The organism is Dyadobacter sp. 3J3 (genome assembly GCF_009801115.1).
Classification (GTDB): domain Bacteria; phylum Bacteroidota; class Bacteroidia; order Cytophagales; family Spirosomataceae; genus Dyadobacter.
In genome coordinates this window covers 115,343-230,685 of the sequence record NZ_VTOL01000010.1, presented here as the reverse complement: position 1 = coordinate 230,685, position 115,343 = coordinate 115,343, and the positions used below count along the sequence as shown (strand labels likewise).

Here is a 115,343-nt window from a genome sequence, read left to right as displayed (position 1 = left end):
ATTAAACCTGATCACGAATTGAAATGTAAGAGAATTTGTGCTATCGGCAGTCGGCTTTGGTTTGTTAAAACCTCTATAAATGTTCAAATTGCACAACGCTGAAAGCAGACAACGGAAAGCTAAAATAGGCATTCAAGATCATGTCCATTAATATCAAAATAGAAATTCGCAGCCACTGGTATTGGTGAGAAGTACAGACAAAAACCTTTCAATTTCCAGATTAAAATAATTTTAATTGCTATAATTAATAACATTTTGCATCAAATAGTAATTTACTTTGCGTAATAAACTAAAATAGAAAATCTTTGTGTAAAAATTTAAGTAGAATAATTACAATAAAAAATATAATTTTGTTGCAATATCGTTTATCCATTTAAGCATTGCCTAAGAGCCTGATTGTGAACAAATTGACAGTGTTAGATTATAAAAAACCATCCGAAACGGATTTGATTGAAGGGTTGAAAAATGGAGACCGGGATGCCTTTACTGTCATATATAAAGAATACTGGTTCAGAATGTTTACGGTAGCAAATCGTAAATTGCAAAACCGTGCGCTTTCGGAAGAAATCATTCAGGATATTTTTACTAGACTTTGGAAGGAACGGGAAACAATTCGGATTTCGCAACTGGATTTTTACCTTTTTTCGGCAGTTCGTTATGAAGTAATTGACCAGATTCGGGCAGCTGGTCGCCAGAATACCTATGTTGAATATTATAAAGCATTTTCTTCATTTGAAGATTTTAATACTGAAAATACAGTTGTCTTTAATGACCTCGTACAAATGATCGATAAGGGATTAGAAGTCTTGCCGCCAAAATCCCGTGAAATATTCAGATTAAACCGCTTTCAACATCTGACTGTCGCACAAATTGCAGTTCAAGTGGATTTGTCTGAGAAAGCAGTTGAATATCATCTTACCAAAGCCACTAAATCCATCAGAATTTATTTAAAAGAAATTCTGATATCCATTCTCGCATTGGCCGTAGCTTTTCTGCATTAATTCTTCATGTTAAATTATTTCAGGTAAAATTTGATAGTATTATTTGAAGTTTATTTAGTTATTTATAGCTATATCGTATAAACTTTCGAAGAATAAATAAAATCATTTAGGGTGATTGCTCAGTTGTGCGGCTTGTTAGTATGGTGAGTGGATAACCCAGCCTAATTGATTTTTTTTTAAAGTAAAGTTGTTGTAAAATGTCAGATCGAGAAATTCAGGAACTCCTTTTGCGATACCGTCAGGGAAATTGTACGGCAGATGAGATGACGAAGATTCATTTGTGGTATGAAAGCCTGAATAAAGATTTCTCCATGTCGATAGATACGGATGAGAAATCTTTTTTGGAAGAGAAAATTTTGGCAAAAATTAGTCAGGATATAGATCAGCCTACCTTACGTATATATGATGTCGAACCGGTTATTCATAGCGTTTGGTGGAAATCTTCCCTCCTCAGATATGGCGTTGCAGCGGCGGTCATCCTTTTGCTTGGTTTTTCTTTCCTGTTTAAGAAAAGCCAGGAACAGGTGGCTATGAAGAGCGAATCTCTTGTCGTGCATTCACGAAAGGGGAATTTGAAATCCTCGGTTAATAATTCATCGTCAATTCAGCGTATTCGTTTGAATGACAATAGTTTGATAACGTTAGCACCCGGCAGCAGAATATCATATCCCAATGTATTTTCGGTAGATAAACGTGAGGTGCAGCTTGAAGGGGACGCCTTTTTTGAAATATCGAAAAATCCGTCAAAACCATTTTTTGTGTATAGTGGAAAACTTGTTACCAAAGTTCTGGGTACCAGTTTTTGGGTTAAAACAAATAAGGAATCCTTCACAACGGAAGTGGAAGTGCTGACCGGAAAAGTATCTGTATTTGAAAATCGTTTTTTGCATAATAACCACCTCGAAAAAACTGAAAAAAGCTCCCAGGGAGTTTTATTAACTCCAAATCAAAGAGTTTCTTATGATGACGAAAGCGGCCATTTGCTGACAGGGATTGTAGAACAACCCATACTGATTCCGGAAAATCTTACAGGAGCCAACCTTGTTTTTAATAATCATTCCTTACTTGATATCACCGCAACGCTTCAAAAAGAATATGGTATTGAAATCGTATTTGCGAACGAGCTGCTTGAAAAATGCACCTTCACCGGCGACATATCCGAAATTCCGCTTTATGACAAACTGGATTTAATATGTAAGGCAAATACGGCCCGTTATGAAATAAAAGGTACCAGAATACTTATAACCGGAAACGGCTGCGACTGATCAATTTAAAGAAATTAACAACAAATCAATCTGCATATATGAGAATATAAACTCTCCAAAGATTTATCCTTTCCTGAATTGGACGGGATGAAAAAAAGCCGATAACGCTTGAACGCTACCGGCTTGGTAATACCTTCTTTCTAACAAGTATCCGGCAAGATACAGGAAGGAGAAAATATCTGACTTATTTTTTTTACAAAAAACAATCGAAACTATGAAAAAAAATCGACAAAGAAAAGGTCGTGCCTGTCTCTATCTGCTCATGAAAATTTCGTTGACACAAATTATTTTTTGTATATCCTTCGCAGGACTCACTTATGCCGGACATATAGGAAGAGCACAGGAAGTTTTGGAACGGACGGTCACGGTTAATGTTGAAAAAACGGAATTGAAGCAAGTTTTAAGCCAGATCGAAAGTAGAGCTGATGTTAAATTTGTATACAGTAACAAGGCAATTAGTGCAAACCGGGAAGTGGTTTTTCATGTGACAAATCAAAAGTTATCTTCCGTTTTAAATTCACTTTTGGTGCCATTGGGAATTTCCTACGAGCTGACAAAATCGGGAAGGATTTTGCTTACTGCTGAAAAACCTGTTACCTCCAAGGAGGAATCTTCGGTTTCTGCCGATATGCAAACGTTTGCAGATATTAAGGTATCCGGGAAAATTACAGATGAAAAAGGAGAGGGTTTGCCCGGCGTTAGTGTGCGCGTGAAGGGTACGCAGTCGGGTACAGTTTCAGATGTTAATGGTGGTTATAGTGTTGAGGTTGCTGACAAATCTGCCGTATTGGTGTTCAGTTTTGTAGGATATAAAACATTGGAATTACCCATTGGAGACAGGTCCATTTTTGACGTAAGTCTTGCTCCGGATGATAAATCTTTGAATGAAGTGGTTGTTATCGGTTATGGTACTTCACGGAAAAAGGACGTTGTAGGTGCTGTGGATATCGTTTCTGCGAAAGATGCGGGTTCCACAACGGCGACCAATGCTTCTCAATTATTGATCGGAAAATCCGCCGGGGTGCAGGTTTTACAATCCAATGGTACGCCGGGTTCGGATTCCCAGATACTTATTCGCGGTACGGGTTCTTTCACAGGTGTTGATCCTTTGTACGTAATTGACGGTATCCAGGGAAGCAAAACGATGTTTAATACATTAGGCCCTCAGGATATTGAAAACATTACGATTTTGAAAGACGCATCTTCAACGGCAATTTATGGTTCCGCTGCGGCTAACGGTGTGGTTATTATCACAACAAAAAAAGGACTTACAGGTGCGCCAAAAATAAATTTCACTTCACAATGGGGCGTAGCAAAAGCATGGAAGCAGCTGGATTTGCTTAATGCATCACAATATGTTGATCTGTTGAAAGATTTCGCGTCTACTACGAATGCTGTTTTACCAGAAAAATTTGGTAGCGCTGACGTTCGGGTTGACAGAAACGATTGGCAGAAACAGATTTTTCAATCTGCTTTGGTTTCTCAAAATAATCTTAGTATCAGCGGAGGCAGCGAAAAAGTTACGTACAACTTCTCGCTTGGATATATGAACCAGCAGGCCATTGTGAAAAATTATACGGATAAAAGAGTAAACGGTAGATTCAGTCTTGATGAGTCACTTGGTCGTTTTCATTTGGGACAAACTTTGAATGTACGTTATGTAAAGGACGTTGGTCAGCTGGCCAATATTACGGAAGCGGTTTCATATTCTCCTTATAAAGACATTCTGGATCCAAAAGTTCCGGGTGGTTATTCTAACACGACCAACGTTGATGACTTCAACGGTGGTAACAATCCCCTTGCAGCAATTAATCTGAACCATCCGGTTACACAGGGATTTGTGTTTTTCCCACAAGTGTTTGCGGAGGTTGATCTGATCAAAGGTTTGCGTTTCAGAACGCAGCTTTCAGCTGAAATCGGTGGCGGGAAAAATAGTGGTTATCAATATGGATACACTGCCGGTAATAATTTGACACAACCGCAGCAGGCCACCTTGGGATATAATAATTATTCATTTTACACACTTGAAAATTATTTCTCCTATAACAAATCGTTTGGAAAACATTCGATTTCTGCCACTTTGGGTAATAGTTATCTTGATCCGGGACATTCGTCCAGTGTGGATGCCAAGGGAACTAATATTCCGAATAATTCAATCCAGAATATTAGCGTAGCGCAGTCGCAAACCGTTTCGGGGTCAAGTTATGGTTATGCGCGGGCTTCGGTGATTTCTTATTTTGCCCGTGGTATGTATTCGTTTAACGACAAATATGTTTTAACGGGAAGTTTTCGTCGGGATGGTGCGTCCAACTTTGGAGCGAATAACCGGTTTGGTAATTTTTACGGTGTTGGTTTAGCGTGGAGATTTATTGATGAAGATTTTGTTAAAAACAATCTGTCATTCCTTTCCGATGGTAAGTTGAGAGTAGGCCAGGGACGCACCGGAAATAATACAATACCTACGACTGGTATCACCAATGTGCTGACTTTCAGTGGAAATCCTAATGGCAATTTAGTTTATTCTTTGGGTACCAATGAAGGATTTAATCCGGGTACTACGATTACTACTTTATCAAATCCAAACATCCGATGGGAAACTACGGATCAGACTGACGTAGGATTAGATCTTGGTTTCTTGCATAATAAATTGACGGTAACCGTTGATTATTACAACAGAAAAAGTACAGGTTTGCTTGTAAGCGTTCCGGTTCCTGGTAGTACCGGTGCATCTCAGAGCGCTACACAGCCAAGTAAATATGCCAATGCCGCTAGTGCTCAGAATAAAGGGATCGAGTTTTCGGCAGGTTACAGAGGCTCAACCGGCAACGGTTTGACTTATACTATCAATGGTAATATCGCACACAATAAAAACATTGTAAATTCTTTGGGAAGTGAATTCGCTGCACCAATCCAGGCGGGTTCTTTCAGTAATTTGCCAACTTTTACATACACGGCGGCAGGTTCTCCAATCGGATCTTTTTATGGATATAACAAAGATCATGTAGCGAAAGATCAGGCGGAAATCGATGCCCTGAATGCAGCAGCAAAAGCGAAATCGGGTGATGCTTCGACGGTATATCAGGCAGGTTTATTACCCGGCGATTTTATCTTTAAAGATATCAACGGCGATGGAAAAGTGGATGCAACAGATCAGAAAATCCTGGGTAACCCGATTCCGAAAATCGTTTATGGTTTTAATGCCGGAGTTAATTTCAAAAACTTTGATTTCAATATGGTAGTGTCGGGAGTTTCGGGATTGAAATTGCTGAATGCCTTTAAATTCGTGACACTTAACGAATCTACCGGACATAACGCAACAACCGGAATTTTGGACAGATGGGAAAAACCGGGTGATGTCGCTGCTCTTCCAAGAGCTGGACAAAGCGCAACTGGTGACGGCAACCTTAGACCATCCGACTGGTGGCTGGAAAACGGTGCTTACATGCGACTTAGAAATGTCACGTTGGGTTACACCATTCCAAAATCTTTTGTCAGCAGTATTGGTAACGGACACGTTTTCAGTAGCATCCGTTTTTATGTAGCAGCGCAGAATCTTCTGACTATCACCAAGTATACCGGTTACGATCCTGAGGTAAGTACGCAAAGTGGAGGAAGTTACATCTTCTCACGAGGTATTGACGACAGGGCCAATCTGCCGCAGCCAAGAACATTCCTGGGCGGTATACAACTTGGATTTTAATCATTGGGAATTACTAAAAGAGAATCGAAATGAAAAAAATATCATTATATATTTTGGGTTTGCTGGCCGTAGTGAACATAGCCGGTTGCGACGAATCAAAACTGGAACTTACAAGTCAGAGCAGTTATGATTACAGTACTTATTTTACCACAAGTGAAGGGCTGAATCAGGCCGTTGTTGCGACTTATGCTACGCTGTTACACAATGGATTATGGTCGAGAGAATATTATTTTATCTTCGACCTTTTAGGTTATGACGCCAAAAAGACAACAAACCTTCAGGGTGATATGGCTCAATTGGCCGATTATTCATTCGGTACAAGTCAAACCCAGATCGGGCAGCTTTGGAATAGCCTTTATCGTTTGGTTCTGCGCTCCAATGTAGTGATTGACCGTGCAAATGTATGGGCACCAACCGTTGCTTCGGATCAGGCAGATGCGAAACAATTTATCGCCGAAGCGCGTTTTTTGCGGTCTTATGCGTACTTCAATATTGTAAATTTGTGGGGAAGAGCGCCGTTGATCACGACCTACGATAGTACGGTCGCCAACAATTATTTTCCTCGTGCGACAACAGGAGCGATGTGGAGTTTTATTGAAAATGATCTGACGCTTGCCGCTGCGGATCTTCCTTTAACGTATCCGGCAGCCACTGGTTTAGGCAGAGCTACAAAAGGTGCTGCGCTTGCATTGTTGGGTAAAACATATCTTTATCAGGGCAAATTTGCTCAGGCGCAGGCCACATTTACTCAACTTACAACGGCTCCTTTTGCTTATACTTTGGATGCTTCCTATGACAATCTTTTCAGTACATCGAATCAAAGCAGTCCTGAAAATATTTTCCAGGTTATGAATGCTGCGTGGACCGATTGGGGAATTGGTAATCAGTATTATGTTTTCGGTGGACAGGAAACCTGGGGTGGAAAAGCAACCCATTCTGATCGTGCCCAGGAATATGGATTTAACGACTGGTTTAACGTGTATGTTAGCACTGCGGCGGTTAAAGCATTCAAATATACTAATCCTGTAACAGGTTCGACCTATACTGATCCACGGGCATATTCAACTTTTTATGGAAGTGCAGAAAGTGGCGGCGACACTGTTTATTGTGAAAAATGTGCATCCGGAAAAATTTCATTTCCTTTTAAAGCATCTGATCCGCAGGGATATTATGTTTGGAGAAAATATGAATACTATAATGAAGTAGCAACCTATGGTGGGCCAGCAAGCAGCATTAACGGCCAGGTGATCAGATTCGCCGATGTTTTACTTATGCTTGCGGAATCTTACATCAAACAAGGAAAAACGGGAGCTGAACCGTTGGCATTGATCAACCAGGTCAGAAAAAGGGTTAATGCATTTCAATATACATCCTTGGGTGCCAGCCAGACTGATGCGATGGCCATTTTGATGCGGGAGAGACAGCTGGAATTTACCGGTGAACAAACCCGCTATTTTGACCTGATCCGGTGGGGAATTGCCAAGCAAGTTATCAATGTTACAAGAGCATCGGAACCAGGTGACGGAAAATCACCATTCCAGGATAAAAACGTACTGTTCCCAATCCCGGATGTAGAAAAAAATTACAATCCAAATGTTTCAAAAGATATAGTTAACAACTGGAATTAGGGATTGTCAGAACTGAAATTTGAAGTAGAAAGCGTTGAAAGGAAATTGTTTCTTTCAGCGCTTTCATTTTAATAACGATTAGTAATTATTTTCTTTCAAAAGCTGCCTTATATCTGCCGAAAGCTGCTGCACCTCCAATTCTAATGTACCATTATAAATCCCACGGATACGTCTTTGTTTATCAACAAGAATTATATGCTCGGTATGAAGAAACTGAGTGCTGTCTTTTGTGAATCCAAGATCTTCCTCCGCGAAATAGGATTTACGGGCGAGTGTGTAGATCTGACTCATATTTCCCGTTAATAAATGCCAGTTTGAAGCAGTAATCTTATTTTGAACTGCGAACTGATGTAATCTGGATACATTATCAATCCAGGGTGTAACACTAAAAGATAATAAAGCCACTTCCGGATTGTTATAAAACTCCTTTTGAATAAGCTGCAAATGCTTGGTCATCACGGGACAAATACTGACGCAGCTTGTAAAAATAAAATTGGCAATGTGAATTTTACCATCAATTTGATGATCCGTAATTTGCTTTCCATTTTGATCTGTAAAAGAAAAGGCCGGTATAGTATGCTGTACTTTTTGCTTAATTTCTTTTGATGATGACAGAAATAAGGGTGAAAAATCAGATGTGTTATAATAGGGCAGTTGTTTCACTTCGGTACTTCCGGAACAAGTGATCAGACTTGCCGCCATTATTAGTATGCTAATTTTTAAAAACACTGTCAGAAACGTTGGTGCAATTTTTTGTCCCAAGTAATCCATATCTTCTTCCATTTACTATGATGTAATTTGCTCTCACCTTTCCATTGTCATAAAACAGTTTCTGCCTACCTTCCTCATGTCCATTGACGTAAGTCATCTGTCTGACCAATCTTCCGGAAGGGTTCCACTCCTGACATATTCCATCATATTCGTCGTTTTTGAAATGGTAGAAAAGCATCTTGTTCCCATTGTCCCACCAGGCACAATATATACCTGTTTTTTCTCCCTGACTAAATTCTCTTTGCTCCCGAAGTTTCCCTCCGGGATAGAATTTCTTACGTACACCATGCTCTTTACCATCTAAAAATCCTGAGATTTCGGACGTATCGCCCGAAGGATATAACGCATAGATATACCCGGTAAAAAGCTCTTTACCAAGATAGGTCCGATCTTTACTAAAAATGAAATTGCCTTTTTCCTTATTGATCAGGACTTTTTGGATTTTTGTGTTGCTGGTACAACTGCTGAAAACAAGAAGTAATAAGAAATTCAAACTATTGAGAAACAGTGCCCGCCGTGCCATAAAATCCGCTTCCATTGATGTAAGGGTCAGAACTTGTGATGTGGTAATGATATATTCCACCCGGATAATCCGTGGTTGCTAACGTATGTCCATGGTATACATCCAGTGACGCAATATTTACAAGGGTTCCGTTTTCTTCCGGGCCGTAAACAGGAAATCCGTCCAGCAGAAAACCCAGTAGTGCCGATTTGGATGTTTTAACAGTCGTTAGATATAATGGCTCAACATGATAATGATACTGTCCGGTTTGCTGGGGATGTCCCCAATATTGATCAAAACTCGTTGCTTCGGAAGTGAGGGGTTGGTTGGGGCCAGCATATTGGTTAAAAAACGGAACGCCGTTTAGGGAGACACCAATTGGGCCCAATGGAGTAGCTGCATGTGTAGTTGCAACTTTTGGGTCAACAGGTATTTTGAAAGTATAGGACTGAGCTGAAATAGAATTTGGATTTTTGTTGAAAGTATTTCCTGCGAAAGTAGTCCCGCTGAAATTCTCATACAAGCTGTTTCCCGTTGCATAATAAACGCTTTTATGATCAGGAAGACCGGTTGTTTTGATGGTAATATAAGTACCATCGGATGTGATGCTGCTGGCACCGTAAATTTTGGAATAAATGGCGGGGACCGCCGTATCTGTTTCTGCAACGTCGTCATGGTTATTACTACAAGCAGAGATGAGAAGAGATAAAAATGTCAGAATAATGGGAAGCGATTTTTTCATGATTTTCCAGTTTATATAATATATTCCTTGGACGGATTTTATGTTTTCTGGTAACAAGAGAATTTTGCAAAAGTCTATCCTGATCAAGTTTAGGGAATAATTTTGATTATATAAAAAAATGTTGGTTTAATGTAATTATTCAGAGTATTTATTTGTAGTGTTTTTCTTTTGAATTGATATAATGAAGCGGCAAAGCCGTGATCCCGAATTAAACCAATCCATTCCGAATATGAGTGTTCTAAGATCTGTCCCCCTCTTTTTGCTTTTTCTGGTTTTAAATTTCGGTTATCCTTTTCAGGACAAAATAAAAGACAGCAACGGAAATCTTGCAAAAGATTCCCAACTACGAATCGTTCAGAATCAATCTGCTGAAACCATCAGTATTTTCAGGGGAAATGAAACGAAGCCTATTTTAACACAAAATGCAAAGGCCAATTTTCGGCCATATCTGCATCCTTTGGTTGCTCCTGACGGCAAAGGAGTTTTGACGGAATATAGCCCCGGCCATCATAAACATCAGACTGGCATTTATTGGGGTTATACTCGGGTAAATGTAAGAGATTATTTCCACCATCCCGATGCAGGTTATTGGCGCAAGGTTTCTGCAAAAGTGATAGAAGCCAAAGGTTTGGAAGTGAAATGGCAGACGGTATATGATTTGCTGGATTCTACCGGAACGGCGGTTTTGACGGAAACACAAAACTGGTCGATGCGGGAAAAAGATGGGAAATATTTACTGGATCTGGAATGGAATGGTGAAGCGCAGACCGACGTGACAATCGGAAAATATGATTATGGCGGGTTATTCGTTCGGATGCCCTGGAAAGAGGGAATCAAAGGGGAAGTAATCAATGCAGCCCGTCAGCGAAATGAAAAAGCAGAAGGACAACCCGCCATGTGGGTGGATATCGCCATGCAGGTGGAGGGAAGAAATGACCTGGCGCACATTGCCATATTTGATCATCCTGAAAATAAAGGATACCCGCAAACCTGGCGCGTTGATGGCCAGCTGGGTGCCGGTCCCGCACGAGCGCGTAAGGAAGACTGGCATATCAAAAAGGGCGAAACCGAAACAATTAAGCATGAACTGGTTGTGTATACCGGAGAACTCAACGATGTAGGATTGACAAAAACATTCGGTGATTTTATCGGAAACAATGGTACTTACAATACCGCTGCGCTGTGGGCTATTGCACAAAAAGAAGGTCGGGAAGCAAAATTCCTTAGTGCTCAGGAAGCTGTTGCTGCAATGACAATTAAAGATGGTTTTATTGTAAACGCCTACGCATCAGAACCCATGATGACCCAACCCATGGCTTTTTGCTGGGATGACCGCGGACGTATGTGGATTGCTGAAAATAAGGATTACGAATCTCGTGGAAAAGGTTTCTCCAATGCTGGTGATAGCCGGATACTGATTTTAGAAGATACGGACGGTGATGGTGTTGCCGATAAACGGAAAGTTTTCATGGAAGGAATTGCATTTCCTTCGGCGCTGGCCGTGGGTTTTGACGGCGTATTTATTGGAGCGCCACCAAATCTGCTTTTTGTCCCCGATAAAAACGGTGATGACAAAGCGGATATGGATGATATTGAAGTGCGGCTTACAGGTTGGGGAATTCGCGACCGGCATGAAACGCTGAATAGTTTTCACTGGGGACCGGATGGCTGGTTATATGGTTTGCAGGGTTTTGCTACGCCGTCAAAAGTAGGTAAGCCAAAGGGAAAAGGGAAAATTTATAAACACAAAGATGCTTTTCCTGAGGATATTCTTGAAGGGGAAGGAACGGACATTAATGGTGGCGTCTGGCGCTATCATCCTACAAAAGACAAATTTGAAGTAGTCGCCCACGGATTTAGTAATCCCTGGGGCATTGATTATGATGCAAAAGGACAATTGTTAATGACAGCTTGCGTAATTCCGCATCTCTGGCATGTTATTCCGGGCGGAATTTATCACCGGCAAGGTGGACAGCATTTCAATCCATACGTTTATAACGACATCAAAACAATAGCTGATCACAGCCATCGTTCCGCTCATGGGGGCGCGCGAGTCTACCTTTCCGATGCTTTTCCAAAGGAGGAAAGAGGTAAGATATTTATGGCTAATATTCATGAACACGGTATTTTGTCCGATATTCTGGTGCCCAAAGGTTCCGGTTTTGTTGGAAAACATGGTGATGAATTTATGATGGCGAATAATGCCCAATGGGTAGGTTTTAGCATGGAAATCGGGCCGGAAGGGGGCATGTATGTGTTGGATTGGCATGATGCGGATATTTGTGGATCCGATGTTTTGAATTCAGAAACAGGACGGATTTTCAGAATTATGCCAAAGGTTTCAAAAGCTGAAAACTGGAAAGACCGCTATGCAGATCTTGGTAAATTTTCAGATTTGCAACTGGCTGCATTGCAGGAAAGTCCCAGTGAATGGCATGCGAGAAGAGCACGGATTATTTTACAAAACCGGGCGTCAAAAGGGAAAATGGAAAAAGCGGCTTACGATCATTTGTTTGATTTATACCAAAATAATTCAAATCCGGATTGGCGTCTTCGCGCCATGTGGACGCTGCAAATTACCGGCGGTTTTACTCCACGCGCACTTTTTGATGCGCTAAATGATAAAGATGAATATATCCGGGCCTGGGCTATTCAGTTTTTGAATGAGGATAAAGATGCGGTGCCTGAGATGATCACAAAGTTTGAAGAAATGGGTAAGGCTGATAAATCTGCCGTTGTTCGTTTGTATCTGGCTTCGGCATTACAAAGAATAGATCTGAATTCCAGATGGAAACTGGCCAACGCTTTGGTCGCGCATGGGGAGGATAGTGAAGATCATAACCTTCCTAAAATGATATGGTACGGTATTGAACCATTGGTAAAGGAAAATCCGGCGAACGCGATGGAATTGGCAAATCAAAGCAAAATTCCGATGTTGACCCAGTTCATTGCAAGACGGGCTGTGGATGCTGATGCGGTTGAAATACTGGTAACTGCTATAGGAAAACCAACCAGAAATCAGAAAGCATTACTGGAAGGGATGCGGGACGGTTTGGAAGGAAGAACGGATTTAAAGGCACCGGCAAATTGGGCCGCTGTTTATGCAAAACTAAAATTAAAAGAAAAACCGGTGGCACAATTGGCTCTGGATTTATCCCGGAATTTTGGCGATACAGAAGCAGCAAAAAATGCGCTTTTTTCTTTGAAAAATAAAAAAGCGACGGTTGAAGAAAGACGGAAATCGTTAGCATTGTTAAGTTTGAGACAAAGGCCGGAGCTGGTAAAAGAACTTCCCGGATTGTTGGATGATCCAAATCTTCGTCTCGATGCCATTCGTGCCATGGCAGGTTATGATAGTGAACCTTTGGCTAAATTGCTGATTGAACGTTATCCGAAATTTATCACTGATGAAAAATCTGAAACGATCCAGACACTGGCGTCCCGGCCGAAATCAGGATGGTTGCTGACACAGGCGATTTCTAAAAATGTTATATCAAAAAAGGAAATCCCAACCTATGTAGCGAGACAACTCAGAAGGGTAGTGGGTAGTGGTTTTGTTGAAGTTTGGGGGCCGATCGACCATGTCGCCTTCGATGAAAAAGCCTACAAAAAATATAAAACGTTGCTGACGGATAAAACGGTCTCAGGAGGAAGTGCGGGAAATGGACGTCTGGTTTTTCAGAAGACCTGTGCGCCTTGTCATAAAATGTACGGAGAGGGAGGTATTATTGGTCCTGAACTTACCGGCTCTAATCGTGCAAATCTTGATTATCTGTTAGGAAATCTTCTGGATCCGAGCGGAGAAATTCAGGATGATTACAAAATGGTGGTTGTGACGACGCGGGACGGTCGTACCTATGTGGGAAATATTGCCAAGGAAACTGACCGACAAATAACTTTGCGGATTGTTGGTCAGGATGCGGTTGCGATTAATAAATCGGACATTCAAACCCGGGAAGTGACACCGGTTTCCATGATGCCTTCCGGACTTTTGGAAACATTGTCCGAAAAGGAAATTACAGATCTGATCGGATATATGCGGACAACGAAACAGGTCGTGGTTCAAAAGTAGATTTTCGGGACAATGGCTTTAAAATGATAAGAACTTAAAAATAGATCACATGCAAAATCAGGATATTTCAAGACGGGAATTTCTAGTCAATTCGTCACTGGCAGCGGCAGGGTTTGCACTTCTTTCGGGATCGGCTTTTGGTGCACCCGCTTATATCAAAAATCTCGGCAAGCCAAACTCGCTTTTTAATGGTGTGCAAATTGGCGCTATCACCTATTCCTGGCGTAGTATGCCGGGCAGCGCAGAGCAGATTTTGCAATATTGTATCGACTGCAATATCAGCGCAATCGAATTAATGGGCCCAACAGGGGAATCTTTCGCAGGCGCTCCGACGGCTCCCCCAAGACCATCCATGGCACCCGGACCAAACGGACAACGTCCTGAAATGACTCCTGAACAAAAAGCGGCGCAAGAAGAATATGCAAAAAAAATGGCCGAATGGAGGTCGAAAGTTTCAATGGATAAATTCGTTCAGCTTCGCAAAATGTACAACGATGCAGGTGTAAGTATTTATGCTTTCAAACCTTCGGCGTTGGGTGTAAATAATACAGATATGGAAGTGGATTATGCGTTTCGGGCAGCAAAAGCGTTGGGCGCTAATCAGGCTACGGTAGAATTACCGACTGATCCCGCGCAGACAAAACGTTTGGGTGATATTGCTGCGAAAAATAAAACTTACGTAGGCTATCACGGACATTTGCAACAGACTTTTGATGCCTGGGATGTTGCGCTTGGTCAATCAAAATACAATGCAATGAATTTTGATATGGGACATTATGTAGCCGCAGGTTTCGATCCGCTGGTATTTATTCCTGCCAAACATGAGCATATCGTCAGCATGCACACAAAAGACAGAAAAAATAAAGCAAACGGCGGGCAGAATGTTGCATGGGGTGAAGGTGACACGCCAATCGTGGCAGCACTTGAAATGATACAGAAAAACAAATATAAATTCCCTGCCACGATTGAACTGGAATATGATATTCCTGCTGGTTCAGATGCGGTGAAGGAAACGGCTAAATGCGTTGAGTATGCACGGAAGGCTTTGAAGGCTTAGGAAGTTAATTGTTATTAAAAACCGTCAGATTCATTTATAGTGATCTGACGGTTTTTGTTTTTTGAAGAAAAAGTTTTCATTTTTACCTTTAAAGCTTCATTATAAAAGCGTGAATATGCAAACCGAAGACCTTCTAAAACAAATCGAATTCATCAAAGAAATTGATAAACTAAAATACATCCAGCGCCGCACCAAATTGTTCAACAGCGACAGAAATGAGAATGATGCAGAACATAGCTGGCATTTGGCTATGATGGCTATCATTTTGTCAAAACATTCCAATGTTGAAATTGATGTGTTGAAAGTAGTGAAAATGGTATTGATACATGACATAGTTGAGATTGATGCAGGTGATACTTTCCTATACGATACGACCAAAAATCACACCAATACAGACGAAGAATCACTGGCTGCAAAACGAATTTTCGGACTACTGCCGGATGAACAGCGTGACGAACTAATCGCTGTTTGGGAAGAATTTGAAACAGGAGAAACTGCGGAAGCCAAATTTGCCAAAACCATGGACCGACTGGAACCTTTACTTCAAAATGTATCCAATAACGGCGGCACCTGGAAAGAATACAATGTAGATTATCAAAAGGTATATGACAAGAAAAAAGTGATGCAGCACGGATCAGTTTCCATCTGGAATTATGCTGAAAACCTTATTAATGAAAGTGCTGAAAATGGAATTCTGAAAAAGGAAAAATAAGAATAGTTAAATTTGCTCACGCTCAATTATATTTTATAAGTAACTCATGTTTATTAAGTTATAGTTTGCCGTTGGCTAAGAATTTGTTTTTCATTCTTATATATTCGGTAAATTTGATTTCATTCTTAAACGCAAAATCCATGTATATTTTCGTTGAAATGTGGAATCCAAAACAAGCCTGGCTTGACCTGCCAACTTCTGAACGCACTGCTTATGTTGCTGCTGTCGGAGGAGCTGTGGAAAGTGTGCTGGCCTCCGGTGTGGAGATTATAACCTGGTCATTTAACGATAACACAATTGACAATTTTAACGGTTTCCAATACTTTGCAATCTGGAAATTTCCAACTCTGGATCTGGTAACAAGTTTTCAGAAAATGGTAGTGGACGCTGGGTGGTACAATTACTTCGAGCAGGTAAATGCATCCGGACTGATCGGAGGGCCGGGCCCTGTGCTGGATCACTCGATTGTTTTGTGAACAACCACTTTGTTAAATCATGTTAAAAATAAATCTTGGTTGATTAACAGAGTTTTAAGATTCCTAAATTGTCAGCCAAATGCTGACTTTTATTGAATCGATATGTTAAAAAACTACATCCAAATTGCTGCAAGAAATCTGAAAATAAACCGTTCCTATGCCCTTCTCAATGTCTTCGGATTGGGACTTGGGATGGCAGGTGCTGTTATGATTTTTTTGTTTCTACAATATCATTTGAGCACCGACAGGCACCAGCCTGATTTTGACAGAATATATAAGGTTGTTCTGGATATGCATCTGGACGAGGGCATAGAGCATGAGCAAGGTTCGGCCTATGCCCTGGCAACTGCACTTTCTCACGATTATTCCCAAATCGAAAAAGTTGGATTCATTAGCAAATTACCAAACGTAACCTTATCCTCAAATTCCGGAGGTGAGGTCAAACGTTTTATTGAAAAGGAAAATGTCGCCTATGCAGATGAGGGTTACATAAATCTCTTTTCATTTGACTGGATTCAAAATAATGGATCCGTTTTGCTGAGTGAGCCATTTACGGTAGTGCTTAGTGAAAAAATGGCTCTCAAATATTTCGGTACGCCCGATGTTATGGGTAAAACATTACGTCTCAACAATGCTAATGATTTAAGGATTGTTGGAGTACTGAAAGACCAGAATAAACCAACGGACCTGGATTTCAATATTTACATATCTCTTCCCACACTTAAACAACTGGATCGTACCAACTGGACTGGTGAGTTCGGTTGGATAAGCAGTAAGAATGCCACGTTTGTCAAAAAAGCAGGAGGTAGCAGCAGCGCGACTATTGAAAAATCGCTCAAAGCAAATGGATTAAAGTATTACGGGGAAACTGCAAAATACTATGAGCACAAACTGCAACCATTGTCCGAGGTTCATTTTGATGAACGATATGGCGGCCAGATTCGCAGATCAATTTTATGGGTTTTGGCCGGTGTCGGATTTTTCCTGCTGATCATCGCAAGTATCAATTTCATAAATCTGGCTACGGCGCAGGCGTTGAAACGCGCAAAGGAAATCGGGATACGGAAAGTTTTGGGAAGTACGAAGAGTCAGTTGTTTTGGCAATTTATGGCGGAAACTGCCTTGGTTACCATTTTTGCTTCCGTTTTCGCTTTGATCCTTGTATTCATATTACTTCCCTCGCTCAATAATTGGACACATACAAAAGCATTTCACTTTGGTGTCTTTTTTCAGTTTGAAGTGATTTCGTTCTGGCTTTGCACAGTCATAGCTGTGATCGGATTTGCAGGTTTTTATCCGGCCGTCATCATATCCGGTTTCAATCCTATCGCTGCCCTTAAAAGTAAATTGGGGACCCAACAAATTGGTGGAATCGGGCTGAGGCGTTCGCTGATAACCGTGCAGTTGATCATTGCCCAGATATTGGTTATTGGTACGCTGGTTTTAGTTTTACAATTGAAATTTTTCAAAAATGCAGATCTCGGTTTTGACCAGAATGCAGTGATAACCATTCCTTTGCCGAAGTCGGATACGATACAAAAAACTAAGGATGCAATAAGAAATGATATGTTGGAATATCCTGATATCAAGTCGGTTTCATATCAATACGAAGCGCCCACATCAAGTATGGGTTTTGGTGGTTCTGTCCGTTTTGACAACCGTGCAGAATGGGAAAAATTTGTGATTCGGGATCGTTTTGGAGATGAAAATTATTTACAAACTTATAGAATGCCGCTACTCGCCGGGCGTAGTATCATGAAACGCGATTCTGTGGTTGAGTTTGTGATTAATGAAGAATTGATGAAAAGGCTAGGCGTTCGGGATCCACAATTAATTCTTGGAAAACAATTGGAAGACGGCGCCTCCGGTTTTAAGGGACAGATTGTAGGCGTAGTGAAAAGTTTTCATTTAAAATCTTTACAAGAGGCTGTTGAGCCTTGTGTCATTTTTGCAAATCCCAAATTGTATAAAGAAGTTGCTGTTAAAATTGATACAAAAAATCTGTCTCAATCGATTCAGCACATCAATCAGGCCTGGCAGAAAAACTATCCTGATGAAGTTTTTTCGTATGAGTTTGTTAGTGAAAAAATAGCGAAATTTTATGAAAAAGAAGAGCAGCTAACTTCACTGATCAGGTCCTTTGCCATGGTTGCAATCCTGATTTGCTGCCTGGGTTTGTACGGAATGGTTTCGTTTATGGTGACACAGAAGACAAAGGAAATCGGAGTCAGAAAAGTCTTAGGCGCCAGTGTCAGCAATATAGTTTCCTTGTTTGGAAAAGAATTTTTGATTCTGGTAACCTTTGCTTTTTTTATTGCAGCACCGATATCCTGGTACGCAATGACAAACTGGCTGAATCATTTTGCTTACAGGATTGATCTGGATTGGTGGATTGTAGTTTCCGGCGGAATAATTATTCTCCTGATTACATTGATAACTGTTGGTTATAAAGTGGTTATTGCGGCGTTAATGAATCCTGTAAAGAGTTTGACTTCTGAGTAATTATTTGGTTTTAATTTTTCTTAAAATTAACCCTGGGCAGTAAATCCCTTCGAGCCATAAGGCTTTAGCCGTTGAAAATCCGTATTAATCAAAGTATGAGAATTAACTCCATCCAAAAAATAAACCCATTTTTCTGCCAATTCCAGCGCAGGGAATCTTATGTTTAGGGTAAAATTCCTAAACATTAATTCTTTGATAAAATGAGTGTTAACCTTAAAACCCTAACCTTCCTTTTTTGTTGTATTTTATTCCGGACAAACGCCCAAAATCTTCAGGTTTGGAAAGCCAGTCTTGAAAACAAAAAACCGCAGGACTGGCTCGTTCAGCCAGTAACTGAAAAAGCCGAAATCTTTAAAAGTCAGGACGGGAAAGATATTATCCTGTACAATGGTTTGTTGAAAAGGACATTTCGAATCACACCGGACCTCGCCTGTGTGGATTTTAAAAACCTGTCGAATGGCCAGCAATTACTACGGGCTGTAAAAGCGGAAGCCAGAATTGCAATAAATGGGAAAAATTACAATGTCGGTGGTTTGTACGGTCAAAAAGAAAATGCCTATTTATTGCCGGAATGGGTTGACAAGTTTAAAACTTCTGATAGCGCTTTTCATTATACCAAATACACAATCGAGGAAACACAGCCTTACCTGAATTGGAAAACTTCCATGTGGACTGGCAACAAAAAAAATGCTTCCGGCAAAACCATTTCCTTTTATTTTACTTCCTCGTTTGCATCACTTAAAGGCCTGGAAGTGGCTGTTCATTATTCACTTTATGATGGAATTCCACTTATCAGCAAATGGGTTACAATACAAAATAATACGGGCTCTTCGGTTACTATTAACCAGGTCGTTAATGAAATCCTCGCTGTTGTTGAAGAAGAAAGTGCCGTGGTAGGTACGCCTGAGAAAATGGCAAAACCCAATGGAATTTATATTGAAAATAACTTCGCCTTCAATAATGCAATGCGTTATCCTTTAAGCGATCAGGCCACACATTGGAAAGTCGATCCGCTTTATACCTCACAGGTAAATTATGATCTTACTACACCTTGTTTATTGGAAATTCATCCAGGAAAAGACATTGGTATCGTGCTGAAAAAAGATGAATTTTTCGAATCCGTCCGATCTTATGAGTTATTGAATGACAAATATGACAGGGAGAGAAACGGATTGGCAGTACGAAAAATGTACAGGACCATAACGCCGTGGACAACGAGTAATCCAATCTTTATGCACCTTGTCAGTAAAAACGATGAGGAAGTACGCACTGCTATTGATCAGTGTGCAGCAACGGGTTATGAAGCGCTGATTTTAAGTTTTGGCAGCCATTGCAACATGGAGGATACAACAGCGTCTAACATTAAAAAATGGAAAGAACTGGCGGATTATGCACATGGAAAAAACATTTTTATTGGAAGTTATTCCCTTTTCAGTTCGAGAAAAATAAGTCCCGAAGATGATGTAATTGATCCGAAAACCGGAAAACCGGGTGGTGCGTTTTTTGGTAATGCGCCGTGTATGGGGAGTAAATGGGGGCTGAGGTATATAGAAACCTTAAAGCGTTTCATGACTGCAACCGGCTTCAATATTTTTGAAAATGACGGTCCTTACCCGGGTGATGTTTGTGCCTCAACAACGCATCCGGGACATGTTGGACTGGAAGATTCGCAATGGAAACAAATGGAACTTCAAAAAGGATTGTACCGCTGGTGTAATGAAAATGGAATTTATGTCAACGCACCTGACTGGTACTTTTTGGATGGGACAAATAAAATTGCTCTGGGTTACCGCGAAGTTAATTTCTCGCTGTCACGTGAGCAGCAAATGATCCTGAACAGGCAGAATATTTTCGATGCCATGTGGAATGAAATCCCGTCGATGGTCTGGGGTTTTGTTCCCTTAACGAAATACCAGGGCGGTGGACCGGAAGCTATTCTGGAGCCACTTTCAGAACATCTTGACGCTTACAAACAATTGATGATGCAGTATTATGGATCCGGAATTCAAGCCTGCTATCGGGGCCCAAGATTATATGACACGGATGTTACAAAAAAGACAGTAATTGAGGTTATTGATTGGTATAAAAAATACCGTGATATTTTAAATTCCGACGTTATTCACCTGCGTCGTGCCGATGGCCGGGATTGGGATGGTATTATGCACGTTAATCCTGCTTTGAAGGAGAAGGGATTAGTAATGCTTTATAATCCGCTGAACGAAATCATTACCCGGGATATTAAACTTCCCGTTTATTATACTTCAAAACATACGAGTTTGAAGATCCGGGAAAGGGAAGGTGCAGCAAAAGTGTATCAGGTCGACCGGGAATTCGATGCACCGATAACCGTTCAGATTCCTGCCCGTGGTTACACCTGGCTGGTCTTGGAATAGAATAAATTTAAAATTTTCTCACCACATGATAATTACTAAAATATGAATTCCAAATCTTCAATAATCCGTCTGGACTCCATAGATATTTTCAGGGCTCTGACCATGTTCCTAATGATATTTGTAAACGATCTCTGGACGCTGGAAGGTGTTCCACATTGGTTGGAGCATAGTGCAGCAAAAGATGACGCCATGGGTTTTTCGGATATTATTTTTCCATGTTTTCTATTCATCGTTGGTCTGTCAATTCCTTTTGCTATTGCCAATAGAAAATCAAAAGGTGACAGCGACCTGACTATTGTCAGGCATATAGTCGAAAGAACATTTGCATTGCTTTTGATGGGAATTTTTACTGTCAATCTGGAAAGCGCCTACGATGGGATGATTATCAGTAAATACGTTTGGGAAATTTTCATGGTCATTGCCTTCTTTCTGATCTGGAATGTTTATCCCGACAAGCCGGAAAATAAATCAGTTTACAGGCTGTTGAAATTTATTGGAGTTCTTGTCCTGATCGGACTTGCAATAATTTACAAAGGCGGAGAAGCGGATAATATTGTCTGGATGCAGACACATTGGTATGGCATTCTGGGGCTTATTGGCTGGTCCTATTTGATATGTGCAATGATTTATCTGCTACTTGGAGATAACGTTGCTTTAATCCTGATTGCCTGGGTGTTTTTTGCAGTCTTTAACATGGCTGAATTTTCAGGCGCCCTAGGTTTTCTTCATCAAATAAGACCACATGTCTGGATCGTCGGCAGCGGATCCATGCCTGGTTTTGCTATGGGTGGTATTGTAGCTTCAGTTATTTACAGAAAGTATTCCAAGCAGATTTTACCTTCAACATTTCTCCTGATTCTAATGGGTTTGGGTATACTATCATTCGCTTACGGTTTTGGAACAAGGCCTTTTTGGGGAATTTCAAAAATACAGGCAACTCCGGCCTGGGTTGGAATTTGCAGCGGTATCAGCTTTATGGCTTTTGCTTTACTATACTGGTTAACAGATCTGAAAGGAAAGAAAAACTGGGCGGAAATTCTGAAACCTGCCGGAACTTCTACGCTGACCTGTTACCTGATTCCTTATATTTGGTACGCTGTGGTTGCCTTAACCGGAATCAGTCTTCCAATATTTCTAAGAACGGGAATGATCGGAATTTTCAAGTCATTACTTTTTTCCCTCATCATTGTTTTGTTTACAGGTTTGATCAATAAGATTGGTATAAAGCTTAAAATTTAATTATTGAGATAAAATAATTAAGCAACTGAGGTGCACAAATATCAGCCACGGGTTGGTATATTTTCAGGTATTTGACTTTATAATTTAAAATCTGGTCGCAAAACAAAAAATAAGGATGAATTCATGACGGGATATAATTTTTGAAATCAAATATTCAGCCTTGAATATGAGAAAGATATGAAAAATTAGCTTACGGATTTGCGGGTTAGCTAGGCTGATATAAAGGAGTTTGTAGTGCAATTTGAAAATAATAATTGCTTTCAAATAAGCTAAAACAGGTTTTTTGACTCATTTGTTAATTAGAATGCGTTGATAAAGAACTGATTAAGTTTTTGTAATTTAATTTCATTTTTTTCTGGTACTCATAAGAGTCTTAAAACGCTACTTTTGTGTTAAAGTAATAGCTGTATTTTTAATAGCGGCCATAATTTTCAACTGATTTTTAAACATAAATTCGTTAAACTCATGCTTCAATCGACACCTTTTGATCAGACGGCAGCATATAAAAAGCTGAAAACCCACCATAAAACAATCTCACAAAAACACTTAAAAGACCTTTTTCTTGAAGATCCGGATCGTGCCCGTAAATTTTCTTTACGTTTTGGCGATATTGTTCTGGATTATTCCAAAAACAGAATTACTACCCGTACCAGAGCTTACCTGGTTCAACTTGCAGAGGAGTGCGGTTTGTCGGATGCCATTGAACAAATGTTCAGCGGCGAAAAAATCAATGCAACCGAAGATCGTGCGGTTTTACATACTGCCCTTCGTAACCGTTCCAATACACCTGTAATGGTTGATGGAAAGGATGTAATGCCGGAAATAAATGAAGTACTGGCGAAAATGAAGGATTTCTCTAACAAGGTACGTTCCGGTTCATGGAAGGGATATACAGGAAAAGAAATTACAGATATCGTTAATATCGGTATTGGTGGAAGTGATTTGGGACCTGTAATGGTGACCGAAGCACTTAAATCATATGGGAAAAAAGGTTTGAACGTGCACTTCGTTTCTAATGTGGATGGTACGCACATAGCGGAAACTGTAAAATCACTGGATCCCGAAACGACATTGTTCATGATCGCTTCAAAAACTTTTACTACCCAGGAAACCATGACAAACGCGCTTACGGCACGTGGCTGGTTTTTGGAAAAGGCAGGAGATGACGAGCATGTTAAAAAACACTTTGTGGCCATTTCAACCAACCGTGCCGAAGTAGAAAAATTTGGTATCGATCCTGAAAATATGTTTGGTTTCTGGGACTGGGTTGGCGGCCGTTATTCATTATGGTCCGCAATCGGATTATCAATTGCCTGTTTCATTGGTTTCAATAATTTTGAGCAATTGCTGGCTGGTGCGCATGATATGGACAACCATTTCAGAACTACGAAACTAGAAAGAAATATTCCTGTGATCCTGGGGCTGTTGGGTGTTTGGTATAACAATTTCTTCGACGCCCAAACACATGCCATTTTACCTTACGATCAATATATGCACCGTTTTGCAGCTTATTTCCAACAAGGGGATATGGAAAGTAATGGTAAATATGTAGGACGTAATGGCGAAGCAGTTAACTACCAAACCGGACCGGTTATCTGGGGCGAACCTGGTACAAACGGGCAACATGCTTTTTACCAGCTTATTCACCAGGGAACAAAAGTTATTCCCTGCGATTTCATTGCACCAGCTGTAAGCCATAATCCAATCGGAGAACATCATAAAATGCTTTTATCAAACTTCTTTGCACAGACAGAGGCACTTATGAATGGTAAAACATATGAAGAAGCAAGTGAAGAATTAAGGGCTGCTGGCAAAAGTAAAGAGGAGATAGATTTTCTAACACCGTTCAAAGTGTTTCAAGGTAATAAACCTACCAACTCATTTCTTGTGAAAAAGATCACACCGAAGGTATTGGGAAGCATGCTTGCGATGTATGAGCACAAGATTTTTGTTCAGGGAATTATCTGGAATATTTTCAGCTTTGACCAATGGGGTGTTGAGCTTGGTAAACAACTTGCCAACAAAATTTATCCGGAACTTCAAAATGACTGGCCGGTTACGAATCATGACAGTTCGACTAACGGTTTGATCAATCAATATAAACGCTGGAGATAACGGTCGAGCACGATTGCTTTAAAACCAAATCCCAGAAAAACACCAATAGTATCTGCCACTATATCGAACAAATCAAATGTTCGGTCTAGTGGCATTATTTCTTGATAGAATTCAATGCCAACTCCATAGGCAATCCCTGCTAAAATCACCATAACCGATTTTTGAGGATATACCAAGAGCCATAAAACGGTGAAGCCTCCAAACAATCCGGCATGTACAAGTTTGTCAAAACCAGTGACCGGAGCATCCGGAATATCCTTTCCAGGCCAGCTGCAAGCTACCAGGATCAGTAAGGTCCAACATATTGCAATCCAGTTTTTTTTAGAAAGAAAACTTAAAAAGGCTTGAAAAGAATTGGCAGGGCGCATAGCTCAGTTTGAATTTTTTTGACAAATGTAAACTGACTTTTTGGTAATTCTTAGCTGACTGACGCTTCATCCTTATTTGTTAATAATCGATACCTATATAATTCAAAAAAAGCTGCACCAGGTTTTGTTGATGCAGCTTTTAAACAAAATGCACTAATAAAAAGAGGTTACGACTTATATTTTCTCAATGGTAATGCTGACTTGGTATTCCTCTAATTTTGTTGTTTGCGGAAGCTCCGGATACGGCGAAACTTTTTGCATTTTGATTGAATACTTTTGGCCTCCCAATTTAAAAATCTGAGTGCTTGTGTCTTTATTATCATTAACCAGTGCGATGACAGCATCCGTACTGTTGGTGCCATCTGTTATATTGAATTTGACATTTACACTTCCTGCCGAGATACAAACGGCGTTGATCGGGCACCGGCTGTCATTTACTTCCAATAAAGTGACATTCAAGGGAATTCCTGAAACGGATACCGTGGTAAGTTTACGATACGCCACACCGGTATATTGCTCTTGTGCCTGCGGTGTTCTATCGTTTTCACTACTGCATGCAAGACATATAAACCACAGGCAACCGATAATAATTATTTTCTTCATGGCTAATGTTTTTTATAATGATAAGATGCAGGAAGGTCGAAAAATGTTGGAAGGGAATTCTACTTTTTTTGGGAGTAAAGGTTAGCAAAACCAAAATATATTAAATTTTTTTATTAAGTATAAGGTTTTGATTATTAGATATTTGCATTAGTCGATTTTCGGAAATGATACGTTATTAGTTGCTTTGGAAGTAATAACGATTATTCTAACAAAATTGTAATACTTATTTTTGTCTGATTTCATATTTATATGGAAACAAAAAATATTCAATTATCTAAAACCCTTTATGCAATCTTTTATTTAAGTTAAAACCTTTATGAGAAAAATTATCATAAGCGTCTTTTTTATTCTTAGTTGTATTGTAAATACTGCACGGTCGCAAAACGTATATAAATTCACGGATGGACTGGCGGTTGGCCCATGCCATCAATATGGCCGTGAGGCGATATATAAAGACGAGCTTGCATACCAGCTTTATTCCGGTTTGATTGCTAAACCTCAGGATGGAAGTGTTTTTATCAAAAATGATAAAGGGGAAGAATTAAAATGGAAACCAGTAAAATCAGATACTTCCGGTCGTTTTAGAGGTGAAAGTTTTACAAACGGCTATATCTATCTGACCTATCAATCTTCGAAAGAACAATCTGTTCTGCTGAACATTACCGGTCACGATATGGTTTTTGTGAATGGCGTTCCAAGGGGTGGAGACGCTTATCGTTATGGCTGGATGCATTTACCAGTTCAATTAAAAAAAGGGAATAACGAATTTTATATTAGGGTAGCCCGTTTCGGCCGATTTGGAGGAATAACGGCAAAATTGACATTTCCGGCAAAAGCCATAGCCATTAATACTGATGATCTTACGCTTCCGCACATTGTTGCTTCCTTAAAAAATGATTCGTTATGGCTGGGTATTGTAGTTTTGAATACAACTTCAAAAAAGCTTTTAGGTTTGCAGGTGACAACGGAACTTTCGGGTAAAACGATCATGACAAAACTTCCTGAAATACCACCCATGAGTAGCAGAAAAGTTGGAGTTTTGGTTGATGCAAGCAGTTCATTCGCAACTGGAAAACATAAGGTCAGTATCAAGTTGGAACAAAATAGGAAAGTAATTGACGAATCAAATGTAGAACTCGAATCTATTGCGGAAGGCAAACATTATAGCCGCACATTTGTAAGTAATATAGATGGAAGTGTACAGTATTACAGCGTTGCTCCACACAGTAAATCTGATGGAAAAGCGCCGGCTCTATTCCTTTCCGTACATGGAGCGGAAGTTCAGGCGATTAATCAGGCGCGTGCTTATAAGCCAAAAGATTGGGGCGTAGTTGTAGCCCCGACAAACAGACGTCCGCGTGGATTTAACTGGGAAGACTGGGGCAGGATGGATGCTTTGGAAGTTTTGGAGATCGCAAAAAAACAGTATAAGCCTGATCCGTCCCGCATATATCTCACAGGTCATTCGATGGGCGGACATGGAACCTGGTTCCTGGGTGCTACTTATCCGGAAAATTGGGCAGCCATTGCTCCTTCTGCCGGTTATCCGAATCTTTCTTCTTATGGTTCACATGACGGACAAATTCCTGAAAATTCAGCAATCCCAATGGAAGCGATTTTACTTCGGGCCAGTAATCCGAGTAACGTTTTAGCATTGGCTACAAACTATAAAGGTCTGGGTGTTTATATTGCCCATGGTGATGCTGATAAAACGGTTTCAGTGGAATATGCACGGCAGATGAGGAAGTTACTAGGGACTTTTCATAATGATTTTAGTTATTATGAATATCCGGGTGGTGAGCATTGGTATGGTGATGAAAGTGTAGACTGGGCTCCGATTTTCAATTTTTTTAGTTGGCATGTAATAAAGAAAGATACTGCGGATACTCATGTTGACTTTAAAACTGCTAATCCTGGTATATCTTACAAAATGCGTTGGGCAGGAATTTATCAGCAGATTTCTCCACTGAATTACAGCAGAATTCAACTTGACCGTAATAAAATTAAAAATAGTATAACAGGCAAAACGGAAAATACCGCTCTGATTTCCTTAGACCTTGCAGGTTTTGATGTTGGACAAACGATCAATATCTCACTGGATAGTTTAGACGTTGTTCCTTATACAGTTAAGAAGATAGATGAAATCATTTACTTGAAAAAGAATAGTAACTGGGAAATTTCTTCACAACCGGATGCTTCTCAGAAAGTGCCTGCGCGTTATGGAACTTTCAAAGATGGTTTCAAGAGTAAGATGGTTTATGTTTACGGCACGAAGGGGTCAGCGGAAGAAAATACCTGGGCAATTGAAAAAGCAAGATTTGATTCAGAAACGTGGTATTTCCGAGGAAATGGTGCGATTGATATTGTTGCAGATGTAGATTTTGATCCAACGAAATACGCCGAGCGAGGAATTGTACTTTATGGAAACTCCGAAAATAATTTGGCCTGGAATAAGCTTCTTGCCGATTGTCCTGTGAAAGTTTCCAAAGGGAAGATTTTAGTAGGGGATACACAGTTTTCAGGCAGTGATTTGGCAACATATTTTATCTGGCCGAGAAAAGATAGTAAGACAGAATCAATTTCTGTAATTTCAGGAACAGGCATCAAAGGATTTAAAGCAGCCAATGCAAATCAGTATTTCAGCGGTGGAAGTGGCTTTGCAGATCTCATGATATTCTCAGCAGAAATGTTGAAATCAGGTGCTGATGGGATAAAAATGGCAGGCTTTTTTGGAAACGACTGGTCGGTTGAGAAAGGAGAATTTGTTAAAAAATAAGGGACTATTTAAGTCCCCGGTTTATCAAAGCATCAGACATAACGTCTGGTGCTTTTTTATATTTAGCCTAAAAAATAATGGTATCAGCCATTATCTGCAAATTCCGGATATAACGTCATACCTCCGTCAATGTAAAGTGTTTCACCATTCACATAGTCAGAATCATCGGATGCAAGCCAGCCAACGGCTTTTGCCACATCCTGAGGTGTTCCGATTCTTTTGTAAGGAATCAGTTGGAGCAAGCTTTTACTTTTTACCGGATCCGACCAGACATCTTTGTTGATAGGAGTTTTAATAGCACCCGGACTTACTGAATTTACACGAATTTTATGAGGGGCAAGTTCCTGGGAAATTGATTTCATAAACATCATTATACCACCTTTTGAAGCCGCATAGTTAACATGGCCGGCCCAGGGAATAATGTCATGAACAGAACTCATCAATATGATTTTCCCAATTGCCAACTCACTATGATCAGGCTGATCCTGCATAGCAACTTTCTGTTGGGCAACAAATTGGCGTGCCGCTTCACGACAGCATAAAAATTGACCCGTAAGATTCACGTCAATTACTTTCTGCCATTGCTGCAAAGTCATTTCAAGAAAAGAAGAATCTTGTTGAAGTCCAGCGTTGCTTACCAGAATGTCAAGTCTTCCGTAAGTCGCAATGGTTTCATTAAACATTGCCTTCACTTCTTCCTCCTTACTTACATCCGCTTTTACAAGAATAGCAGTTCCGCCGTTTTTAGAAATTTCTTCTAAAACTTCGTTTCCCGCATCTGCATTTGAAGTATAGTTTACCACAACTTTGGCGCCTAACTGACCAAAATAAACTGCACAGGCCTTACCAATTCCAGAGCTTGAACCTGTAACAATAACAACCTTATCTTTAAACCGCTGATCAGGATTAGTCATATTGCTTCGTTATCGATTGATTTTAATTTTTTCCAAACACTTCTGTTCACATTTTTAACTGCCCAGTTTTTTGCGATCAAAATGGCTTTTGAAATCGCATCTTTTGGAGAAATGTTGGAGGTTTTAATTAATTCCTGGGCAATGGTCATTGCTTTTTCACGTGTCGTAGGAGACAAATATTTCAATTCAGGTAATGTCATCATTGCGTCCATAAAAGTCGGTTTGATCTGATTAATTGATGAATGAGCTGCTCTTAGTGTTAAAAATTTATGCCAGGATTTTATCCAGCTTAATGACGTACCCATGAAGATTAATTACGCACTTTTTAAAATTTTAGCTGAAAAAAAATCCCCAACTTTCGAAGGGGATTTTTTTAATTCATATTCCTTATTTTACTTCTTCGAAATTCACGTCTGTTACGTCTTCCGCACCAGTACTTTCGCTGGCCTCTCCATTTCCCTGTGGGTTAGGAGCGCCTTGCTGACCTTCGCCTCCCTGAGCATACATCTCTTGGGACGCAGCCTGCCAAGCAGCGTTAAGTTTTTCCATTGAAGAATCAATAGCAGCCAAATCCTGAGTCTGGTGTGCTGTACGCAATTCAGCAAGAGCACCTTCAATTGCAGTTTTATTTGGTTCAGACAATTTATCTCCGAATTCTTTCAACTGTTTATCCGTTGAGAAAATCAGACTGTCTGCACTATTAATCTTTTCAATTTTTTCACGTTCCGCTTTATCCGCTGTTTCGTTCGCTTTCGCTTCTTCACGCATACGGTTGATTTCAGCGTCTGTTAATCCACTTGAAGCTTCAATACGGATTTTTTGTTCTTTTCCGGTTCCTTTATCTTTTGCAGAAACATGCAGGATACCATTTGCATCAACGTCAAACGTTACTTCAATTTGAGGAGTACCGCGTTGTGCTGGTGGAATATCAGATAAATGGAAGCGGCCCAAAGTACGGTTTTGATTCGCCAAAGGACGTTCTCCTTGCAAGATGTGGATCTCAACAGAAGGCTGGTTATCAGCAGCCGTTGAGAATACCTCCGTTTTCTTGGAAGGGATAGTCGTGTTAGCTTCAATCAATTTTGTAGAAACACCACCCAAAGTTTCGATACCAAGAGACAAAGGAATAACGTCTAACAAAAGAACATCTTTCACTTCACCTGTTAATACACCACCTTGAATTGCAGCTCCAACGGCAACAGCTTCATCAGGATTAACACCTTTCGAAGGTTTTCTTCCAAAGAATTTCTCAACTTCTTCCTGAACACGAGGAATACGGGTTGATCCACCTACAAGAATAACTTCGCTGATATCACTGTTTGAATAATTTGCGTTTTTCATCGCTCTCTTGCAAGGTTCCATCATGCGTTGGAACAAGCTGTCTGCCAATTGTTCAAATTTGGCACGAGTCAATGAACGAACAAGGTGTTTAGGAATACCATCTACCGGGAAAATGTAAGGTAAATTGATTTCCGTTTGTGTTGAGCTTGACAATTCAACTTTTGCTTTTTCAGCAGCTTCTTTCAAACGCTGCAAAGCCATAGGATCTTTTGTAAGATCTACACCTTCATCCGTTTTAAATTCGGCAGCAAGCCAGTTGATAATTACCTGGTCAAAGTCATCACCACCAAGGTGCGTATCACCGTCAGTTGATTTTACTTCGAAAACTCCGTCTCCCAATTCAAGTACCGATACGTCAAACGTACCACCACCTAAATCGAAAACAGCAATTTTCATATCGATATGCTGTTTGTCAAGACCGTAAGCCAAGGCAGCAGCAGTTGGTTCGTTTATGATACGTTTTACATCCAAACCAGCAATTTGACCTGCTTCTTTGGTAGCCTGACGTTCAGCATCATTGAAATAAGCCGGAACAGTAATGACTGCTTCTGTTACTTCTACCCCTAAATAATCTTCAGCAGTTTGTTTCATTTTTTGCAAAATGAATGCAGAAACTTCTTGCGGAGTGTATAAGCGATCTCCAATTGGAATTCGTGGTGTGTTGTTTGGACCTTTTTCAACACTGTATGCGATGGTTTTCATTTCACTGGAAACCTCGTCATATTTTTTACCCATGAAACGCTTGATGGAGCTAATCGTATGCTTGGGATTGGTGATTGCCTGACGTTTGGCAGGCGCACCTACTTTACGTTCGCCATTATCCATAAATGCAACCACGGAAGGAGTCGTACGAGCACCTTCGCTATTTGCGATTACGACAGGCTCATTACCTTCCATGACAGCTACGCAGGAGTTCGTGGTTCCTAAGTCTATGCCAATAATTTTTCCCATTGTTATATATTAAAGTTAAATATTTGATTCAGATTTTCGACTATGAGCTTTCTCAATTTCATGTCGTGTTTCATTACTCTTTAAAAAGCCCGTACCAGACGATACAAATTAATAATTGCAGTGACAAAGTGTCAGTTTTGACAGCCTTAATATTTGTCTGCAAACGGCATTATTTATTGATTTTTTGAAGAGAAGGATTAAACTTTTAGTGCCATGCGAAAAATATAAATTCATTATATCTCTGCATGGCACTAAAAATTATATTATATTAATTTGCTGAATAACAATGCGTTAATTATTTTCATTTGGTCGTACCAGGAAGCCTTGTAAGTTGATCGTAATGTGGTTACTGCTTAACAAATCTGACACTTTCGGTTCGGCCTTCACTATTGGTTAGCTGGATAATATACATTCCTGTTCTCAGTTTTGAAACCGGAATTTGGATTACGTTAGATGTCATTACTTTTTTGTCTGAGCTTACAATTGTGCCATTTATGTCAGTAATTGAATATTTAGTCCAGGGAAGCAACTGATCCAGCGATATATTCAAAGTTTCAGAAACCGGATTTGGCCATAAGTTGGTCAGGTTAAAAATTCCCATATCAACGGCAACTGCTCTGGAATAAGTTAAGCTACCGTCCAGATCAACCTGCTTCAAACGGTAATAATTAAGATTAGGAAAAGGTTGTTCGTCAGTCAGCTGATAGATCTGATGGACTTTTGAATTAGAAAATCCTTTAACCAGGCCAATCGATGACCAGCTCTTTACATCTGCTGAACGTTCAATTTCAAAATAGTCATTATTTGTTTCTGACGTTGTTTCCCATCTTACCTTGACTTTATTCTCATCTTTTTTTGCATCAAAGAATTTAAGTGCTACCGGCAACGCACCGGAAGAAAAAAAGGCTTTGTAATTTAATGCATCTGTCGCAGACGTTACAGTAAGTACGGGATCCGTGGTGCTAACACCATTTTTGTCTTCCCAGCGAAGGAAGTGAAAACCAGTTTTTGCAACCGCAGTTAGTTTTATTGGAATTGTCTGGAAATATATGCCTGTCCAGGGATAGGCTGTGCCCGGAATACCTATGGTTGTTGGTAGTATGTCGATGGTATTAATTTTTACATAACCTTGCCCCGCATCAGATACATCAACGGTAAGATTAAAGTTGGCCAGAGCAGTTCCGTATAACGTGCGGACATGGTCCCTGTAAAAAGGGGGGCGTTGAAGAACGAAATTTTTAACCACATCAACATTCTGGTTCCAGTTGTTCATATCACCCGGCGCACCCCAACGCGCAATATGATCAGGCATTAATGGCGTATATTGTGCCTTTATCTGATCCAGTAGGGCAGAAGCACGTGATGGCAAAAATGTTGTATTCAAAAGATCAGCCAGACGATTGGTAAAATAGATTTTATAATCAGAATTTTCCAAAAGCTTTTTCAGTACAATCGCCATAGGACCTGCCGCAGGTGCATTCATGGCTCCGGGAATTGAATTGCCGCTGGGGACAGACATACTCAGATCCGTATCAAACAACATCCATCTCCATCTGCCGTCTTCATAAAAAGATGCGTTTGGATCATAGCTTGCCGTTTTATATCTCCACAAACGCATGTTTTTGAACGGCCAGTCCCCATTGCCGCTGTAAATTTCCGAGATCTGGTAATCGGTATAATTTTCCAGATCAATGATCGTTTTTAATGTATTGTAATTTGCTTCAACAGTAAGAGAATTGTTGTTGACGAAATTCAGGAACTCGTTGTATTTTGTAATGTCTCCCTCTTCGACTTCTGATCCTTCAACCGATATAATATCAACCTTATCTTCATTAATATCATATTTTTTCTTGAGATAAAATTTGTCGTAACGCTCGGTAATATTATGAATTCCCCAATATTCCGAATTAATAAACAGAATAGAAGGCCTGGATAGCTGTGTGTCAAAAGGGAGATGTCTTACCAGATTCTGGAAATAAGAATCCCGGAGCATGGTAAGGGGAGTGTCATTTCCTGAGTTTCTTAGCAATATTCTTTTAGGATATAAGGTAGGGTTTTCAGGGAAAATTGAATAGTTAAATTCTGTATCGCTGTAAAGACGCAGTGTTTTTTGTCTCAATGATCTGGTACATCCACCATGTAAACGAAAACCAATTTGTTGATTTAGAACCGGGTTGTTATTGTCAAAATATTCAATATTTCCATCACGCTGCCAATCATCACCGGCCCATGAGAAGTTGGCAAAAGTACAAACACTTGCAGGTGTCGTAGGGTTGGAGGCTCTAAACTTGTCAAAAGTAATACCGGGAGTGTAGATACCTGTATTATATTCAAAAAGGGAAGTTTCGGTAGTAGCCAGTGAAAGGACAGGAACCGGATATTTTGAAGCTCCTCCGTTATTTATAAAATAAGTTTTGGTAACCGTTTCGCTGGGGTTATATCCACTTTTAAATACCTTGACCCGAACCACAGTACCTTTATATATTTTCCCGGATGGTACTTGTGGATTGACTGTGAATGTTGAATTTTTGAGGGAAACTTTGTTATCTGCGGTAGATCGGTCTGTGATAGATATTGGATTCTGGTATACCGTGGAAGAAAAGCCGTCGGTAGAAAGTCCTTGACCAACGCCCATAGCCTGTGACTCCTGGTCAGGAGTACCGTTTTCGTTGTACTTGTTTTTATATGCCCAGAAATTTAGATTGTTGTTGTTTTGCGGATCTGATCCATCCAATGAATACCGTATGGTAACACCATCCATTGGATGGGTAATTGTTAAAGCAAAACCTGAACTCTTAAAACCTGATGAAGCAGAAAATACGGGCGGTTCCAGCGTGGGTAGCTGCGTAGTACCTGTTGCATTACTTTTGCCTGGAGATGAGGTTGAATAATTCACAAAGTTGGTACTTCCATCCGGACTGCGACCGTAAGAAACATCAGTTTGCTGAGCACCGAATGTGACTGCGTCAATTGTTTCTAATTCAGGAGAGGAAATTACCACGTCTTCACCTGAGGCGGACAAACTGAAGGATACATGAAGTGCGCCCCTTGCCGGTGCGCTGCTTGCCCAGATGATGATAAAACCTTTTGAGGGAATTTTCGTGAGACTACTTCCTGTGGGCATTTGGTATTTGTTGGGAGTAGCTGCCTTATCGCTTAAAAAATACCCGGCAATATCAATTAAATGGTCCGTTGGATTGTAGATTTCAAACCAGTCTTCGTGAGCACCGGTTGCATCCGTAAGACCGTTATTGTTTGATGCAACGATTTCATTAATTAAAAGAACTTCTTTTGCAATTGTCGTCTTAGGTAAAATAAGCAGAATCAAAAGCGGGATTGTGATGGCTAAAAGTTTTTTCATTGATGTCTGGATTAAATTTGAAATATTCTATTTCATCCAAAAATAAGATTAAACCATGCCAATTAGAAATTTAATTATTTAGTGGTAACCGGCTGTGACATTCCGGTTACCACTAAAATTTAGGCTATTATTCTGGCCATGAGCGGGTCACTTGCACTTTCTTTACCAGTTTCAACATGTCCTGCAAATCTCTTTTCCATTGATTTAAATCCGGCAATTTTCAAGCTGACATCATACCAATTGGAACTCTTTTCAAGATTGATAATAATGACAGATGCAGAACCTTTTGAAGTGGCTATATCCAGCACTTTGGTTTGCATAGCCGCTTTATACGCATTGTCAATAATCTCGACAGAATGCTTGTTTTTTGTATCCAGGTTCTTGATTCTTACTTCAAGATTTCCAGTAGGTTTATTATTTTTATCTATCTGATATGCACAGTTGACTTCAATAAGCGGATCGTTTGCATTTCCAAGATATTCACGAAAAAAGCCATTCGGGCCATAAACGCGCAGATGATAATTGCCATTTTCGAAGTTTTCAACTGGATAAGAGTCCCGAAGAGTATCACCTGCCTTTACAGCGTAATTCCAGACTTTTACATGCTCATCCTGATATTTTCCAGGCGCGTAAACCATAAAGGGTGCGCCATCCGAATTTTTTCCAAAAAATTGGTTACCCGATTTCAAGCTGAGATTAAACGATTTTTTGTCAAAGCTTAAATTCCCATCTACATAAAGTTCATACGGAAGGGCGCAGGCTGGTCTTGTCCCTTTTTCCTGTTGTGGCATATGGGGGGAAGAAGCGGGATCCTGGTTTATTTTTGCAACTTCCTCAGCTGAAAGTGATTTGTATCCATTTGGAAGTGCTTTAAACTTTGCATTATGGATTCCTTCGATAAAAGTATCGCGCTCGATGAAAGTTGGCAGTGGTATTTTTTTGCCGTCGTAAGGTTTGAAAGTCGAAGTTAAATCACCACAAATAGTCCGCCGCCATGTACTAATATTTGTTTCTTCAATTTTTTTGCCGGATTTATGGCTGGTGAATTTTTCCAAAAACTGGATCACCGAAGTATGATCAAAAATTTCAGAACAAACACTTCCTCCACGATTCCATGGCGAAGCAACCAAAAGTGGAACACGGAAACCTAATCCTATCGGACTTTCACGCGATTCCCTTTTTGATTTTTTCTTCATATCCTGTTCCAAAGTCACAAATTCAACTTTGGTATCAATCCCTTCCGATGTTTTTCCGGTATCTTCTTTATATGGATTTGGAACGACATAAGGTGGAACGTGATCGAAATATCCATCATTTTCATCATAACACAGAATGAAGATGGTTTTTTTCCAAACCTCGGGATCTTTTGTCAAAATATCCATAACCTCGGATACATACCAGGCGCCATACCAGGGAGATGTTGGGTGGTCTGAAAAATTCTCAGGAGCTATAAGCCAGGATACCGTTGGAAGTTTTCCGGTTTTTACATCATCTCTAAACTGATGTAAAACATCTCCTTTTGGAAGTTTTGTTTCTCTTTCAGTTTGTCCATCGTGATATTTTAAGCTGGAAATCTCACGGTAATCCGGGTCGTTTATATTGGTAGTAAATGCTTTTTGGTGAATATTTTTTTCTCTTTGGGACAATTTTGCAAAGTTTTCCGGAGTCCACTCTGCCATTTCTTTCGTTACGATTTTTTGTAATTCAAGTTTTTCTGTCAGGGACTTTTTTGCAGCGTCAATCTCTTTTCCCGAAACAGTTAATGTTTTAATTTTCGTTTCGAGTTCTGTAATTTCCTTAGGTAACTTTCCTGATTGTTCTTTAAGATATTTTTGAAATCCTGTCGCATAGCGCACGTGATACTGGCTAAACCACTCGATCGGATTATCGGTGAAGTTTGACAGCCACGAATCCTCTTCGCCTTCAAAACCGGATGTCAAACTGATCTCATTCTGATATATTCTCCATGATACACCATTATCTTCCAATCTTTCCGGAAATGTAGTCCAGCTGGCCTCTTTGTCATAATCAACATTCTCGTTGCGAATATTTGCATAGGCCTCTGGATTTTGTTTTTCACGCACAGTTCCGGTCCATAAGAAAAGTCTGTTGGGTGTAGTTCCGGTTAGTGAAGAGCAATAATTTTGGTCGCAAACCGTAAATGCGTCAGCAAGTGCGTAGTAAAACGGTATATCTTCACGGTTGTAAAAACCCTGAGTCAGCGGCATTTTTGTATAATCCTTGTGCCCCGCCTGTTTAGCGATCAGCCATTTGTCATACTTTCCTCCGTTTCTTGCATCCACCTGATTTGGCCATGAGTGGGGTAGGGAGCCCATCCACGTGGCATTGGATTCTCTCATATTTAGGCGAAATGGAGTATAGGTTTCACCAGCCGCATTAGTTTGCAGCCACACAAGATTTTTGTTTGGTAAGGTTATTGCCCTCGGATCATTAAATCCTCTGACGCCCCGAAGGGAGCCATAACAGTGGTCAAAAGAACGGTTTTCCTGCATCAGGATCACCACATGTTCCGCGTCCAGGTAAGTCGTTCCTGCTTTGGGGTCTATGGCTAATGCTTTTTGAATAGAAGTAGGTAGTACACTGAAAAGACCAGCTCCACCAGATAGCATTGCGGCCTTTTTGATAAATTCTCTTCTTGAGTCCATGGGTAAAATTTAACGGGTTTGGGAAATCACTCTCAGTAGTACCTGAAATTTTTGCTAAAGTACCACGCTTCTGATTTTCGGCTTGTTAAATTTAGGTTATCTTTTGCTGGAAGAAGAAATATTAGATGTTTTTTTAAGCCAAAAAAGCGGTGTGTCGGGAATAATTCCTGACACACCGCTTTTCATTTATCTTTTCGTAATATTATTTGCCTCCAAACAGACCGCCAAGCATTCCACCCAAATCAAAACCTTCTTCTTTTGGTTGATTTTGAGTGGCAGCGTTGTTATTTCCTCCACCCATAAAGCTTTTTCCAATAGACATCACATCATTCATATCCAGTTTTCCGTCAGCCAGGGCATAACCGATCTGATTGAAATCGAATCCTGAACTCGCTGCACCTGCCGCAGATGCTGCTGTGGCTCCTCCACCACCAAGCAAACCTCCAATAACACTATTGAAATCAAAACTATTGTCTGAGGGATTGCTTGTTTTATTAATTAGGCTTCCTAAAACGCCTGGAAGTACTGATGAAACAATTCCTCCCGCGGAACTGTTGCTAAGACCAAATTTTTGCATGATTGCAGAAACAGCATTTCCTGCGATTGAAGCTACGATTGGGTTGTTCATGATGCCTCCTCCGGTATCTTTTCCGGAAAGAAGTCCCATAATTCCCTGAATATTTCCTGATTGTGCGTGATCCTGAAGGCCTCCGGTAATTGATTGCGTTATAGTCTGCATCACCTCTGCATTCTGACTATTCGGGATTTCCGGGTTTTGTACTACTGCTTGTTGCGAATGTTCCTGAACAAGGCTTAGAAGTTGGTCGAGCATGATTAATTCGATTAGTTGTATATAGCTTAGACAATAATTGTGCTAAAAGTAACGATACAACTAAACATAAAAAAACCCGCCGAAGCGGGTTGCTGTTTTATTTAACCTGATCAACGACTGCTTTAAATGCATCCGGGTGATTCATTGCCAAATCGGCAAGTACCTTACGGTTTAGCTCAATGCCTTTTGCATTAATTTTACCCATAAGAGCAGAATATGATAATCCGTGTAAACGTGCTCCAGCGTTAATACGTTGGATCCACAATGCGCGGAAGTTACGTTTCTTTTGTTTACGGCCTTTGTACGCGTATTGCAATCCACGCTCAACGGCGTTTTTCGCTACGGTCCAAACATTTTTACGACGGCCGAAATAGCCTTTCGCTAACTTTAACACTTTTTTACGTCTTGCGCGTGACGCAACATGATTTACCGAACGTGGCATAATAGTAACTGTTTTTGATTGACGGCGCCCATTGTGGGACTTAAAGGCCGGCTATCGGGTTGAACAAAAAACCGAAATGGTATTTGAATTTTTATTGGCTTTTCGAATTACTTCGCAAGCAATGCCAATACTTGTTTGTGGTTAGACACATCAATAAGACCTGTTTTAACCAATCCACGCTTACGCTTGTTTGATTTTTTGGTCAGAATGTGACTGTGAAACGCGTGTTTGCGTTTAATTTTACCAGTACCAGTAAGCGCAAAACGCTTTTTAGCACCAGAATTGGTTTTCATTTTAGGCATGATACAAAAAAGTAATAGTTGAAAAAATATAAAACAGCGCGCAAAATTAGTGAATTTCAGTGTAAAACAAAAATCGTGTTAAAGACAATTGTCTTTAACACGATTTTTTATTCCTTGAAAAAGAAAAATATATCTATTAAATCAAGCAGTGACCTTCGAACGTTTTACATTAGCTAAACGCCAATCGCTAAAAGCCAGCAGCTAAATAAAATCTATTTTTTCGGAGGCAACGGAGCCAGAATAATTGTCATTCTTTTTCCTTCAAGTTTCGGTTCCATTTCCACTTTACCATATTCGGTTAGTGCTTCTGAAAACTTGTTAAGCAAATTAACACCACGTTCTTTGAAAACGATCGTACGACCTACAAAGTGAACGTATGCTTTTACTTTTGAACCTTCTTTAAGGAAATTGATAGCATGTTTAAGCTTAAAATCAAAATCATGATCATCAGTGTTAGGGCCGAAACGGATCTCCTTGATGACAACTTTTTGAGCTTTTGCTTTAATTTCTTTCTGTTTCTTCTTTTGCTCGTACTTAAATTTTGAATAGTCAACTACTTTACACACCGGTGGAACAGCGGTAGGTGCGATTTCAACTAAATCAAGATTCTGTGTTTTTGCGATTGCTCTCGCGGTATTTATATCTACAACGCCAGCTTCAATGTTTTCGCCTACCAGACGAACTTCTTTTGCTGTGATACGCTCATTGATTTTGTAAGGTTCTTCTACTACTCTGAAACGTCCACTCGGGGGTCTTAATGCCATATTACTTGGTTTGGTGATTTTTGTTTTTTTAGATGGAAATCAGAAAATTAACAATGCTGTGACAAAAATAGTGCGTTAATACGGGAATAATAAGAAAAATTGTAAAATCATCCAATTATTTTTGCTTCTTTTTGAAAATACGTGGCAAATTCTTCAATTGTCATGCTTCCCAAGTCACCTTCACCTTTTCTTCTGACCGATAATTTGCCTTCGGCAGCTTCTTTTTCTCCAACGATTAACATAAAAGGAACTTTGGTAACTTCCGCATCACGGATTTTGCGACCAATTTTTTCGTCACGATGATCAATGAAACCACGGATATCAAATTCTTGTAGTTGCGCAAATACTGATTCGGCATACTCCGCGTACTTTTCTGAAATTGGCAGAATCGCAATCTGATCGGGCGATAGCCACAATGGGAATTGTCCCGCTGTGCTTTCAATCAAAATCGCAATGAAACGTTCCATCGATCCGAACGGCGCGCGGTGAATCATTACCGGGCGATGTTTCTGGTTGTCAGAACCTGTATATTCAAGTTCGAAGCGTTGCGGAAGCTGGTAATCAACCTGGATTGTTCCAAGCTGCCATTTTCTTCCCAAAGCATCACGCACCATGAAATCCAGTTTCGGCCCGTAAAATGCTGCTTCACCAAGTTCTGTAACCGTGTTTAAGCCACGTTCCGCAGAAGCTTCGATAATCGCACTTTCAGCACGTTCCCAATCTTCATCTTTCCCAATATATTTTTGCTTGTCGTTAGGATCACGAAGTGAAATCTGTGCGCTGTAATCTTCAAAACCCAAGGATTTGAAAACATACAACACAAGATCAATTACACGAATAAATTCTTCCTTCACCTGATCCGGACGACAGAAAATGTGTGCATCATCCTGGGTAAATCCACGAACACGTGTTAAACCGTGTAATTCTCCGCTTTGTTCGTAACGATAAACGGTTCCGAATTCTGAGAAACGCAACGGCAGATCCTTGTAAGAACGCGGTGAAGTTTTATAAATCTCGCAGTGATGCGGGCAGTTCATTGGTTTCAACAAATATTCTTCTCCTGGATTTGGCGTTTTAATTGGCTGGAAAGAATCCTTGCCATATTTATCCCAGTGACCAGAAGTTACGTATAATTCTTTGCTACCAATATGCGGAGTAACAACCGGCAAATAGCCTGCACGGGATTGTGCTTTGCTCAAAAATGCCTGCAAACGCTCACGAAGCATGGCACCTTTTGGAAGCCACAAAGGCAAACCCTGACCTACTTTTTCCGAGAAAGCGAACAATTCTAGCTCTTTTCCCAGTTTACGGTGATCACGTTTTTTTGCTTCTTCCATCAAAACTACATACTCTTCCAGTTCTTTTTGTTTTGGAAAAGTAATCCCGTAAATACGGGTCAGCATTTTGTTTTCCTGCTTGTTGCGCCAGTATGCGCCAGCTATATTGGTCAGCTTCACAGCTTTGATAATTCCTGTATTTGGAATATGTGGTCCGCGGCAAAGATCTGTAAATGCACCTTGTTCGTAAAGCGTGATGGATCCGTCTTCCAGGCCGTCAATCAATTCTAGCTTATATTCGTCACCTTTTTTGGTAAAGAAATCAATAGCATCCTGTTTGCTGATTGGAATACGTTTGTATTCATTTTTCTGACGTGCCAGTTCAAGCATTTTCGCTTCGATCTTTGGAAAATCATCAGAAGAGATTGTGTTTTCACCAAGATCCACATCGTAATAAAATCCTTTTTCGATTGAGGGACCCGTACCTAATTTAACGCCTGGATATAGTGCTTCCAAAGCTTCCGCCAATAAGTGGGCGGAAGAATGCCAGAATGTTGATTTTCCATCTTCATCATTCCATGTGAGCAATACTACAAGTGAATCTTTTTCAATGGCGCGCGTAGGATCCCACACTTCGCCGTTTACTTTGGCCGCAATGACATTACGCGCCAGACCTTCACTGATACTCAACGCGATACCGTGGGCAGTGATGCCTTTTTCGTATTCGCGCACGCTACCATCGGGCAGGGTTATTTTAATTAGAGACTCGTCTTTCATTCAAAAAATAATTCTATTACTCTTAATTCTTACAAATTTATTGAATTTTAGCATTTCGAGAGGAATCAATTCGCATATTTGTGGTTCCACGCGGTTTTATCATATCAATCTTCACTCTCGAACTATCCAATGTCTTGTAATCAATTTCAACATCATCTTCCGGATAGTAGGAAGGAAACAATCGCCCGTTTTCACGTTGTTTTACTCTCCACAGGCCATTCAGGGCCATTTGGTCGGCTGGATTTTTAGCAGTTTCGTAGGTAAAATACTCTTTTGCCTTAACATCATTTCCTAATTTTTCATAACAGTAGGCTATAAGATAATTAATCTGAGGATGATTCGGATCAATCAGTATTAACTTTTGAAAAGCCAGTAATGCGCCATAATACCCTCTCTGTTTTATTTCCAAAGCTCCGATTTGAAAGAATGCTTCCCCAAATTTTGGATTTATTGAGGTGGCTTTTTGATAATAAACCAGAGCTGTATCAATTATTGAGAGATTTTTATAAATATCGCCTCGCTCAAAATACAATTCGGCATTATTTGGAAACCGTTTTATGGCCTTGTTATTAAAAGCAAGTGCCTGATTAAAGTTTAACAATTTTCTGTAAATAATAGTGCTTTGCTGATACGCACGGATCAAACGGGGATTCATGGAAATAGCGCTATTCAAATTAGCCAGACTGGCCAGTGAATCTCCCTGACGGGCCAGCAACATCCCTTTTACATAATAAGCCGAACCATCATAAGGAGCCATTTTCATTGCCTGCACCAGATATTTATTAGCTTCCCGGAATTTATTCTTAACCTGGAAAATGTCTGCAAGCAGAATATACAGATCCGGACTGCTTTGCTGCAAAGCTTCTGCACGCTCGGCATCTTCCAAAGCATTATCAATTTCTCCAATTTCCCGGTTGACTTTTCCTCTTAAGAGGAAATATTCCCCCACATTATCCTTTTCATTAATTGCTTCGTTAATATCTTCAAGCGCAAGAGAATATTGCTCTCGATCAAAATAAATCCTCGCTCTTTTAAAGTAATTTAGATCGGTATCTGTATTGCGGTTGATAAGGTCGGTCAACGATAACAATGCATCTTCCTGCCATTGTTTTTTTGCTTTTTTGACAGTAGGAGGTATGCGCGTAGCGTTTCTTGCATCACTTTGACATGATTGTAATATACTTCCCGACAAGGTTGCCAGAAGTATTAGAACACAAAATAAGAAACGGCATTTTTTCATTTAAAAAGAATTCCTTTCAACCAAACAGTTGAATTACCCTGAAAGTATTCAACAGCAAATTTCAGCAAACTATTCGAACTTTATATTTTTTGATCGGAAAAACGTGAAAATACGCCTAAGGGTAATTTTTTTCCAAAAGAATCAGGAATGAATAATTCACCAAATTCATGATTAATCTGATCACCAAAATGAGCTTTAATCAGGTTTTCAAGAATCAGCGCCGAGAATCCTAATGAGTACAAATTGATAATAAAAAAGAAGTTTTCCTTTTTTAATAACAAAGCACAAAGACGAAGTATCTCATTCAGGTTTTCTTCCAAAAGCCATTTTTCTCCATCCGGTCCACGGCCATAGGCAGGAGGATCAAGAATAATCCCATTGTATTGATTACCACGGCGAACTTCCCGGTTCACAAATTTCAACGCATCTTCCACAACCCAGCGAATATTATCCAATCCACTCAGTTCCATGTTTTCTCTGGACCAGTTTATAACCTGCTTTACAGAATCAACGTGCGTTACGTCTGCTCCTGATGCTTTTGCGGCCAGGGAAGCAAGGCCGGTGTAAGCAAATAGGTTTAAAACATTAGGTTTATCCTCTGGAATTTGTTTTACTTTCCTGGCAATATAATCCCAGTTAGTAGCCTGTTCGGGAAACACGCCCACATGTTTGAAAGAAGATAATGCCAGTTTCGCACGCAAATGCAGCGGACCAGACCGGTATTGCATCACCCAACGATCCGGCATATCCGGTTGGGAAACCCATTGTCCTTTTTCCTGCGAATTTTTATCACGTTTAAAAACGGCGTTGGATTTATCGGCCCATTCTTTCTCGCTCAAAGTTTTATCCCAGATTGCCTGTGGTTCCGGACGCGAAAGAATATAAGGCCCGAAACGTTCCAGTTTCTCAAATCCTCCGGTATCAATTAATTGATATTCTGTATGTTGTTCTGGTGAAAGAAGTATCACTTTTTAATGGTTAATTATTAATGGTAAATTGTTAATGGCTTTTGTAACGACCTATTATGTCGTTGCTTTAAGCTAACTGTCAACAACTTAAAAGGATATTTTATTTAAATAATAAACGTTTCGTCGGCCACGGGTTTGGACGTCACCCTGAGCGTTACTGATGCGTTGTTCGCCCCAGGCAATATAGAAATTATCAAACCAGTAATCAATATCATCCGTGCTGGTCTTTCTTACTTTATCGCCTTCAACCGTGGTACTGTTATCCACGATGCGGTTGTTGTCAAGTACCTGGTTTCCTTTAATTACTTTACTGCGTATTCCGCCATTGTGGCTATACACTAATTGAGTGGTTCCATTTGTCTCATCTTGAACTTTTATTTTCTCACGCAGCTCCATGCTTCTGACGTTGTCAAAACTGATACTGTTATCCCAGATCAATTTGCCATTTTGATCAACATCTGCAAGGATTGCATGTGTATACGTGAATCCATCAAAAACTTGCTGATTATTGTACCCGCGCATTCCACCATACATAGGATTCCATAAATATGGATTGTATAAACCGGCACCAAAAGGATAACCTCCCATCATCATTGAGCCATAACCAAATCCGCCACCCATCATATTATTCTGATAGCGATATTCAGGATAGAAAACTTCTGCAACCAACAAAAACTGATTGTTTTTTGGAACAATATCATGTACCAGAAGTCGGTAATTTAGTTTTAGATCATCACCATTTTCCTTCTTTTTACGAATTTTACGCTCTATTTTTTCCTGCTGGCGCTCATTCATATAATTGAAGAAATTTTTGAAATCCGTAAAACTGTGATAACGGGTGAAAACAACTTCGTCGTTTACGATTTTGGAAATGTAAAGTCCCTGCGAGGCAGCGTTGCTCGTACTTTGCATATTACGATAACCATAAGTTCCAATGACCATTCGTACAGAATCATTCAGAATCTGCAAACGGCCGCTTAATAAGGAATAATCGTCTTCCGGGTCAATGGATGCCTGCACATAAAGTTCGCCAGTTTCTTCATACGAGCGGGCTACAATTTTTGTTTGACGGCCTTTTTTTACTGCAAAACAAACATTGACCAAATGATGCGTCGTGTCTACTTCAACTGTCTGGATGGCGTTGGAACCTTTAATTGCAGTAGGCAAAACACGGGTCTGAGAAGTCGTCAGATTTGTATGGATTAAAACCGGCTCATTCCGAACCATTCCAGCCATAAAAACGGCATAACCTAAGGTTTTAAAATCAGTTATTTCAAACCGGTCAATCGTATTGATTGTGAAAGTTTCCACGAAACCAGGGCCAATATTAACCTTAACGATCTGGTAAAGTGAGCTGCGGTATTTACTGAATAAAAGGAAAACGGATTGCCCGTCGTAACAGGAAGCGACATAATCCAGATTGGATTCAACTGGCCCGTCTATTGACCAGACACGGTCAAGATTAGTATCAAATTTTTGAACATTGTACGTTCCTTTATCTGGCTTTGAAATCAATAAAACGCCTTTGTCACCCAACGGCATTGTTTGAAATGCTGCGTTTGCGTTTTGTAAAGGGAGTTCTATCCGTTTTACAACCTGCGCGGATGCACGGTAAGAAATAATCAGAAAACAAAACAATACCTGTATTGCCAGGTAAAGGAAACGTTGATTTTTAAGCATGTGCTAATCCAACAATATGATCAAATTCTTCTGCTTTAACCGGAATTACTGATAATCTGGACTGACGGATCAATGCCATATCCTTTAAACTTTCGTCTGCTTTTATTTGTGCTAATGTAACGGTTTTTGGGAAACGTTCGACGGGAACAAATTCCACCACCACCCAGCGGTCATCCTCTGTGGTAGGATCGGGCCAATGTTCCTTCGAAACCTTTGCCAGGCCTACTACTTCTTTTCCTTCATTGCTATGATAAAAAAGAGCAAGATCGCCGGCTTTCATCGCCATCATATTATTACGTGCTTCGTAACTGCGAACCCCGTCCCACATCGATTTGCCCTCTTCAACGAAGTGGTCCCATGAATATTTGAAAGGTTCAGATTTGATAAGCCAGTAGTTCATTTTTTTTATTAAAAGTGGATAGTTGAGCGTTGAAAGCGGATACCGCCCGGTTATTGAGTAACTTTATTTTGGAGAGTTGATAATTTCCAGTTGGGGCAAGATCTTTTCAATTATCAGACCGCACTTTCAAACTTCAACTCTCCACTTTCAACTAAATCATGGGAATTTTGGGTATTTACTGAAATCAGGTTCGCGTTTTTCAAGGAAAGACCTTTGGCCTTCTTTGGCTTCTTCGCTTAGATAATATAGCAACGTTGCGTTTCCGGCGAGTTCCTGGATTCCGGCCTGGCCGTCAAGTTCTGCGTTGAAAGAGCTTTTCAGCATACGGATTGATAATGGACTTTTTTGCTGGATTTTTTTACACCATTCAACCGTTGTTGTTTCAAGGTCTTCCAACGGAACAACTTTATTGACCAATCCCATTTGTAAAGCTTCCTGCGCGTCATACTGATCACAAAGGAACCAGATTTCACGCGCTTTTTTCTGTCCCACTACACGGGCAAGATATGATGCCCCAAAACCACCGTCAAAACTTCCAACTTTTGGGCCCGTTTGTCCGAAACGAGCGTTTTCGGCAGCGATTGATAAATCACAAATAACATGCAGAACGTGTCCGCCACCGATAGCCCAGCCTGCAACCATCGCAATGACAGCCTTAGGAATTGAGCGTATCATTCTTTGGAGGTCAAGCACATTTAAACGAGGAACATGATCTTCGCCGATGTATCCGCCATGTCCGCGAACCGATTGATCACCACCCGAACAGAATGCTTTTCCACCTTCTCCCGTTAAAATGATCACATCAATACGTGTATCATCACGACAAATATGCATCGCGTCAATCATTTCTGTGACAGTCTGCGGGGTGAAAGCGTTATGAACTTGTGGGCGATTAATGCTTATTTTCGCAATTCCTTCGTGCAGCGTAAAGAGAATTTCTTTGTACTCTTTAATGGTTTCCCATTTTATTGAACTAGACATATGAGCAATCTGTGAATGAGTGAAAATAAATGATCGCTGTCGTTTTGAAGCAATCATTCGAACTAATTGGCGAAATTACGGATTGTTTATCTTTCCGTCAAAAACAAAATGATAACTTTCGGACATCGGTCCATTTGGCAATAAAATGATTTGGAATACAAACGCAACTTTAATACAATCACAAGCTCCTCCTGAAGAACCGTATTTCCGTAAGGCATACGATTTTATGATAGCCTGGCAGCATGGAAAATCTGAATTTACACTGCATACTTCCGGCTCGACGGGTACACCAAAAGATATTTTAGTAAACCGAGACCAGCTAATAAGCAGCGCGCTTATGACTGGCCAGACGCTTGATCTGGGAAAAGGAACACGGGCTTTGGTCTGTTTAAATGTATCTTATATCGCAGGAATCATGATGCTGGTTCGGGGCATGGAACTGGAATGGGAGCTAAGTATTGTAGAACCGTCGTCAAATCCAATATCTGAATTTGCAGATCCGGTTTTCGATTTTGTGGCTATGGTTCCTTTGCAGCTTTCAACGATTCTGGCGGATGAAAATACGAATAAGCATATCCAGAATCTTGGGAAAATTCTGTTGGGAGGCGCTCCGGTTAGTATTCAATTACAAAGACAAATTGATTTGTTGCAGATTCCTGTATATCAAAGTTACGGTATGACCGAAACCGTTTCGCACGTAGCGCTTAGAAAACTTAATTGTCATGAAACTGAAAAGGATTATAAAGTTTTGCCGGGAATTGAATTTGGAGTGGATGAACGTGGATGTCTGTTTGTTGCAGGGGCGGTAACAAAGGGAGAAAAGATCCAGACAAATGATTTGGCCGAAATAACATCTGAAAATACTTTTAACTGGCTTGGAAGAATTGATAATGTGATTAATTCAGGAGGTGTCAAAATTATTTTGGATAAAGTAGATGATATAGTTGCCGGAATATTTTACGATTTGGGTTATGGAAATAATTTCTTTTCCTGGTTTGAAACGGATGAATTACTGGGGCAGAAATTGATATTGATTATTCAGAAATCCGAAGAAAATTTATCGGAACAAATACTTATTAGCGAAATAAGAAAAGGTATTTCAACCTATGAAACGCCAAAACATGTTTACTTTGTAGACGAATTTATAAAAACACCGACTGACAAGATTGATAAACGTCGTACAGCTTTTACAATTTTTGATCAAAAACTGTAAACTGCGGATCTATCAACTTGTTCGTTTTCAATTAATACCTGACATATTATTTACATGGATAAAAATATTCAAATTCCCGGTTTCTACATCATTCGCTATCAAACTGCGCCTGTCGTTCCTGCACCTTTTGCTAACTTTCAGACAATGAAATTACAGTTGGTTTCCGAGGATGATTTAAGTGTTGATTTTTCAATCAAATATACGGATCGCGAGGATCTTGAAGAAGACGAAATCCTGGATGAAGGATTTACTATGGATGATGATTTTAGCTGGAAAGGTGCAGTTCCTGCCAACTGGATCAAAGAATTCGAAAAGATATATACATCTTCAAAAATTATCCGTCAGCGCGAAGAGAAGGAATTTGAAGATTTTGTTGAAATAGAAATTGAAGAAAATGACAAACGCGTAACCGTTTATCCGGTGGATAAGGAACGTTGGGTATATTTCTTACAAGAGTTTATGCAGGCGATTCTGGAAACTTCAGGCAGGGAACTTCCTTTTGAATTAACGTATCTTGATCTTGATGCGGAGCCGACGAGTGAAGTGGCTTTAAAAGCTTCTTTTGCTACAAAGGTTTTCACGATGAGTGAAAACGGCGGTACTAATAAATTACTGGATTGGGGATTTTTACAAAAAGTAATGGACACGGTTTATCGTGCCGAATTTGTTTATGAAAATGCTTCGGAAACCAAGCCTAAAAAAGGTGGCAAATATATTTACACCGGTGACCAGCTTTGGTATCAACTAGGTGTGGCTGTTGTAGAGACAACAGCAAAAAGCAAAGATCTTCCAATGATTGAATCTTTGTTTTCTAAATTAGTAAGGTAATCCGCCGAACGGTTTAGTACGACTTAATTCAATTTGAAGCTCATCGACCAATTGCCCGATCCGATCCATAGCTGGGGAAGGATTGGGCAATTGCAGGCTTATAAAAGCCTTAACTTCCCAAACTTCAAGAACATCGTGTAAGGCAGCTTCCAGCTCCTGGATACCAGAAACATCAGAACTTAACAGCAAAGTACCTTTCGTTTTGACCTGATTAAATGCTTTTCGATAAAGAAAACCCTGGTTTTTAAGAACGAAAAGATAATTTGAACCATCCTTTATTTCATACCAGTTTCTAATAAAAGTTCCAACAAGTAAAGAACCTGGATATTCAAAATCCGTCCCACTTTCAAAAGCCCGGTAATAACCTGACGGTAAATTTGGTAGTTGAAAAGAAGGTAAATGTGTAAGAAATGCCGGATTTTGATAATTAGCAATATATTCCAGCCATTGATTTTTACTAACCCACTGAATTGTAGGATAATTTGTTGCTCTTTCTTCCCGATAGCTCGGTGCAGGTTCCTGATTTATCGCATATTGATTATTGAAAACCGGCATTCTGGAATCGATCGAGTTCAAAAGAGGGGGAGGCGTATTAGTAGGAGCGTATGATGGCTGAGATATTGGTGGCTGATATGAATTTCCATTAACGGGTTTAAGCGTCACCTGCCTGGCCACAACCCGGATTGAAGGCTCTGGTTGCTGATAATTATCCATAATTTTGGAAAGCGGCTGCGGTTCTGCGTACGTGGGCATACGCGGAGGCGTCACCGAAGATCCGGAATGCGAAACCGTCATAGGCCTGGTACCGTTCAATGGCAAAGATAAATCAGGAGTTTCGCGGATTCGTCTCAAATCATTTTTTAGCAAATTATCTACCGTAATCCCAAAAGCGGTTGCCATATTTTTGAGATTGGTCAGATTTGGATTTGCGCGCGCTTCTTCATAGGCTCCCAAAAGAGACCTTTTAATAGCAATTTTACGTGCAAATTGCTCTTGTGTAAGGCCATTAAGCCTACGGAGATATTTTATATTATTGCTGACGATGCTCATGAAATAACCTTTGCGAGAAAGTTACAAAGAAATGACAAAATTTTTAGCAAAATTTAATTTGAGCAAGTCGAAATGGTTTATTTTTTGTTTGATATAACAAAAATAAATCATTTAGTCGTCTTGATATTTTGCTTTAAAGCTCTCGTCTAATTCCCGAAAAGCACTTGTAATTTCACTTAATAAAGGATTAATCGCTGAGATAATTAAGGAAGCATGAGCACAATTGCTATCATTTTCATCGCAAAAACTGATGTTAGTTTTTAGTATACTAGAATTGTAGACAGATATTTTAGTATTTTTATCAAACCATGAATTAAACATCTTAAAACGAGCATCTTGTCTGTTATCCGATGTATCACACACAAAAATTAATGCGTTATCTGGCTTGGTATTGAAGTATTTTGATAGAAAGTCAAGAATAGTATCCTTAACTCTTGGATCACTTTTATTCGGTGTTTGATCAGGTTTAAAACCAAACATGAATATTTTAAAATTGAATTCGGGATAATCTGGAAAATAACCAAAGGCATCGGTTAGATAAATGAGATACGTTATTCCGTATTCGGTAACAAATAGGGTATCGGTCGAGTCTGGGTTATCCGACGAGGAATAACTATAAGGGTTTGACAAATTTGATGTCTTTAGATTCTAGTTCCTCCTTAGAAATTTCTCCATCCAGATACAGGTGTATCGTTTTGTTATCGTCGAGCATTTTTTGAAACATTTCGGACTTAGCTCTTTTTATTTTGTTAACCTCTTTTGTTTCGACCACAATCAACTTATTCATAATCTTTGCGTTTATTATACTCAAACGTAATAAAACAAAATAAGTTTAAAAAATCAATGGGTTCGATTATGCAAAATTTGAATAAAATAATTTAAAAACAAAAAGCCGGAAATTGAAAGGTGACTTCAATTTTCGGCTTTTAAAATGTTTAATGATCTGAATAGTCAGATATTTTACTTATAAATCTCTTTCCTCGCCGCCTTCAAAGTATTGGTAAGTAACCCACAAATCGTCATCAAACCAACTCCACCAGGAACGGGTGTAATGAAACTGCTTTTTGGAGCAACATCGGCAAAGTTTACATCACCCTTAATCGCAAAGCCACTTTTCTTGGTAGCGTCTTCAACACGTGTGATACCAACATCTATAACGACTGCACCTTCTTTGATATAATCTGCTGTAACAAATTCAGGACGCCCTAGTGCCACGATCAGAATATCGGCGGTCTGGCAGATTTCTTTCAGATTTTGTGTTTTGCTGTGGGTGATCGTTACCGTACAGTTTCCCGGATATTCATTGCGTTGCATCAAAATACTCATCGGCAAACCTACAATCTGGCTACGACCGATGACCACACAATGTTTTCCTGAAGTTTGAATTCCAGCACGAATAAGCATTTCCAGAATCCCGAAAGGTGTGGCCGAAATGTATGCAGGAAGTCCTTTACACATTCTTCCCACATTAATCGGGTGAAAACCATCCACATCTTTCGATGGATCAACGGCTTCCATAATGGTATTTTCCGAAATGTGTTTTGGCAAAGGTAACTGAACAATAAATCCATCCACATCAGGATTTTTGTTCAAGGATTCGACAGCTTCCAAAAGTTCGGCTTCGGTCGTTTCCGGTCCAAAACGCAATAGGGTAGAAGTGAACCCAATTTCCTCGCAGCTGCGGATTTTGGAAGCTACATAGGTTTCGCTCGCTCCATCCTGGCCCACAAGAATAGCTGCCAAATGAGGTTTTTTACCACCCGCAGCAATCCAGTTTTCTACCTCAATTTTTATCTCTGACTTAATTTGGGCTGAAATAGCCTTTCCGTCAAGTAGTTGCATTTTTATTTAACAAGTATAAGGTTCAATTTTAAATCATTAATGAAGAGTATAATGAGATTACTTACTACTCTTCTAAAAGCTAAAAGCTAAAAGCTAAAAGCTAAAAGCTCTTTCAGTTTTTCCATTCCGACAGACGCTTTTTCCTGAATAAAAGTCATGTTTTTCTTAAAGCTAATATCAGGCTTTGCTGGGTCTATGATGTAAATCGGTATGTTGTAACCAACATAATGGACAAGACCAGCAGCTGGATAAACAGCCATAGAGGTTCCGATAACCACAAAAATATCAGCTTGTTCTGTGATATCAATAGCAATGTCCATCTTTGGAACCGCTTCTCCAAACCATACAATGTGTGGGCGGAGCTGGCTTCCCAGTTCGCACAAATCACCTGTTTTCAATTCCCAGGAATCCATGTCATAAACCAGGGCCGGATTTTTTGTGCTTTCCGACTTAAAGAGTTCGCCATGTAAATGAATGACGTTTTTGGAGCCGGCTATTTCATGCAGATTATCAACGTTTTGTGTGATAATCTGCACGTCATATGTTTTTTCAAGTTCAACCAAGGCATAATGTGCCGCATTTGGTTTTACAGAAAGCGCCTGTTTTCTTCTTTCGTTATAAAAATTTAACACCAATTCCTGGTTTCTATGCCAGGCTTCCGGTGTCGCTACGTCTTCAATCCGGTGATTTTCCCACAAACCGCCACTGTCACGAAACGTATTAATTCCGCTTTCAGCACTAATTCCGGCACCTGAAAGAACAACGAGCTTTTTCATAGTTTTTAGCTGTTGGCGATTAGCTTTTAGCTTTAGATATCAAACAATCCAACTAGTCTTTTTTAGTCACCTTTTTCGCGGCTGGTTTTTTAGCCGCAGGTTTCTTTGCAGCTGGCTTTTTCACCGCCGGAGTTTTTTCCACTGCGGCTGCTTTTGGTGCTGCTTTTTTGAAACCACCTCTTCCTGCTGGTTTATCCGGCGTATCAGCTGCTATCTGCAAAATCGCTTCGTAGGTCAAATCAGCTGGCTCTGTTCCTTTGGGGATTTTCAGGTTGCGTTTTTCAAAAGCTACATAAGGGCCGTAACGTCCGTTAAGTACTTTCACATCAGGATTTTCTGCAAATTCCTTGATTGTTTTGTTACTATCTGAAACCCGCTTTACTTCAATAATTTCAACAAGACGATCTTCCGTAACCGACATGGGATCATCCGTTTTGGCAAGCGAATAATATTTGCCGCCATGTTTTACATACGGGCCGAATTTACCCACAGCCACGATCATTTCAGTATCCTCAAAAAGACCAACAGTACGAGGAAGTTTGAAAAGTTCGAAAGCTTCTTCCAACGTTATGTTTTCCATCAGCTGACCTTTTTTGAGGCTGGCAAATTTGGGTTTGTCTTCATCTTCCGCATCACCGATCTGGACGTAAGGTCCATATTTCCCGATACGTACGGTGATTTTCTTACCCGTTGCAGGGTCTTCACCCAATTCTCTTGAAGTAAGGCTGCGGTCAATCGCTTCTTCTTTTGCTTCGTCTACTTTTTTATGGAAAGGCGTGTAAAAGTCCGTGATCATTTTCTGCCAGGCGAGTTGTCCGTCGGCGATATGGTCAAAGTCTTTTTCAACACTTGCGGTAAAAGAGTAATCGATGATATCTTTAAAGTGGTTGACAAGGAAATCATTTACGACCATCCCCGTACTCGTAGGGAATAATTTTGACTTTTCAGTCCCATAAACTTCCTTATTAACAACACTTTTTATTTCGTCATTAGAAAGCGTCATTTCCTTAAACGCGCGCTCCGTGCCATCACGATCTTCCTTGATGACATATTCTCTCCTTATGATGGTAGAAATTGTCGGCGCGTATGTGGACGGGCGACCAATTCCCATTTCTTCCAGTTTCTTAACCAAACTCGCTTCCGTATAACGTGGCGGGTTACGTGTAAAACGTTCCGTCGCTTTCATATCCGAAAGGTTAAGAATCTGATTGATATTCAAAGGAGGAAGCATTCCTTTTTGCTCCTCATCTTCATCATCATTCGATTCAAGGTATACCTTCAAAAATCCTTCAAACTTGATAACTTCACCTTGTGCGACCAGCTCTTCATTTGTTGTAGAAATGCCAATCGTTGCCGTTGTTCTTTCTAGTTGAGCATCAGCCATTTGAGATGCAATGGCGCGTTTCCATATCAGTTCATAAAGGCGTTGTTCATTCCGGTCTCCACTGCCTTGTAAGGTAGAAAAGTCCGTTGGACGAATGGCTTCGTGAGCTTCCTGAGCCGATTCATTTTTGGTTTTGAAAACTCTTTTATTATAGAAATTGTCACCATATTCAGTTGTAATCTGAACACGGGCTTTTTCCATCGCCTCTTCCGACAAATTCGTCGAATCGGTACGCATATAGGATATCTTACCAGCCTCGTATAATCTTTGTGCAACCGTCATGGTTTGCAGCACTGAAAAGCTAAGTTTACGAGAGGCCTCCTGTTGTAAAGTAGAAGTTGTGAATGGCGGTGCGGGTGTTTTTTTAGCAGGTTTTACTTCAAGATTCTTGATTGAAAAAGTTGCCTTTATACATTTCTCTAAAAATGTCAGCGCATCCGTTTCTTCCGCAAAGTTTTTTGGCAATTCTGCATTTAAAACTTTACCATTTCCCAAATTAAAATGAGCCGTGATCTTGAAACTTCCCTTAGTCCGGAAAGCATCTATTTCACGTTCACGTTCTACGATGATACGCACTGCCACCGACTGCACACGTCCTGCCGAAAGATTTGTTTTACCAATCCGTATCTTCTTCCATAATATAGGAGAAAGTTCATAACCCACCAGACGATCCAGAATGCGGCGTGCCTGCTGTGCGTTTACGAGATCTACATCTATAACACGGGGCGTGGCAATGGCATTTTGTAAAGCTGTTTTGGTAATTTCACGAAAAACGATCCGTTTGGTGTCATCCGGCAACCCTAAGGCCTCTTTGAGGTGCCACGATATGGCTTCCCCTTCACGGTCGGAGTCAGTTGCGAGCCACACTTCGGCGCCCTTTGCTAATTTTTTTAACTCATTAATGACTTTCACCTTGTCACCTGAGACTTCGTAAGACGGCTGAAAACCATTGTCTACATCGACACCCATATCATGTTCAGGAAGGTCACGTACATGCCCAAAACTGGATTTAACGATAAAGTCTGTCCCTAAATAACTTTCTATGGTTTTGGCCTTCGCCGGTGACTCTACGATCACCAGATTTTTTGACATAATTTTTAAATTAAGATACTAGGTGGCTCTTTGGAGCTCAAATATAGGGCAGAAAGCAGCAAAAAATCAAAGTACTTGTCAAAACGTATGTTATAAATTTGATTTTTAAGTCGTCTGAGGCGTTTGTCAAGTCAGGTAAATGACCAATTAAACCTGCTGTTTAAGAACAAAATCCACGACTGCATGGTTATATAAATGATACAGTAGTTCATAATGATGCTAAATAGTGTCAAAATACGTTAGGCACCCGGTTTGATATTATGTAAATTTTGTATTTTCGCACGATTTAATGACAACAGATAATCCCAATTTTGATTAATGAATATTTATAAGGATTACATCAAAGAAATTGAAGAAAGAAAAGCTCAGGGGCTTAATCCGAAGCCAATTGATGGTGCCGAATTGCTAGGTGAAATCATTGCACAAATTAAAGATTTAGCCAATGAGCATCGGGAAGACTCTCTTAAATTTTTTATTTACAATACATTACCGGGTACAACGAGTGCTGCTACTGCGAAAGCCAGATTCTTAAAAGAAATTATTCTTGGAGAATCGGTATTACCAGAAATATCGCCTGCTTTTGCTTTTGAGCTATTGTCTCACATGAAAGGTGGTCCTTCAATTGAGGTGCTACTGGACCTGGCTCTTGGAGATGACGTTTCTATTGCAAAAGATGCTGCAACGGTTCTTAAAACGCAGGTTTTCCTTTATGACGCGGATGTAGACCGTTTAAGGGTAGCATTCAAAAGTGGTAATGAAACCGCTATCGAGATTATAAAAAGTTACGCTCAGGCTGAGTTTTTTACAAAACTGCCTGAGGTACCGGAAGAAATAAAGATCGTTACGTTTATTGCTGGTGAAGGCGACATATCAACAGATTTGCTTTCTCCAGGAAACCAGGCTCATTCCCGTTCTGACCGTGAACTTCACGGAAAATGTATGATTACTCCTCAGGCACAGGACGAAATCAAGTCCTTGCAGGAATTACATCCGGATAAGAGCGTTATGCTGATTGCTGAACGTGGCACCATGGGTGTAGGTTCATCAAGAATGTCAGGAGTGAATAACGTAGCGCTGTGGACTGGTAAAAAAGCAAGTCCGTATATACCATTCGTTAATATAGCTCCGATTGTTGGAGGTACAAACGGTATTTCTCCAATTTTCCTTACCACAGTTGACGTTACAGGTGGTATTGGTATCGATCTTAAAAACTGGGTTAAAAAACTTGATGCGGATGGTAAGATTGTCCGCAATGAAAGTGGTGATCCTATCTTGGAGGAAGTGTACTCTGTTGCTACCGGTACTGTTCTTACGATCAATACCAGAACGAAGAAACTATATAACGGTGATCAGGAACTGATTGACATTTCTAAGGCGCTGACGCCTCAGAAAATGGAATTTATAAAAGCTGGTGGTTCATACGCAATTGTTTTTGGTAAAAAAATCCAGACAATCGCATCGAAGATTTTGGAAATCGAAATTCCTCTTGTATACGCTCCGTCAAAGGAGATTTCTTACGAGGGACAAGGTCTTACAGCAGTTGAAAAGATATTTAATAAAAACGCTGTCGGCCTGGCTCCGGGTAAAGTTTTACACGCGGGTTCAGATGTTCGGGTTGAGGTTAACATCGTAGGATCTCAGGATACTACGGGTCTTATGACTTCTCAGGAACTGGAATCTATGGCGGCTACGGTTATTTCGCCAATCGTTGATGGAGCATACCAGTCAGGCTGTCACACTGCATCAGTATGGGATAAAAAAGCGCAGGCTAACATTCCAAAGTTGATGAAGTTTATGAACGACTTCGGTCTTATCACGGCACGTGACCCGAAGGGTGAATATCTTTCCATGACGGATGTAATTCACAAAGTTCTTAACGATATCGTTGTGGACGAGTGGGCGATCATTATCGGTGGAGATTCACATACAAGAATGTCCAAAGGTGTTGCTTTTGGTGCAGATTCAGGAACAGTTGCTCTTGCATTGGCTACTGGTGAAGCCTCCATGCCAATTCCGGAGTCCGTGAAGGTTACCTTCAAGGGCGACATGAAAGATCACATGGATTTCCGTGATGTGGTTCATGCTACACAAGCCCAGATGCTTCAGAAGTTTGGTGGAGAAAATGTATTCCAGGGAAGAATTATTGAGGTTCATCTTGGAACACTTCCTGCTGACCAGGCATTTACTTTTACAGACTGGACGGCAGAGATGAAGGCGAAAGCTTCCATCTGTATCTCTGAGGATGACACGCTGATTGAATCACTGGAAATTGCAAAGGGCAGAATCCAGATCATGATCGATAAGGGCATGGACAACCACAGACAGGTTCTTCAGGGTTTGATCAATAAAGCTGATAAGAGAATTTCAGAGATTAAATCAGGTGAGAAACCTGGTCTTATTCCGGATGCGAACGCCAAGTATTATGCTGAGGTTGTTATTGATCTTGATGTGATCGTTGAGCCGATGATTGCTGATCCTGATGTCAACAATAAGGATGTTTCAAGACGTTACACCCACGATACAATTCGTGCGCTTTCATTTTATGGAGGTGATAAAAAAGTCGATCTTGGTTTTGTTGGTTCCTGTATGGTTCACAAAGGTGATTTGAAAATTGTTTCTCAAATGCTTAAGAACCTGGAAGAGCAACAAGGTAAGGTTGAATTTCATGCACCGCTCGTGGTAGCAGCGCCTACCTATAATATTATTGAAGAGCTTAAAAAGGAAGGTGACTGGGATGTATTGCAGAAATATTCTGGTTTCGAATTTGACGATAAAGCTCCGAAAGTTGCGGCTCGTACTGAATACGAAAATATGATGTATCTGGAACGTCCCGGCTGTAATCTTTGTATGGGAAATCAGGAAAAAGCAGCCAAAGGAGATACCGTTATGGCAACTTCAACCCGTCTTTTCCAGGGAAGAGTTGTAGAAGATTCGGGACTTAAAAAAGGAGAATCTCTACTGGCATCTACTCCCGTTGTTGTATTGTCTGCAATTCTTGGAAGAATTCCTAACATGCAAGAATACAAAGCTGCGGTGGTAGGCATTGACCTGACCAAGTTCGCACCTCCTGTTAAGCAATTAAGCAGATAAAATCGGCTAATTAAGTCTTCGGTGGTTCGGTTTTTGATAAGAGTGAATGTTTTTAGACATTAATTTAATTACTATGGCTTTTGACTTAAATATGATTAAGGGTGTTTACGCCCGGATGCAAGAAAGAGTTGAAGCTGCTCGTAAAATTGAAGGGCGGCCGTTGACTTTGGCAGAAAAAATATTGTATTCTCATCTTTGGGAAGGTACACCATCACAGGTTTATGAAAGAGGAAAATCTTACGTAGATTTTGCTCCTGATCGCGTTGCGATGCAGGATGCTACTGCGCAGATGGCTCTTTTACAATTTATGCAGGCGGGAAGGCCACAAGTTGCGGTTCCGTCTACGGTTCACTGTGATCACCTTATTCAGGCTGAGGTTGGCGCTGTTGCGGATTTACAGACTGCAAAAGATAAAAATAAAGAAGTTTACGATTTCCTTGCTTCGGTATCTGATAAATATGGTATCGGATTCTGGAATCCAGGTGCAGGTATTATTCACCAGGTTGTTTTGGAAAACTACGCGTTTCCGGGCGGTATGATGATCGGTACTGATTCACACACGCCCAATGCGGGTGGCTTGGGTATGGTAGCAATCGGTGTGGGTGGTGCTGATGCAAGTGATGTAATGTCAGGATTGGCCTGGGAGCTTAAAATGCCTAAGCTGATTGGTGTTAAACTGACAGGGAAACTTAGCGGATGGGCCGCTGCGAAAGACGTTATTCTTTGGGTTGCAGGTCAATTGACTGTGAAAGGTGGAACTGGCTGCATCGTTGAATATTTTGGTGAAGGTGCTGAAAGTCTTTCTTGTACAGGAAAAGGAACGATCTGTAACATGGGTGCAGAGATCGGAGCAACAACCTCTATTTTCGCATATGATCAGAAAATGGCTGCTTACCTTCGCTCAACTGACCGTGCTGATGTAGCGGATGCTGCAAATGCAGTTGCCGGTTACCTTCGTGCAGATGATGAAGTGTACGCTAATCCTGCCGCATATTATGATCAATTAATTGAACTTGATCTTTCGACGCTTGAACCACATGTAAATGGTCCGTTTACGCCAGATTTGGCCTGGCCTATTTCAAAATTCGCTACCGCGGTTAAAGAAAATGGCTGGCCGGAAGTTCTTTCAGTAGGTTTGATCGGTTCTTGTACCAACTCTTCTTATGAAGATATCAGCCGTGCGGCTTCTATTGCACAACAGGCGGTTGATAAAAAACTGGTTGTAACATCTGAATATACAATCACTCCTGGTTCTGAGCAGGTTCGTTTCACAGTAGATCGTGACGGTTTCCTTGATACGTTTGCGCAAATTGGTGGTGTGGTATTGGCAAATGCCTGTGGACCTTGTATTGGTCAGTGGGCGCGTCATGGTGCTGAAAAAGGTGAGAAAAATTCTATCATTACTTCTTTCAACCGCAACTTCTCAAAACGTGCTGATGGTAACCCAAACACGCACTCTTTTGTTGCATCTCCTGAAATCGTAACTGCTTTGGCAATAGCTGGTCGTTTGACTTTCAACCCGCTTACAGATACGATCATCAATTCAGAAGGAGTTTCTGTTATGCTTGACGAGCCATCCGGAATGGAGCTCCCTTCTAAGGGATTTGCAGTGGAAGATGCAGGATATCAGTCACCGGCAGAAGACGGGTCGCAAGTTCAGGTTATTGTAAGCCCAACATCTGATCGTTTGCAATTGCTCGAACCGTTCAAAGCCTGGGAAGGTACAGATCTTAACGGATTGAAACTTTTGATTAAAGCAAAAGGAAAATGTACAACCGACCATATTTCTATGGCCGGTCCATGGTTGAAATACCGTGGTCACCTTGACAACATTTCTAATAATATGTTGATCGGTGCGGTAAATTTTTACAACGAAAAAACAAACACGGTTAAAAATCAGTTGACTGGTGTTTACGGTGAAGTTCCCGCTGTGCAACGGGATTACAAAGCAAACGGTATCGGTACAATCGTTGTCGGTGATGAAAACTATGGAGAAGGATCGTCACGTGAGCACGCGGCTATGGAGCCTCGTTTCCTGGGAGCCCGTGCTATACTTGTAAAATCTTTCGCTCGTATTCACGAAACTAATTTGAAAAAACAAGGCATGCTGGCATTGACTTTCGCTAACACTGCTGATTACGATAAAATTCTGGAAGACGATACAATTGATATCAAAGGATTGCAGTCATTTGCTCCTGGCGTTCAATTGACTATTGTTTTGCATCATTCAGATGGTACAACAGAGGAGTTCCCGGTTAACCATACATATAATGAACAACAAATAGAATGGTTTAAGGAAGGCTCTGCCTTGAACATTATCCGTAAATCGGTAGCTGCATAGTTTTCGATTGATAGATTTGAATATGAAAAAGCTCCTGGAAACGGGAGCTTTTTTTGTGGGTAAATTCTATCATTACAAAACAGACGTACCATCTGCATAAAAAAATTATTATTATACCTAATTCGGTTTCTTGATAATAAATAATCATTTAAATTTGTTGATTGATCAATCAGTCGAAATTTAAAGGGAGGCAAAAGGGTAGTTGATTTTGCTTCCGGGCAGATTGAAAAGAATAAATAATTCAAATGAAAAAAATACTCATAAAAATGCTGGCAGGAATTTTAATTTTAACAGTCGTGCTGACGGCTGCAATATATTTGTTTTTACAACAAGATCAGTTTGGTAAAACACCTTCCGGAGTCAGACTTGCAAGAATTCAAAAATCTCCCAATTATCGTGATGGACAGTTTCAAAATTTAAGTATAACCCCCGATCTCGCCGAAGGAGTAAGTTATTTCACAGTTTTAAAAGAATTTATTTTTGATAAAAGTAAGAGGATCAAGCCAGAATCTGTTCTCCCTTCTGTTAAATCAGATCTTCTTCATCTGGACCCAAATGAGGACCTTTTGGTATGGTTTGGGCATTCGTCATACTTCATGCAGATTGATGGCAAAACGATGCTAATGGATCCGGTTTTTAGCGGTGCTGCATCTCCGGTAAGTTTTACAACGCCAAGTTTTGCCGGAAGTGACGTCTATTCAGTAGAAGATTTTCCTGCAATCGATTATCTTTTTATATCTCATGATCACTGGGATCACCTGGATTATGAAACTGTTTTAAAATTAAAATCCAAAGTTAAAAAAGTGATTACCGGATTGGGTACCGGCGAACATTTTGAGACATGGGGGTATGATCTTTCAAAAATCGAAGAAAGGGACTGGAATGAGCAGATAAATTTGGGTGAAGGTTTTGTGGTAAATTTGACACCTGGAAGACATTTTTCAGGCAGAGGTTTGTCCAGGAACCGTGCTATGTGGGTTTCTTTTGTGCTTCAAACGCCGACAAAAAAAATATTTTTAGGAGGAGATTCTGGTTATGATACACATTTCAAAAAAATAGGAGATAAGTTCGGGCCTTTTGATCTGGTGCTTTTAGAATGCGGTCAATACAATTACAACTGGAAATATATCCATATGATGCCGGAAGAAGTTGCGCAGGCAGCGGAAGATTTGAAAGCCAAAAAGCTAATGCCGGTTCACTGGGCCAAATTTGCATTGGGACAGCACGATTGGGATGAGCCGATCATCCGTGTCACCAAAGCGAGTAAATTGAAAAATCTGCCGCTGGTAACACCTATGATAGGAGAGATTGTAAATTTGAATGAGGATAAAGTTTTTCCAGCCTGGTGGGAAAATGTCAAATAGAATATTTTCTATTCTATTTGAGCAATTTCCACTTGAAACAACCATTACTAAATTTCAGGATATCGTTATTATTTTCTGGATTGGCATATTGCTTTGTAAGCGATAGGTCAAAAGTACCCTCTATTAATTTTTTTGTCGGATTGTAATTTGTTACGGTGAGCTGTCCGGTATCATTAGAGGTCATTACATATCTGCTGACGAGAACATCCCCGCCAACCGTTGAATAATATCCGGCCTGATTAGCTTTTAAGGGATAATATCCGGTATCATTAAACTTGATTTTTATCCATAAAATTTCACTGGAATAATTGGCCTTAAAAAGTAATGTTAATGTGTCAGAATCAGGTGTTTGTAAGGATATTTCGGTAGCTCCACTCCATTTTTCATCATTTCGTTCAGCTGAAAATAAATAATTTTCGGGAGCAATGGACTCCTCATCCTTTTTACAGGAGAATAGTACAAGTACTAAAAATGATATGGCTAATTTCCTCATGTGTTTGTCTTTTTAAAACCGACACAAGTTGTTTTCAATTGGTTGGAATCGCTGTTAAAAGAAGGAGAATGCAAGTGTAGGTTATTTCTTTTTCATTTTAATATTCTTAATGTCTACTCAAAGTGTCTTCCGAATTACAATTATTATAGGGAATCACATAGCTTTGAATTCATGTAATGATTGTTTTGGGTTGGTTATTCTGTAATATTTAACAGTGTTTTAGCGATGTAATGCATAGACTAAAAATAAAAAATCCCTCTTGTGTGGAGGGATTAATGAATCATATGATTTAATGGCACTTTTTACCTTTTCAATATGCTTTGATCGATTTTTTTAATATCTGCGGATAAACGTCCGTTTGTTAGTATCACTCTTCCATAAGAAGCATAAAATCCGATAGAATCATTTCTATCCAGAAATATACCCTGAGTTTTTTCGTCGTTGATATAAACATTACCTCCTGTTTGTGTAAGTACGGGTATGGGATATCTTTCTTTATAGAAGGTGGTGACCTCTTTTTCTATTTCATCTGTATCCGCAAAGTCAATGGCAACACTGGCAAGTAAGCCGTCCTGAAAAAAATAGATGATCCGATTAATCGCACTGTTGTTTCCTGCATAAACTAAATAGTTGTCGAACTCCTCCGTCAATAATTGCGTTGTTTTTGCCTTAATAGCTGCCTTGTCGGAGCCAAAATCAAATGAGGGTTCTTTAATGATCTGGCTGTAAGGGGTAATTGTTACTGTGGACATGAATTCCTTTCCGCCAGCAGTTGCCTTCACAACTGTTGTACCAATTTTTCGTCCTTTAAATTTCCCGTCATAAGCTACCGTCCCTACATTTTGGTCACTGGAAGACCAGCCAAATAAATTTCCGGCTGTAATTTCATTTCCTTTTTTCATTACAAATTGATGTTCCTGGTCATATTTTAATTCCAGTGTTTTGGGATCAGTCATTGTAATTTCAGGTTCCGCATCTTTTGACTTGGAACAGGAACTCAGAATAAAGGCCGCGCTCAGCAATAGTAAGAAACATTTCATGGCTAATAATAAGTTAATAAGGACAGGTAAGTTTGATCTATTTTAATATTATATGGAAATAACGTATTAAGATAAAAGGTAATGAAATTTACTCGTCTTGCAGTTACAAAATACATCGCCATAAAAAAACTTAGCTAGTTCCAGTTTCTTTTAATCTCTCCCGGAGTATATCCAAATTTACCTTTGAAAGCTCTGACGAAAGCTGCGTCGCTGTCATAACCGATAATAGTAGCAACTTCACCAATTGTAAATTCTTTGTTTAAAATTAAATCATGGGCGAATTCCAGTCTGAGCAGTTGAATATATTTAAAAACTGTTGTACCAAAAAGTTCTTTAAATCCAGCTTTAAGCTTGAATTCATTAAGAAGGAATTTTTTTGATAATCCTTCCAGGCTTTGAGAAATCAGATAATCCGCGGAAAGATATTCTCTTAAAGCATATAAACGTTCCTGATCATTCTTATTTATAACAACTTTCTTAAAACATATATTATCCTGATAACCACTCATCGTCAGAAGAATAAGTTCTTTAACTTTCGATCTTAAATATTGAATTTTTAAAGAATCAGCAATTTCGGGCGTTTGGATTTGGCGTAAGGTGTTTAGCTGTAAATAATTTGTACACCGATTGCTTTTATAAAGTGAAAATGAGTTTTCATTTTCACTCAAATTTAAAATAGCATCATATTCGGGCCCGCATTCGAGAAGGACCGAGTTGAAAAAATCAGGTTTGAGACCTACGCAGATGTATTGGTAATTATTTTGTTTTGGGAATAGGAAAGTGCTGACGGGATCCACACAATTAATCAGATTAAACTGTCCGGCTCCCATTTTCATTCCAGGTTTAAATCCTGAAATGTCGGCATCCGAAGTGCCATTAATCTGGAAATGTAAGCTTACATGCGTGGTATCCTGCAATTGCTCCACTTTTACATCTTCATGAAAATCTGACGACAGAAATAAAATGTCAAAGTTTTCATCTCTGAAATTTCTGCTTTTGCAATCAAATTTTTTATTTAAAAACCCGGACGCTTCATGAACGGAAAATTCTTTTACAAATTCCCGGTTGATCAGACTTGAAAATTCATTTCCTTTTAGCGTAAACATAATCCGTTTCGGTCAATTATTTATCCGTTTGAGCAAAGTCGCTTTTGACTTTAACTTGCAATTTGCACGAATGAAAGATACAATAAGCAAGACAAAAATAGACATTGAAAACTGGAAGAGAAAGGAGCATTTTGATTTCTTTCGAAGCTTCGAGCAGCCATTCTGGGGTATTACTACGGAAGTTGATTGCACTCGGTCATATCAGTATTGCAAAGAAAATAAAATTCCGTTTTCTACTTTTTACCTTTATAAATCACTTCTTGTTGCGAATCAGATACCGGAATTTAGGCAACGAATAGAGAATGGAGACGTTTTTGAGTACGGAAAAATTTCAGGCTCCGTTACCGTTTTAAGAGAAAATGAGACTTTTGGATTTGCCAATTTTAAGTTTGAAAAAAACTTTGAATTATTCAGAGAAGCTTTGGAAAGCCAGATTTTAACTGAAAAACAAAATCTAGGCTTAAAACCAGATTTTAGTCTGAACAGCCTTATTCATTATTCAGTAATTCCGCTTGTAAGATTTTCAAGTTTTCAACACGCGCAAAAAACGGATACTGAACATTCAGTTCCAAAAATCGTTTTTGGAAAATATTATAAAAACGAAAACGGTATGTTTTTACCAATTTCAATACATGTCCATCACGCCCTATGTGACGGCGTACATGTTGGAAAATTTGTGAAAGCTTTTGAAAAGGAAATGCAGATGGAGAGCAATAATATTAATTCTCTTCCATAACCTCTTTGTCCGCAACAATTTCCTTTTGGTTTTCATAAAGAGGTTTGGTGGCTAAGAATCTTTTTGCGCAGTAATAGTTGAAATAAGCAAAAAATGGTGCAGCCAATACATCCATACTATAGTGAACATGCTGAATCAACAAAAGCAGGCCGACAATACCTGTGGAAAACAAAACGAACAGCTTATCATTTTTCTTTTCCAGACAAAGATATATCAGGAATAACGTTGCTGTATGGCCGGAATAAAAGAGATCCTTGGTGATGAAAATCTGTCCGTAGAAATAATTGCTTAAGGGATCTCTCAATGGTATCAGGCCTTCCGGTGCACTGAGTGGAACAAGTGTAATCGTAATAATTCTGGTAAGGCATAAGGCGACATAAGACCACAGAAATCCGAGAAAAATCATCGGATTATATAGAAAACGAATGGTCGCCAATCCTACACAGGACCAGATGAGGATAAATATTATTTCTGAGCAATCTTTTGCAGGCAGTATGGAAAGCAAAATGTCATTTATAGCAATTCCATCCCGGACTTCGATGGCCAGGAAAAAATGATTCAAAAAAAAAGAAATGACACAAAGTATCAAAAAGCCGGAAATCACTGTCGTTTTGTATGATTTCTTTTGCCATGTTTCTTTCCAAATATTGGAAATCATATTCAAAAATGATGTCTTATATAAAGTAATTGGTGTCGTTCTTCCATTAATCAGTAAAAAATCTAATTTTTCGCTGTTTAGTACTACCCGAACTTAAAATAGTAATCCTGGGTAAAAGTATATAATTAAAAGGAAAGCCAGGGACAAGTTGATCCAAAGGCTAATTATCTAATTAAATTATAATCCGGACTGTTTTACAGCAAGCATTTTCATGATCGATTCAATAAAATTCATCACGAATTTATCTCTGGTGTCGTTACTTAAAAGATCCAGGGATAAATACGGATTTAGATCTTCCAACTCCACTAACAATAAGTCACCAGTCGAAGTTCTGCACGCATCTACGCGTTGAATTCCATGATTGACGGTATTCCATGCCATAAACCGCTCCGCAAATAATAAATCGTCCGCAGTTGCCTCGTATATTTCAAGATTCCATCTTTTATCTTTGTCCGGTGCATAAAGCGCGTATTGAAAATCTTTATCGATAAAATAGAACGATACTTCATAAACAAAGTCTACAAAGGGTTGCACAATATTTCCTTCAAGATTAATTTCTGCCAATCCTTCCTTATCAACAACCTGCATGCCTATGGAATCCGCTCCATTTTTCAACTTTACTATATACTTGTTACTTATTGCCAGCAATGGCAAATCTTGCAAATGTTCAATGGTCGGTATTACCGGATAGCCATCTTTTGTAAGTTCTGCCAAATAGGATTTTCCCTTCATATCAGCCCTGCCTGACATGGTATTGTAACACGCTAAATTTTTTGTATTAATCCTTGTAATAAATGAATTAAAGTAATTTTTATAATGCATCACAGGTCCAGTGTTTCTGAATACAATAAGATCAACAATCTCTTCAAACTTTTCAGAGTCACAAGGGTGACATAACAGTACATCAAAGTACGCACGTAATCTTGATGTCAGGTATAAATCCTCTTCATAGTATTTTCTGCCTTTTGCTTCAAAATATAAATCGGAAAGATATAATATAGAAAATTTCTTAGGTATCATGAAAACGGCCGATAATTGTTCGTTCGCAATATAATATTTTGAATTGGAAGTAACCTTGAAGATAGAGAAACAACTGACTAATTTCAGTTCAGTATAAAAAACTTATCAAAAGGTAATATCACACTATCTGACTTTTGATAAAATTTTCACCTGTTTTGAAATTCATTATCTGTTAACTCACGTCATTAATCGCAAACAAGCCTCTACTATTATAGATTATATGGGAAATATTGAATTGTATCTTTTTGTGTTGATGTAAATTTATAATTAAGCAAAAAATAATTTGGTAAAATTGTCCTTTCTAAGGTTTTTATCTAACTTGACGGTGTAAGAGCAGAATATTCTTGTTTTATCAAATTGACTAAAAAATATCATTTTTCTTCATCATATATTTATAAAGATTAAAGACGACGAATGAAAAGAAGAGATTTTATGCAAATGACGGGTATGGGAATGGGCGCATTAATGTTGCCGTCAGTTCCTATATTTGGAAACAGTGTATCAAGTGAATATTTACTTGAACCAGGTATAGACGTTGCCTTGAAAAAAAGATATGCGGACATTGCCCTGAACGCTACAAAAAGTAAAGGTGCTACTTATACGGATGTGCGGATCGGAAGATATTTACAGCAATTTGTTTTTACAAGAGAAAAGCAGGTTCAAAACATTGTTAATGCAGAATCTTTTGGCGTCGGTATCCGTGTTATTGCAAACGGAACCTGGGGATTTTCTGCAACCAGTGATGTGACACCGGAAGGTATTGCCAAATGTGCCGAAACCGCGGTAGCCATAGCCAAGGCAAACTCAAAATTTCAAAAGGATCCGGTAGTATTAGCTCCTCAAAAGGGAGTCGGGGAAGTAAGCTGGAAAACACCGATTAAGAAAAATACTTTCGAAATCCCAACATCGGAAAAAATAGAGTTACTGATGAACGTGAACGGCAAAGCCATGGAAAATGGAGCAGGCTTTGTCACTTCCAATATTTTTTCTGTCAACGAGCAGAAATATTTCGCTTCTTCTGATGGTTCCTATATCGATCAGGATATTCACCGGATCTGGCCAACCTTCACAGTGACAGCTATTGATAAGGCTGCCGGAAAATTCAAAACCCGTGGTGCGCTCAGTTCTCCAATGGGTATGGGTTACGAATATCTGGATGGCCTTGCCTCTGAAAAAATAGCTGGTCCAAATGGCACTGTGGGCTATCGCAGTTCTTATGATATGGTTGAAGATGCAATTCTGGCGGCTAAACAGGCGAAAGAAAAACTTACAACTAAATCGGTTTTGCCAGGGAAATATGATCTTGTTCTGGATCCTAATCATTTGGGTTTGACCATTCATGAATCCGTTGGTCACCCGACAGAACTTGATCGTGTGCTGGGTTATGAAGCTAATTATGCTGGTACAAGTTTCGCAACTTTGGACAAATGGGAATCGAAAAAATTTAATTACGGAAGCAAGCTTGTAAACATCGTTGCAGACAGACTTCAACCACATACGTTGGGTGCTGTTGGTTTTGATGACGAAGGAGTTCCAGCAAAAGAATGGGATATTATCAAGGACGGAATTCTTGTGAACTATCAGGCAATTCGTGATCAGGTTAAGATAATTGGTGGCAAGGAATCCAATGGTTGCTGTTATGCCGATAACTGGGATTCAGTGCAATTCCAGAGAATGCCGAATATTTCACTTCGTCCAGGAACAGAAAAACGCAGTGTTCTTGATATGATCAAAGGCGTTGAAAAGGGAATATATATCATTGGAGCTGGATCTTATTCGATTGATCAGCAGCGATATAACTTCCAGTTTGGCGGACAGGTTTTCTATGAGATCAAAAAAGGAGAGATCGTGGGCATGTTAGATGACGTTGCTTATCAATCAAATACCCAGGAATTCTGGAATTCCTGTACGCAGATTTGTGACAAAGATGATTACCGCACATTCGGTTCTTTTTTCGATGGAAAGGGGCAACCGTCTCAAATTAGTGCCGTTGCACATGGAAGTGCGACTACGAGATTTGATGGCGTGAATGTGATTAATACGGGAAGGAAAATATGAATAGTGGCTTTCGGCAGTCGGCTTTCGGCTGTCAGACCGTGACATATAGTACTTTTTATTCAGAGTTCGAGGTTGATTGCCGACCGCCGAAAGCTGATAGCCAATGAAATTCCTACCTAACTGACTGTTTATAAATTAAATTTTTTCTAACATGGCTGTCTTATCAAAAGAAGAAGCAAAGCAAATAATTGACAAAGTATTGGCTTTTTCGAAGGCCGACGAAACGAGTGCCAATTTGGATGGGAGTCGGACTGGAAATATTCGTTACGCCAGGAATTCGGTATCAACGAGCGGTGAAACAACTAATCTTTCACTTTCTGTTACATCGGTTTTTGGTAAAAAATCAGGAACCGCAACGATTAATGAATTTGACGACAAATCGTTGGAAAAAACGGTGAGAAGAGCAGAAGAAATTGCTAAGCTCGCACCGGAAAATCCGGAATATGTAGGAATGCTCGGTCAGCAAAACTATCTGGATATCAAATCTTTCGCTGCCAGTACAGATGCAATTAATCCTGATTTCCGGGCGGAAGCGGCGTTTAAAAGTATTGACCCATGTAGTAAAAAAGATCTGACAGCAGCTGGTTATTGGGAAGACAGTACTGGTTTTACTGCCATTGGAAATACAAAAGGGTTGTTTGGGTATAATGCCGCAACATCAGTAGATTTTTCGATTACCGTCAGAACTAATGATGGCCTGGGTTCCGGTTATGCGGTGCGTGATGTTAATGATGTTTCAAAACTGGATGTCGCCCTGGCAACAGAAGTAGCGATTCAGAAGGCACAGGCTTCTTCAAAAGCACGAGCTTTGGAGCCTGGAAAATATACGGTTATTTTAGAACCAACCGCTGCTGTTGATCTTCTTCGGAACATGATGGGAAGTATGGATGGCCGGAATGCAGATGAAGGAAGAAGTTTTCTTGGTAAAAAAGGAGGGGGAACCCGTCTTGGCGAAAAACTATTTGACGAACGTGTAAACATTTATTCTGATCCGCAAAACCTTGAAATTCCGGGATCCCCGTTTGGTGGAGGCGGTGGACGCTTTGGCGGCGGCGGAGGAGGTGGCGGAAGTGATGGACGGGCGCAGGAAAAAGTGGTTTGGGTTGAAAACGGGGTTGTCAAAAATATGTATTACTCCCGTTATTGGGCTGAGAAAAAAGGGGTGAAAGCGATTCCACCTCCATCAGGATTTATTTTTGCAGGTGGCAATGAATCTCTTGCAGAAATGATCAAAGGAACAGAGAAGGGAATTTTGGTAACGCGTCTTTGGTACATCCGCGCCGTGGATCCGCAAACTTTACTTTATACCGGACTAACCCGCGACGGTACTTTTTATATTGAAAACGGTGTGATTAAATATCCTGTGAAAAACTTCCGTTTCAACGAAAGTCCGGTCATTATGTTGAACAATCTTGAAGCAGCAGGCAAGCCGATGCGTCAGGGTGGAAATCTGGTACCGCCATTGAAAATCCGTGACTTTACTTTTACAAGCTTATCCGACGCCGTTTAAAAAGACGAAGGGATTCTAAGTTTATTTATACAATCATTTATTGACCTAAAAAGGAGGGACTTAACTTGAACCGACGCGATTTTATTCAGATAGCCGGACTTAGCACCGGTGCATTTATGTTACCAGGTTTTGCCAACGGAAGAACTGTTTCTCCCGAAGCACTTTTAGAACCGGGACTTGACGTTGCCGTTAAAAAAAGACTGGCAGACGCAGCGCTCAACGCAGCGAAATCGAAAGGTGCGACCTACGCCGATGTGCGTATTGGGCGTTATCTGAACCAGTTTGTAATTACAAGAGAAGATAAAGTTCAAAATATAGTCAATACGGAATCTTACGGTGTAGGTATCCGTGTGATCGCCAATGGCTGCTGGGGTTTTGCCGCTGTTGCCGATGCAAAAAGTGATGTGCAAATTGCCAAAGCGGCGGAAGATGCCGTTGCGATTGCCAAAGCAAATTCAAAATTGATGAAACAGCCGGTTGAGCTGGCTCCGCAAAAAGGTTTTGGTGAAGTAAGCTGGAAAGCACCTATCAAGAAAAACGCATTCGAAGTTCCTGTTAAAGAAAAAGTGGAATTGTTGTTGGGTGTCAATGATGCCGCTATGAAAAACGGAGCGAATTATGTCAATTCGATTCTTTTCATGGTGAATGAGCAGAAATATTTTGCTTCAACAGATGGCTCTTATATCGATCAGGATATTCACCGCATGTGGCCTAACTTCACGGTTACAGCAATTGATCCGGCATCAGGAAAATTCCAGACCCGTAATGCGTTAAGTTCTCCAATGGGAATGGGTTATGATTATTTGCAGGTAAATCCAAAAGATAAGGTGACCGGCGTAACAACCCGTTATAATATGGGATATGATATGCTGGAAGATATCACGGCAGGAGCCCAGCAGGCAAAAATGAAATTGTCTGCAAAATCTGTCGAGGCTGGGAAATATGATCTGATCCTGGATCCTTCTCACCTTTGGTTAACGATTCACGAATCCGTAGGTCATCCGCTTGAACTGGATCGCGTACTAGGTTATGAAGCAAACTTTGCCGGTACGTCTTTCGCTACTTTGGATAAATGGCAATCGAAAAATTTTAAATACGGAAGCGATAAGGTTACGCTTATTGCGGACAAAACGCAGGTTGGTTCATTAGGTGCTGTGGGTTGGGATGATGAAGGAGTGAATACCAAGAAATGGGATTTGGTGAAGGATGGTGTTCTGGTGAATTATCAGGCAATCCGTGACCAGGCCAAAATCATCGGTGAAAAAGAATCACATGGCTGCTGTTATGCAGATAGCTGGAGTTCGGTTCAGTTTCAGCGTATGGCCAACGTTTCTCTTGCTTCCGGCAAAACACCGCTTTCGGTTGAGGATATGATTAAGGATGTTAAAAAGGGAATTTATATTATCGGTGACGGATCTTTTTCAATTGATCAGCAGCGTTATAATTTCCAGTTTGGCGGACAATTATTTTACGAAATCAAAGATGGGAAAATCGTTGGTATGCTGAAAGATGTGGCTTACCAATCCAACACGCAGGAATTCTGGAACTCATGTGTTCAGGTTTGTGACGATCGTGATTATCGTTTGGGCGGTTCATTCTTTGACGGAAAAGGTCAGCCATCACAATCGAGTGCGGTTTCTCATGGAAGTTCAACAGCTCGGTTTGCAGGTGTTAACGTTATCAATACAGCCAGAAAAATTTAATACTGAAATATGTCAGTGATATTAACGGAAGCAGAAGCAAAAGCATTGTTACAGAAGGTTTTGAAGTATTCAAAAGCGGATGAATGCGAAATTAATATATCAGGAGAAAAGAAGGGGAATATACGTTACGCCCGAAACGAAGTTTCTACGAGCGGCGCACAGACGACGCAGAATCTAATCGTTCAGTCTTCTTTTGGAAAAAAAGTTGGGGTTGCTACAACGAATGAATTCAGCGATGAAGCATTTGAAAAAGTAGTCCGTCAGTCCGAAGAACTTGCTCAATTAGCACCGGAAAATCCTGAATATGTTGGTGTGTTAACGCCTCAACAATATAAAAAATCATCCGGTTTTTTTGATTCCACGGCTAACATTACGCCGGATTTTCGAGCAGATGCTGTGGCTAAAAGTCTTGAATTGTCAAGAGTGCAAAATCTGGCAGCGGCAGGATTCTGGGAAGACACGCATGGCTATTCGGCCATGCTTAATTCCAAAAAGCTTTTCGCTTATTACCCAAGTACGGATGTTAACTTTTCTTTGACTGTCAGAACACCGGATGGCACAGGTTCGGGTTATGTGGCAAAAGGTTATAGTGACGTTTCCAAACTGGATATTGAATCTGCGACAAGAATTGCCATTCAAAAATCGACAGGTTCAGTAGGAGCGAAGGCTTTGGAGCCTGGAAAGTATACCGTTATTCTTGAAGCGACGGCGGCAGCAGTTTTATTGGAAAACATATTTTTCAATATGGATGCCCGAAGCGCTGACGAAGGTCGTTCTTTTTTGAGTAAGCAAGGTGGTAAAACCAAACTTGGCGAAAAGATCGTGGATGAGAGAGTCAACATTTATTCCGATCCTGCTCATCCTGAATTGCCATCAGCTCCCTGGGCTGGTGACGGTCAGCCAATGGAAAAGGTGAACTGGATTGAAAAAGGTGTGGTCAAAAACATGGCTTACTCGCGTTATTGGGCACAAAAGAAAGGTGTTAAAGCTGTTCCTTTTCCAAATAATATGATCGTGGCCGGCGGTACCGCAACTTTGGAAGAAATGATTGCTTCTACAAAACAGGGAATTCTGGTTACAAAATTATGGTACATCCGCGAAGTAGATCCGCAGACATTATTGCTGACAGGACTAACGCGTGACGGTACTTTTTACATAGAAAACGGCAAAATCAAGCATCCGGTCAAAAACTTTCGTTTCAACGAAAGTCCTGTGATCATGCTCAATAACCTGGAAACACTTGGGAAACCTGAGCGGGTTGTCAGCACGGAATCAAACCAGAATTACATGATGCCGCCGATGAAAATCCGTGAATTTACATTTTCGTCACTGTCTGACGCAGTATAAATTTTATTTTCTGCGGAAAATTTTTCCGCAGAAAATACCTTTTACCTAACCTATGAAACCTTTTTTCTTCACCCGTCTTCAGTATACCTCAGGAAACTGGGATACCGATCAGCGCATGCCTTCAAATTTGCTGCATTCGCTGGTGGAGTATACCACCATTCCCATTGATGAGAAGGAAAAGGTGGTGCTGCTGAGCAGTAATGATATTTTCAAAAGTCCGTTTTGTTATTTGAGCGGTCACAAACTGGTCGAGTTTTCAACCCAGGAAAGAGATCATTTTAAACGTTATGTACAAAATGGAGGATTCGTGTTTGTGGACGATTGCAACCATGATATAGACGGGTTATTTGCTAAATCCTTTGAGCAGGAAATGTCCAGAACATTCGGTCCCAAGGCTTTACAAAAGATTCCAAACAATCATCCGCTTTATAACAGTTTTTTCCATTTTGAAGATGGTCCGCCTACAACCGCTTTTGAGCTGAATGGCTGGGGAGATGATCTGGTGCATGATTATCTGAAAGCGGTAACGATCAATGGGCGGATCGGTGTGCTTTACAGTAACAAGGATTATGGCTGTGAGTGGGATTATGATTTTAGAAATAAACGTTTTTTGGCCGTCGACAACACGAGATTCGGGGTCAATATTGTCATGTATGCTTTAACTGCTTAACGATTGGAAACTCAGGAACTAACCCATTATAAAGCCTTGGTAGCGAAGCTGCCGCTTCTTAAAAAAGAGATTGGTAAAGTCATTGTTGGACAGGAAGATGCGATAAATGAAATCCTTATTTCTCTTCTCGCCGGTGGCCATTGTTTGCTGGAAGGGGTACCCGGACTGGCAAAAACGTTGATGGTAAAAACCATGTCCGAAGCTTTGCATATGAGTTTCAAACGCGTGCAGTTCACGCCCGATTTGATGCCGGGTGATATTGTAGGTACTGAAATTCTGGAAGAGGATCACGATACCGGAAAGAAATTTTTCAAATTCAATCAGGGACCTATTTTTGCCAATGTGGTTCTTGCGGATGAAATAAACCGGACGCCGCCAAAAACACAGGCCGCGCTTCTGGAAGCGATGCAGGAGAAAAGTGTAACCTATGCAGGGACAAATTATGCATTACCAAATCCGTTTCTGATAATCGCCACGCAAAATCCGATTGAACAATCGGGTACCTACCCATTGCCCGAAGCCCAGCTCGACCGTTTTCTTTTGTATATCAAACTAAGCTATCCAAGCGAACAGGAAGAGCTGGACGTATTGAAAAATACGACTGGTTCAAAAGGTGTGGTAATCAACCGTGTGCTTAGTGATATGGATATTATTGAACTTCAAAAGTTAACCAGACAAGTTCATATCAGTGAAGATCAGATTTCTTTTATCAACCGGTTGGTTCGTGCAACCAGGCCTGATGGAAGTCCTTCTGAATTTGTAAAACAGTGGTGTGACTGGGGCGCGGGACCAAGAGCCGGGCAAGCGCTCGTACTTTGTGCAAAAGCAAGAGCAGTTTTGAATGAGCGATTTGCCGTAATTCCGGAAGATATTCACACGCTGGCTTTTCCAATTCTGCGCCACCGGATTTCAATGAATTTCAGGGCGGAAGCGGAAAATATCACATCGGATAACGTCATCGCAGATTTAATCAAAACATTGAAATAGGTTTTCGGCCATCGGCTATCAGCAATCGGCGTGTTAAGTGCCAGGATTGAAAGCCGAAGGCCGATTGCCGAAAGCCAAAAACCTATGTCACAAAAACGTACCGGGCTTCTTGCTGCGGATTTGATTAAACTTGGAAACCTTCAGCTGGTTGGAAAACTGGTGAGTGAAGAACTTATGCTGGGTGTTCACGCCAGTAAACGTTCGGGCATGGGGACTGAGTTTGAGCAATATCGTCACTATGAACCCGGCGATGACCCGAAACGCATTGACTGGAAATTATATGCCAGGACCGATAAACATCTTGTTAAGGAATCTTCCGCCGAAAGTAACAGACAAATTCGCTTTTTGCTGGATCTTTCCGGTTCGATGAATTACGCTGAAAATGGCATGAGCCGGCTTGAATATTCGAAATTACTGATCGCTTCCCTTGCATATCTCGGTTATATTCAGAATGATCAGATGAGCCTTTATTCTTTGCAGGGAGGAAAAGTTAACAGCATTGCAAGCGGTGCATCAAGTTCGGGAAAACAGGCTTTCAATAAAATATTATTTGGACTACAAAAAACGACAGCCTCAGGAGCCTGGACGTCAGATTTCGCAGCAAATGGAAAGTTGCAGTTTCCTGAATTTGCAACGAAAAGTCAGGAGCAACTGATTTTTGTGACGGATTTTCTTCAGGTAGGAGAAGAGTGGCTTACATTGATAAAATCCATTGCAAGTCCCCGGCGGGAAATAGTTATTTTTCAGATTTTGGGAGATAATGAAGTGGATTTTAATCTGACAGGTTTTTATCGTTTTAAAGATTTGGAAACCGGAAAAGAAATTGAATTACAGGCGGAAGTAGTGAGGGATAAGTTTAAGGAATCATCAAAAGCATATTTTGATATGCTCGAAGAAGAATTGCGGATTCCATACGTAAATCTGGTTCAAGCCAGGTTGAGTGATCCGCTGGGAATGGTTTTAAAAGAATTTTTAACAAGAAGGAAAGGCTAATGAATTTCTTACAACCTTTCATGTTTTGGGGTGCACTGGCAATAGCCATACCTATTTTTATCCATTTCTGGCATCAGAAAAAAGGTAAAGAACTGGACTGGGCTGCTATGCAGTGGCTTATTGATAAAAGTCAGCAGCAGAGTCGAGGCTTTCGACTCGATGATCTGCCGCTCCTTGTTGTGCGCAGTTTGCTTATTTTGCTATTGACATTTTTGTTAAGTCAACCCGTAATAAAATGGTTCAAACAAATTGAGAATTCTGAGCGTATTCATCTGGTTGAACCATCCGCAAATCTGGTTAACAATTATCGTTTTGAAATTGAAACAGCTATAAAAAAAGGAGAGAAAGTATTTTGGATAGGTCCTGAAAACAAAGAAGTTAGAGATTTGTCTTCGTTTTCAAATCAGAAAAATAAAGGCACTTTTTATCTTCAGGAAGTCATTAACAAAGTAAGTAAAACGGGAGCAAAGCTTGATCTATATCTTGTCAGTGACCAGAAACTACTTGATTTGCCAAAAATTTATATTCCGGAAGCTTACACTTTACATACTTTAACCGATTCGTCCCAAAATTATCTTCATAAATACCTTGACTTGGGTGATGGTAAAAAGTTGTTTGTCAACAAGGGCCAATTAACAGTTTCAAATCCGGAAAAATCCAGTGATTTGCCGAAGCTGGAATCAACGCCGGTTCATTCAGGGAAATTAAATGTTTTGGTTGAATACAAAAACAAAGCGGAACAGCAAACCGTGGAAGCGGCACTTGGTTCTCTGTCGACGGTATATTCTTTGCCAATGCAGATCGATTTCAAAAGTGTCAGTGAAAAGAAATATGATCTTGTTATTACCGATCAAAAAGTTGGCAAAACGAATCCGGAAACAATGTATGTTTTATCTGGAAAGTTGAATTCGGGTAACCAAAGTCTTATTTCAAACGTTATTCAATTACAGGATTCACTTCGGATCCAGACATCAGAAATGGTTAATTCCGGGCAACTGCCGGAATTTCTTGGCGATGCTCTTATCTCACATTTTAAACTGGACGAGCCTCAGAAATTGATAAGTCAAAAACAATTAAAAGCACAGTTTTTGCAGACCAAACCTTTGGAAATGAATCAGGAAGGCAGTTTACGGCCATGGCTTCTTATTCTTTTTATAGCATTACTCATTCTTGAACGCTGGATGGCTTTAAAGAAAACGATACAGAAAAGTTATGTATGAGCTAAAAAAATTAATCAATTCTGTCACCACACAGCTTTACGCCAATGCTTTTATTAGGTGTTTGCTGCTGGCACTTTCTGCTTTTGTCCTTACGTCCGTATTCAAGCAATCTTCACTGACGGCTCCGGTTTTGGCTGCGGTTATTGGATTAGGAATTGGCGCGTACATCACAAAGTTATATCAAAATAAAAAGCCGCAGGCTATCAGCTTGATCCACCAAACTGTTGGTGAATCGGAATATAGTTTGCATTTACTGGAAAAAGATGAACTGAATATTGCTGAGCAATTGCAATTGGACAGACTGAATCAAAATGTTTCTGCCGGTCATTTTCATTTCCGTAATCTGTATGACGGAACGATGATGTATGGCCTTATTTTTCTTTTTTCGTTGGTTTTTTACAATTTATACCCACACATGAATTTCGCTACGGGAAGCCCGTCTGCGATTTTGAATACTACTAAAAATGTACAAAAAGCCAATATTCTTGTTGCACCGAGCTTTGAAACGGCAAATGTTACGATTAATCCACCAGGTTATACGAGCTTTCCAACTAAAAAATCGACTGACTTAAATGTAAGTGCAATGATTGGCTCAGCCCTGAATTGGGACGTTACTTTTAGTCATCAGGATAATTTGTCGGTCCGCCTTGCGAACAATCGTGGTGATGAACTTTTATTTAAAAAGACAAACGGTATTTTTCAATACAAAGACAAGCTGACAGGCTCCGGACTTTATTCGATTAAGGCATATTGGAAAGATTCACTGGTGTATCAGTCTGATTTTTACAAACTGGAAGCCCAACCCGATCTTGCACCAAAGATTGAACCTGAGTCAAAAGAATTGTATCAATATCACTATCTGAAAGACAACAAAACGATTCAGGTTTCGGCAAAAATGTCGGATGATTTTAAAGTGAAACAAGCGTTTATAGTAGCGACGCTGGCGCGTGGTTCCGGTGAGAATGTGAAATTCAGAGAAATGAAATTTCCACTTTCACCAGCCAATTTCAAGGAAGCAAAATTAAGCCAGTCAATCGATTTGAAGGCACTTAATTTTACTCCAGGCGACGAACTTTACTACTATTGGGCAGCGATTGATAACAAAGAACCGGAAGCTAATTTTACCAAATCAGATACGTATTTTGTCGTATACAAAGACACGGCGAAAGTCGAGGAATCAGAACTTTCGACAATGTCGGTTAATACAGTTCCTGAATATTTCCGGAGTCAACGTCAGATTATTATCGACACTGAAAAGTTGATTGCCAAGAGAAAAAAAATCAAAAAGGAAGAATTTAATAGTACTTCCAACGAAATCGGTTTTGATCAAAAAGTACTTCGCTTGCGCTACGGCCAGTTTTTAGGGGAAGAATTTGAGCAGAATATTGGCGGTGGAGGCGGAGCACCGCATGAAGAAAGTGGTAGCGGAAATATCCTGGATGCTTTTACCCATAAGTCTGACTCGGAAGGTGAAGCGGCTGAAAACCGGAAATCCCAGCCGGAAGAATCACATCATGACCACGGTGGGGGGAATCAGGAAAGTGGTTCAAAAGATGCGATGGCAGAATTAATTGAGCAATATGGTCACGCACATGATGACGCCGATATCAATACTTTCCACGAACAATCTACCAAGAGTTTGTTGAAAATGGCTTTGGAGCAAATGTGGCAGTCAGAATTACATTTACGTATGTACGAGCCTGAAAAAGCCATTCCTTTTGAAACCAAGGCACTTGAATATTTGAAACAAGCTCAGCACAAAGCACGCGCGTTTGTCAAGAAAAGCAGTTATGATCCGCCTCCGATCAAGGAAAAAGAAAAACGGTTAACCGGTGAATTGACCGATGTCAGCAAAAATTTTAATCAGGAAAAGATTATCAATATGACACGGACTGAACAGTTAGCCGCCGAGGTTTTGGGTTATCTGGAATATGATAAACTAAACACTTCCCAGCGCGCTAAATTCCAGGTTGCCGGAACCCAATTATCGGATCGTCTGATGAACAGCGGACCTTTTAATGGAGGACTTCAAAACTGGTCGGTACTTGGATCACTTCAAAAACTTATAAGTGGCAAACCGATTTCTGCTACTGAAAAAGAACAACTAAAAACAGAGTTGTACAAACGTTCAGGTGCAAACGCACAAAGTGGCCGTTCGTATGTCAGTGAGAAAAAACTGGAAAATATTTTTTGGAAAAAACTAAAATGAAACCGGAAGAAAATATCCGGGAATAGTGTATGATTGCATTTGATTTCAACTGGTCGGAGCCACTAAATCTGGTTTTGATTTTATTTCTTATTCTTCTTGGTAGTGCACAAATATGGCTTTTGATGCGAAGTTCCGGTCCGGATCTTTCCCATCAAAAAATTGGAATCAGAATCTTTTTAAATCTTTTACTTTGGTTGATCGTCGCTGGATTCGTTCTTCAACCCGTTTTCAGGAGTAGTATTTTATCGGGTAAAGTTATTGTTGCCGGAAAAGATGTTCCGTCAGCAGAAATAAAAAAAATCCAGGACAGCTTGCAAATCCGTGAAGTTTTCTCCGAAAGTAATTTAAAAGGAAAATCTTTTGATACCTTAACACTGATTGGTCAGGATTTTAGCCCTTCATTTTTTGCTGATTTGAGCCAGAAAATTACTGCTTCTGTTATTATTAATCGTATTCCGTATTTTGCTGATGACCAGATTCAAGCCATTTCCTGGAATGGAATTATTAGAAAAGGACAAGTTCAGCGTATAACCGGATCGGTCAATTCAGCGGATTCTCAATGGGTGAAAGTTAAGTTTGGCAATCAGACACTGGATAGTAGTAGACTCGAAAAGGGCATACAATCTTTCAATTTATCATTTCCTGTTTTTACTGAAAAAAGAACAAAAGTTGAGATGTTTTTAGGTGAGCATCAACATGAGACTATTCAATTTTTCGCCCGCCCATTACCACCTTTGACTTTTCAATTCATATTGGACAATCCGGATTTCGAAAACCGGAGTCTCGCGACCTGGTTAGGAAACCGGGGAAATGCGGTCGAGCTTTCTACCAATTTATCAAAAGATATTCGGAGTAAGCTTACGCTTAATAAAGCGGGAATTGCCGATGTGATCATCACCAGTCCTCAAAATGCTTCCAACATTCAAGTAAAAAAAGCATTGGCAGGTGGGAAAAGTATATTGTTTATCAATCTCACCAACGGTTCGACCGATGTTGCGACGATCAATAAGGCATTGGGGACTAGGTTTCAAATAAATAAAATATCTAACGAAGAAGGATTGCCTGTTATTGGTGAGCTGACAAAGCTGCCGTTTGATTTTGCTAGTTCAAACGCATATTTGACAGTTCCTAAATATCCTGTTGCTATTGAAAAAACGACAGGAAAAGTGGCAATCAGCTTACTGAATGAAACCTTTCCAACTTTACTTAACGGCGATAGTATTTCTTACGGCAATATCTGGACATCTGTTATCGCGGCTATTCATCCTGCTTATGAGTCAAATGTAGAAGTAACTTCTCCTCTTTACAGGGGTTTTAAAACCGATTTGAAATTTAATAATCTAATAAATAACCCTGTTTCGATGATTCTGGGTGTTGATACTGTGCATCTTAATTATTCTGCCATTAATAAACAAAGTGCTGATGCCGGCTACATTCCTTCTGAATCTTCCTGGTTAAAACTTTCCGACGATTCAGAAATTAATGTAACCGACAGTCTGGATTTCAATGATAATTACAAAAATAAAATAGTTGATCAGTTTGTGAAAACCAGATTGACTTTACAATCGGAATTAAGTGATGTGATTAAAGTTTCTGATCAAATGTCGCAACATTTAAATGAAAGCAGAATTCCGGATTGGATCTGGTTTTTGACGTTCGTTTTGTGTTTTACTGCACTTTGGTTGGAGCCCAAATTTAGTTAGTTTATCGATCGATTATTTCCATGCGGTATACCTTTTTTCGGAATTCGAATATCTGGTTTAGCTACAATTATTTCGGTCCGTCGTACCCTTTTTTGAAGTTCCTATTTCTGGTTGGCTACAATTATTTCGGCGCGCTGCACTTTTTTTTGAATTCGACTATCTGGTTGGCTACAAATATTTTGGTGTGCTGCACCTTTTTTTGAATTCGACTATCTGGTTGGCTACAAATATTTTGGTGTGCTGCACCTTTTTATAATTTCGACTATTTGGCTTGCTATGCTTATTTCGGTGCGGTGCACCTTTTTCTGTAATTCGCTTATCTGGTTAGTTACAAATATTTCGGTTCGCCGCACCTTTTTATAATTTCGACTTTTTGGCTTGCTATACTTATTTCGGTTCGCCGCACCTTTTTTTGAATTCGAATATCTGGTTGACTACAAATATTTTTGTGCTCTGCACCTTTTTATAATACAACTGTTTGGCTTGCTATACTTATTTCGGTTCGCCTCACCTTTTTTTGAATTCGAATATCTGGTTGGCTACAATTATTTCGGTACGCCGCACCTTTTTTCGGAATTCGAATATCTGGTTTTGTTACAATTATTTCGGTGCTCTGCACCTTTTTTTGAATTCGACTATCTGGTTGGCTACAAATATTTTTGTGCTCTGCACCTTTTTATAATACAACTGTTTGGCTTGCTATACTTATTTCGGTGCTCTGCACCTTTTTTTGAATTCGACTATCTGATTGGCTACAAATATTTTGGTGCGCTGCACCTTTTTATAATTTCGACTATTTGGCTTGCTATACTTATTTCGGTGCGGTGCACCTTTTTCTGTAATTCGCTTATCTGGTTAGCTACAAATATTTCGGTTCGCCGCACCTTTTACTGAACTCGACTATCTGTCTGGCTACAAATATTTCGGTGGTTGAACTTTTTCTGTAATTCGGATATCTGGCGCGCTACAATTATTGCAATATGTCACTTCCTGAAAACATTCAATTATCAATGGTGCGGAGCACCTGAATATTTGTAGAAACGCCGTCTATTTTCTCATTTCCAAAGGTGCGGCGCACCGAAATAATTAAATCCGATCAATGCTCATTATTTGTAATTGCGCCAAACGCTATTAATGATTATCCCCAAATCAACTACTTTTACATCCCAATGAAATCTGATTTATTAATCTGGTTGCTCAAATGCAAAACCATACTGTTACAAAACAATTTATATGAATAAAAACGGACTTCAGCTCAGAACCGTTAATGTGATACGTTACGTGACGCCTTTACGCGAAGGCGGATCGTTACCAGCTATCGCAGAAGCGGATGATGACTTTTTATATGTATTGAAATTCCGAGGCGCTGGTCAGGGTGTGAAAGCACTTATTTCTGAACTGATTGGTGGCGAAATTGCGAGGTTATTAGGATTTCGAATGCCTGAAATTGTTTTTGCCAATCTGGATGAAATGTTTGGTATGACCGAGCCGGATGAAGAAATCCAGGATTTGTTAAAAGCCAGCACGGGGTTAAATTTAGCGATGCATTATCTGTCCGGAGCGATCACGTTTGACTCACAAGTAACGACTGTCGATCCAAAACTTGCCTCACAGATTGTCTGGCTGGATTGCCTTCTGACGAATGTTGACCGCACGGCAAGAAATACCAATATGCTGATCTGGCATAAGGAATTATGGTTAATCGATCATGGCGCAGCCCTATATTTTCATCATTCCTGGACGAATTGGGAGGAGCAGGCAAAACGTCCTTTTGTTCAGATCAAAGATCATGTTCTCTTGCCACAAGCCTCAGAGCTGGATTCGGTCGATGAATCTTTTCGGGCAATATTGACCGATGATTTAATTAATTCCATTGTTTCGATTATCCCGGACGACTGGCTGCTCCGTGATGCTCCGTTTGAAACAGCAGGCGAGCATCGTCAGGCTTATGCCAAATTTTTAATTTCGAGAATTTCAGTTTCAGAAGTATTTGTAAAAGAAGCGCAGAATGCAAGAATATCACTTATTTGAGTACGCCGTCATTCGTGTCGTACCCAGAGTCGAGCGCGAAGAGTTTTTAAATGTAGGGGTAATTCTCTACTGCCCGAAACAGGGTTTTTTACAAAGTAAAATTAATGTGGATACTGAACGCCTAAGTGCTTTTTCGGGAAAGCTGGATATTTCAGAAATGGAAGATTATCTGGCAGCCTTAAGCCGCATTTGCATTGGAGGGAAAACCGCGGGTCCAATCGGGAAATTACCGATTGCTTCTCGTTTTCGCTGGTTAACCGCCACCAGAAGTACCGTTGTCCAAACATCAAAAGTGCATCCCGGTTTTTGTAAAGATGCCGGTTTAACATTGGATCGACTTTTTAATGAAATGGTTTTGTAGAAATTGGTACTATTAAAAATTTCGTTAACAGTAAGTTATCTTACTTTTGTTAGCCGGATTATCATAAAAAAGCTTCGCCCGGAGAATCCGAACGAAGCTTTTTTGTTAAGAGTCGAGTTGATACTTACCCTTAAAACTCTTTCAAAGTTTTAAAAATTTCAGTGTATGGTTGTTCTCCTTCATAGATTTTAACCAGCTTCCCGCCTTTGTCATACATCGCCAGGTAAGGAAAAGATCTGATCTGGTAATATTTCTGAACCAGATAACTTGTGCCTTCTGTACCAAGTTTAATGTTTGGATATGCAGCCAGATTATAATCTTTTTCAAACTTTTTAATCATTTCCATCGATTGAAAAGTAATCATAACCAACTGCTTGTTGGTCATAACGGTGTAATTTTTAAGCAGCGCCTTCGTGAAATTCTGGCAGTGATCGCAGTCGGGTGAAAAATACATCAGGACAACTGGTCCCGGACCGAGCTGGGAAGAATTAAATGGTTTTCCATTCGCAAGCGTGATTTGAAACGGAGCTATTTTTTTTAATCCAATTGCAGACTGAGAAAAAGCGGTACCTGCAATCAGGACAAACAGGAGTAGGGGAATTATTTTTTTATACATCAGAATTTTAGTTTTATCAAGACTGCAAGATATCATTCTTTTTAATAGGGACGAATTTTTGAAGGCGAACTATTAATGAAATAAATAGAAATTAAACTTTTACATTTCATTGACAATCTTTTACAAAGGATTCACTTTCAACTTGATTTTCATAAATACATTTGATCCGTGCCCTTTTCGGGTTTTATTTCACTTTAATAACAGGATCATGAAAAATGTATTTTATTTGATTGCCGGTTTTTTATCCTTCGTAGTGCCTCCTTCACTGGCCCAAAACAAATTCAGCAATTGCTCGGCTGCTTTCTTAAACAATAAGATGATTGTAACGGAATACAGCAAAAAAGGTAAAAGCACTGTGGCAGAAAATACCGTTGGAAAGCTGACCGTTTGCACAGCAGAAATTGGTGAGAAGAGTACTAAGGCCATTGAAAAAATCACGTTCCGGATAGCAATTCGTGATAAAAACTCCAAAACACTGGTCATGTTTTCTGATGCAAAATTTAAGCAAATCGCAATTGAGAACATTTTGAAAAGATGTAAAAGCGGTGATTTGATTGTTTTGCTGACCACGGACAATCAATATGCTTTACCATACAATGAAATTCTTGTTCTATAACTAAATATCTGGTTTCATGAAAAATCAAATAATGAGAATCTCCGTGATTCTGCTTTACACTTTTACCATATCAATTTCTGAGGCTTTACCTAAAAATAACGTCGCCAACGGTGTTACGTTACTTTTAAATGGAAAATTGGCTACACCGGAAAAATTTGTTTATGTAACAAATGGTCGTTTGACTATGGTTGACATCAACGCGAAACCTAGCCCTAAAACCGAATTGCCATTTTTCGCTTATCTTAGACGAGAGGGGAAAATCGTTGATGTTAATGCTTACGGGCGTAATTTTTCAGTTCGTAGTATTGAGTTGACCGAGATTTTGAAAACGGCGCAAGTGGGGGATGACATCATTATAGAACCTGCCAACAAAAAGGATATTTCGGGTAGGAAAATAATATATGTCAGGTATTCTATGTTGTTCCCGATATTTAACTGGTTTCCATTTTTGAATAAAAACAAGGGAGGATGTTAATTCACGTCGTTTTGGTAAGTTTATAATAAAATTTCGAAAGCATGAATTTCAGAGAAATGAAATTGAATACAAATAGAGCAGTCACATTATTAATGATGATTTTGCTGGTGTTTTCGGTATTTGAAAAAGTGGCTGGGAATAATGATTCTGTCAGGTTTTCTGAAAAAGTAAATCTTGCTTTGAGACGTACTGCCCATCTTTTACTGGTAGAAAATGGAGATTCCACATCCAGAATAACCCCGGTTCAGCAACAGGATGCAAACACATTTGTGGTTCAAATCGATAAACTTTTTGATTATGACAAACTCCCCGATTTGTTACAAAAATCATTGAAGATTCATGGAATAGATCGGGGTTATGATGTTTCGGTGCTTGGTTGTGAAAGCAGTATGATTACCCTCGGCTATAATTATAAAGATTTAAATCAAAAAGAAGGTATTCCATGTAGTGGCCGCAAGCTGGAAGCAGGTTTTTATACCCTTAAAGTACGTTTTTATCCTGAAACAAACACTGCATCTGCAACGGGTAACTGGTGGATTTTGCCGGTGGGAAGTTTACTGGCAGGGCTAGGTTTTATTGTTTGGAAAAGAAGTAAAAAAGAGGAAATAGCGGATGATAATAATCCAAAAAATGATGTTAATGACAAAATAAATTTTGGTAATTCCTCCCTTGATATGACGAATTTAATTCTGGTTTCGGAACAAAAAATCTACAATCTGACTTACCGGGAAGCGAAGTTGCTCAATCTTTTCACAAACAATAAAAACAAGGTTTTGGAAAGAGATTTTATACTGAAATCAGTTTGGGAAGATGAAGGAATTGTTGTTGGAAGAAGTGTAGATGTTTTCGTTTCCAGATTGAGAAAAATGCTTGCAGAAGATTTACATATAAAAATTAGTGCGGTGCATGGTGTAGGTTACCGGCTTGAAGTTTCTTAATTATTAGTCATGAATAATGTAAAGGGAAGTGAAGAAGATGTATTCATTTTTCTCACTTCCCTTTTTCAGTTTTGGCTACAAATTCTGTTTTTTAAGTTCTTCAACAGCATGATTAGCAGCCCTTGCCGTCAACGCCATATAGGTAATTGAAGGATTCACGCAAGAAGAAGAAGCCATGGCAGCTCCATCTGTTACGAAAACATTTTTGGCTGCATGAACCTGGTTAAATTTGTTCAAAACCGACGTTTTCGGATCTTTACCCATACGTGCTGTTCCCATATCATGGATTCCCAATCCCAAATGCGTATCCTGGCGATTGAATCCGGCGACGTTTTTGAATCCGGCAACTTCCAGCATTTCCACAGCAGCGGTCATCATATCTTTCCGCATTGCAATTTCATTTGGACCAAAAGCCGCGTCGAAAACGATCATCGGAATTCCATATGGATCTTTTTTGTCTTTGTCCAGATACATGCGGTTTTCCGGATTTGGCAAAACTTCACCAAAACCACCGAATCCCATTACCCAGTTTCCAGGTTTGGTCATATCCTCCTTAAACGTGGCGCCAAATCCGTCCGCCGTAACTCCTCGTTTCCAGTCACTTCGGCTAGCGCCTCCCTGATACCCAAATCCGCGTAAATAATCACGTTTATCTGTTCCCCAGTTTCTGAATTTTGGAATGTAAAGCGCGTTTGGTCTTTGCCCGAAAATGTAATCATCTTCAAAACCTTCTACCGTCGCATTTGCGCCAACACCAAGATGATGGTCCATAATATTCCGGCCAACCTGATCGCTGTCATTCCCAAATCCTGTTGGGAAACGATGTGATTTTGAATTTAAAAGAAGCGCAGCCGAGTTCATCGAGCCAGCATTCAGGAAAATAATTTTGGCGAAATATTCTTCAACAGCCAGTGTTTTCTGGTTCAAAACACGAACGCCCGTTGCCCTTTGTGTTTTTTCGTCATAAATAATCTCACTGGCAATCGTATCATGTAAAATAGTCAGTTTATCGGTTTTCCTGGCAGCAGGAATTGATCCGGAAAGGGAGCTGTAATAAGCGCCATAAGGACAGCCACGGCTGCATTTGCTGCGATACTGACACGACGCCCTTCCAAGTTCTGTATGCCAGGGCTGCGGTTTTGTAAGATTTGCAACCCGACCGATGGTAATTGGCCGGTTAAGTTTTTTCATCATCTGCTCTTTGAAATAAAGCTCAGGCGCGCTCATTGGCATAGCGGGAAGGAAATGCCCGTCAGGTAAAACTTCCAGGTTTTCTTTTTGTCCGCTTATACCAACAAATTTTTCTACGTGTGTATACCAGGGTTCCAGGTCTTCGTAGCGAATCGGCCAGTCGATGGCAATGCCTTCTTTGGCGTTTGCTTCAAAATCATTTTTATTGAAACGATAAGACTGACGTCCCCAATGCATCGACTTTCCACCGGTATGATATGCTCTTATCCAGTCAAAAGGTCTCTTTTCGATATATGGATTTTTTAGATCGTCTGTGAAAAACTCACCGGTTTCTTCATTAGCTAGATTCCCAAAACGGCTGTTTGCCCAATATTCCTCTGCCGAATGAATAGAAACTTTTCCACGATGCTGAAATTCCCAGGGACCTTTCATCGCAGTGTCGTAATCTTCGATATGTTTCACTTCACGGCCACGTTCTAACATCAAAACCTGCAAACCTCTTTCTGTAAGTTCTTTCGCAGCCATCCCGCCGGTCATTCCGGAGCCCACTACAATGGCGTCGTAGCGGTGGGTTTTATCTACTTTTAAGTTTAAGTTCATGGTGGTTGTACAGCTTAATAAGCGAAAGATTTTTGACCAGGTTTTAATTTTATCATTTCAAGTTTTCCCGGAATAGGCACATAATCGAAAGAAGATTTCAGACCTTGTTCCGAGGTATAATATCCCAGCAGAGTCAATTCTTTCATCAGCCTCCAGAACGGAAGACCTTTGACCTGTTCCTTCATTTGCTCTCTGTCATCATTGTCTCCCATCTTCGTTTGCTGAACCTGATATACCTTCATTTGATCAACAGTATCACTTTCTACCTGTTTGAGTATTTCCGTTTTCCGGGACTGATTTAGAGACATAAAATTCTTTTGTTCCAGATTTTTCAGGCCATCCATAAAGCTGATATGCTCAGGCTGCTTATAACAATCCTGGATCATCATCACAATAAAGGCAGGTACTCCGGCATCTTGTGCGCCCGGCGTATTTGTTTTTGGAATAATCATTTCAGCAACTTCCGCTACCATCAGCTTCTGGCTTTCAGATAGAACCAGATCAGCCGGATAGGCGGTTGAAATCGGATTTTTTTCCCAACGATTCATTGCTAGGAGTGTGGGGGCGGAAAGTGTTCCACCCAGCAGAAGCGCAACACTTTTAATGGCATTTCTTCTATTCATCATGATGTTGAAATATACAAATGAAATAATCTGATAGCAGACAAGAATCAAATCTAAAAACAGTATTAAAGTAAAAGAAAATTGGACAGAATAAATACTTGTTAAGCAAAAAAACAAATGTCAAAAAGACATTTGTGTAGAATTCTCGTTAGTAACAAAGACTAATTTTTAATTTATTTTACTCATTTTTAAACTGCTTCGCCAAGTTCTTTGTTTATTACAAATCAGATCATTGAATACTGGATTTTATAAGTATGAATTGGAAAACATTAACATCAGAAAAAGAAGTACAAGAACTTGCAAACTCGGGAGAATTATCCTTGATTTACAAGCATAGTCCCCGTTGCATGACCAGCCTGATGGCATTCAGGAATATGAAATCGGGATCAGAAGCCGATTATTCTATTCCGTTTTATATTGTGGATGTGATTCAAAACCGGGATATTTCCCGTTTGGTAGCTGAAACATTCAATATCAGACATGAATCACCGCAAGTTTTGATTGTCAAAGATGGCAAATCCATTTTTGATACATCCCATGAATCCATCGTGTTGAGAGATATCGTGAGCAAGATAAAAAGTCTTGATAAGGAGTTAAGCAATTAATTTTGCCGGTTCCTTATTATTAAATCCTAAATCCTCTTTGTGAAAAAAATACAATTTTTATTTGTAATACTATTCCTGGTCAGCTTTTACGGCTTCGGCCAGGATGGTTATTTACCACTTGATAATCAGAAAAAAATCGTTTACACGGATGTGGCGACGCCAGAAAAATCGAAGGATGTTTTATTTTTAAATGCGCAAAAGTGGGTTGTGAAAACATTCGGAAATTATGAAAATGCTGTAACTTCTGAAAACAAACAAGCCGGGAAATTGGTATTGAAAAGTTATACTCCGATCGGCTCGCCATCCTTTGAATATCTGCGTTATTCGATGACAATTGATTGTGAGGACAATAAATACCGGGTCACAATTACTGACTTGGAAGGAATTTCAAAAAGTCAAACGGTAACAGCGTTAGGGAAAAAGCAAAATGATGAAATTCTTGAAAAAGAAATTCTACTGAAAACAGAATCCGGACGTAAGAAAAAATCGATAGCGGAGGAAGCGCTCAACCAGGCAAAAATCGATAACGATCAGATTAATCAGGCCATGTATGGCTTACTGGCATCTCTGAAATTAGGTATGACGTCGGATGATGTTAGGTAATTGACGCACCTCAGACTTTACATTACTTTGATATTATTCTCCTTGAATTTTTTGAGAAGCTGTTCAAAGACAAAACTTTTGAATGTGGCTTCAACATAAACGCTGCTTACCCAAACCAATACTTTTAGTTCAACGCTGTCAGCCGTGATGGCGTTGAATAAAATTTGTCTTGGAGCATTTTTAATCATTTCCTCCGCCTGATCTACGACACCATTAATCAGCTTTTTTACCAGTTCAAGATCCGTTTCTATATTGACCTTAAAGATCAGCTCACTTTTAAGGCTGGAATTTTTCTGTGTATAATTTACCAACCGGCCGGATAATAAATCACCATTTGGAATAATAACCCGCGATCCCTGCGGCGTCAGCAATTTACTGGAACGGATCCCAATATCCAGCACTTTCCCCTTTTTGTCAGCCAATTCAATATAATCACCAATATTAAAGGGTTTTTCAAAAATCAGAATAATGCCCGAAACAAAATTGTTGATTACATTTTGGAGTCCAAGCCCGATTCCAACGCCCAGCGCGCCGATTAAAACTGTAATTTTATCAAGCGGAACACCCGAAACGGTAATCGCGAAAAGAAAGCCAATGATGATGATAATCAATCTTATCAAGGCAAGTTTGGAATTTTTTTCAATGGCGCTGCTGCCAAAACTGGTGTCTGTTTCACCAAATAGAATTCCGATATGTTTTTGTAATTGATTGGAAACGAATATTATGACAATGAAAAACAGGATATTTCCAAAGGTGAAAGTGATGCTTCCAAACGTTCGTGGTTTTATTAAAAGTTGTTGCGACAGGTCAACAAAAGTGTCAATTATATTGAGGTTAATAGCAAAAACCAGCAGCCAGAGGACTATGGATAAAAATGCCAGCATGCTGTTAAAAGTGAATCTTACTTTTTTAATATTAAGTCTGGAAAATAATCCTCCCGAGCACGAACTTACTTTGATTTGAAGTTCCATCGCTTCCAGAACTACCTGTATAAATACTGCGAGACTTATAACCTGTATCAATCCGTTTATAGCAGTAAGGTTAAAAGATTTGGACAAACTGATACGGCCAAAAATGTTTAACAAAACCGATAAAATGTTCAAAATAACATAAATGACAACAACTGGCTTGATGAATTTTTTCTCAAAATTTGCCTCTTTCATTTTTCGATAAAGCCATATTCCAAAATAAATGGAAAGGGCATTAACGCCAATAATCAGGGCTCGAAGTACAAAACTTTCATTAACAAAAGCATTACTGAAAATAACCAGCGCATACAAACCAATAATCTCAAACCAGACACGAAGTTGATTTTTTGGAAGGCGCTTATATAAAAATAGTGTGAGCGTTATCAGAAGGAAAAACTGGTTAAGCTCAATATAAATGGCAGGAGAATCAGGTTCGAAAAGTGGGGTAACGTTGAATAATACTACCAATGTTGCCAATATTGGTATTTTGCTTACATAGTTGAATTTTAATTCTCCAATGGTTTTAGACAAATCCGGTTTTCCTGCTAACCTGAAATTGATATAAACCCACCAGAAAAATGCAGCGCAGATCAGCAATAGAAAAATGCGGTTGTCCCAGGTGGAATTGAAAAAATAGCGCAAAATTTTATCCTGACCGAAATAAGAAACTTTGATCAATCTTCCAATTTTATCAGTACTATCAAGCTTGGTCGCATTCCATAAATAACTGTATTCCTTACTTAAAAGATTTCTTCCCGATTCTTTGAGATAATCGTCCACGACAGATTGGAGATCCGTTGTTTTGAAATAAACAGTGGAAACTTCTGCCAGCAAGCGACTTACTGTATCCAGATTTGCGACCGTTACTTTTCCGGTTTCCTGCAGCCGAATTCTTAAATCTGAAATTTGTGATGAATAATACTGACGTGAAGTAGTATCCTTAGTATCAACGGTCAACAAAGAATCGCGTCCAAACTGGATAACCTGCTCCGACATACGTTGCAATTCAGAATTATATTTTGATAATGATTTTCGCCACGATCCGGTTTTGAGCTGGGCGTCGGTTAACATCAAACGATAATTCAGCAGATTTTTTGAGTCAGGAATTGTTTTGTCAACTTGCATTGCAGAGTCTATCTGCAATACATTGGTCTTTATATTTTGAAGTAAAAGTCTGATTTTGTCACCGTCATAACCTTTCTTGTTGGCCGCGTTCATATCGTTGATCGCTGCCTGATATTTTTCCAGTCTGAATAAAAGCGTATCGGGAATTACTGCACTGGAATCTGTTGAAGTGTTTTTATTTTGAGCAACAACGGATATCTCTGAACTCAAAACGAATATCAGAAATGGGATTATAAAACGCATATTGAAATAAAATGAACTGGCTGCAACGAATTTTATCATTTCAGTTTTTTAAATGATGGAATGAAAACCGAACTGCAAATAACATGCCTGATCATGAAAATAAAAAGCCAGCAATGATATAACCAAGTGGTTAGACAATTGCTGGCTTTTTATTTTACAAAGTGTTTATTCCATCCGAATAGATGTAACCGGATTAATAAGAGCTGTTTTTATACTTTGATAACTTACAGTAATCAGCGCAATAGCGATTGCAAACAGACCGGAAATTGCGAAAACCCACCATTCAATTGAAATTCTATATTCAAAATCCTGCAACCATTGCGTCATCATATACCAGGCAACAGGAGTAGCAAGTACCAATGCTACAAGAACGAGTTTTATAAACTCGCCCGATAACAGCGTGACAATGCTTCCTATTGACGCGCCCAAAACCTTGCGGACACCGATTTCTTTGGTACGCTGCTGTGCGGTGAAAGTGGCTAATCCGAAAAGTCCAAGTGAGGCTACGAAAATGGTCAGACCGGCGAATATGCCAAGAATTGAACCTGTTTTTTGTTCAGCCTGATAGGTACTGTTGAATCTTTCGTCAAGGAAAGAATAAGTGAATGGCTGTTCGGATTTATAACCTTTGTACTTATTTTCCATGTCTGCCAGCAGTCCTTTAACTTCTTTTGTCTTTATTTTGACAAGAAAATTGCCTGAATCTTTACCCAAAATCATAACCAGTGGAGTGATTTTCTCATGTAAAGATCTGAAATGGAAATCCTTAACGACACCAATGACGCGATACGTGCCTTTTCCACCTTCGTTATTGGTGTTGGTGATCTTCCGGTCCAGTGCGTCATTTTTAAATCCAAGCATGGAAGCCGCTGTTTCATTTAGTATCACCCCCGAAGAATCATTTCCGAATTCCTTTGAAAAATTACGACCAGCCGCCATTTCCATACCTAGTGTTGAGATGTAATCCGCATCCACATCATACCGAAGGGTTTTCACGAGCTGCATATTTTTGTCGTCCGGATATACCATATAATTATTATTGTTAGATGGGCCGGCAGGAATATAACTAGACGAACTCACATGAAGCACGCGAGGGTCACGAAGCAATTCTTCTTTAAAACTTTCCTTGTTTTGTCCCAGCGACCAGGTATCAATGACAAGCACCTGATCTTTGCTGTATCCCAGTTTCTTATTTTGAATAAAACGTAATTGCTGGTAAACAACCGTCGTCCCAATGATCAGCGTAATGGAAATGAAAAACTGAACAACTACTAATCCACTTCTTAGACTGATACTTTTTCTATCACTAACCAGCCTTCCTTTTAATACCAAAATAGGTTTGAAAGAGGAAAGGAAAAATGCTGGATAACTTCCCGCCAGAATTCCGACAGCAAGACCAAAAAGAATAAGACCCGGCAATAGAGAGGGAATAGCAGTGAATTGCAAAGTCAGATTCTTACCCGACAAGGTGTTGAAAAGAGGTAAAGCAAAATAACCGAAAATAACGGCCAGGATCATGGCAATCGAGGTCAGCAAAATGGATTCAAGCAAAAACTGATATACAAGTTCTTTTCTTTCTGATCCCATCACTTTCCGCACTCCAACTTCTCTGGCACGTTTTGAAGCACCCGCCGTAGAGAGATTCATGAAATTAATACAGGCAATGACCAGCATAATGATAGCAACAGCACCGAAAATATAGACGTATTTAATGTCGCCATTGTTGCCAAGGTCATAGCCAAAGTCAGAATGCAGATGTATGTCTGTCAATGGTTGAAGATATAGACCAAGATTATTGCCGCTTTTTCTGAATTCATCCATGGTTACACCCATGGCTATTTTCAATTGAGGCGCCATGTATTTTTCAACCGTTTGCGGCAATTTTGCTTCCAGTTTTTTATAATCGTATCCTTTTGGCAGAACCAGATAAGTAAAGTATTCTGAAATCATCCAGGAAGGTGATTTAGAATCCGGGAAACCTGCCATAGAAGCAAATATCTCAAAATGGAAATGCGAATTTTCAGGTACTTTTTCAATTACCCCGGTCACTTTGTACGCTGTATTTTCTCCTTTGAAATTAATAACCTGGCCAATCGGATCTGCATTTCCGAAATATTTATCGGCCAGTTTTTGTGTAATAACGAGAGAATTAGGCTGTAATAAAGCCGTTTTGGCGTCACCTTTCAAGAGTGGAAGTGTAAAAACCTGGAAGAAATTTGAATCAGCAAAAGCTAGATTATCTCCGGTATATTGTTTGTCACCCAACACGACTTTTGGAAAACCTCCCTGGCGTAAACGTGTTGCAGCCAGTACTTCCGGATAATCCGCTTTAAGTGCCTGAGCAGTGGGAGGCATCACATGAGCTTCATTTAACTTACCGCCCTGCATGGTACCCTTTAAAACTACCCGGAAGATCTGACTTGCCTTTTCATTGTAACGGTCAAAGCTCAGTTCATCAAGCACATACAGGCTGATAAGCATACAGGATGCGAGACCAATAGCGAGCCCGGTAATATTGATGGCAGAAAAAGAACGATTCCGTGAAAGACTCCGCCAGGCGATTTTAAAATAGTTTTGCAGCATGATATAATGATAGTAAGCCTTACTGCTTCTTGCTCTATTTTTATGCCAATAAAACAAGCGTACTGATATTCAAATAGTTATCATTTTGTTGGTGTCGGTTTTGTTCGTATGCGTACTTGAACTGTTCGTTATCGGACAATTTGAAAAACTCCTCAACGTACATAATTACGCGTTAAATCGGCGTAAAGCCTTATTTTTGCAATCTATTTTTACTTGACAAGATGACAGGATATTTAAATTTATTTGATTTTAAACAAAAAGTAGACTACAAAAACGAAATTTTAGCCGGATTGACCGTCGCGATGACGATGATGCCGGAATCCCTTTCCTTTGCAATTTTGGCGGGATTTCCGCCATTGGCCGGCTTATACGCAGCCTTTATCATGGGCTTGGTTACCGCCGTTTTTGGAGGACGGCCGGGAATGGTTTCGGGCGGGGCAGGAGCTACGGTCATTGTTTTGATCGCGTTGATGCAATCGCATGGTTTGGAATATGTTTTTGGAGCCGTAATCCTGGCAGGTATTTTTCAGATTTTAGTCGGTATTTTCAAATTTGGGAAATTTATCCGTCTGGTACCTCAGCCTGTTATGTATGGGTTTGTTAACGGTCTCGCGGTCATTATTTTCACTTCACAATTTGAGCAATTTAAGACTATCGCGGACGGACAAAAGGTATGGCTTTCCGGAAATCCATTTTGGATTATGACAGGTTTGGTTGGTTTGACTATTGCAATTGTACTAATCCTTCCAAAATTGACCAAAGCAATTCCGGCTTCGCTGGTGGCTATTGTTGTTGTTTTTGCTTTGGTACTAGGTTTTGGAATTGATACAAAAACTGTAAAAGATATCGCATCCGTGAGCGGTGGATTTCCACCGTTCCATATTCCTTCTATTCCTTTCAATCTGGAGATGTTACAGGTCATTTTTCCATACGCATTAATTATGGCTGGAGTTGGTTTGACAGAAAGTTTGCTGACGCTGAATCTGGTGGATGAGATAATCGGTAATCGTGGAAATGGGAACAGGGAATGCGTTGCACAGGGAAGTGCCAATATTTTGAATGGATTTTTCTTTGGAATGGGTGGATGCGCAATGATCGCTCAGACCTTTGTAAATATTTCAGCCGGAGCAAGGGCACGGTTGTCAGGAATTATTGCTGCCTGCACAATTCTGATCGTAATCTTGTTTGGTGCGCCTGTAATTGAAAAAATCCCTATGGCAGCGCTCACGGGTGTAATGATCATGGTTGCCATCGGGACTTTTGAGTGGGGAAGTTTCAGGATTATCAACAAAATGCCTCAAAAGGATATTTTCGTTGGAATACTTGTGGCAGTGATTACGATATGGCTGCATAATCTTGCACTGGCTGTTTTAATTGGAGTGATCATTTCGGCATTGGTTTTTGCCTGGGAAAGCGCCAAACGAATCAGGGCAAAGAAATATATTGATGAAAAAGGTATTAAACATTACGAAATATACGGGCCGCTATTTTTCGGATCCGTGATGGCTTTTACTGAAAAGTTTGACGTGACTAACGATCCACGGGAAGTTATTATCGATTTCAAGGAAAGCAGAATTGCAGACATGAGCGGAATTGAAGCGCTAAACAAATTGACAGAGCGGTATAAAATAGCAGATAAAAAACTGCTTCTGCGTCATTTGAGTGATGACTGCCGCTTGCTTCTAAAAAATGCGGATTCCGTGATAGAAGTTAACGTAATGGAAGATCCTACTTACAAACTTCCGTTTGATGACAAGTACTAGAAATTGATTTCTTATAATCCAGAAATACTGGTTTCATTGAAATTTGATGGATATTTAATAAGGTAAATTTTTCTAACACTGATAAGTTGTTGAAATGAAAAGTTTGATGATTAAAACTTTTCATTTCTTTAAATCATTCGAATATTGAATAAATAAGTAACAAAAAAATCTTACAGTAGTATTTTTTGTTGAATTTTAACAGGGGAAAACAAATTTCGACTTCGTTAAATTAGTTTAGCTAAAAGCAGGTAATAGTTTGAAATTCAATTCGTATTAAAATTAATTTCAGGATTTATGGAATACAGGCAATTAGGAGCTTCCGGGATTAAAGTGCCCGTTTTAAGTTTTGGTACTGCTACTTTCGGTGGCGGAAATGAATTTTTTAAAGCCTGGGGAGAGACCGGGGTTGAAGAAGCTAAAACATTGATTAACATTTGCCTTGAAGAGGGTGTTAATTTGTTCGATACGGCTAACGTTTATTCGAAAGGTTTATCAGAAGAAATTTTAGGTAAGGCTTTGGGAGGTTTGCGAAACCAGGTTTTGATTTCAACAAAAGCCACATTCCCGATGGCTGACGGACCAAATGATTTTGGCTCTTCCCGTTTTCATCTGACCCAGGCTTGTGAGGATAGTTTACGGCGTTTGAATACAGATCATATTGATATTTATCATATGCATGGTTTCGATGGCAATACGCCGGTCGAAGAAACTTTGCGTGCGCTGGACGATCTGGTGACCAGTGGAAAAGTGCGTTACATTGCTTGTTCCAATTTTTCTGGCTGGCATTTGATGAAATCGCTTTCGGCTTCTGAAAAACATGGCTGGTGCAGATATGTTGGCCACCAGGCATATTATTCACTTCTCAACAGAGAATTTGAATGGGAACTAATGCCGCTGGCACTCGACCAGAATGTTGGAACTATCGTTTGGAGCCCTTTGTCAGCAGGGTTATTGAGTGGTAAATTCAAAAGAAATCAACCCAAACCGGAAAGCAGCCGTTTGAGTCAGGGTGGTTCGCAAGGGCCGGAAACCAATTTTGAATTGCTTTATAATATCGTGGATGTGTTGGAGGAAGTGGCAGAAGAAACCGGAAAGTCGGTTGCTCAGGTTTCTTTAAACTGGCTATTACAGCGTCCAAGTGTTGTAAATATTGTCATTGGAGCCAGAAATGAAGAACAATTAAGACAAAATCTTGCCGCAGCTGGCTGGAATCTTACTTCTGAACAAGTGAAAAAACTTGATGCAGCGAGTGAAGTACCGCCAATTTATCCTTACTGGCATCAGAGGGGAAACCAGAAGTTAAATCCAAATCCGAAATTTTATTGATTTTAATAACAAAAACAAAGCGCTGAAATTCATGGCGCTTTGTTTTTCTGTTCAATAAACTACTAATCAGGCACTTTTGCTGACCAGGTAACATTGATAACATCTCCTTTTACCTCCATCGGCAACCACAAATATCTCGAATTTTCAAGATCTGTTTTATTCCACCGGTCAGCCATAAAAAGAAACTTTCCTTTTTTAGGATCAATAGGCAAAACGAAGGATCCCTGAGAAGAAAAAGTAGTTTCAGAAAACGGACCTACACATGGATTTCCTAAAGGCCTCCAATCACCCAAAAGAGAATCTGATACTGCATAAGAAGTGGCATTCGGGCTCCATTCCGTTCCAGTCGAAGTTATAAGATAATACCTTTTGCCTAACTTGAACATCACGGGTGCAGTACGCCTCAATCCTTCAAAAATGTTCAAAGACTGATTTGTCAGGGAACAATAATCATTTGATAAACGATTGATATAAATCGAATTGTCATTTTCTGATGCAAAGATTAGATATGCGCTTCCATCGTCATCTTTGAAAAGCGTTAAATCTCCCGAATTTTGCTCATCAGGTTTTTGGCTTCCCAGGTACTGATACGGGCCCGCAGGAGTACTACTCACTGCAACACCAGTGCGTGCATAAGTATAATCCTTTGAATCCATGTGCATCCACATGACAAATTGTTTGGTTTTCTGATTGTAAATTACTTTTGGCCTTTCCATGACACGTCCTGTATCCAGATCGCTTTGTCTGTCAGAAGTGGTGGAGGCAAGTGCTGTTTTTTCGAATTTCCAGTTTTTCAAATCCTTCGAAGAATAACAGGAAATACCTGACGCCGCAACGCGATAACATTCCCGTTTCCGATCAGGAACGAGCCACGTATTTCCTTTCTTTATTTCGCCAAACCAATAATAAACTCCCTGATGGTAAAGTATACCTCCACCATGTGCATTAATGAAATTTCCATCGGTATCTTTCCAGACACCGGCTTGCAGCATCTGTTTTTCTGGAAATTGTTTGTGTGATAACTTTTGAGAAAGGACTACGTTTTTTGTTTGAAATAGAAATAATAATAGCAAATGTGCAAAAAGAGAAATTTTCATTCGTCAAATTTTAAATCATGTTGGAGGATAGGAGAAAATTTTATGATTATTGAGACGGTAAAACCACTTAAAGTAACGGGCAGCATTAGTGTCAATACTTTGAGTCGTATCCCGGAATTGAAAAAATATTTAAAAATTTATTTCGAATTATTTGTTTTACTTACATATAAGTAAGTACATTTGTCTTGTGGAATTTGGATATTATGAAAGCGAGAACGGACACTAAAGAAAAGATAGTTGAATTGGCGACAGATTTAATTCTGGCTGGCGGATACCCCTCACTGAGTTATCAGCAGATTTCTTCGCAGTTGGGTATAAAAAATGCCGCAATTCATTATCATTATACTAGTAAAGAAGCCCTTGGAGCTGAGGTTTTGCGTAGAGAAATAGAACGATTTGAAGATTTTGTTGCAGCAGTTGACGGGAAAAGTCACTGGGGAAAGCTGGATGCTTTTATGTTGAATTACCGGAGATATTTGGAACATGAGAACAGGATTTGCATGATCGGTTCGAGTGCATCGAACTACAATGAAATTCCGGAACAGATGCAATTCATTGCAGCCGAATATTTCAAAATTGTAAAAAACTGGTTTACTGATCTTCTTGAATTGGGCAGGAGTGAAAAGGTTTTTTATTTTAAAGGAGAAGCTGTGAACAAAGCATCATTGATTTCCTCCGCCATGGCTGGCGGTTTACTGCATGCGCGGCTTAATGGTAATGAGCATTATGATTCGGTTATCACCCAAATAAAGCTTGAATTACAAGTATAAAAAAATTTGCCAAATTTACTTACTTATTAGTAAGTAATCTATAAATTAATCTTTAATTATAAACAACCAAAATCATGTCTGAACAAAAAATTGCATTTATTACTGGCGGAAATCGCGGAATTGGATTTGAAACAGCAAAAAAACTTGGCAAACTGGGCATATTTCCAGTGATCGGATCGAGAAATGAAGAATCGGGAAAAGCAGCGGTTGAAAAGTTGAAAGCCGAAGGGATTGATTCTGATTTTATAAAATTCGATGTATCCGATAAGAAGGATTACACCAGTGCTTACGATTATTTCGACAAGAAATTTGGCAAACTGGATATATTGGTAAACAATGCCGGAGTAAGTTTTGAAGGCGATCCTGTATCATCCTTCGGGAATGAATTTCCTGTAAGCAGCATTTCAGAGGAAGCCTTGCGAGGTACCATGGAAGCCAATTTTTTCGCTGTGGTACTTAGTACTCAGGTGCTTTTGCCATTGATCAGGAAATCAGATGCGGGACGCATCGTTAACGTTTCCAGTGCTCTTGGGTCTCTGAATTTACTTTCTGATCCATCTTCATCAGTTTATGGAATTAAAATGTTTGCTTACAGTACTTCGAAAACAGCGTTAAACTCGTTTACGGTTCATTTGGCGAAAGAATTAAAGGATACCGCTATCAAAGTAAATTCAGTTCACCCGGGCTGGATTCAAACAGAGCTTGGCGGATCCGCGGCACCGATGACACCAGAGGATGGAGCGAGCACAAGCGTATTACTGGCTACACTTCCGGCTGACGGACCAACGGGTGGCTACTTCCATTTGGATGAAACTATTGGCTGGTAAAAAATTATTTTGTAAAAGAAAATGCCTGAATCAAAGTTTACGATTCGGGCATTTTTCATTTGAGCAATACCAAAATTTGTAATTGCCTTGAAAATAGAAGCTGACTTAAAATATTTACCGGGACAAATCAGTTATATATTCAAATTTAAAACCGGAATACACTTCTTTTTATTGGACTAAAATCAACATAGCGTTTATGAATTTCAGATTTATCGGGTTTATCCTGATCATTTTTGGTGTAGAAAACAGCCAAATAACTTCGGCTCAGGTTTTGCGTAGCAAGGGGAAAATGAATCAGCAGTTTGTGATGAATGATGAAACTGTAATTATGAATCAGGCAACAGGGCAGCGGATCAGTTACCATGCTTATGACGAATTGTTAAAGAAAAATCCAGGCCGGTACCGTACACAGCCGGTTTTTGATAAGTATGGAAAAGCCTCGTCTTTTGCCCTGATCCCTAAAACAAAATTCGAAGTTGAAACAGGAATAACCTTAACACTCGACGAAGATGGAATGCCAGAAATTGGAAAGCCAATTCCAGCCTTTGTGATGAACGGACTGGATGGAAAGACATATGATTCTGAAAAATTGAAAGGAAAATATGTTCTTCTTGGCTTTTGGATTAAGTACGAAAAGCCACTGTATACGATCGAGAGCACTAAAATTATATCCGATTTTATAGAAGAAAACCGGGAAAAAGGTATTGAAATTGTTTCTCTCGGAACAACAATTAATACCGATGAAGAATGTAGAAAAGCAATCCCAAAACGGAATTGTGGTTTTATTCCTGTTCCGGATTCTTACGGTTTCAATCATCGCTATAAAGTAACAGAAACACCTTTTTTTATATTGATTGATAAAAGAGGAATAGTCAGAGCAATGGCGGCTCATACAGAATTTGACAAAATCAGGGAATTATCTCTTCGTTAGGAAATGGGGTAGAGATTTGATTGATCGATCTTAATCGGATGCGATTTATCTTATTTGTCGGAATAGAATCAAACTCTTCTTTGATTTTATTAACTTTGAACTATGACAAATATGAAAATTGCCGAACTCGTTCCTCCACCTGCACATTACCAACTAGATGTTATTCCATTTAAAGCCCAGATTTTTGAGGGAAGTGGCAAAACGCCTTTGGTTCCCTATAACCGGAGAGATTATTATAAAATATGGAGTATTAACGGGCCGGCAAAAATTCATTATGCGGATAGAACGGTTGATATAAATAGACCTGCACTAATTTTTTCTAATCCACTCGTTCCATATTCACTTGAAGTATTTTCGGATGACCGATCCGGGCGGATGTGTGTTTTTACCGAAGATTTTCTGAAAACAAAAGAAAGACTCGATAGTATCCAGGAGTCGCCGTTGTTTAAAATTGGTAGTGATCAGGTGTTTTTTCCGGATTCGGCGCAGCTCTCTTTTATTTACACGCTTTATGAAAAAATGGTTACGGAGATGGATTCAACCTATCTTTATAAGTATGATGTGATCAGGAATTATGTAAATCTGATGATTCATGAAGGGATGAAAATGCAGCCGGCTCTGTCGGATGTGCAGCATAATAATGCGGCTTCCCGGATCACCAGTTTATTTCTTGAATTATTGGAAAGACAATTTCCAATCGATTCGCCGCATTTTGTTTTGAAATTGAAAAAAGCCAGTGACTTTGCAGAGTATTTGTCCGTTCATGTAAACCATTTGAATAACGCCGTCCGGGACACTACCGGAAAAACCACTACTGCACATATTACGGACCGTGTTGTGAACGAGGCAAAGGCACTTTTAAGACATACAGATTGGAGTATCGGCGATATTGGCTCTTGTCTGGGGTTTGAATATTCGAGCTACTTTAATAATTTCTTTAAGAAAAACGTAGGCGTTACGCCCTTGTCGCTCCGTAAATGATGCTTTGATTTTTATAGTTTTCACTTTGAAAACGTAAATTTTGTCAGTCTTTTCCCAAATACCTTTGCTGTATTACTTAATAGCAGCAAAATGAAATATAAAGTATTAGGAAACACAGGTTTGAAGGTTTCTGAATTATGTCTTGGAACAATGACTTTTGGCGGAAAGGGGTTTTTCAAAGTTATGGGAAATCTGGGACAGGATTCAGTCGATCAATTGGTGAAAAAAGCGGTTGACTCCGGAATTAATTTTATTGATACGGCCAATGTATACTCAGAAGGTTTGTCAGAAGAGCTCACCGGACAAGCTATCCGCAATCTTGGATTAAATCGTGATGATCTGATCGTGGCTACCAAAGTTCGCGGTGCAATGGGAACGGGACCAAATGATCAAGGCCTGACCAGAAAGCATATTTTGCAACAGGTTGAGGCGAGTTTGAAAAGATTAAATACGGATTATATTGATTTATATCAGATCCATAGTTTTGATTCCATAACACCTTTTGAAGAAACGTTGAATACACTCGATGATCTTGTTCGAAGTGGAAAAGTACGTTATATAGGCGCCAGCAACTTGTCAGCCTGGCAATTAATGAAGGCAGTTGGATATTCCCAATATCATGACAAAGCGAAGTTTGTCTCCATGCAATCCTATTATTCGTTGGCTGGAAGGGATATTGAGCGAGAACTTATTCCGCTTTTGGATGATCAGAAAATCGGATTGATGGTTTGGAGTCCTTTGGCTGCCGGATTGTTAAGTGGAAAATATAACCGCAACGGAGAATCTGAATCCGGCGGAAGGCTGAAAAATTTTGCATCTTTCCCGGTCGACAAAGCACGTGCTTTTAATATTCTGGATATTTTACAGCCAATGGCCGAAGCAAAAGGAGCCACCGTTGCCCAGTTGTCTTTGTCGTGGCTTTTACATCAATCAACGGTCACAAGCGTAATTATCGGCGCCAATAAAATTGAACAATTAGAAGATAATCTGCAATCGGTAGATATCGTATTTACAGCAGAAGAATTGAAAGTTTTGGATGAAGTAAGTAAATTGCCGGTGGAATATCCGGGCTGGATGCTGGAAAGAAGTAATCGATAAATTGAATTTATTTTTTTGATAAAATCGACAAAAGACGCGGTGTGAAAACATTGCGTCTTTTGTTTGAAATACTTTCCCGATATAAGATTACCAAAAAAGAAATCTTATCGATCAAAAGATTTAAATTTGAAAGAAACCAGCGCTTACACTAATGCCGACTTTGTCCATAAATGATTTATTCTATTCAGCTCTGCCGGTCAATGAAATTTCTTTAAGCGATCTGCTTACCGAAAAACAACTTTTTCACAAACTTCCGGACGACTGGCACATTGTGGTGACGGACGTCAAAAATTCAACACTTGCTGTTCAAAACGGATTGCACGAAGCGGTTAACCTTATTGCAACGGGTTGCATAGTAGCCGTTTTGAATATTGCCCGAAAAAATAATCTGAGTGTTCCTTTTTTCTTTGGTGGTGATGGTGCGACTTGCATTGTTCCGCCTATGATCCTGGAAGATGTTATGCGTTCTTTACAAATTCACAAGTATAATACTTTTCGAAATTTTGATATTGATTTGCGCGTTGGCAGTGTTCCTATCCATCACATTTATCAAAATGGATTTTCACTGAACATCAGTAAATTTAAAAATTCAAGCATATTTTCAATTCCGGTTGTGCTGGGTGATGGGTTAAGTTATGCTGAGAAATTGATCAAAGGCGAAGATCATAAACTTGATCTGCTGGAATCTGGAAATCAATTACTGGATCTCGAGGGAATGCAGTGCCGTTGGGACAGAATTGCGCCACCGGAAAATCTGGATGAAGTGATCAGTTTGCTTGTCATTGCGAGAGAGGAGTCGGAGCAGGGAGTTGTGTTCCGGGAAGTTGTGGATTTCCTTGACGCTATCTATGGAACATCCCAAAAACGCCAGCCAATTTCTGTTTCAAAATTGAGATTGAAATCGACACTGGCTAAAATTAATCTTGAAATGAACGTCAAATTTGGACAGCTTCGATTTTTTTACAGGATTTACAACCGTTTCATGATGCTGTTCGGGCCTTACTATTTTAGTACGAAAAAAGGTAAAACGTTTCTTAATGAAATTGTAGAGCTGGCCGATACTTTGGTCATCGATGGGCGGATCAACACGGTTATTTCAGGAAATACAAAACAACGTTTATTGCTGGAAGAAGCGCTCAATAAACTGGAATACGAGGGCAAAATAAGATACGGACTTTTTGTAAGCCAGGAATCAATTATGTCTTGTTATGTACCCAATGAAGAAAATATACATATCCATTTTGTTGACGGAGCGGAGGGTGGGTACACCAAAGCGGCCGGCATATTAAAACAAAAAATTCGATATAGCTGAATAGGTATATCGCTTATATCCAATCGTATAAATATATTTTAATGGAATATTGTTTAACTTGTCATGTCAATATTTATGCAGGGAAAGTTGTGATTTATTTAGCCACAAAGTACTTTTTTTCTGGATAATATTTGAATTGATATAACCTATACAATTTTCACCATGGCGTTATTAAAATTACAAATCAACAACCACAGCTACGAAACAGATGTGGCAGAGGAAACTCCGCTTTTGTGGGTGCTGCGCGATAATCTTGGCCTTACCGGCACCAAATTCGGCTGCGGAATTGCCCAGTGCGGAGCCTGTACAGTGCATCTGGACGGAGAGGCGGTTCGTTCCTGCGTTTTGCCGGTTTCGGCGGTAGGAAAGAGAAAAGTAACAACCATTGAAGGTTTGTCAGAAAAAGGTGATCATCCTGTCCAAAAGGCCTGGGAAGAAATAGATGTTCCGCAGTGCGGATACTGTCAGGCCGGACAAATCATGACCGCTGCCGCTTTTTTGAAGAAAAATCCTAAACCAACCGACGCCCAGATTGTGGAAACGATGAGTGGTAATATTTGTCGTTGCGGAACATATCACCGGATACGTGAAGCGGTTAAATCGGCAGCGTCCAAAACCAAATAATCATGAAGACATTAGAAGAAACTTCAAGACGTAATTTCCTGAAAATTGCGGCAACAGCTGGTGGGGGCTTATTTTTAGGTTTCAGCTGGTCGGGTGCTGCTGCATTGCCAGGCGTGGTTACTCCTGAATCTGCGGCGGTGGGTGCCGTCAATTTCAATAGTTTTCTCACCATAGGCGCTGACAATATCATCACCATATTTTCTCCAAATCCGGAAATCGGACAAGGAATTAAAACGGCTTTTCCGATGATTGTTGCTGAAGAACTGGATGCTGACTGGAAACTGGTAAAAACAGTTCAGGCAAATCTGGACACAAGCAAATATGAGCGCCAGGTAACCGGTGGAAGCGGGGCGGTTCCGCATTCTTGGGAACGTTTACGGAAAGCAGGTGCAACGGCGAGGTATCTGTTAGTGGAGGCGGCAGCGAAAAGATGGAATGTTCCTTCCACAGAAATAACGACGGAGACTGGAAAGGTTTTTCATAAAGCTTCCGGCAAATCAGCAACCTATGGAGAGCTTGCTGAGGATGCTTCCAAAATTACGGTACCCAAGGAAATTAAGTTAAAAGATGAGAAAGATTTCAAGCTGATCGGGCAAAGTATCCGTAATGTTGACAATCATAACATCATAACGGGTAAGCCATTATTCGGACTGGATTTTTACCGGGAAGGAATGTTGTTTGCTCTAATTCAGCGTCCAAAAGCATTTGGTCTGAAATTGAAATCGGTTGATTCCGCTGAGACGAAAAAAATGCCCGGTATTGTAGATGTTGTGACTTTTGGAAACAGTGTGGCCGTGGTTGGGAAATCAACCTGGCAGGTTAAAAAAGCACGAGAACTTTTGAAAATTGAATATGAAAAAGAATTCGATCTTGAAAGTTCGGCTGATCATAATCGTATTTTCAAACAATTATTAGACGGTGGAGAAGCGGCAGTAAGAAGGAAAAATGGTGATGTTGAAACTGCATTTAAAAACGCGGCTAAAATTGTAACGGCTGAATATCAATGTCCGTTTTTACCGCACAGTCCTTTGGAACCCATGAACTTTTTCGCGCACGTTCGTGAAGATGGTGTTGAACTTGTCGGGCCAACACAAACACCGGATCGTGCACGGACGGAAGCTGCGAAAATAACCGGTTTTCCACCTGAAAAAGTCACGGTTGAAATTACCAGACAAGGCGGAGGTTTTGGTAGAAGGCTGGCAGCCGATTATTCGATCGAAGCGACCCATGTTTCCAAATTGATGAAAGCGCCGGTGAAAGTGGTTTGGACCAGGGAAGATGATATGACAGGTGGAACATACCGTCCCGCAGTTCGTTATCGTTTTGAAGCTGCTTTGGATAAAACCGGACAGCTGATTGGTTACAAATTACGCGGTGTGGGCATGAATGCCGGGAACCCGACACGTGAAGATAATTTTCCTTCCGGAGCCGTCGACAATTTGTTGATCGATTCGGTAGATCATAAATCTCCGATTACTACCGGTCCGTGGCGTGCCCCGATTACTAATTTCCTTGCTTATGCTGAACAATCTTTTTTGGATGAAGTAGCCGAAGCAGCCGGAAAAGATCCGATTCAGTTTCGTTTGGAATTATTGGAAAAAGCAAAAAAAGCTCCGGCAGGTGAAGTCAAATATGACATTGACAGGATGATTGCCGTGATAAAACTCGCCGCTGAAAAAAGCAACTGGGGTAAGAAAAAAGGAGTTCATCAGGGTTTTAGCGTCTATTTTTCTCACCGTTCGTATGTAGCACAGGTGGGAGAGGTTATTGTTGAGAAAGGTAAACCTGTTCTGAAAAACATGATTGCAGCGGTTGATTGCGGTATTGTGATCAATAAAAGCGGTTCTCTTCAACAGGTTCGTGGTGGGATTGTGGATGGTATTGGACATGCGATGTATGGAAATCTGACTTTTAAAGACGGAGCTCCCGATCAGAAGAATTTCAATGCTTTCCGCTTGATTCGTATGAATGAAATTCCGGAAGTGGATGTGCATTTTGTTGATAATGGTATCGCACCAACTGGATTAGGTGAGCCCGCATTACCGCCCGCAGGAGCCGCAGCGGCGAATGCTTTTTACAAGGCAACAAAGAAAAGATTGCGGAACCAACCCTTTATTGAAGAGGAGGCGTTTAAGAATATTTCCTAAAATTAAGTGAGATCACAAGCAGTTTAGTCCAGTATATTTTATATTGGGCTGAGCTGTTTTTTTTGTTTTGTTAAGGCTGATAATTTATATTTTACGTAACATGTTTGGCTCAATATTTGCAGTTACATAATCAGTGTCATATCAGTAATTTCACAAAATAATTTTAAATGGAAACTAACATCGCTATCGTAATTCTGGCCGCCGGAAAATCGGCCCGGTTGGGTCAGCCTAAACAGCTTCTTCCCTTTAAAGGGAAAAGTTTGATAAGCCATTGCGTAGAAATAGCCCGAGAAGTAGTTGAAAATGTAATCGTAGTTACCGGAGCCGAGAGAAAACGTATCGAATCAGAATTAAAAAATAGTAGTGTTGAAATTGCTCATAATTCAGAATGGGAAGAAGGTATGGCCTCTTCGATTCGTACTGGTCTGACTTATGTTACGGTAAAGAATCCCGGTATAAACGAAGTTATTTTTATGGTTTGTGATCAGCCCTTTGTGACTTCTGATCTTTTACGTAAGCTGATTAGGGAAAAAGAAATTTCTACAAGGAGTATAGTGGCAAGTTATTATTCAGAAATAGCCGGAACGCCAGTAATTTTCGACAAAAGTATCTTTCCGGAATTGATGGAATTAACAGGTGACGTTGGTGCCAGAAAGATTATTATCAAAAGTAAAGACCGAATGTCTACTGTGGATTTTCCTCTTGGAAATGTAGATATGGATACTGCTGATGACTATAAAAAGCTGCTGATGCAAAAGGATTTGTTGTAAACTGAAAACAAAAACATGGTAATTTATAATTATCTAAATTGAATCCCGAAGGGATGACACTATATTAGAAAATTAATAGAAACCCAGATAAGCCAAACCCTGAAAGGGTGGCATATAAAAGCTAATTATAAACCTATTACATCGGTCCAATCCCACAAGAACCCGAAACGTCCTCGTCAGACGAACTCAAAAGATTCTGCACTTTCCTTTTTTCCAAAGCCGGTATATTTAAAATAGGACGACTATGAATTACATCCGTTTTGTCACGTAAGAATGTTCCGGGCGTTTTGTTCAGAACGGCTTTTATTTCGGCCAAAACCGATAGCGCGATTTCCTCAGAAGTCTCTGCACCAATGTCCAGTCCCACCGGACCATAAATTCTTGAAATTTGTTCTTCAGTCACTTCAAAGCCGTCATCTTTTAAGTCAGCCAACATTCTTTCCAATTTCTTTTTTGGTCCCAGACTGCCGATGTAAATAGAGTTTTTACTATTCATAAATTCACGAAGGACGCCAAGATCGTAATTGTAATTATGGGTCATCAATACAAAAACAGTTTGCGCATCACAAGGGATTTGTGAGATCACCTCGTTTGATTTGGCAACAAGTACTTGATGGGCTAATGGAAACCGTTGGGCAGTTGCCTGATTAATACGACCGTCAGCAACCGTAATTGTCCAACCCAAAAGTGAAGCCATACCCACCAGCGGAATCGCATCATTTCCTGCTCCAACGATCACAAGTGAAACAGGAGGTTTTAAAAATTCAATGAAAGCAGTAAGCTTATTTCCTTCAAAAGTATAGGTCTTGAACAAAGATTGTTCGGAATTCAGGGCAGTTTCACTATCCTGAATAATAGTATCGAGGTATTTTTCGAACTGATTTTCTACAACTAAATATTCATCGTTATCAATTAAAAGCATTCCTGTTCCGGGCTGGTTTCCCCGGTTGGTCATAGAAAAAATTGTAACAAGTATAGCGTTAATTCTGTCTCTCGTAGCTCGCTCCAGTAAGATGATCGGGTGAATTTCCTTTTCAATATTTATTGGCTCAAACAGGATATGTACAATACCATTACAACCCAGCTGAACGCCGAATTTTGCATCGTCATCATCGTCCATGGTGTCATATGTTACCAGTTTATTGGTTTGCTGAGAAATGGCCAGAAGTGCTTTTCGCAGCGCATCTCCTTCCAGGCAACCTCCGCTGATAGCACCTGTCAATTGTCCATCCTCCGTTACCAGCATTCGGGCTCCTGGTCTCCGATAGGACGAGCCTTCAACATGAACGACCGTCGCCAGTGCCATACGTTTACCTTCGGCAATTGCTTTATAATAAGCTTCAATGATATCTGTAATTTCTTTCATTTTTCGTTTCAAAAGAAAAGATCAACGTGTGCTGTTACGGTGATTTTCTACAATAGTCCTTATCGTGTTGGCTGCATGTTCAATTTGAGAAAGCGTTGTAAATCTTCCAAGGCTGAATCGGAATGAACTTAAAGCAAGGTTATCGTTTAATCCCAGTGCCTTCAAAACGTGACTTGGTTTTGTCGTAACCGACGAACAGGCGGAACCTCTTGAAACAGCTATTTCGCGACAGATGTCTAAAAGTAAGGCCTCTCCGTTTACATTTTCAAAGGAGATATTGGTAATGTTAGGCAAACGGTTTTCCAAGTTTCCGTTTAGTCTTGTACCATTTATCGCAAGCAATTCCCGTTCCAGTACGTTTCGTAAAACCGCTATGGCGCCCGGCTCACTTCCCAATTCCATCATACAGATTTCACAAGCCTTCCCCAGTCCAACAATTCCCGGCACATTAAGTGTTCCGCTGCGCATATTTTTCTCATGTCCGCCGCCATGGATTTGTGAGGAAATATTCACTTTGGGATTTTTTCTCCTTACATATAATGCACCGATTCCTTTTGGCCCGTACAATTTATGAGCACTTAGGGAAAGCATATCGATACCATCTTCATTGACATCAATCAGGATCTTTCCAACTGCCTGCGTAGCGTCCGTGAAAAACAAAATACCGTGTTTCCTGGCTAGTTCACTTATTTCCTGAACAGGCTGAATTGTCCCCGTTTCATTGTTTGCATACATGATGGAAATGAGTACCGTCTTACTGGTAATAGCATTTTCAAGCTCGGCCAGATTAATCAAACCTTCCGAATCTACTGGCAAATACGTTACTTCTCCTCCTGTATTTTCAATCCACTCACAGGTGTCAAGTGCCGCCCTATGCTCCGTCACACAGGTAATAATATGATTTCCTTTTTCTTTATAATTTTCAAAAACTCCTTTTATTGCCAGATTAATAGATTCTGTCGCCCCGGAAGTAAATATGATTTCAGAAGGATGCGCACCGATTAATTCCGCCACCTGCTGTCGCGCGATATCAACTGCCTCCGCAGCAGTCCACCCATATACATGCGAATTACTCGACGCGTTTCCGAAATTTTCCAGAAAATAGGGCAGCATTTCGTCCAGAACTTTTAGGTCCATGGGCGTAGTAGCGGCGTTGTCCAGATATATGGGGAATTTCAATAGGTTACTAGCTATCGGTGAATAAATATTATATCGAATTTGAGGTTTTTGACATGATTAAACAAACGTTCCACAAGGAAAAAAAATATTCCTCAATCAAGACATTGATTTATACTGACTAAATATTTTTTTGTTGAAACGATTAAATTCATTTTCTGATCAATTCTTAGATGCACTGAACCTGCAAGTAGAAGTAACCCGACCTCTTGAAAATTTCAATCTTTTTGGCTAATCATAGTCACTATCCATAACTTTTTCTTTTGAAAATAGTTGCTATAAATACTTTCACAAACTTCCATGATTGATTGTTCGACACGATAATTTTAATACACGCATGTTGGACAAAGTAGGTGTGTAACATCAGCCAGAAACGGATTGTAGGGAGAAATTTTATCAAATCTGCTGTCATGTGCTCCGCTTCCATACTTATCGAATTTCCCTCCGTTTAAAGCAAATGCTTCATCCAAAAATGAAAATCTCCAAAAAGCTGCATGCACTCAGTGCGCTGGAGATTGGACTTTGGGATATCAAAGAGAAAGCACTTGGCATTCCGGTCAACCACTTACTTGGAGGAGTTACCCGGAGCATTATCGTATATGGCCTACCGGTGCAAACGGAGTGTTTTTATGATAACGTTAAAAAACGATAGAATTAGTCAAAGAAGTACGCTGCTGCGCAGTTGGGCGGGGAAAATGGGCGACTGATCTGCATACCCGCTTTGATCACTGACGGGCTGAAAATCTGTAATGAAATTGAATATTTTGAACCCTATTTTGTAGAAGATATTATGAGGGATCTTGGCTATGCTTATGCTCAGGGTATCAAAATTCAGGTAAAGTCACCGATGCGGATCAATAACTCTTTACTACGAACTGAAAAATGGTTGATCTACAACATAAGTAAAACCCCATCTTGTACACTTTTATCATTGAACCAAGAAATACAATGATGAAAAAGATTTTTTTAAGCATTGGATTGATAATCAGTCTTTGCAGCGGTGTTTTCACGGCAACCGATTTCCCGGAAGCGGATATTACCAATGGTATTGTAAAAGCAAAATTATACTTGCCTGACGTTAATAAAGGCTATTATCAGGGAACACGATTTGATTGGTCGGGTGTTATGCCAAGCTTGGAATATCAGGGACATACCTATTTCGGGAAATGGTTTGACAAGTACGATCCGAAAATTCATGACGCCATCAGCGGACCGGTGGAAGAATTTGTAGCTCTGGATTATGCGGATACAAAAGCCGGCTCTGATTTTGTAAAAATAGGGGTAGGGGTTTTGAAAAAACCAGATGATAAACCATATTCTTTTGCTACGAATTATGAAGTAGTAGATCATGGAAAACGCTCGGTAAAAAGAAAAAATGATATTGTAGAATTTACACACGAGCTTTCTGATAAAACGGGCTATGGTTATGTTTATACCAAAATTGTAAAACTAGTCAAAGGAAAGCCGGAACTGGTTTTAGAGCATAGTCTAAAAAACACAGGTAAGAAAACCATTTCAACCAGTGTTTATGATCACAACTTTTTCATGATTGATAACGAACCAACCGGACCGGGTATAAAAATTACTTTTCCGTTTGACGTAGTAGCGGAAGGCAAAGGTTTCGGGACGATTGCCAATGTTGAAGGTAAGTCTATCATTTATACCCGACCGCTGGCAAATAAAGAAAACGTTTTCAGCGCCGGATTGAAAGGGTTAACCTCTTCGCCAAAAGATTATGACCTGAAAATTGAAAATGTAAAAACAGGAGCCGGTGTGAAAATCACCAGCGACCAGCCGATTGAAAAACTGGTTTACTGGTCGTGCCCGACAACAGCCTGTCCTGAACCGTATATCCAATTGAATGTAGGGCCAGGAAAAGAAGTGAAATGGAAGATTAATTACGAATTTTTCACTACCGCGAAGAATTAATAATAAGGCCGGATGTAAAGTGTCCGGCCTAAATTAAAAAACAGATTTCTTGTGTCATTTATCAGTTCACTGTAAAAGTGAACTTGTTTTTGTTGTGCCCAAAAAATAGTAAATGAAATATTTTTCATTCGAATATCTACCTGTCCAATCTAGTTTTTTTGTGTTATGCGGAAGTGTATGGACGGAAAACGAATTTTTTTACAACGAATTGGATAATCTGTATTGGCCAACTTACGATTGCCCGAGATCAGTTTTTTAGGAAATATTTAAAATCACAGATGGATATATTATCGTTGCGGACGTCTTTTGATATGGACGGAAATTCAATAGTGATTTCGGGAATGATTCTTCTTCGATAGATAACCTTTTTATGTAGCGGAAATAATTTTATGAATTTTAAAAACTGGCCGTAGAAAAACTAGGTTTTTCGGACAGAACTATCACAATTTTGGCTGATTGACTGACAAAGCAACCATAGCCGGACAAATGAAAATATACCAACCAGATATTAATACTGAATAATATAGCGCATGAATAAGGATTCATTTTCAAAAGAACTATTTGATAAAGCGCCCATTGTGGGTATCATAAGAAATCTGTCGCTGGAAGAAGTGAAACAGATTATTCCGATTTTCCGGGAATCAGGATTGACTACCATTGAAATTACCATGAATACTCCTGGTGCAGAAGAGATCATTCGGTATGCCCGGGAAAATGAAAGTGAAGGTCTGAATATTGGTGCGGGAACGGTTTGCACGAAAGAGGATCTTGAAAATGCGTTGGAAGCCGGGGCACAATTTATTGTTACACCTGTGATTAGTAAAAAAGTGATAAAATCTTGCGTGAAAAAAGGAATACCTGTTTTTCCGGGTGGTTTTACACCAACTGAACTTTATAACGCCTGGTCTTACGGCGCGACGATGGTAAAAATTTACCCGGCTACTTCTCTTGGCCACGAATATATCAAAGATTTAAAAGCACCACTGGACAAAATGAAAGTTTTGCCAACGGGTGGTATCAATCTGGAAAATATGAGTGAATTTCTAAAAGCCGGTGCGGATGGGCTGGGTATCGGCGGGCAATTGTTTGATAAGAAATTAATAAAAGAAAAAGACTGGGTCGGGCTAAAACAACATTTTTTAAAATTTGTTGAGAAGCTCCATAATAGCTAGTGTTCTGATTTTTAATTAGATAAAAATACTATTTCATTCTGGTTTTTTTTTATGTCTCAGTCAAAAACCAAAAATTATCGCTGGATTGTTGTCGTTCTTTTGTTCACCGCTACAACAATCAACTACCTTGACCGGCAGATAATTGGTTTACTGAAACCACTTTTGGAAAGTGAATTTCAGTGGACTGAAACTGATTTTGCCTCAACATTTAACCTGGATTTGAAAAAACCAAGTCTGGAATAAATGATTATTTACGGAGCTATAACAGCTGGAAGTATTCTTGGAGGATATTCATTCATTTTCTTACAAGAAAAAAGTATTGGTTGAGGTTGAAGAATTGGTTTAAAATTTTATCATTTGGGTTATTTGAATTCGTTTGGTTATAATTAATTCGACTAAATCAATTTTCGAACAGGAGGCTCCGAAGGGCAAAAAAAGAGCTCAAAATAACATTTTGACAACTAAACCTTTGCAGTCTGCATAGCTTTTGACTCTTTTCTGTATTTGTCAAGATTAATAAGAAGAACACTCCCCAGAATAATAACTAATCCTAAAATTTGGATCGAGGTTATACTTTCGTTTGCGAAGAAAATTCCTAACAAAACCGCAACCACAGGATTAACATAGGCGTGTGTGCTCACTTTGGTTGTAGGCTGAACTTTCAAAAGCCATACATAGGCACTGAAACCAACAATTGAGCCGAAAACAATAAGATACAACACGGAGAACCATGCGTCAAATGGAATAGCGCCCCATTGAATATCAATAAATTCACCACTTGCAAAACCACAAGGTACAAACGCAATCCCTGCTACAAGCATTTGCCAGGATGTTTTTACCATGATGGATCCGCTGGTGGTTTTATATTTGGAATATAATGAACCGCCCGCCCAGCACATAGAACCTATTACCAACATAGCCAGGCCTGCCAATTCTGATTTATTCTGGATCGTGGAAAATGCACCGATCACTCTTTCGCTGAAAAGGACAATGACTCCTGTAAAGCCAATCAATAGCCCTACAATAGTGGATCGGCTGCCAAGGTTTTCTTTCCATTTTGGTTTGTCCAATAATATAAACCACATGGGTGCGGTAGAAACCATGATCGCAACCATTGCACTTGGCAGAAATTGTTCGACCCAGATCACAATGCCATTACTGAAAAATAGCAAGAGTAAACCACTTACAGCTGCCACCTTAATCGTTGGAATATGGAATATATTCT

General features: G+C 39.8%; 90 protein-coding genes and 1 pseudogene (1 of these 91 cut by a window edge). 51 read left to right on the top strand and 40 right to left on the bottom strand.

The annotated features are described in order from the left end of the window. Positions 1-398 precede the first annotated feature (398 nt). The 4 genes from FZF08_RS21980 (at position 399) to FZF08_RS21965 (ending at position 7,594) form a co-directional block, all read left to right on the top strand. On the top strand, positions 399-1,001 hold the full coding sequence (locus FZF08_RS21980) for an RNA polymerase sigma factor (protein ID WP_229216643.1): 603 nt from the start codon (positions 399-401) through the stop codon (positions 999-1,001). Between the two features lie 197 nt (positions 1,002-1,198). Beyond that, on the top strand, positions 1,199-2,266 hold the full coding sequence (locus tag FZF08_RS21975) for a FecR family protein (protein WP_159473366.1): 1,068 nt from the start codon (positions 1,199-1,201) through the stop codon (positions 2,264-2,266). 214 nt (positions 2,267-2,480) lie between these two features. Continuing rightward, positions 2,481-5,966: a TonB-dependent receptor gene (locus tag FZF08_RS21970; RefSeq protein ID WP_159473363.1), complete on the top strand. Its 3,486-nt coding sequence runs from the start codon at positions 2,481-2,483 to the stop codon at positions 5,964-5,966. 29 nt (positions 5,967-5,995) lie between these two features. Further along, complete coding sequence (locus FZF08_RS21965; protein ID WP_159473360.1) at positions 5,996-7,594, top strand: RagB/SusD family nutrient uptake outer membrane protein; 1,599 nt, start codon at positions 5,996-5,998, stop codon at positions 7,592-7,594. Between the two features lie 78 nt (positions 7,595-7,672). On the opposite strand, the gene FZF08_RS21960 is transcribed toward FZF08_RS21965, so the two are convergent. The 3 genes from FZF08_RS21960 to FZF08_RS21950 are packed head-to-tail and all read right to left on the bottom strand — an operon-like array spanning position 7,673 to position 9,609. Beyond that, positions 7,673-8,296, bottom strand: coding sequence for an SCO family protein (locus FZF08_RS21960; RefSeq protein ID WP_229216642.1), 624 nt, complete (start codon positions 8,294-8,296; stop codon positions 7,673-7,675). Positions 8,297-8,306: 10 nt separating this feature from the next. Beyond that, positions 8,307-8,858, bottom strand: coding sequence for a toxin-antitoxin system YwqK family antitoxin (locus tag FZF08_RS21955; RefSeq protein ID WP_229216641.1), 552 nt, complete (start codon positions 8,856-8,858; stop codon positions 8,307-8,309). 1 nt (position 8,859) lies between these two features. Beyond that, the gene (locus FZF08_RS21950; protein ID WP_159473354.1) at positions 8,860-9,609 is read right to left on the bottom strand and encodes a YHYH protein; all 750 of its coding nucleotides are present in this window, start codon (positions 9,607-9,609) and stop codon (positions 8,860-8,862) included. Between the two features lie 229 nt (positions 9,610-9,838). Between FZF08_RS21950 and FZF08_RS21945 the strand changes: the two genes are divergently transcribed. The 8 genes from FZF08_RS21945 (at position 9,839) to pgi (ending at position 24,175) form a co-directional block, all read left to right on the top strand. After that, entirely contained in the window at positions 9,839-13,681 is a 3,843-nt protein-coding gene (locus FZF08_RS21945; RefSeq protein ID WP_159473351.1) for a PVC-type heme-binding CxxCH protein, read from the top strand. Positions 13,682-13,730: 49 nt separating this feature from the next. Beyond that, positions 13,731-14,738, top strand: a complete 1,008-nt coding sequence (locus tag FZF08_RS21940) for a sugar phosphate isomerase/epimerase (RefSeq protein WP_159473348.1) — start codon at positions 13,731-13,733, stop codon at positions 14,736-14,738. Positions 14,739-14,853: 115 nt separating this feature from the next. Beyond that, positions 14,854-15,450, top strand: coding sequence for an HD family hydrolase (locus FZF08_RS21935; RefSeq protein WP_159473345.1), 597 nt, complete (start codon positions 14,854-14,856; stop codon positions 15,448-15,450). Between the two features lie 140 nt (positions 15,451-15,590). Then, the gene (locus tag FZF08_RS21930) at positions 15,591-15,926 is read left to right on the top strand and encodes a DUF6616 family protein (protein WP_159473342.1); all 336 of its coding nucleotides are present in this window, start codon (positions 15,591-15,593) and stop codon (positions 15,924-15,926) included. A 102-nt stretch (positions 15,927-16,028) separates the two neighbouring features. Next, positions 16,029-18,428, top strand: coding sequence for an ABC transporter permease (locus FZF08_RS21925; RefSeq protein WP_159473339.1), 2,400 nt, complete (start codon positions 16,029-16,031; stop codon positions 18,426-18,428). Between the two features lie 200 nt (positions 18,429-18,628). After that, positions 18,629-20,821 carry an alpha-galactosidase gene (locus FZF08_RS21920; protein WP_159473336.1) on the top strand — a complete coding sequence of 731 codons (2,193 nt, stop codon included), beginning with the start codon at positions 18,629-18,631 and terminating at the stop codon, positions 20,819-20,821. Between the two features lie 42 nt (positions 20,822-20,863). Next, positions 20,864-22,060 (top strand): DUF5009 domain-containing protein, encoded by a 1,197-nt coding sequence (locus FZF08_RS21915; RefSeq protein ID WP_159473333.1) that lies wholly within the window; start codon positions 20,864-20,866, stop codon positions 22,058-22,060. Positions 22,061-22,525: 465 nt separating this feature from the next. Next, positions 22,526-24,175, top strand: a complete 1,650-nt coding sequence (gene pgi, locus FZF08_RS21910; protein ID WP_159473330.1) for a glucose-6-phosphate isomerase — start codon at positions 22,526-22,528, stop codon at positions 24,173-24,175. Here pgi and FZF08_RS21905 read toward each other — a convergent pair. Continuing rightward, on the bottom strand, positions 24,154-24,543 hold the full coding sequence (locus tag FZF08_RS21905) for a VanZ family protein (RefSeq protein WP_159473327.1): 390 nt from the start codon (positions 24,541-24,543) through the stop codon (positions 24,154-24,156). The two genes, pgi and FZF08_RS21905, sit on opposite strands and share 22 nt — an antisense overlap. A gap of 174 nt (positions 24,544-24,717) precedes the next feature. Continuing rightward, positions 24,718-25,146, bottom strand: coding sequence for a hypothetical protein (locus tag FZF08_RS21900; protein ID WP_159473324.1), 429 nt, complete (start codon positions 25,144-25,146; stop codon positions 24,718-24,720). A gap of 316 nt (positions 25,147-25,462) precedes the next feature. Here FZF08_RS21900 and FZF08_RS21895 point away from each other — a divergent pair, with 316 nt between their 5' ends. Beyond that, a complete protein-coding gene (locus tag FZF08_RS21895; protein ID WP_159473321.1) occupies positions 25,463-27,922 on the top strand; it encodes a prolyl oligopeptidase family serine peptidase in 2,460 nt (819 codons plus the stop codon). Between the two features lie 83 nt (positions 27,923-28,005). Here FZF08_RS21895 and FZF08_RS21890 read toward each other — a convergent pair whose 3' ends face one another. From FZF08_RS21890 to menB, 15 genes are all read right to left on the bottom strand, one after another. Beyond that, complete coding sequence (locus tag FZF08_RS21890; RefSeq protein ID WP_159473318.1) at positions 28,006-28,836, bottom strand: SDR family oxidoreductase; 831 nt, start codon at positions 28,834-28,836, stop codon at positions 28,006-28,008. Further along, positions 28,833-29,141 (bottom strand): hypothetical protein, encoded by a 309-nt coding sequence (locus tag FZF08_RS21885; RefSeq protein ID WP_229216640.1) that lies wholly within the window; start codon positions 29,139-29,141, stop codon positions 28,833-28,835. Before FZF08_RS21885 ends, FZF08_RS21890 begins: the two co-directional genes overlap by 4 nt. Before the next feature lie 82 nt (positions 29,142-29,223). After that, positions 29,224-31,128: a molecular chaperone DnaK gene (dnaK, locus tag FZF08_RS21880; RefSeq protein WP_159473315.1), complete on the bottom strand. Its 1,905-nt coding sequence runs from the start codon at positions 31,126-31,128 to the stop codon at positions 29,224-29,226. Between the two features lie 346 nt (positions 31,129-31,474). Then, positions 31,475-34,489 (bottom strand): CotH kinase family protein, encoded by a 3,015-nt coding sequence (locus FZF08_RS21875; RefSeq protein ID WP_159473312.1) that lies wholly within the window; start codon positions 34,487-34,489, stop codon positions 31,475-31,477. Positions 34,490-34,608: 119 nt separating this feature from the next. Then, positions 34,609-37,155 carry a phosphocholine-specific phospholipase C gene (locus tag FZF08_RS21870; RefSeq protein WP_159473309.1) on the bottom strand — a complete coding sequence of 849 codons (2,547 nt, stop codon included), beginning with the start codon at positions 37,153-37,155 and terminating at the stop codon, positions 34,609-34,611. 202 nt (positions 37,156-37,357) lie between these two features. Continuing rightward, positions 37,358-37,987, bottom strand: coding sequence for a DUF937 domain-containing protein (locus tag FZF08_RS21865; RefSeq protein ID WP_200837149.1), 630 nt, complete (start codon positions 37,985-37,987; stop codon positions 37,358-37,360). Positions 37,988-38,084: 97 nt separating this feature from the next. Further along, the gene (gene rplT / locus FZF08_RS21860; RefSeq protein ID WP_137343242.1) at positions 38,085-38,429 is read right to left on the bottom strand and encodes a 50S ribosomal protein L20; all 345 of its coding nucleotides are present in this window, start codon (positions 38,427-38,429) and stop codon (positions 38,085-38,087) included. 107 nt (positions 38,430-38,536) lie between these two features. Beyond that, the gene (gene rpmI, locus FZF08_RS21855) at positions 38,537-38,731 is read right to left on the bottom strand and encodes a 50S ribosomal protein L35 (RefSeq protein WP_159473306.1); all 195 of its coding nucleotides are present in this window, start codon (positions 38,729-38,731) and stop codon (positions 38,537-38,539) included. Between the two features lie 212 nt (positions 38,732-38,943). Further along, complete coding sequence (infC, locus tag FZF08_RS21850; RefSeq protein WP_137343244.1) at positions 38,944-39,495, bottom strand: translation initiation factor IF-3; 552 nt, start codon at positions 39,493-39,495, stop codon at positions 38,944-38,946. A gap of 107 nt (positions 39,496-39,602) precedes the next feature. Next, positions 39,603-41,549, bottom strand: coding sequence for a threonine--tRNA ligase (gene thrS, locus FZF08_RS21845; RefSeq protein ID WP_159473303.1), 1,947 nt, complete (start codon positions 41,547-41,549; stop codon positions 39,603-39,605). Positions 41,550-41,586: 37 nt separating this feature from the next. Then, positions 41,587-42,789 (bottom strand): tetratricopeptide repeat protein, encoded by a 1,203-nt coding sequence (locus FZF08_RS21840; protein ID WP_159473300.1) that lies wholly within the window; start codon positions 42,787-42,789, stop codon positions 41,587-41,589. Positions 42,790-42,869: 80 nt separating this feature from the next. Beyond that, positions 42,870-43,757: a class I SAM-dependent methyltransferase gene (locus tag FZF08_RS21835; RefSeq protein ID WP_159473297.1), complete on the bottom strand. Its 888-nt coding sequence runs from the start codon at positions 43,755-43,757 to the stop codon at positions 42,870-42,872. A gap of 87 nt (positions 43,758-43,844) precedes the next feature. Beyond that, positions 43,845-45,437: a hypothetical protein gene (locus FZF08_RS21830; RefSeq protein ID WP_159473294.1), complete on the bottom strand. Its 1,593-nt coding sequence runs from the start codon at positions 45,435-45,437 to the stop codon at positions 43,845-43,847. Continuing rightward, positions 45,430-45,837: an EVE domain-containing protein gene (locus FZF08_RS21825; RefSeq protein ID WP_159473291.1), complete on the bottom strand. Its 408-nt coding sequence runs from the start codon at positions 45,835-45,837 to the stop codon at positions 45,430-45,432. Before FZF08_RS21825 ends, FZF08_RS21830 begins: the two co-directional genes overlap by 8 nt. 156 nt (positions 45,838-45,993) lie before the next feature. Then, positions 45,994-46,818: a 1,4-dihydroxy-2-naphthoyl-CoA synthase gene (menB, locus tag FZF08_RS21820; protein ID WP_159473270.1), complete on the bottom strand. Its 825-nt coding sequence runs from the start codon at positions 46,816-46,818 to the stop codon at positions 45,994-45,996. Positions 46,819-46,963: 145 nt separating this feature from the next. Between menB and FZF08_RS21815 the strand changes: the two genes are divergently transcribed. Together FZF08_RS21815 and FZF08_RS21810 are read left to right on the top strand one after the other, a co-directional pair. Then, positions 46,964-48,031 (top strand): AMP-binding protein, encoded by a 1,068-nt coding sequence (locus tag FZF08_RS21815; protein ID WP_159473267.1) that lies wholly within the window; start codon positions 46,964-46,966, stop codon positions 48,029-48,031. Between the two features lie 54 nt (positions 48,032-48,085). Next, complete coding sequence (locus FZF08_RS21810; protein WP_159473264.1) at positions 48,086-48,859, top strand: hypothetical protein; 774 nt, start codon at positions 48,086-48,088, stop codon at positions 48,857-48,859. Here FZF08_RS21810 and FZF08_RS21805 read toward each other — a convergent pair. The 6 genes from FZF08_RS21805 to topA form a co-directional block, all read right to left on the bottom strand. Then, positions 48,848-49,909 carry a helix-turn-helix domain-containing protein gene (locus tag FZF08_RS21805; RefSeq protein WP_159473261.1) on the bottom strand — a complete coding sequence of 354 codons (1,062 nt, stop codon included), beginning with the start codon at positions 49,907-49,909 and terminating at the stop codon, positions 48,848-48,850. The two genes, FZF08_RS21810 and FZF08_RS21805, sit on opposite strands and share 12 nt — an antisense overlap. A gap of 111 nt (positions 49,910-50,020) precedes the next feature. Further along, entirely contained in the window at positions 50,021-50,389 is a 369-nt protein-coding gene (locus tag FZF08_RS21800; protein ID WP_159473258.1) for a DUF6169 family protein, read from the bottom strand. Between the two features lie 133 nt (positions 50,390-50,522). After that, positions 50,523-50,696: a hypothetical protein gene (locus tag FZF08_RS21795; protein ID WP_159473255.1), complete on the bottom strand. Its 174-nt coding sequence runs from the start codon at positions 50,694-50,696 to the stop codon at positions 50,523-50,525. Positions 50,697-50,869: 173 nt separating this feature from the next. Beyond that, positions 50,870-51,751 carry a bifunctional 5,10-methylenetetrahydrofolate dehydrogenase/5,10-methenyltetrahydrofolate cyclohydrolase gene (locus FZF08_RS21790; RefSeq protein ID WP_159473252.1) on the bottom strand — a complete coding sequence of 294 codons (882 nt, stop codon included), beginning with the start codon at positions 51,749-51,751 and terminating at the stop codon, positions 50,870-50,872. Positions 51,752-51,837: 86 nt separating this feature from the next. Further along, complete coding sequence (locus FZF08_RS21785; protein WP_159473249.1) at positions 51,838-52,527, bottom strand: NAD-dependent deacylase; 690 nt, start codon at positions 52,525-52,527, stop codon at positions 51,838-51,840. A gap of 52 nt (positions 52,528-52,579) precedes the next feature. Continuing rightward, positions 52,580-55,003 (bottom strand): type I DNA topoisomerase, encoded by a 2,424-nt coding sequence (gene topA, locus FZF08_RS21780; RefSeq protein ID WP_159473246.1) that lies wholly within the window; start codon positions 55,001-55,003, stop codon positions 52,580-52,582. A gap of 318 nt (positions 55,004-55,321) precedes the next feature. Here topA and FZF08_RS21775 point away from each other — a divergent pair, with 318 nt between their 5' ends. From FZF08_RS21775 to FZF08_RS21765, 3 genes are all read left to right on the top strand, one after another. Further along, positions 55,322-58,093 (top strand): bifunctional aconitate hydratase 2/2-methylisocitrate dehydratase, encoded by a 2,772-nt coding sequence (locus FZF08_RS21775; RefSeq protein ID WP_159473243.1) that lies wholly within the window; start codon positions 55,322-55,324, stop codon positions 58,091-58,093. 73 nt (positions 58,094-58,166) lie between these two features. Continuing rightward, positions 58,167-60,434 carry an aconitate hydratase gene (locus FZF08_RS21770; protein ID WP_159473240.1) on the top strand — a complete coding sequence of 756 codons (2,268 nt, stop codon included), beginning with the start codon at positions 58,167-58,169 and terminating at the stop codon, positions 60,432-60,434. Between the two features lie 245 nt (positions 60,435-60,679). Continuing rightward, positions 60,680-61,798: an MBL fold metallo-hydrolase gene (locus tag FZF08_RS21765; protein ID WP_159473237.1), complete on the top strand. Its 1,119-nt coding sequence runs from the start codon at positions 60,680-60,682 to the stop codon at positions 61,796-61,798. 13 nt (positions 61,799-61,811) lie between these two features. On the opposite strand, the gene FZF08_RS21760 is transcribed toward FZF08_RS21765, so the two are convergent. The 3 genes from FZF08_RS21760 to FZF08_RS21750 form a co-directional block, all read right to left on the bottom strand. After that, positions 61,812-62,291 (bottom strand): DUF6252 family protein, encoded by a 480-nt coding sequence (locus tag FZF08_RS21760; protein ID WP_159473234.1) that lies wholly within the window; start codon positions 62,289-62,291, stop codon positions 61,812-61,814. A 302-nt stretch (positions 62,292-62,593) separates the two neighbouring features. After that, positions 62,594-63,331: an Ig-like domain-containing protein gene (locus tag FZF08_RS21755; RefSeq protein WP_159473231.1), complete on the bottom strand. Its 738-nt coding sequence runs from the start codon at positions 63,329-63,331 to the stop codon at positions 62,594-62,596. Positions 63,332-63,465: 134 nt separating this feature from the next. Then, positions 63,466-64,437, bottom strand: a complete 972-nt coding sequence (locus FZF08_RS21750; protein WP_159473228.1) for an AraC family transcriptional regulator — start codon at positions 64,435-64,437, stop codon at positions 63,466-63,468. A gap of 70 nt (positions 64,438-64,507) precedes the next feature. Here FZF08_RS21750 and FZF08_RS21745 point away from each other — a divergent pair, with 70 nt between their 5' ends. Then, entirely contained in the window at positions 64,508-65,173 is a 666-nt protein-coding gene (locus FZF08_RS21745) for a chloramphenicol acetyltransferase (protein WP_159473225.1), read from the top strand. Here FZF08_RS21745 and FZF08_RS21740 read toward each other — a convergent pair. Both FZF08_RS21740 and FZF08_RS21735 read right to left on the bottom strand, forming a co-directional pair. Further along, positions 65,157-65,831, bottom strand: coding sequence for a phosphatase PAP2-related protein (locus FZF08_RS21740; protein WP_159473222.1), 675 nt, complete (start codon positions 65,829-65,831; stop codon positions 65,157-65,159). The two genes, FZF08_RS21745 and FZF08_RS21740, sit on opposite strands and share 17 nt — an antisense overlap. 177 nt (positions 65,832-66,008) lie before the next feature. Then, positions 66,009-66,851, bottom strand: coding sequence for a hypothetical protein (locus tag FZF08_RS21735; RefSeq protein WP_159473219.1), 843 nt, complete (start codon positions 66,849-66,851; stop codon positions 66,009-66,011). A gap of 414 nt (positions 66,852-67,265) precedes the next feature. Between FZF08_RS21735 and FZF08_RS21730 the strand changes: the two genes are divergently transcribed. The 12 genes from FZF08_RS21730 (at position 67,266) to FZF08_RS21675 (ending at position 83,643) form a co-directional block, all read left to right on the top strand. Beyond that, positions 67,266-68,909 (top strand): TldD/PmbA family protein, encoded by a 1,644-nt coding sequence (locus FZF08_RS21730; RefSeq protein WP_159473217.1) that lies wholly within the window; start codon positions 67,266-67,268, stop codon positions 68,907-68,909. 151 nt (positions 68,910-69,060) lie between these two features. Further along, a complete protein-coding gene (locus FZF08_RS21725) occupies positions 69,061-70,419 on the top strand; it encodes a TldD/PmbA family protein (protein ID WP_159473215.1) in 1,359 nt (452 codons plus the stop codon). A 65-nt stretch (positions 70,420-70,484) separates the two neighbouring features. Continuing rightward, positions 70,485-72,122 carry a TldD/PmbA family protein gene (locus FZF08_RS21720; RefSeq protein ID WP_159473213.1) on the top strand — a complete coding sequence of 546 codons (1,638 nt, stop codon included), beginning with the start codon at positions 70,485-70,487 and terminating at the stop codon, positions 72,120-72,122. 9 nt (positions 72,123-72,131) lie between these two features. After that, positions 72,132-73,469, top strand: coding sequence for a TldD/PmbA family protein (locus FZF08_RS21715; RefSeq protein ID WP_159473211.1), 1,338 nt, complete (start codon positions 72,132-72,134; stop codon positions 73,467-73,469). 52 nt (positions 73,470-73,521) lie between these two features. Beyond that, positions 73,522-74,139 (top strand): DUF4159 domain-containing protein, encoded by a 618-nt coding sequence (locus FZF08_RS21710; RefSeq protein ID WP_159473209.1) that lies wholly within the window; start codon positions 73,522-73,524, stop codon positions 74,137-74,139. Between the two features lie 3 nt (positions 74,140-74,142). Then, positions 74,143-75,126, top strand: a complete 984-nt coding sequence (locus tag FZF08_RS21705; protein ID WP_159473207.1) for a MoxR family ATPase — start codon at positions 74,143-74,145, stop codon at positions 75,124-75,126. An 84-nt stretch (positions 75,127-75,210) separates the two neighbouring features. Beyond that, positions 75,211-76,119 (top strand): DUF58 domain-containing protein, encoded by a 909-nt coding sequence (locus FZF08_RS21700; protein WP_159473205.1) that lies wholly within the window; start codon positions 75,211-75,213, stop codon positions 76,117-76,119. After that, positions 76,119-77,339 (top strand): BatA domain-containing protein, encoded by a 1,221-nt coding sequence (locus FZF08_RS21695; protein ID WP_159473203.1) that lies wholly within the window; start codon positions 76,119-76,121, stop codon positions 77,337-77,339. The genes FZF08_RS21700 and FZF08_RS21695 overlap by 1 nt, the downstream gene beginning before the upstream one ends. Then, positions 77,332-79,548 carry a DUF4175 family protein gene (locus tag FZF08_RS21690; RefSeq protein WP_159473200.1) on the top strand — a complete coding sequence of 739 codons (2,217 nt, stop codon included), beginning with the start codon at positions 77,332-77,334 and terminating at the stop codon, positions 79,546-79,548. Before FZF08_RS21695 ends, FZF08_RS21690 begins: the two co-directional genes overlap by 8 nt. 29 nt (positions 79,549-79,577) lie before the next feature. Further along, positions 79,578-81,251, top strand: coding sequence for a hypothetical protein (locus tag FZF08_RS21685; RefSeq protein ID WP_159473197.1), 1,674 nt, complete (start codon positions 79,578-79,580; stop codon positions 81,249-81,251). A 1,233-nt stretch (positions 81,252-82,484) separates the two neighbouring features. Next, positions 82,485-83,282 (top strand): HipA family kinase, encoded by a 798-nt coding sequence (locus tag FZF08_RS21680; protein WP_159473194.1) that lies wholly within the window; start codon positions 82,485-82,487, stop codon positions 83,280-83,282. Beyond that, complete coding sequence (locus FZF08_RS21675) at positions 83,260-83,643, top strand: DUF3037 domain-containing protein (protein ID WP_159473191.1); 384 nt, start codon at positions 83,260-83,262, stop codon at positions 83,641-83,643. Before FZF08_RS21680 ends, FZF08_RS21675 begins: the two co-directional genes overlap by 23 nt. A 130-nt stretch (positions 83,644-83,773) precedes the next feature. Here the strand turns inward: FZF08_RS21675 and FZF08_RS21670 are convergent, their stop codons facing one another. Then, complete coding sequence (locus FZF08_RS21670) at positions 83,774-84,259, bottom strand: thioredoxin fold domain-containing protein (protein ID WP_159473188.1); 486 nt, start codon at positions 84,257-84,259, stop codon at positions 83,774-83,776. Positions 84,260-84,467: 208 nt separating this feature from the next. Here FZF08_RS21670 and FZF08_RS21665 point away from each other — a divergent pair, with 208 nt between their 5' ends. From FZF08_RS21665 to FZF08_RS21655, 3 genes are read left to right on the top strand one after another with little or no spacing between them, the layout of a single operon-like run. Next, entirely contained in the window at positions 84,468-84,875 is a 408-nt protein-coding gene (locus tag FZF08_RS21665) for a hypothetical protein (protein WP_159473185.1), read from the top strand. 16 nt (positions 84,876-84,891) lie between these two features. After that, positions 84,892-85,350, top strand: coding sequence for a hypothetical protein (locus FZF08_RS21660; protein WP_159473182.1), 459 nt, complete (start codon positions 84,892-84,894; stop codon positions 85,348-85,350). A 41-nt stretch (positions 85,351-85,391) separates the two neighbouring features. After that, the gene (locus FZF08_RS21655) at positions 85,392-86,288 is read left to right on the top strand and encodes a winged helix-turn-helix domain-containing protein (RefSeq protein WP_159473178.1); all 897 of its coding nucleotides are present in this window, start codon (positions 85,392-85,394) and stop codon (positions 86,286-86,288) included. Positions 86,289-86,363: 75 nt separating this feature from the next. On the opposite strand, the gene FZF08_RS21650 is transcribed toward FZF08_RS21655, so the two are convergent. Together FZF08_RS21650 and FZF08_RS21645 are read right to left on the bottom strand one after the other, a co-directional pair. Continuing rightward, positions 86,364-88,079 (bottom strand): GMC oxidoreductase, encoded by a 1,716-nt coding sequence (locus tag FZF08_RS21650; RefSeq protein ID WP_159473175.1) that lies wholly within the window; start codon positions 88,077-88,079, stop codon positions 86,364-86,366. A gap of 14 nt (positions 88,080-88,093) precedes the next feature. Beyond that, positions 88,094-88,705, bottom strand: coding sequence for a gluconate 2-dehydrogenase subunit 3 family protein (locus tag FZF08_RS21645; protein ID WP_310590612.1), 612 nt, complete (start codon positions 88,703-88,705; stop codon positions 88,094-88,096). 251 nt (positions 88,706-88,956) lie between these two features. Here FZF08_RS21645 and ytxJ point away from each other — a divergent pair, with 251 nt between their 5' ends. Then, on the top strand, positions 88,957-89,307 hold the full coding sequence (gene ytxJ / locus FZF08_RS21640) for a bacillithiol system redox-active protein YtxJ (RefSeq protein WP_159473172.1): 351 nt from the start codon (positions 88,957-88,959) through the stop codon (positions 89,305-89,307). Between the two features lie 39 nt (positions 89,308-89,346). Then, entirely contained in the window at positions 89,347-89,910 is a 564-nt protein-coding gene (locus tag FZF08_RS21635) for a DUF4468 domain-containing protein (RefSeq protein WP_159473169.1), read from the top strand. A gap of 17 nt (positions 89,911-89,927) precedes the next feature. On the opposite strand, the gene FZF08_RS21630 is transcribed toward FZF08_RS21635, so the two are convergent. Both FZF08_RS21630 and FZF08_RS21625 read right to left on the bottom strand, forming a co-directional pair. Beyond that, a complete protein-coding gene (locus FZF08_RS21630; RefSeq protein ID WP_159473166.1) occupies positions 89,928-92,285 on the bottom strand; it encodes a mechanosensitive ion channel family protein in 2,358 nt (785 codons plus the stop codon). A gap of 126 nt (positions 92,286-92,411) precedes the next feature. After that, complete coding sequence (locus FZF08_RS21625; RefSeq protein WP_159473163.1) at positions 92,412-94,829, bottom strand: ABC transporter permease; 2,418 nt, start codon at positions 94,827-94,829, stop codon at positions 92,412-92,414. A 221-nt stretch (positions 94,830-95,050) separates the two neighbouring features. Between FZF08_RS21625 and FZF08_RS21620 the strand changes: the two genes are divergently transcribed. Both FZF08_RS21620 and FZF08_RS21615 read left to right on the top strand, forming a co-directional pair. Next, positions 95,051-96,592, top strand: coding sequence for a SulP family inorganic anion transporter (locus FZF08_RS21620; RefSeq protein WP_159473160.1), 1,542 nt, complete (start codon positions 95,051-95,053; stop codon positions 96,590-96,592). 294 nt (positions 96,593-96,886) lie between these two features. Further along, positions 96,887-97,918, top strand: coding sequence for an aldo/keto reductase (locus FZF08_RS21615; RefSeq protein ID WP_159473157.1), 1,032 nt, complete (start codon positions 96,887-96,889; stop codon positions 97,916-97,918). A gap of 62 nt (positions 97,919-97,980) precedes the next feature. On the opposite strand, the gene FZF08_RS21610 is transcribed toward FZF08_RS21615, so the two are convergent. Beyond that, positions 97,981-99,015, bottom strand: coding sequence for a glycoside hydrolase family 43 protein (locus FZF08_RS21610; protein WP_159473154.1), 1,035 nt, complete (start codon positions 99,013-99,015; stop codon positions 97,981-97,983). A gap of 203 nt (positions 99,016-99,218) precedes the next feature. On the opposite strand from FZF08_RS21610, the gene FZF08_RS21605 reads away from it, so the two are divergent. The 9 genes from FZF08_RS21605 to FZF08_RS21565 all read left to right on the top strand — a co-directional run bounded on the left by FZF08_RS21605 (position 99,219) and on the right by FZF08_RS21565 (position 108,475). Further along, the gene (locus tag FZF08_RS21605; protein ID WP_159473151.1) at positions 99,219-99,785 is read left to right on the top strand and encodes a TetR/AcrR family transcriptional regulator; all 567 of its coding nucleotides are present in this window, start codon (positions 99,219-99,221) and stop codon (positions 99,783-99,785) included. A gap of 74 nt (positions 99,786-99,859) precedes the next feature. Beyond that, positions 99,860-100,612: an SDR family oxidoreductase gene (locus FZF08_RS21600; protein WP_200837148.1), complete on the top strand. Its 753-nt coding sequence runs from the start codon at positions 99,860-99,862 to the stop codon at positions 100,610-100,612. A 196-nt stretch (positions 100,613-100,808) separates the two neighbouring features. After that, positions 100,809-101,543, top strand: a complete 735-nt coding sequence (locus tag FZF08_RS21595; protein ID WP_159473148.1) for a TlpA disulfide reductase family protein — start codon at positions 100,809-100,811, stop codon at positions 101,541-101,543. 111 nt (positions 101,544-101,654) lie between these two features. Further along, a complete protein-coding gene (locus FZF08_RS21590) occupies positions 101,655-102,524 on the top strand; it encodes an AraC family transcriptional regulator (protein WP_159473145.1) in 870 nt (289 codons plus the stop codon). Between the two features lie 90 nt (positions 102,525-102,614). Beyond that, positions 102,615-103,622 (top strand): aldo/keto reductase, encoded by a 1,008-nt coding sequence (locus FZF08_RS21585; protein ID WP_159473142.1) that lies wholly within the window; start codon positions 102,615-102,617, stop codon positions 103,620-103,622. Positions 103,623-103,773: 151 nt separating this feature from the next. Then, positions 103,774-104,934: a DUF3095 family protein gene (locus FZF08_RS21580; RefSeq protein WP_159473139.1), complete on the top strand. Its 1,161-nt coding sequence runs from the start codon at positions 103,774-103,776 to the stop codon at positions 104,932-104,934. A gap of 162 nt (positions 104,935-105,096) precedes the next feature. After that, entirely contained in the window at positions 105,097-105,558 is a 462-nt protein-coding gene (locus tag FZF08_RS21575; protein ID WP_159473136.1) for a (2Fe-2S)-binding protein, read from the top strand. 2 nt (positions 105,559-105,560) lie between these two features. Continuing rightward, on the top strand, positions 105,561-107,705 hold the full coding sequence (locus FZF08_RS21570) for a xanthine dehydrogenase family protein molybdopterin-binding subunit (protein WP_159473133.1): 2,145 nt from the start codon (positions 105,561-105,563) through the stop codon (positions 107,703-107,705). 167 nt (positions 107,706-107,872) lie between these two features. Beyond that, a complete protein-coding gene (locus tag FZF08_RS21565) occupies positions 107,873-108,475 on the top strand; it encodes an NTP transferase domain-containing protein (protein WP_159473130.1) in 603 nt (200 codons plus the stop codon). A gap of 136 nt (positions 108,476-108,611) precedes the next feature. On the opposite strand, the gene FZF08_RS21560 is transcribed toward FZF08_RS21565, so the two are convergent. Then, positions 108,612-109,841 (bottom strand): XdhC family protein, encoded by a 1,230-nt coding sequence (locus FZF08_RS21560; RefSeq protein ID WP_159473127.1) that lies wholly within the window; start codon positions 109,839-109,841, stop codon positions 108,612-108,614. A 21-nt stretch (positions 109,842-109,862) separates the two neighbouring features. Then, positions 109,863-111,020: a cysteine desulfurase family protein gene (locus tag FZF08_RS21555; protein ID WP_159473124.1), complete on the bottom strand. Its 1,158-nt coding sequence runs from the start codon at positions 111,018-111,020 to the stop codon at positions 109,863-109,865. 469 nt (positions 111,021-111,489) lie between these two features. Between FZF08_RS21555 and FZF08_RS31860 the strand changes: the two genes are divergently transcribed. From FZF08_RS31860 to FZF08_RS21535, 4 genes and pseudogenes are all read left to right on the top strand, one after another. Continuing rightward, on the top strand, positions 111,490-111,669 hold the full coding sequence (locus tag FZF08_RS31860) for a hypothetical protein (RefSeq protein WP_229216639.1): 180 nt from the start codon (positions 111,490-111,492) through the stop codon (positions 111,667-111,669). Between the two features lie 296 nt (positions 111,670-111,965). Then, a complete protein-coding gene (locus FZF08_RS21545; protein WP_310590611.1) occupies positions 111,966-112,946 on the top strand; it encodes a hypothetical protein in 981 nt (326 codons plus the stop codon). Between the two features lie 530 nt (positions 112,947-113,476). Further along, on the top strand, positions 113,477-114,118 hold the full coding sequence (locus tag FZF08_RS21540; RefSeq protein ID WP_159473121.1) for a bifunctional 4-hydroxy-2-oxoglutarate aldolase/2-dehydro-3-deoxy-phosphogluconate aldolase: 642 nt from the start codon (positions 113,477-113,479) through the stop codon (positions 114,116-114,118). A 51-nt stretch (positions 114,119-114,169) separates the two neighbouring features. Next, a pseudogene (locus tag FZF08_RS21535) lies at positions 114,170-114,319 on the top strand (MFS transporter); the annotation flags it as partial. A 260-nt stretch (positions 114,320-114,579) separates the two neighbouring features. Here the strand turns inward: FZF08_RS21535 and FZF08_RS21530 are convergent. Continuing rightward, positions 114,580-115,343, bottom strand: partial view of an EamA family transporter gene (locus tag FZF08_RS21530; RefSeq protein WP_159473118.1) — the 3' portion only. It continues 193 nt past the right edge of the window; the window shows 764 of its 957 coding nt (coding positions 194-957); its start codon lies beyond the right edge, outside the window; its stop codon occupies positions 114,580-114,582.

What these genes read in the sequence shown, in the direction of transcription:
- FZF08_RS21680 (WP_159473194.1), top strand. Translation starts at nt 82,485, where the DNA reads ATGAATAAAAACGGACTTCAGCTCAGAACCGTTAATGTGATACGTTAC.
- FZF08_RS21665 (WP_159473185.1), top strand. Translation starts at nt 84,468, where the DNA reads ATGAAAAATGTATTTTATTTGATTGCCGGTTTTTTATCCTTCGTAGTG.
- FZF08_RS21650 (WP_159473175.1), bottom strand. Translation starts at nt 88,079, where the DNA reads ATGAACTTAAACTTAAAAGTAGATAAAACCCACCGCTACGACGCCATT.
- FZF08_RS21760 (WP_159473234.1), bottom strand. Translation starts at nt 62,291, where the DNA reads ATGAGGAAATTAGCCATATCATTTTTAGTACTTGTACTATTCTCCTGT.
- FZF08_RS21585 (WP_159473142.1), top strand. Translation starts at nt 102,615, where the DNA reads ATGAAATATAAAGTATTAGGAAACACAGGTTTGAAGGTTTCTGAATTA.
- FZF08_RS21975 (WP_159473366.1), top strand. Translation starts at nt 1,199, where the DNA reads ATGTCAGATCGAGAAATTCAGGAACTCCTTTTGCGATACCGTCAGGGA.
- FZF08_RS21735 (WP_159473219.1), bottom strand. Translation starts at nt 66,851, where the DNA reads ATGATACCTAAGAAATTTTCTATATTATATCTTTCCGATTTATATTTT.
- FZF08_RS21875 (WP_159473312.1), bottom strand. Translation starts at nt 34,489, where the DNA reads ATGAAAAAACTTTTAGCCATCACAATCCCGCTTTTGATTCTGCTTATT.
- FZF08_RS21775 (WP_159473243.1), top strand. Translation starts at nt 55,322, where the DNA reads ATGAATATTTATAAGGATTACATCAAAGAAATTGAAGAAAGAAAAGCT.
- FZF08_RS21900 (WP_159473324.1), bottom strand. Translation starts at nt 25,146, where the DNA reads ATGAAGAAAATAATTATTATCGGTTGCCTGTGGTTTATATGTCTTGCA.
- FZF08_RS21890 (WP_159473318.1), bottom strand. Translation starts at nt 28,836, where the DNA reads ATGACTAATCCTGATCAGCGGTTTAAAGATAAGGTTGTTATTGTTACA.
- FZF08_RS21750 (WP_159473228.1), bottom strand. Translation starts at nt 64,437, where the DNA reads ATGTTTACGCTAAAAGGAAATGAATTTTCAAGTCTGATCAACCGGGAA.
- FZF08_RS21830 (WP_159473294.1), bottom strand. Translation starts at nt 45,437, where the DNA reads ATGCTTAAAAATCAACGTTTCCTTTACCTGGCAATACAGGTATTGTTT.
- topA (WP_159473246.1), bottom strand. Translation starts at nt 55,003, where the DNA reads ATGTCAAAAAATCTGGTGATCGTAGAGTCACCGGCGAAGGCCAAAACC.
- FZF08_RS21575 (WP_159473136.1), top strand. Translation starts at nt 105,097, where the DNA reads ATGGCGTTATTAAAATTACAAATCAACAACCACAGCTACGAAACAGAT.
- FZF08_RS21970 (WP_159473363.1), top strand. Translation starts at nt 2,481, where the DNA reads ATGAAAAAAAATCGACAAAGAAAAGGTCGTGCCTGTCTCTATCTGCTC.
- FZF08_RS21670 (WP_159473188.1), bottom strand. Translation starts at nt 84,259, where the DNA reads ATGTATAAAAAAATAATTCCCCTACTCCTGTTTGTCCTGATTGCAGGT.
- dnaK (WP_159473315.1), bottom strand. Translation starts at nt 31,128, where the DNA reads ATGGGAAAAATTATTGGCATAGACTTAGGAACCACGAACTCCTGCGTA.
- FZF08_RS21905 (WP_159473327.1), bottom strand. Translation starts at nt 24,543, where the DNA reads ATGCGCCCTGCCAATTCTTTTCAAGCCTTTTTAAGTTTTCTTTCTAAA.
- FZF08_RS21625 (WP_159473163.1), bottom strand. Translation starts at nt 94,829, where the DNA reads ATGCTGCAAAACTATTTTAAAATCGCCTGGCGGAGTCTTTCACGGAAT.
- FZF08_RS21610 (WP_159473154.1), bottom strand. Translation starts at nt 99,015, where the DNA reads ATGAAAATTTCTCTTTTTGCACATTTGCTATTATTATTTCTATTTCAA.
- ytxJ (WP_159473172.1), top strand. Translation starts at nt 88,957, where the DNA reads ATGAATTGGAAAACATTAACATCAGAAAAAGAAGTACAAGAACTTGCA.
- FZF08_RS21785 (WP_159473249.1), bottom strand. Translation starts at nt 52,527, where the DNA reads ATGAAAAAGCTCGTTGTTCTTTCAGGTGCCGGAATTAGTGCTGAAAGC.
- FZF08_RS21885 (WP_229216640.1), bottom strand. Translation starts at nt 29,141, where the DNA reads ATGGGTACGTCATTAAGCTGGATAAAATCCTGGCATAAATTTTTAACA.
- FZF08_RS21730 (WP_159473217.1), top strand. Translation starts at nt 67,266, where the DNA reads ATGAAAAGAAGAGATTTTATGCAAATGACGGGTATGGGAATGGGCGCA.
- FZF08_RS21570 (WP_159473133.1), top strand. Translation starts at nt 105,561, where the DNA reads ATGAAGACATTAGAAGAAACTTCAAGACGTAATTTCCTGAAAATTGCG.
- FZF08_RS21630 (WP_159473166.1), bottom strand. Translation starts at nt 92,285, where the DNA reads ATGATAAAATTCGTTGCAGCCAGTTCATTTTATTTCAATATGCGTTTT.
- FZF08_RS21645 (WP_310590612.1), bottom strand. Translation starts at nt 88,705, where the DNA reads ATGATGAATAGAAGAAATGCCATTAAAAGTGTTGCGCTTCTGCTGGGT.
- FZF08_RS21695 (WP_159473203.1), top strand. Translation starts at nt 76,119, where the DNA reads ATGAATTTCTTACAACCTTTCATGTTTTGGGGTGCACTGGCAATAGCC.
- FZF08_RS21605 (WP_159473151.1), top strand. Translation starts at nt 99,219, where the DNA reads ATGAAAGCGAGAACGGACACTAAAGAAAAGATAGTTGAATTGGCGACA.
- FZF08_RS21765 (WP_159473237.1), top strand. Translation starts at nt 60,680, where the DNA reads ATGAAAAAAATACTCATAAAAATGCTGGCAGGAATTTTAATTTTAACA.
- FZF08_RS21560 (WP_159473127.1), bottom strand. Translation starts at nt 109,841, where the DNA reads ATGAAAGAAATTACAGATATCATTGAAGCTTATTATAAAGCAATTGCC.
- FZF08_RS21825 (WP_159473291.1), bottom strand. Translation starts at nt 45,837, where the DNA reads ATGAACTACTGGCTTATCAAATCTGAACCTTTCAAATATTCATGGGAC.
- FZF08_RS21595 (WP_159473148.1), top strand. Translation starts at nt 100,809, where the DNA reads ATGAATTTCAGATTTATCGGGTTTATCCTGATCATTTTTGGTGTAGAA.
- FZF08_RS21940 (WP_159473348.1), top strand. Translation starts at nt 13,731, where the DNA reads ATGCAAAATCAGGATATTTCAAGACGGGAATTTCTAGTCAATTCGTCA.
- FZF08_RS21915 (WP_159473333.1), top strand. Translation starts at nt 20,864, where the DNA reads ATGAATTCCAAATCTTCAATAATCCGTCTGGACTCCATAGATATTTTC.
- FZF08_RS21840 (WP_159473300.1), bottom strand. Translation starts at nt 42,789, where the DNA reads ATGAAAAAATGCCGTTTCTTATTTTGTGTTCTAATACTTCTGGCAACC.
- FZF08_RS21795 (WP_159473255.1), bottom strand. Translation starts at nt 50,696, where the DNA reads ATGAATAAGTTGATTGTGGTCGAAACAAAAGAGGTTAACAAAATAAAA.
- FZF08_RS21540 (WP_159473121.1), top strand. Translation starts at nt 113,477, where the DNA reads ATGAATAAGGATTCATTTTCAAAAGAACTATTTGATAAAGCGCCCATT.
- FZF08_RS21895 (WP_159473321.1), top strand. Translation starts at nt 25,463, where the DNA reads ATGAGAAAAATTATCATAAGCGTCTTTTTTATTCTTAGTTGTATTGTA.
- FZF08_RS21800 (WP_159473258.1), bottom strand. Translation starts at nt 50,389, where the DNA reads ATGTTTGGTTTTAAACCTGATCAAACACCGAATAAAAGTGATCCAAGA.
- thrS (WP_159473303.1), bottom strand. Translation starts at nt 41,549, where the DNA reads ATGAAAGACGAGTCTCTAATTAAAATAACCCTGCCCGATGGTAGCGTG.
- FZF08_RS21745 (WP_159473225.1), top strand. Translation starts at nt 64,508, where the DNA reads ATGAAAGATACAATAAGCAAGACAAAAATAGACATTGAAAACTGGAAG.
- FZF08_RS21700 (WP_159473205.1), top strand. Translation starts at nt 75,211, where the DNA reads ATGTCACAAAAACGTACCGGGCTTCTTGCTGCGGATTTGATTAAACTT.
- pgi (WP_159473330.1), top strand. Translation starts at nt 22,526, where the DNA reads ATGCTTCAATCGACACCTTTTGATCAGACGGCAGCATATAAAAAGCTG.
- FZF08_RS21565 (WP_159473130.1), top strand. Translation starts at nt 107,873, where the DNA reads ATGGAAACTAACATCGCTATCGTAATTCTGGCCGCCGGAAAATCGGCC.
- FZF08_RS21945 (WP_159473351.1), top strand. Translation starts at nt 9,839, where the DNA reads ATGAGTGTTCTAAGATCTGTCCCCCTCTTTTTGCTTTTTCTGGTTTTA.
- FZF08_RS21770 (WP_159473240.1), top strand. Translation starts at nt 58,167, where the DNA reads ATGGCTTTTGACTTAAATATGATTAAGGGTGTTTACGCCCGGATGCAA.
- FZF08_RS21870 (WP_159473309.1), bottom strand. Translation starts at nt 37,155, where the DNA reads ATGGACTCAAGAAGAGAATTTATCAAAAAGGCCGCAATGCTATCTGGT.
- FZF08_RS21580 (WP_159473139.1), top strand. Translation starts at nt 103,774, where the DNA reads ATGCCGACTTTGTCCATAAATGATTTATTCTATTCAGCTCTGCCGGTC.
- FZF08_RS21675 (WP_159473191.1), top strand. Translation starts at nt 83,260, where the DNA reads ATGCAAGAATATCACTTATTTGAGTACGCCGTCATTCGTGTCGTACCC.
- FZF08_RS21725 (WP_159473215.1), top strand. Translation starts at nt 69,061, where the DNA reads ATGGCTGTCTTATCAAAAGAAGAAGCAAAGCAAATAATTGACAAAGTA.
- FZF08_RS21545 (WP_310590611.1), top strand. Translation starts at nt 111,966, where the DNA reads ATGATGAAAAAGATTTTTTTAAGCATTGGATTGATAATCAGTCTTTGC.
- FZF08_RS21815 (WP_159473267.1), top strand. Translation starts at nt 46,964, where the DNA reads ATGATTTGGAATACAAACGCAACTTTAATACAATCACAAGCTCCTCCT.
- infC (WP_137343244.1), bottom strand. Translation starts at nt 39,495, where the DNA reads ATGGCATTAAGACCCCCGAGTGGACGTTTCAGAGTAGTAGAAGAACCT.
- FZF08_RS21935 (WP_159473345.1), top strand. Translation starts at nt 14,854, where the DNA reads ATGCAAACCGAAGACCTTCTAAAACAAATCGAATTCATCAAAGAAATT.
- FZF08_RS21805 (WP_159473261.1), bottom strand. Translation starts at nt 49,909, where the DNA reads ATGAGCATCGTCAGCAATAATATAAAATATCTCCGTAGGCTTAATGGC.
- FZF08_RS21965 (WP_159473360.1), top strand. Translation starts at nt 5,996, where the DNA reads ATGAAAAAAATATCATTATATATTTTGGGTTTGCTGGCCGTAGTGAAC.
- FZF08_RS21615 (WP_159473157.1), top strand. Translation starts at nt 96,887, where the DNA reads ATGGAATACAGGCAATTAGGAGCTTCCGGGATTAAAGTGCCCGTTTTA.
- FZF08_RS21710 (WP_159473209.1), top strand. Translation starts at nt 73,522, where the DNA reads ATGAAACCTTTTTTCTTCACCCGTCTTCAGTATACCTCAGGAAACTGG.
- FZF08_RS31860 (WP_229216639.1), top strand. Translation starts at nt 111,490, where the DNA reads ATGAAAATCTCCAAAAAGCTGCATGCACTCAGTGCGCTGGAGATTGGA.
- FZF08_RS21590 (WP_159473145.1), top strand. Translation starts at nt 101,655, where the DNA reads ATGAAAATTGCCGAACTCGTTCCTCCACCTGCACATTACCAACTAGAT.
- FZF08_RS21865 (WP_200837149.1), bottom strand. Translation starts at nt 37,987, where the DNA reads ATGCTCGACCAACTTCTAAGCCTTGTTCAGGAACATTCGCAACAAGCA.
- FZF08_RS21960 (WP_229216642.1), bottom strand. Translation starts at nt 8,296, where the DNA reads ATGGCGGCAAGTCTGATCACTTGTTCCGGAAGTACCGAAGTGAAACAA.
- FZF08_RS21655 (WP_159473178.1), top strand. Translation starts at nt 85,392, where the DNA reads ATGAATTTCAGAGAAATGAAATTGAATACAAATAGAGCAGTCACATTA.
- FZF08_RS21715 (WP_159473211.1), top strand. Translation starts at nt 72,132, where the DNA reads ATGTCAGTGATATTAACGGAAGCAGAAGCAAAAGCATTGTTACAGAAG.
- FZF08_RS21685 (WP_159473197.1), top strand. Translation starts at nt 79,578, where the DNA reads ATGATTGCATTTGATTTCAACTGGTCGGAGCCACTAAATCTGGTTTTG.
- FZF08_RS21755 (WP_159473231.1), bottom strand. Translation starts at nt 63,331, where the DNA reads ATGAAATGTTTCTTACTATTGCTGAGCGCGGCCTTTATTCTGAGTTCC.
- FZF08_RS21690 (WP_159473200.1), top strand. Translation starts at nt 77,332, where the DNA reads ATGTATGAGCTAAAAAAATTAATCAATTCTGTCACCACACAGCTTTAC.
- FZF08_RS21740 (WP_159473222.1), bottom strand. Translation starts at nt 65,831, where the DNA reads ATGATTTCCAATATTTGGAAAGAAACATGGCAAAAGAAATCATACAAA.
- FZF08_RS21810 (WP_159473264.1), top strand. Translation starts at nt 48,086, where the DNA reads ATGGATAAAAATATTCAAATTCCCGGTTTCTACATCATTCGCTATCAA.
- rplT (WP_137343242.1), bottom strand. Translation starts at nt 38,429, where the DNA reads ATGCCACGTTCGGTAAATCATGTTGCGTCACGCGCAAGACGTAAAAAA.
- FZF08_RS21620 (WP_159473160.1), top strand. Translation starts at nt 95,051, where the DNA reads ATGACAGGATATTTAAATTTATTTGATTTTAAACAAAAAGTAGACTAC.
- FZF08_RS21790 (WP_159473252.1), bottom strand. Translation starts at nt 51,751, where the DNA reads ATGCAACTACTTGACGGAAAGGCTATTTCAGCCCAAATTAAGTCAGAG.
- FZF08_RS21950 (WP_159473354.1), bottom strand. Translation starts at nt 9,609, where the DNA reads ATGAAAAAATCGCTTCCCATTATTCTGACATTTTTATCTCTTCTCATC.
- FZF08_RS21925 (WP_159473339.1), top strand. Translation starts at nt 16,029, where the DNA reads ATGTTAAAAAACTACATCCAAATTGCTGCAAGAAATCTGAAAATAAAC.
- menB (WP_159473270.1), bottom strand. Translation starts at nt 46,818, where the DNA reads ATGTCTAGTTCAATAAAATGGGAAACCATTAAAGAGTACAAAGAAATT.
- FZF08_RS21930 (WP_159473342.1), top strand. Translation starts at nt 15,591, where the DNA reads ATGTATATTTTCGTTGAAATGTGGAATCCAAAACAAGCCTGGCTTGAC.
- FZF08_RS21600 (WP_200837148.1), top strand. Translation starts at nt 99,860, where the DNA reads ATGTCTGAACAAAAAATTGCATTTATTACTGGCGGAAATCGCGGAATT.
- rpmI (WP_159473306.1), bottom strand. Translation starts at nt 38,731, where the DNA reads ATGCCTAAAATGAAAACCAATTCTGGTGCTAAAAAGCGTTTTGCGCTT.
- FZF08_RS21660 (WP_159473182.1), top strand. Translation starts at nt 84,892, where the DNA reads ATGAAAAATCAAATAATGAGAATCTCCGTGATTCTGCTTTACACTTTT.
- FZF08_RS21920 (WP_159473336.1), top strand. Translation starts at nt 18,629, where the DNA reads ATGAGTGTTAACCTTAAAACCCTAACCTTCCTTTTTTGTTGTATTTTA.